The 113,968-nt window shown below is 68.4% G+C and carries 105 protein-coding genes, 2 tRNA genes and 1 pseudogene (2 of these 108 cut by a window edge); 55 read left to right on the top strand and 53 right to left on the bottom strand.

Translation table 11 applies throughout. The features are described from left to right. Positions 1-288, top strand: partial view of an ADP-forming succinate--CoA ligase subunit beta gene (gene sucC, locus AC5Y5E_RS13195; RefSeq protein WP_499903447.1) — the 3' portion only. Its footprint begins 876 nt before the window's first position; the window shows 288 of its 1,164 coding nt (coding positions 877-1,164); its start codon lies beyond the left edge, outside the window; its stop codon occupies positions 286-288. 17 nt (positions 289-305) lie between these two features. Beyond that, complete coding sequence (gene sucD / locus AC5Y5E_RS13190; protein ID WP_499903446.1) at positions 306-1,208, top strand: succinate--CoA ligase subunit alpha; 903 nt, start codon at positions 306-308, stop codon at positions 1,206-1,208. 108 nt (positions 1,209-1,316) lie between these two features. Here sucD and AC5Y5E_RS13185 read toward each other — a convergent pair whose 3' ends face one another. Together AC5Y5E_RS13185 and AC5Y5E_RS13180 are read right to left on the bottom strand one after the other, a co-directional pair. Then, on the bottom strand, positions 1,317-2,639 hold the full coding sequence (locus AC5Y5E_RS13185) for a PE family protein (RefSeq protein WP_499903445.1): 1,323 nt from the start codon (positions 2,637-2,639) through the stop codon (positions 1,317-1,319). A 79-nt stretch (positions 2,640-2,718) separates the two neighbouring features. Continuing rightward, on the bottom strand, positions 2,719-3,567 hold the full coding sequence (locus tag AC5Y5E_RS13180) for an LLM class F420-dependent oxidoreductase (protein WP_499903444.1): 849 nt from the start codon (positions 3,565-3,567) through the stop codon (positions 2,719-2,721). A gap of 217 nt (positions 3,568-3,784) precedes the next feature. Here AC5Y5E_RS13180 and AC5Y5E_RS13175 point away from each other — a divergent pair, with 217 nt between their 5' ends. From AC5Y5E_RS13175 to AC5Y5E_RS13145, 7 genes are all read left to right on the top strand, one after another. Then, a complete protein-coding gene (locus AC5Y5E_RS13175) occupies positions 3,785-4,696 on the top strand; it encodes a DUF5336 domain-containing protein (RefSeq protein WP_499903443.1) in 912 nt (303 codons plus the stop codon). A 39-nt stretch (positions 4,697-4,735) separates the two neighbouring features. Further along, entirely contained in the window at positions 4,736-6,079 is a 1,344-nt protein-coding gene (locus AC5Y5E_RS13170) for a cell division protein PerM (RefSeq protein ID WP_499903442.1), read from the top strand. A gap of 10 nt (positions 6,080-6,089) precedes the next feature. After that, positions 6,090-6,719 carry a phosphoribosylglycinamide formyltransferase gene (gene purN, locus AC5Y5E_RS13165; protein ID WP_499903441.1) on the top strand — a complete coding sequence of 210 codons (630 nt, stop codon included), beginning with the start codon at positions 6,090-6,092 and terminating at the stop codon, positions 6,717-6,719. Continuing rightward, on the top strand, positions 6,716-8,284 hold the full coding sequence (purH, locus tag AC5Y5E_RS13160) for a bifunctional phosphoribosylaminoimidazolecarboxamide formyltransferase/IMP cyclohydrolase (RefSeq protein WP_499903440.1): 1,569 nt from the start codon (positions 6,716-6,718) through the stop codon (positions 8,282-8,284). The genes purN and purH overlap by 4 nt, the downstream gene beginning before the upstream one ends. A gap of 63 nt (positions 8,285-8,347) precedes the next feature. Then, entirely contained in the window at positions 8,348-9,712 is a 1,365-nt protein-coding gene (locus AC5Y5E_RS13155; RefSeq protein ID WP_499903913.1) for a sigma 54-interacting transcriptional regulator, read from the top strand. Then, positions 9,705-11,753 carry a vWA domain-containing protein gene (locus tag AC5Y5E_RS13150; RefSeq protein ID WP_499903439.1) on the top strand — a complete coding sequence of 683 codons (2,049 nt, stop codon included), beginning with the start codon at positions 9,705-9,707 and terminating at the stop codon, positions 11,751-11,753. The genes AC5Y5E_RS13155 and AC5Y5E_RS13150 overlap by 8 nt, the downstream gene beginning before the upstream one ends. Positions 11,754-11,814: 61 nt before the next feature. Further along, positions 11,815-12,663: an aldo/keto reductase gene (locus AC5Y5E_RS13145; RefSeq protein ID WP_499903438.1), complete on the top strand. Its 849-nt coding sequence runs from the start codon at positions 11,815-11,817 to the stop codon at positions 12,661-12,663. A gap of 28 nt (positions 12,664-12,691) precedes the next feature. Here AC5Y5E_RS13145 and AC5Y5E_RS13140 read toward each other — a convergent pair whose 3' ends face one another. From AC5Y5E_RS13140 to AC5Y5E_RS13110, 7 genes are all read right to left on the bottom strand, one after another. Then, positions 12,692-13,300 (bottom strand): DUF1707 SHOCT-like domain-containing protein, encoded by a 609-nt coding sequence (locus tag AC5Y5E_RS13140; RefSeq protein ID WP_499903437.1) that lies wholly within the window; start codon positions 13,298-13,300, stop codon positions 12,692-12,694. 115 nt (positions 13,301-13,415) lie between these two features. Further along, complete coding sequence (locus AC5Y5E_RS13135; protein ID WP_499903436.1) at positions 13,416-14,186, bottom strand: enoyl-CoA hydratase family protein; 771 nt, start codon at positions 14,184-14,186, stop codon at positions 13,416-13,418. Further along, the gene (locus tag AC5Y5E_RS13130) at positions 14,186-15,352 is read right to left on the bottom strand and encodes an acyl-CoA dehydrogenase family protein (RefSeq protein WP_499903435.1); all 1,167 of its coding nucleotides are present in this window, start codon (positions 15,350-15,352) and stop codon (positions 14,186-14,188) included. The genes AC5Y5E_RS13135 and AC5Y5E_RS13130 overlap by 1 nt, the downstream gene beginning before the upstream one ends. Next, positions 15,349-17,337 carry an acetyl/propionyl/methylcrotonyl-CoA carboxylase subunit alpha gene (locus AC5Y5E_RS13125; protein ID WP_499903434.1) on the bottom strand — a complete coding sequence of 663 codons (1,989 nt, stop codon included), beginning with the start codon at positions 17,335-17,337 and terminating at the stop codon, positions 15,349-15,351. The genes AC5Y5E_RS13130 and AC5Y5E_RS13125 overlap by 4 nt, the downstream gene beginning before the upstream one ends. 5 nt (positions 17,338-17,342) lie before the next feature. Then, complete coding sequence (locus AC5Y5E_RS13120; protein WP_499903912.1) at positions 17,343-18,998, bottom strand: acyl-CoA carboxylase subunit beta; 1,656 nt, start codon at positions 18,996-18,998, stop codon at positions 17,343-17,345. Beyond that, a complete protein-coding gene (locus tag AC5Y5E_RS13115; RefSeq protein WP_499903433.1) occupies positions 18,988-20,136 on the bottom strand; it encodes an acyl-CoA dehydrogenase family protein in 1,149 nt (382 codons plus the stop codon). The genes AC5Y5E_RS13120 and AC5Y5E_RS13115 overlap by 11 nt, the downstream gene beginning before the upstream one ends. After that, positions 20,133-21,815 carry an acyclic terpene utilization AtuA family protein gene (locus tag AC5Y5E_RS13110; RefSeq protein WP_499903911.1) on the bottom strand — a complete coding sequence of 561 codons (1,683 nt, stop codon included), beginning with the start codon at positions 21,813-21,815 and terminating at the stop codon, positions 20,133-20,135. The genes AC5Y5E_RS13115 and AC5Y5E_RS13110 overlap by 4 nt, the downstream gene beginning before the upstream one ends. Positions 21,816-22,152: 337 nt before the next feature. Between AC5Y5E_RS13110 and rpmF the strand changes: the two genes are divergently transcribed. The 5 genes from rpmF to AC5Y5E_RS13085 all read left to right on the top strand — a co-directional run bounded on the left by rpmF (position 22,153) and on the right by AC5Y5E_RS13085 (position 26,811). After that, positions 22,153-22,326, top strand: coding sequence for a 50S ribosomal protein L32 (gene rpmF, locus AC5Y5E_RS13105; protein WP_066942127.1), 174 nt, complete (start codon positions 22,153-22,155; stop codon positions 22,324-22,326). A 63-nt stretch (positions 22,327-22,389) separates the two neighbouring features. Beyond that, positions 22,390-23,076 (top strand): two-component system response regulator MprA, encoded by a 687-nt coding sequence (gene mprA, locus AC5Y5E_RS13100; RefSeq protein ID WP_499903432.1) that lies wholly within the window; start codon positions 22,390-22,392, stop codon positions 23,074-23,076. Between the two features lie 16 nt (positions 23,077-23,092). Next, positions 23,093-24,640 carry a HAMP domain-containing sensor histidine kinase gene (locus tag AC5Y5E_RS13095; RefSeq protein ID WP_499903431.1) on the top strand — a complete coding sequence of 516 codons (1,548 nt, stop codon included), beginning with the start codon at positions 23,093-23,095 and terminating at the stop codon, positions 24,638-24,640. A 90-nt stretch (positions 24,641-24,730) separates the two neighbouring features. Continuing rightward, the gene (locus AC5Y5E_RS13090; protein WP_499903430.1) at positions 24,731-26,254 is read left to right on the top strand and encodes a S1C family serine protease; all 1,524 of its coding nucleotides are present in this window, start codon (positions 24,731-24,733) and stop codon (positions 26,252-26,254) included. Then, on the top strand, positions 26,254-26,811 hold the full coding sequence (locus tag AC5Y5E_RS13085) for a MogA/MoaB family molybdenum cofactor biosynthesis protein (protein WP_499903429.1): 558 nt from the start codon (positions 26,254-26,256) through the stop codon (positions 26,809-26,811). The genes AC5Y5E_RS13090 and AC5Y5E_RS13085 overlap by 1 nt, the downstream gene beginning before the upstream one ends. A 7-nt stretch (positions 26,812-26,818) precedes the next feature. Here AC5Y5E_RS13085 and mscL read toward each other — a convergent pair whose 3' ends face one another. The 4 genes from mscL to AC5Y5E_RS13065 all read right to left on the bottom strand — a co-directional run bounded on the left by mscL (position 26,819) and on the right by AC5Y5E_RS13065 (position 29,097). Further along, positions 26,819-27,283: a large-conductance mechanosensitive channel protein MscL gene (mscL, locus tag AC5Y5E_RS13080; RefSeq protein WP_499903428.1), complete on the bottom strand. Its 465-nt coding sequence runs from the start codon at positions 27,281-27,283 to the stop codon at positions 26,819-26,821. 65 nt (positions 27,284-27,348) lie between these two features. Beyond that, a complete protein-coding gene (locus AC5Y5E_RS13075) occupies positions 27,349-28,017 on the bottom strand; it encodes an SAF domain-containing protein (protein WP_499903427.1) in 669 nt (222 codons plus the stop codon). A 66-nt stretch (positions 28,018-28,083) separates the two neighbouring features. Beyond that, positions 28,084-28,428 carry an FmdB family zinc ribbon protein gene (locus AC5Y5E_RS13070; protein ID WP_499903426.1) on the bottom strand — a complete coding sequence of 115 codons (345 nt, stop codon included), beginning with the start codon at positions 28,426-28,428 and terminating at the stop codon, positions 28,084-28,086. 75 nt (positions 28,429-28,503) lie between these two features. Further along, positions 28,504-29,097, bottom strand: a complete 594-nt coding sequence (locus AC5Y5E_RS13065) for a 5-formyltetrahydrofolate cyclo-ligase (protein ID WP_499903425.1) — start codon at positions 29,095-29,097, stop codon at positions 28,504-28,506. A gap of 77 nt (positions 29,098-29,174) precedes the next feature. Here AC5Y5E_RS13065 and AC5Y5E_RS13060 point away from each other — a divergent pair, with 77 nt between their 5' ends. The 10 genes from AC5Y5E_RS13060 (at position 29,175) to AC5Y5E_RS13015 (ending at position 39,129) form a co-directional block, all read left to right on the top strand. Next, entirely contained in the window at positions 29,175-30,086 is a 912-nt protein-coding gene (locus AC5Y5E_RS13060) for a UTP--glucose-1-phosphate uridylyltransferase (protein ID WP_499903424.1), read from the top strand. 33 nt (positions 30,087-30,119) lie between these two features. Continuing rightward, the gene (glp, locus tag AC5Y5E_RS13055; protein ID WP_499903423.1) at positions 30,120-31,397 is read left to right on the top strand and encodes a molybdotransferase-like divisome protein Glp; all 1,278 of its coding nucleotides are present in this window, start codon (positions 30,120-30,122) and stop codon (positions 31,395-31,397) included. A 21-nt stretch (positions 31,398-31,418) separates the two neighbouring features. Beyond that, the gene (locus AC5Y5E_RS13050) at positions 31,419-32,072 is read left to right on the top strand and encodes a GNAT family N-acetyltransferase (RefSeq protein WP_499903910.1); all 654 of its coding nucleotides are present in this window, start codon (positions 31,419-31,421) and stop codon (positions 32,070-32,072) included. Between the two features lie 143 nt (positions 32,073-32,215). Next, positions 32,216-33,217 (top strand): divisome protein SepX/GlpR, encoded by a 1,002-nt coding sequence (sepX, locus tag AC5Y5E_RS13045; RefSeq protein ID WP_499903422.1) that lies wholly within the window; start codon positions 32,216-32,218, stop codon positions 33,215-33,217. Positions 33,218-33,268: 51 nt separating this feature from the next. After that, positions 33,269-33,341 (top strand) — tRNA-Ala (locus AC5Y5E_RS13040). A 155-nt stretch (positions 33,342-33,496) separates the two neighbouring features. Continuing rightward, positions 33,497-34,249, top strand: coding sequence for a hypothetical protein (locus AC5Y5E_RS13035; RefSeq protein ID WP_499903421.1), 753 nt, complete (start codon positions 33,497-33,499; stop codon positions 34,247-34,249). Positions 34,250-34,679: 430 nt separating this feature from the next. Further along, a complete protein-coding gene (locus tag AC5Y5E_RS13030) occupies positions 34,680-34,841 on the top strand; it encodes a hypothetical protein (RefSeq protein WP_499903420.1) in 162 nt (53 codons plus the stop codon). Positions 34,842-34,862: 21 nt separating this feature from the next. Then, positions 34,863-35,336, top strand: a complete 474-nt coding sequence (locus AC5Y5E_RS13025) for a hypothetical protein (RefSeq protein ID WP_499903419.1) — start codon at positions 34,863-34,865, stop codon at positions 35,334-35,336. A gap of 1,308 nt (positions 35,337-36,644) precedes the next feature. Beyond that, positions 36,645-38,573 carry a putative alpha/beta hydrolase gene (locus tag AC5Y5E_RS13020; protein ID WP_499903418.1) on the top strand — a complete coding sequence of 643 codons (1,929 nt, stop codon included), beginning with the start codon at positions 36,645-36,647 and terminating at the stop codon, positions 38,571-38,573. Continuing rightward, positions 38,554-39,129 (top strand): lipoprotein LppJ family protein, encoded by a 576-nt coding sequence (locus tag AC5Y5E_RS13015; RefSeq protein ID WP_499903417.1) that lies wholly within the window; start codon positions 38,554-38,556, stop codon positions 39,127-39,129. The genes AC5Y5E_RS13020 and AC5Y5E_RS13015 overlap by 20 nt, the downstream gene beginning before the upstream one ends. Positions 39,130-39,133: 4 nt before the next feature. Here the strand turns inward: AC5Y5E_RS13015 and AC5Y5E_RS13010 are convergent, their stop codons facing one another. Then, the gene (locus AC5Y5E_RS13010) at positions 39,134-39,367 is read right to left on the bottom strand and encodes a DUF7218 family protein (RefSeq protein ID WP_499903416.1); all 234 of its coding nucleotides are present in this window, start codon (positions 39,365-39,367) and stop codon (positions 39,134-39,136) included. A 155-nt stretch (positions 39,368-39,522) separates the two neighbouring features. On the opposite strand from AC5Y5E_RS13010, the gene AC5Y5E_RS13005 reads away from it, so the two are divergent. The 4 genes from AC5Y5E_RS13005 to AC5Y5E_RS12990 all read left to right on the top strand — a co-directional run bounded on the left by AC5Y5E_RS13005 (position 39,523) and on the right by AC5Y5E_RS12990 (position 43,182). Continuing rightward, positions 39,523-40,662: a M42 family metallopeptidase gene (locus tag AC5Y5E_RS13005; RefSeq protein ID WP_499903909.1), complete on the top strand. Its 1,140-nt coding sequence runs from the start codon at positions 39,523-39,525 to the stop codon at positions 40,660-40,662. Between the two features lie 144 nt (positions 40,663-40,806). Next, positions 40,807-41,820: an acetyltransferase Pat gene (gene pat / locus AC5Y5E_RS13000; RefSeq protein ID WP_499903415.1), complete on the top strand. Its 1,014-nt coding sequence runs from the start codon at positions 40,807-40,809 to the stop codon at positions 41,818-41,820. Positions 41,821-41,826: 6 nt separating this feature from the next. After that, positions 41,827-42,498, top strand: coding sequence for a DUF5642 family protein (locus AC5Y5E_RS12995; protein WP_499903414.1), 672 nt, complete (start codon positions 41,827-41,829; stop codon positions 42,496-42,498). A gap of 27 nt (positions 42,499-42,525) precedes the next feature. Continuing rightward, positions 42,526-43,182 (top strand): DUF5642 family protein, encoded by a 657-nt coding sequence (locus AC5Y5E_RS12990; protein WP_499903413.1) that lies wholly within the window; start codon positions 42,526-42,528, stop codon positions 43,180-43,182. 51 nt (positions 43,183-43,233) lie between these two features. Here the strand turns inward: AC5Y5E_RS12990 and AC5Y5E_RS12985 are convergent, their stop codons facing one another. After that, positions 43,234-43,830, bottom strand: a complete 597-nt coding sequence (locus AC5Y5E_RS12985) for an alpha-ketoglutarate-dependent dioxygenase AlkB family protein (protein ID WP_499903412.1) — start codon at positions 43,828-43,830, stop codon at positions 43,234-43,236. A gap of 34 nt (positions 43,831-43,864) precedes the next feature. On the opposite strand from AC5Y5E_RS12985, the gene arcA reads away from it, so the two are divergent. Continuing rightward, positions 43,865-45,112, top strand: coding sequence for an arginine deiminase (arcA, locus tag AC5Y5E_RS12980; protein ID WP_499903908.1), 1,248 nt, complete (start codon positions 43,865-43,867; stop codon positions 45,110-45,112). Positions 45,113-45,193: 81 nt separating this feature from the next. Here arcA and AC5Y5E_RS12975 read toward each other — a convergent pair whose 3' ends face one another. Beyond that, positions 45,194-46,750 carry a dolichyl-phosphate-mannose--protein mannosyltransferase gene (locus AC5Y5E_RS12975; protein ID WP_499903411.1) on the bottom strand — a complete coding sequence of 519 codons (1,557 nt, stop codon included), beginning with the start codon at positions 46,748-46,750 and terminating at the stop codon, positions 45,194-45,196. A gap of 24 nt (positions 46,751-46,774) precedes the next feature. On the opposite strand from AC5Y5E_RS12975, the gene rsmI reads away from it, so the two are divergent. Beyond that, positions 46,775-47,611: a 16S rRNA (cytidine(1402)-2'-O)-methyltransferase gene (gene rsmI, locus AC5Y5E_RS12970; RefSeq protein WP_499903410.1), complete on the top strand. Its 837-nt coding sequence runs from the start codon at positions 46,775-46,777 to the stop codon at positions 47,609-47,611. Positions 47,612-47,616: 5 nt separating this feature from the next. Here the strand turns inward: rsmI and AC5Y5E_RS12965 are convergent, their stop codons facing one another. The 5 genes from AC5Y5E_RS12965 to AC5Y5E_RS12945 all read right to left on the bottom strand — a co-directional run bounded on the left by AC5Y5E_RS12965 (position 47,617) and on the right by AC5Y5E_RS12945 (position 52,947). After that, positions 47,617-48,597, bottom strand: a complete 981-nt coding sequence (locus AC5Y5E_RS12965) for a hypothetical protein (RefSeq protein ID WP_499903409.1) — start codon at positions 48,595-48,597, stop codon at positions 47,617-47,619. A 119-nt stretch (positions 48,598-48,716) separates the two neighbouring features. After that, positions 48,717-49,961 (bottom strand): aminodeoxychorismate synthase component I, encoded by a 1,245-nt coding sequence (locus AC5Y5E_RS12960; protein WP_499903408.1) that lies wholly within the window; start codon positions 49,959-49,961, stop codon positions 48,717-48,719. Between the two features lie 16 nt (positions 49,962-49,977). Continuing rightward, positions 49,978-50,880, bottom strand: coding sequence for an RNA polymerase sigma-70 factor (locus AC5Y5E_RS12955; RefSeq protein ID WP_499903407.1), 903 nt, complete (start codon positions 50,878-50,880; stop codon positions 49,978-49,980). After that, entirely contained in the window at positions 50,877-52,064 is a 1,188-nt protein-coding gene (locus tag AC5Y5E_RS12950) for an NAD(P)/FAD-dependent oxidoreductase (protein ID WP_499903406.1), read from the bottom strand. Before AC5Y5E_RS12950 ends, AC5Y5E_RS12955 begins: the two co-directional genes overlap by 4 nt. A gap of 88 nt (positions 52,065-52,152) precedes the next feature. Further along, a complete protein-coding gene (locus AC5Y5E_RS12945) occupies positions 52,153-52,947 on the bottom strand; it encodes an FkbM family methyltransferase (protein WP_499903405.1) in 795 nt (264 codons plus the stop codon). 249 nt (positions 52,948-53,196) lie between these two features. Between AC5Y5E_RS12945 and AC5Y5E_RS12940 the strand changes: the two genes are divergently transcribed. Next, a complete protein-coding gene (locus AC5Y5E_RS12940) occupies positions 53,197-55,062 on the top strand; it encodes a putative bifunctional diguanylate cyclase/phosphodiesterase (protein ID WP_499903404.1) in 1,866 nt (621 codons plus the stop codon). Positions 55,063-55,067: 5 nt separating this feature from the next. After that, positions 55,068-56,744 carry a hypothetical protein gene (locus AC5Y5E_RS12935; protein ID WP_499903403.1) on the top strand — a complete coding sequence of 559 codons (1,677 nt, stop codon included), beginning with the start codon at positions 55,068-55,070 and terminating at the stop codon, positions 56,742-56,744. Here the strand turns inward: AC5Y5E_RS12935 and AC5Y5E_RS12930 are convergent. The 16 genes from AC5Y5E_RS12930 to AC5Y5E_RS12855 form a co-directional block, all read right to left on the bottom strand. Beyond that, positions 56,738-57,409: a class I SAM-dependent methyltransferase gene (locus AC5Y5E_RS12930; RefSeq protein WP_499903402.1), complete on the bottom strand. Its 672-nt coding sequence runs from the start codon at positions 57,407-57,409 to the stop codon at positions 56,738-56,740. The genes AC5Y5E_RS12935 and AC5Y5E_RS12930 overlap by 7 nt on opposite strands. Before the next feature lie 8 nt (positions 57,410-57,417). Then, complete coding sequence (locus AC5Y5E_RS12925) at positions 57,418-58,509, bottom strand: glycosyltransferase family 4 protein (RefSeq protein ID WP_499903401.1); 1,092 nt, start codon at positions 58,507-58,509, stop codon at positions 57,418-57,420. After that, positions 58,506-59,993 (bottom strand): O-antigen ligase family protein, encoded by a 1,488-nt coding sequence (locus AC5Y5E_RS12920; RefSeq protein WP_499903400.1) that lies wholly within the window; start codon positions 59,991-59,993, stop codon positions 58,506-58,508. Before AC5Y5E_RS12920 ends, AC5Y5E_RS12925 begins: the two co-directional genes overlap by 4 nt. After that, a complete protein-coding gene (locus tag AC5Y5E_RS12915; RefSeq protein ID WP_499903399.1) occupies positions 59,990-61,537 on the bottom strand; it encodes a tyrosine-protein kinase domain-containing protein in 1,548 nt (515 codons plus the stop codon). Before AC5Y5E_RS12915 ends, AC5Y5E_RS12920 begins: the two co-directional genes overlap by 4 nt. Positions 61,538-61,540: 3 nt before the next feature. Continuing rightward, entirely contained in the window at positions 61,541-62,656 is a 1,116-nt protein-coding gene (locus AC5Y5E_RS12910) for a glycosyltransferase family 4 protein (RefSeq protein ID WP_499903398.1), read from the bottom strand. Further along, the gene (locus AC5Y5E_RS12905) at positions 62,653-63,750 is read right to left on the bottom strand and encodes a class I SAM-dependent methyltransferase (RefSeq protein WP_499903397.1); all 1,098 of its coding nucleotides are present in this window, start codon (positions 63,748-63,750) and stop codon (positions 62,653-62,655) included. The genes AC5Y5E_RS12910 and AC5Y5E_RS12905 overlap by 4 nt, the downstream gene beginning before the upstream one ends. Next, a complete protein-coding gene (locus tag AC5Y5E_RS12900) occupies positions 63,747-64,988 on the bottom strand; it encodes a methyltransferase domain-containing protein (protein ID WP_499903396.1) in 1,242 nt (413 codons plus the stop codon). Before AC5Y5E_RS12900 ends, AC5Y5E_RS12905 begins: the two co-directional genes overlap by 4 nt. Further along, entirely contained in the window at positions 64,969-66,411 is a 1,443-nt protein-coding gene (locus AC5Y5E_RS12895; RefSeq protein ID WP_499903395.1) for a hypothetical protein, read from the bottom strand. The genes AC5Y5E_RS12900 and AC5Y5E_RS12895 overlap by 20 nt, the downstream gene beginning before the upstream one ends. After that, positions 66,408-68,426: a glycosyltransferase gene (locus AC5Y5E_RS12890; protein WP_499903394.1), complete on the bottom strand. Its 2,019-nt coding sequence runs from the start codon at positions 68,424-68,426 to the stop codon at positions 66,408-66,410. The genes AC5Y5E_RS12895 and AC5Y5E_RS12890 overlap by 4 nt, the downstream gene beginning before the upstream one ends. Further along, the gene (locus AC5Y5E_RS12885) at positions 68,423-69,907 is read right to left on the bottom strand and encodes a flippase (protein WP_499903393.1); all 1,485 of its coding nucleotides are present in this window, start codon (positions 69,905-69,907) and stop codon (positions 68,423-68,425) included. The genes AC5Y5E_RS12890 and AC5Y5E_RS12885 overlap by 4 nt, the downstream gene beginning before the upstream one ends. Beyond that, positions 69,907-71,412 (bottom strand): sugar transferase, encoded by a 1,506-nt coding sequence (locus AC5Y5E_RS12880; protein ID WP_499903392.1) that lies wholly within the window; start codon positions 71,410-71,412, stop codon positions 69,907-69,909. The genes AC5Y5E_RS12885 and AC5Y5E_RS12880 overlap by 1 nt, the downstream gene beginning before the upstream one ends. A gap of 115 nt (positions 71,413-71,527) precedes the next feature. Then, entirely contained in the window at positions 71,528-72,085 is a 558-nt protein-coding gene (gene rfbC, locus AC5Y5E_RS12875) for a dTDP-4-dehydrorhamnose 3,5-epimerase (protein ID WP_499903391.1), read from the bottom strand. Next, entirely contained in the window at positions 72,082-73,128 is a 1,047-nt protein-coding gene (locus AC5Y5E_RS12870) for an NAD-dependent epimerase/dehydratase family protein (protein ID WP_499903390.1), read from the bottom strand. The genes rfbC and AC5Y5E_RS12870 overlap by 4 nt, the downstream gene beginning before the upstream one ends. 24 nt (positions 73,129-73,152) lie before the next feature. Continuing rightward, on the bottom strand, positions 73,153-73,815 hold the full coding sequence (locus AC5Y5E_RS12865; protein ID WP_499903389.1) for a PIG-L deacetylase family protein: 663 nt from the start codon (positions 73,813-73,815) through the stop codon (positions 73,153-73,155). Continuing rightward, the gene (locus AC5Y5E_RS12860; protein WP_499903388.1) at positions 73,812-74,642 is read right to left on the bottom strand and encodes a glycosyltransferase family protein; all 831 of its coding nucleotides are present in this window, start codon (positions 74,640-74,642) and stop codon (positions 73,812-73,814) included. The genes AC5Y5E_RS12865 and AC5Y5E_RS12860 overlap by 4 nt, the downstream gene beginning before the upstream one ends. A 115-nt stretch (positions 74,643-74,757) precedes the next feature. After that, positions 74,758-75,990: a PPE family protein gene (locus AC5Y5E_RS12855; protein ID WP_499903387.1), complete on the bottom strand. Its 1,233-nt coding sequence runs from the start codon at positions 75,988-75,990 to the stop codon at positions 74,758-74,760. Between the two features lie 483 nt (positions 75,991-76,473). Between AC5Y5E_RS12855 and AC5Y5E_RS12850 the strand changes: the two genes are divergently transcribed. Further along, entirely contained in the window at positions 76,474-77,151 is a 678-nt protein-coding gene (locus tag AC5Y5E_RS12850) for a TetR family transcriptional regulator (protein WP_499903386.1), read from the top strand. A gap of 131 nt (positions 77,152-77,282) precedes the next feature. After that, positions 77,283-78,011 (top strand): TetR family transcriptional regulator, encoded by a 729-nt coding sequence (locus AC5Y5E_RS12845; RefSeq protein ID WP_499903385.1) that lies wholly within the window; start codon positions 77,283-77,285, stop codon positions 78,009-78,011. Here AC5Y5E_RS12845 and AC5Y5E_RS12840 read toward each other — a convergent pair. Continuing rightward, positions 78,008-78,538, bottom strand: coding sequence for a serine acetyltransferase (locus tag AC5Y5E_RS12840; protein WP_499903384.1), 531 nt, complete (start codon positions 78,536-78,538; stop codon positions 78,008-78,010). The genes AC5Y5E_RS12845 and AC5Y5E_RS12840 overlap by 4 nt on opposite strands. A 282-nt stretch (positions 78,539-78,820) precedes the next feature. Between AC5Y5E_RS12840 and AC5Y5E_RS12835 the strand changes: the two genes are divergently transcribed. From AC5Y5E_RS12835 to AC5Y5E_RS12825, 3 genes are all read left to right on the top strand, one after another. Further along, positions 78,821-79,711 (top strand): WecB/TagA/CpsF family glycosyltransferase, encoded by an 891-nt coding sequence (locus tag AC5Y5E_RS12835; RefSeq protein WP_499903383.1) that lies wholly within the window; start codon positions 78,821-78,823, stop codon positions 79,709-79,711. A 100-nt stretch (positions 79,712-79,811) separates the two neighbouring features. Continuing rightward, entirely contained in the window at positions 79,812-80,630 is an 819-nt protein-coding gene (locus AC5Y5E_RS12830) for a class I SAM-dependent methyltransferase (protein WP_499903382.1), read from the top strand. Beyond that, entirely contained in the window at positions 80,584-81,447 is an 864-nt protein-coding gene (locus AC5Y5E_RS12825; RefSeq protein WP_499903381.1) for a class I SAM-dependent methyltransferase, read from the top strand. The genes AC5Y5E_RS12830 and AC5Y5E_RS12825 overlap by 47 nt, the downstream gene beginning before the upstream one ends. Before the next feature lie 70 nt (positions 81,448-81,517). On the opposite strand, the gene AC5Y5E_RS12820 is transcribed toward AC5Y5E_RS12825, so the two are convergent. After that, complete coding sequence (locus AC5Y5E_RS12820) at positions 81,518-81,880, bottom strand: PAS domain S-box protein (protein WP_499903907.1); 363 nt, start codon at positions 81,878-81,880, stop codon at positions 81,518-81,520. Positions 81,881-82,008: 128 nt separating this feature from the next. Next, a complete protein-coding gene (gene metG, locus AC5Y5E_RS12815) occupies positions 82,009-83,565 on the bottom strand; it encodes a methionine--tRNA ligase (protein ID WP_499903380.1) in 1,557 nt (518 codons plus the stop codon). Between the two features lie 18 nt (positions 83,566-83,583). Here metG and AC5Y5E_RS12810 point away from each other — a divergent pair, with 18 nt between their 5' ends. From AC5Y5E_RS12810 to AC5Y5E_RS12790, 5 genes are all read left to right on the top strand, one after another. Beyond that, on the top strand, positions 83,584-84,438 hold the full coding sequence (locus AC5Y5E_RS12810) for a TatD family hydrolase (RefSeq protein ID WP_499903379.1): 855 nt from the start codon (positions 83,584-83,586) through the stop codon (positions 84,436-84,438). Positions 84,439-84,608: 170 nt separating this feature from the next. Then, the gene (locus tag AC5Y5E_RS12805) at positions 84,609-85,736 is read left to right on the top strand and encodes a resuscitation-promoting factor (RefSeq protein WP_499903378.1); all 1,128 of its coding nucleotides are present in this window, start codon (positions 84,609-84,611) and stop codon (positions 85,734-85,736) included. Continuing rightward, positions 85,700-86,650, top strand: coding sequence for a 16S rRNA (adenine(1518)-N(6)/adenine(1519)-N(6))-dimethyltransferase RsmA (gene rsmA / locus AC5Y5E_RS12800; protein ID WP_499903906.1), 951 nt, complete (start codon positions 85,700-85,702; stop codon positions 86,648-86,650). Before AC5Y5E_RS12805 ends, rsmA begins: the two co-directional genes overlap by 37 nt. 28 nt (positions 86,651-86,678) lie before the next feature. Then, complete coding sequence (locus AC5Y5E_RS12795) at positions 86,679-87,629, top strand: 4-(cytidine 5'-diphospho)-2-C-methyl-D-erythritol kinase (protein WP_499903377.1); 951 nt, start codon at positions 86,679-86,681, stop codon at positions 87,627-87,629. Positions 87,630-87,885: 256 nt separating this feature from the next. Then, positions 87,886-89,520: a fatty acyl-AMP ligase gene (locus AC5Y5E_RS12790; protein ID WP_499903376.1), complete on the top strand. Its 1,635-nt coding sequence runs from the start codon at positions 87,886-87,888 to the stop codon at positions 89,518-89,520. Between the two features lie 83 nt (positions 89,521-89,603). Here the strand turns inward: AC5Y5E_RS12790 and AC5Y5E_RS12785 are convergent, their stop codons facing one another. Then, positions 89,604-90,203, bottom strand: coding sequence for a TetR/AcrR family transcriptional regulator (locus AC5Y5E_RS12785; protein WP_499903375.1), 600 nt, complete (start codon positions 90,201-90,203; stop codon positions 89,604-89,606). A 142-nt stretch (positions 90,204-90,345) separates the two neighbouring features. Between AC5Y5E_RS12785 and AC5Y5E_RS12780 the strand changes: the two genes are divergently transcribed. From AC5Y5E_RS12780 to AC5Y5E_RS12740, 9 genes are all read left to right on the top strand, one after another. Further along, positions 90,346-91,911 carry a phytoene desaturase family protein gene (locus AC5Y5E_RS12780; protein WP_499903374.1) on the top strand — a complete coding sequence of 522 codons (1,566 nt, stop codon included), beginning with the start codon at positions 90,346-90,348 and terminating at the stop codon, positions 91,909-91,911. Next, the gene (fdxA, locus tag AC5Y5E_RS12775) at positions 91,908-92,237 is read left to right on the top strand and encodes a ferredoxin (RefSeq protein ID WP_499903373.1); all 330 of its coding nucleotides are present in this window, start codon (positions 91,908-91,910) and stop codon (positions 92,235-92,237) included. The genes AC5Y5E_RS12780 and fdxA overlap by 4 nt, the downstream gene beginning before the upstream one ends. After that, the gene (locus AC5Y5E_RS12770; protein WP_499903372.1) at positions 92,234-93,145 is read left to right on the top strand and encodes an SDR family NAD(P)-dependent oxidoreductase; all 912 of its coding nucleotides are present in this window, start codon (positions 92,234-92,236) and stop codon (positions 93,143-93,145) included. Before fdxA ends, AC5Y5E_RS12770 begins: the two co-directional genes overlap by 4 nt. A 195-nt stretch (positions 93,146-93,340) precedes the next feature. Beyond that, positions 93,341-94,534, top strand: a complete 1,194-nt coding sequence (locus tag AC5Y5E_RS12765; protein ID WP_499903371.1) for an MCE family protein — start codon at positions 93,341-93,343, stop codon at positions 94,532-94,534. After that, the gene (locus tag AC5Y5E_RS12760; RefSeq protein WP_499903370.1) at positions 94,531-95,565 is read left to right on the top strand and encodes an MCE family protein; all 1,035 of its coding nucleotides are present in this window, start codon (positions 94,531-94,533) and stop codon (positions 95,563-95,565) included. Before AC5Y5E_RS12765 ends, AC5Y5E_RS12760 begins: the two co-directional genes overlap by 4 nt. After that, the gene (locus tag AC5Y5E_RS12755; RefSeq protein WP_499903369.1) at positions 95,558-96,640 is read left to right on the top strand and encodes an MCE family protein; all 1,083 of its coding nucleotides are present in this window, start codon (positions 95,558-95,560) and stop codon (positions 96,638-96,640) included. Before AC5Y5E_RS12760 ends, AC5Y5E_RS12755 begins: the two co-directional genes overlap by 8 nt. Further along, on the top strand, positions 96,640-98,043 hold the full coding sequence (locus AC5Y5E_RS12750) for an MCE family protein (RefSeq protein ID WP_499903368.1): 1,404 nt from the start codon (positions 96,640-96,642) through the stop codon (positions 98,041-98,043). Before AC5Y5E_RS12755 ends, AC5Y5E_RS12750 begins: the two co-directional genes overlap by 1 nt. Before the next feature lie 14 nt (positions 98,044-98,057). After that, complete coding sequence (locus tag AC5Y5E_RS12745) at positions 98,058-99,257, top strand: MCE family protein (RefSeq protein WP_499903905.1); 1,200 nt, start codon at positions 98,058-98,060, stop codon at positions 99,255-99,257. Continuing rightward, positions 99,257-100,774 carry an MCE family protein gene (locus tag AC5Y5E_RS12740; protein WP_499903367.1) on the top strand — a complete coding sequence of 506 codons (1,518 nt, stop codon included), beginning with the start codon at positions 99,257-99,259 and terminating at the stop codon, positions 100,772-100,774. The genes AC5Y5E_RS12745 and AC5Y5E_RS12740 overlap by 1 nt, the downstream gene beginning before the upstream one ends. Before the next feature lie 12 nt (positions 100,775-100,786). Here AC5Y5E_RS12740 and pth read toward each other — a convergent pair whose 3' ends face one another. The 8 genes from pth to AC5Y5E_RS12700 form a co-directional block, all read right to left on the bottom strand. Beyond that, complete coding sequence (gene pth, locus AC5Y5E_RS12735) at positions 100,787-101,386, bottom strand: aminoacyl-tRNA hydrolase (protein ID WP_499903366.1); 600 nt, start codon at positions 101,384-101,386, stop codon at positions 100,787-100,789. A gap of 11 nt (positions 101,387-101,397) precedes the next feature. After that, positions 101,398-102,060, bottom strand: coding sequence for a 50S ribosomal protein L25/general stress protein Ctc (locus AC5Y5E_RS12730; protein WP_499903365.1), 663 nt, complete (start codon positions 102,058-102,060; stop codon positions 101,398-101,400). A 215-nt stretch (positions 102,061-102,275) separates the two neighbouring features. Then, a complete protein-coding gene (locus tag AC5Y5E_RS12725; RefSeq protein ID WP_499903364.1) occupies positions 102,276-103,145 on the bottom strand; it encodes an oxidoreductase in 870 nt (289 codons plus the stop codon). A 32-nt stretch (positions 103,146-103,177) separates the two neighbouring features. Further along, entirely contained in the window at positions 103,178-103,789 is a 612-nt protein-coding gene (locus tag AC5Y5E_RS12720; protein ID WP_499903904.1) for an LpqN/LpqT family lipoprotein, read from the bottom strand. A gap of 38 nt (positions 103,790-103,827) precedes the next feature. Then, positions 103,828-104,178 carry an arsenate reductase (glutaredoxin) gene (gene arsC / locus AC5Y5E_RS12715; RefSeq protein ID WP_499903363.1) on the bottom strand — a complete coding sequence of 117 codons (351 nt, stop codon included), beginning with the start codon at positions 104,176-104,178 and terminating at the stop codon, positions 103,828-103,830. Then, entirely contained in the window at positions 104,179-105,159 is a 981-nt protein-coding gene (locus AC5Y5E_RS12710) for a ribose-phosphate diphosphokinase (RefSeq protein WP_499903362.1), read from the bottom strand. A gap of 97 nt (positions 105,160-105,256) precedes the next feature. Then, positions 105,257-106,732 carry a bifunctional UDP-N-acetylglucosamine diphosphorylase/glucosamine-1-phosphate N-acetyltransferase GlmU gene (gene glmU / locus AC5Y5E_RS12705; RefSeq protein WP_499903361.1) on the bottom strand — a complete coding sequence of 492 codons (1,476 nt, stop codon included), beginning with the start codon at positions 106,730-106,732 and terminating at the stop codon, positions 105,257-105,259. Positions 106,733-106,830: 98 nt separating this feature from the next. Continuing rightward, positions 106,831-106,902, bottom strand: a tRNA-Gln gene (locus AC5Y5E_RS12700). Between the two features lie 137 nt (positions 106,903-107,039). On the opposite strand from AC5Y5E_RS12700, the gene AC5Y5E_RS12695 reads away from it, so the two are divergent. After that, on the top strand, positions 107,040-107,633 hold the full coding sequence (locus AC5Y5E_RS12695; protein WP_499883424.1) for a TetR/AcrR family transcriptional regulator: 594 nt from the start codon (positions 107,040-107,042) through the stop codon (positions 107,631-107,633). Positions 107,634-107,636: 3 nt separating this feature from the next. On the opposite strand, the gene AC5Y5E_RS12690 is transcribed toward AC5Y5E_RS12695, so the two are convergent. Genes AC5Y5E_RS12690 through AC5Y5E_RS12680 form a run of 3 tightly spaced genes read right to left on the bottom strand, consistent with a single transcriptional unit; the run spans position 107,637 to position 110,211 of the window. Next, entirely contained in the window at positions 107,637-108,530 is an 894-nt protein-coding gene (locus tag AC5Y5E_RS12690; RefSeq protein ID WP_499903360.1) for an SDR family NAD(P)-dependent oxidoreductase, read from the bottom strand. Positions 108,531-108,532: 2 nt separating this feature from the next. Next, on the bottom strand, positions 108,533-109,579 hold the full coding sequence (locus tag AC5Y5E_RS12685; protein WP_499903903.1) for a TIGR03617 family F420-dependent LLM class oxidoreductase: 1,047 nt from the start codon (positions 109,577-109,579) through the stop codon (positions 108,533-108,535). A 26-nt stretch (positions 109,580-109,605) separates the two neighbouring features. Continuing rightward, positions 109,606-110,211, bottom strand: a complete 606-nt coding sequence (locus AC5Y5E_RS12680; protein ID WP_499903359.1) for a TetR/AcrR family transcriptional regulator — start codon at positions 110,209-110,211, stop codon at positions 109,606-109,608. 142 nt (positions 110,212-110,353) lie between these two features. On the opposite strand from AC5Y5E_RS12680, the gene AC5Y5E_RS12675 reads away from it, so the two are divergent. Next, entirely contained in the window at positions 110,354-111,607 is a 1,254-nt protein-coding gene (locus AC5Y5E_RS12675) for a sulfotransferase family protein (RefSeq protein ID WP_499903358.1), read from the top strand. Further along, on the top strand, positions 111,604-112,764 hold the full coding sequence (locus tag AC5Y5E_RS12670) for a hypothetical protein (protein WP_499903357.1): 1,161 nt from the start codon (positions 111,604-111,606) through the stop codon (positions 112,762-112,764). The genes AC5Y5E_RS12675 and AC5Y5E_RS12670 overlap by 4 nt, the downstream gene beginning before the upstream one ends. A 43-nt stretch (positions 112,765-112,807) precedes the next feature. Here the strand turns inward: AC5Y5E_RS12670 and AC5Y5E_RS12665 are convergent. Then, a pseudogene (locus tag AC5Y5E_RS12665) lies at positions 112,808-113,572 on the bottom strand (diaminopimelate decarboxylase family protein); the annotation flags it as partial. A 194-nt stretch (positions 113,573-113,766) separates the two neighbouring features. Here AC5Y5E_RS12665 and mfd point away from each other — a divergent pair. After that, a protein-coding gene (gene mfd / locus AC5Y5E_RS12660; RefSeq protein ID WP_499903356.1) for a transcription-repair coupling factor crosses the window boundary here: on the top strand, positions 113,767-113,968 show its 5' portion. 3,446 nt of this gene lie beyond the right edge of the window; only the first 202 of its 3,648 coding nucleotides appear in the window; it begins with the start codon at positions 113,767-113,769; its stop codon lies beyond the right edge, outside the window.

Genomic DNA, 113,968 nt, shown 5'->3' with positions numbered 1-113,968 from the left:
GAGGTGATGGCCGCCGGGTTGGACGTGGTCCTGGGTGACCAACAGGTCAAGAGCGTGTTCGTCAACGTCTTCGGCGGCATCACGTCTTGCGACGCGGTCGCCACCGGCATCGTCAAGGCGCTGGAGATCCTCGGCGACGAGGCCAACAAGCCGCTGGTGGTGCGCCTCGACGGCAACAATGTCGAGGAGGGCCGCCGCATCCTGACCGAGGCCAACCACCCGCTGGTGACGCTGGTGGCCACGATGGACGAGGCCGCCGACAAGGCCGCCGAGCTGGCGAGCGCCTGAGAAAGGGACTTCTGAACATGTCGATCTTTCTGAACAAGGACAACAAGGTCATCGTCCAGGGCATCACGGGCAGCGAGGCCACCGTGCACACCGCCCGAATGCTCAAGGCGGGCACGCAGATTGTGGGTGGTGTCAACGCGCGCAAGGCGGGCACGACCGTCACACACGAGGACAAGGGCGGCCGGATCGTCAAGCTGCCGGTGTTCGGCAGCGTCGCCGAGGCGATGAAAGAAACCGGCGCCGACGTGTCGATCATCTTCGTGCCGCCGAAGTTCGCCAAGGACGCCATCATCGAGGCCGTCGACGCCGAGATCCCGCTGTTGGTCGTCATCACCGAGGGAATTCCAGTGCAGGACACGGCATTTGCGTGGGCCTACAACGTGGAGAAGGGCGGCAAGACCCGGATCATCGGGCCGAACTGCCCCGGCATCATCACCCCGGGCGAGGCGCTGGTGGGCATCACCCCGGCCAACATCACCGGGTCGGGCCCGGTCGGGCTGGTGTCCAAGTCCGGCACGCTGACCTACCAAATGATGTACGAGCTGCGCGATTTCGGGTTTTCGACGTCCATCGGCATCGGCGGGGACCCGGTGATCGGGACCACCCACATCGACGCCATCGAGGCGTTCGAGAAGGACCCCGACACCAAGGTCATCGTGATGATCGGTGAGATCGGCGGCGACGCCGAGGAGCGCGCGGCCGACTACATCAAGGCCCACGTTTCCAAGCCGGTCGTCGGCTACGTCGCGGGATTCACCGCGCCCGAGGGCAAGACGATGGGCCACGCGGGCGCGATCGTGTCCGGCTCGTCGGGCACCGCGGCCGCCAAGAAGGAGGCCCTTGAGGCCGCGGGCGTCAAGGTCGGCAAGACGCCGTCCGAGACGGCCGCGCTGGCGCGGGAGATCCTCGCCAGCCTGTAAGCGTTGTCTTGCGCTGAGCAGACGCAGAATCGCACGCCGCTACGCGGATTTGTGCGATTCTGCGTCTGCTCGCGCTAAGCCGAGGCGGCACTCACAGGCTCCGTAGCCCTACGGGATCCCCTTGGTCCCGGGTATTCCGTCCGCGCCGAATAGCAACGCCGACCCGCCTTGGCCGCCGGGGCCGCCGACGACGCCGCCGTTGCCACCGTTGCCGCCGTTGCCGCCGTTGCCGACCAGCCCGGCGTTGCCGCCGTTGGCGCCGCTCCCGCTGACATCGCCGCCGGCGCCGCCGGCGCCCCCGTTGCCGACGAGAATGCCGGCGTTGCCGCCGCCGCCACCTGCGCCGCCCAGGCTGCCCAACCCGCCAGTCCCGCCATCGCCACCGGACCCGACGAGCCTTGCGCCGGCCCCGCCGTGCCCGCCGGCGCCGCCGGTGTCGGCCAAAATTGCGTCGCTTCCGCCGGCGCCGCCGGCGCCGCCCATCCCGAAGAGGTATCCGGCGTCGCCGCCTGCGCCGCCGTTGCCGGCGGCCTGCAAAGCGCTGTCCCCGCCCGCGCCGCCGATTCCGCCGCCGCCGAACAGGAGGCCGCCGCCTCCGCCTGCCCCGCCGGTTCCGCCAAGGCCGCCTGCGGGTCCTCCGGCCCCGCCGCGGCCGCCGGCGCCGCCGGTGCCGATCAGGCCGCCGCTGCCACCCGCGCCGCCGGCCCCGCCGGCAACGCCGCTGTGATTCGAGGAGCCGCCGGCTCCACCGGCGCCGCCGGTGCCGAACAGCCCGGCAGCCCCGCCATTGCCGCCGACTCCGGCGGGCAAGGCGCCGAAGACCCCGCCGCCTGCCCCGCCGGCGCCGCCGGTGCCGAACAGCCCGCCGGCCCCGCCGCTGCCGCCGTTGGCCCCGAAGTCGCCGACGCCGCCCGGCCCGCCGTTGCCGATCAGCCCGGCGGCCCCACCGTTACCGCCTGTCGGGTGTGCCGAGCTTCCGGAGCCGCCGGCGCCGCCGTTGCCCCACAAAAATCCGCCGGCCCCGCCGGTTGCCCCGGAGCCCGCCGGCGCGTTGGCGCCGTTGCCGATCAGCGGGCGTCCGAACAACGTTTGGGTGGGCGTGTTGATGACGCCGAGCAGCTGCTGCTCGAGGGCCACCAGGGGGTTGGCGTTGGCGGCCTCGGCGGCGGCGTATGCGCCCGCTCCGGCGTCGAGGGCCCGGACGAACTGTGCGTGGAAGGCCGCCGCCTGTGCGCTGAGCGCCTGATAGGCCTGGCCTTGTGCGCCGAACAACGCCGCGACGGCCGCCGACACCTCGTCGCCGCCCGCGGCCAGCACCTCGGTGGTCGTGGTCGCCGCGGCCGCATTGGCAGTAGAAAGCGTCGACCCGATATTCGCCAGATCCGTTGCGGCCGCTGTCACCAGTTCCGGCGTCGCGATGAGGAACGACATGGGACACCTCCCACCACGTCACGATTCGACGTGAAGGAGCAAATCGTATCGCCGGCGCCCGCGACCCGGGCGCCTTTTGCTAGACCGCGGCGGCCAGCTTGCCGGCCAGCCGCTCCACGTAGGCGGCGATCTCGTCTTCGGGGCGGTCCGGCAAACCGAACAGCACCTCTGTCACCCCCAGCTCGGCCCACCGCGCCAGCTTCTCGGGGATCGGCTTGAAGTCCAGCGCGACGATCTGCGGGGCGCCGTCGCGTCCTGCGGCGGCCCAGGTGTCCTGCAGCAGCTTGACGGGCTCGTCGATGTCGAAGTCGCGCGGCGTGGTGATCCAGCCGTCGGCGCTGCGCGCGATCCACTTGAAGTTCTTCTCGTTGCCGGCCGCGCCCACCAGCACCGGAATGTGCGATTGCACCGGCTTGGGCCAGGCCCAGCTGGGACCGAACTTGACGAATTCGCCGTCGTAGGCGGCCTCTTCTTCCGTCCACAAGGCGCGCATCGCTTCGATGTACTCGCGCAACATGGTGCGGCGCCGCCCCGGCGGCACCCCGTGGTCGGCAAGCTCGTCGGTGTTCCACCCGAACCCGACGCCGAGGCTGACGCGGCCGCCCGACAGATGGTCAAGGGTGGCAATGCTTTTCGCCAACGTGATCGGGTCGTGCTCGACGGGCAGGGCGACCGCGGTCGACAGGCGCACCCGCGACGTGACTGCGCACGCCGCGCCGAGGCTCACCCACGGGTCTAGCGTGCGCATGTAGCGGTCGTCCGGCAGCGACGCGTCGCCCGTCGTGGGATGCGCCGCCTCGCGCTTGACCGGGATGTGGGTGTGTTCCGGCACGTAGAACGTGTGGAAGCCGTTGTCGTCGGCAAGCTTGGCGGCAGCCGCGGGGGAGATGCCACGATCGCTGGTGAAAAGCACTAGCCCGTAATCCATGCCCTGGATTAGAACGTGTTCTACCGATGCGGGGCAAGCTGCGCAGGCGCGGCGCCGCGGCGCGGCCGCCCGGACGTGCGCTAGCGTGGGTGATCGATCGCGTCGCAACGCAACATGGGGAAGGTGTTTCGAAGCGGCGCACCCGGCGGCACAGCGTCGCGCTTGAGTGTGACATCGCCGAGATACTTCAAGACCACGGGAAGCAACAGGAGGAGTCATGACCTACTCGCCCGGGAGCCCCGGATATCAAACCCCGCAGCCTGGCGGCTCCTATGCGGGCTCCACGCCGTCGTTCGCCAAGACCGACGACGGCGAAAGCAAGCTTCCGCTGGTCCTGAACGTCGCCGTGGTGGTGCTCGGCATCGCGGTGTATCTACTCAATTTCGGCCCGACGTTCGTCATCGGCGCCGACCTCGGTCCGGGTGGTGGACGCGCCGGCGATGCGGGCACCGCGGTCATCGTCGCGGTGCTGGCTTCCCTGCTGGCCGCAATCAGCTTGCTGCCCAAGGCCAAGAGCTACGTGGGAATCGTCGCGGTGATCGCGGTGCTGGGTGCGCTGCTGGCCATCACCGAGACCGTCAACACGCCCGCCGGTTTCGCGATCGGCTGGGCGATGTGGCCGTTGGTGGCCTGCAGCATCTTCCAGGCGCTCGCCGCCGTCGGCGCGTTGCTGCTGGACGCCGGCGTCATCACTGCGCCCGCCCCGCGGCCCAAGTACGACCCCTACGCGCAGCCGTATGGCCAGTACGGGCAATACGGGCAGTACGGCCAGCAACCGTCGTATTACGGCCAGCAGCACGCGGGACACCAGGAGCCGCCGCGGCCTTCCGGCTACGGCGCCCAGTACGGGGGCTATCCGTCGAGCCAGGACGTGACCCAGCAGGCGATCCCGACGTCGACCGGCGGCTTCGGTGCACAGCCGTCGCCGCAATCCGGGCCCCAGCCGGCGGCGCATCAGCAGGGGCCGTCCACGCCACCCACCGGCTTCCCCAGCTTCAGTCCGCCGCCCTCGTCCAACGCCAGTGGCGCCGAGTCGCAGACGGGTTCGGCCCCGGCCGACCAATCCAGCCCGACCGGCGGCCAGGAGCAGCAACAGTCGCCGTCGTCCGGGCCGGCGGCACCGGCCTAAGCCTGCGCTCTCGCGCGTAGTCGGGCACGTGCGCCAAGAGTGACGAGGGTGTCAGAAAGCGCGGACAGCCAGGCGGCGGGCGCTCGCCAGGCGCGCGACCTTGTCCGGGTGGCGTTCGCGCCGGCCGTCGTGGCGTTGGGCATCATCGCCGCGGTCACGTTGCTGCAATTGCTGATCGCCAACAGCGACATGACCGGCGCGCCGGGAGCGATCGCGAGCATGTGGCTCGCGGTGCACCAGGTGCCGATCTCGATCGGCGGCCGCGAACTGGGCGTGTTGCCGCTGCTGCCGGCCATGTTGATGGTGTGGGGCACCGCGCGCAGCAGCGCGCGGGCGACGTCTCCCTCGTCGTCGTGGCTGGTGGTCCGCTGGGTGATCGCTTCCGCGCTGGGTGGGCCGCTACTGATGGCGGCGATCGCGCTGGCGGTCATCCACGACGCGTCGTCGGTGATCACCGAGTTGCAGACGCCTAGTGCCTTGCGGGCTTTCACCAGCGTGCTGGTGGTGCACGGGATCGGCGCGGCGATCGGCGTGTGGTCGCGGGTGGGCCGGCGCGCGTTGGCGGCATCGCCGCTGCCCAATTGGCTCGGAGATTCGTTGCGCGCCGCGGTCGCCGGAGTGCTGGCGTTGCTCGGGCTTTCCGGCCTGGTGACCGCGGGCTCGCTGGTCGTGCACTGGTCGACGATGCAAGAGCTCTACGGGATCACCGATTCGATATTCGGCGAGTTCAGCCTCACGGTGTTGTCGGTGCTGTACGCGCCCAACGTCATCGTCGGCACGTCGGCGGTCGCCGTCGGATCGAGCGCCCACCTCGGTTTCGCGACGTTCAGTCCGTTCACCGTGTTCGGCGGCGACATGCCCGCGCTGCCGATCCTGGCCGCGGCCCCCACGCCGCCGCTCGGCCCGGTCTGGGTCGCGCTGCTCATCGTGGGTGCCTCGTCCGGCGTGGCGGTGGGACAGCAGTGCGCCCGGCACGCGCTGCCGCTGTTGCCGGCGCTGGCCAAGCTGCTGGTGGCCTCGGTCGCCGGGGCGCTGGCGATGTCGTTGCTGGCGTACGGGGGCAGCGGCCGGCTTGGGAACTTCGGTCACGTCGGCGTCGACCAGGGGGCGCTGCTGATCGGCGTGTTCTTCTGGTTCGCGGTGGTCGGCTGGATAACCGTGGTGATGGCCGGCGGGATCTTGCCGGTCAGGCTGAGGAGGCCCAGGCGACCCAAGGCCGCCGCAGCCGCGGAACCGGCGGACTTCGCGGAGCAATTCGACGAGCCGGATGACGAGCTGGTTGACGAGCCGGACGGCGAACCGGTCGAGGAGGAGCCGACGGCCGGCGGAGACGACGAGCCGGCCCGCGAGTCGGCCGCCGACGACGATGAGGCGCCCGACTAGGCTCCCCGTTGTGCCCCAACCGCTTCACGTGCCCCCGAGCGCGCCGGCGCGGGTGGTGGTGCTGGCATCGGGCACCGGCTCGCTGCTGGGCTCGCTCATCGAAGCCGCCACGGGTGACTACCCGGCGCGCATCGTCGCCGTCGGCGTCGACCGCGAATGCCGGGCCACCGAGGTCGCGGCGGCGGCGTCGCTGCCGGCGTACACCGTCCGCCTCGGCGATCACCCCGACCGCACGGCCTGGGACGCCGCCATCACCGAAGCCACCGCCGCGCACTCGCCCGACCTCATCGTCTCGGCGGGATTCATGAAAATACTTGGACCGCAATTCCTTTCGCGCTTCTGCGGCCGCACGCTCAATACGCATCCGGCCCTGCTGCCCGCATTCGCGGGAGCGCATGCCGTGCCCGACGCGCTGGCCTACGGTGTGAAGGTCACCGGCTGTACGGTGCACCTGGTAGACGCCGGCATGGACACCGGGCCGATATTGGCGCAGGAGCCCGTTGCCGTGCACGACGGCGACAACGAAGAGACACTGCATGAGCGCATCAAGGTCATCGAACGGCGACTGTTGGTGGATGTGGTGGCCGCGATCGCAACCCGCGGCGTGACCTGGACCGGACGAAAGGCGACCATAGGATGAGCGACGAGTCAAGAAGGGCGATTCGCCGCGCGTTGATCAGCGTGTACGACAAGACGGGGCTGATCGGACTCGCCGAGGGCCTGAGCGCAGCGGGCGTGGAGATCGTCTCGACCGGCTCGACCGCGAAAACCATTGCCGACAAAGGGATTCCGGTCACCCGGGTGGAGGAGCTGACCGGCTTCCCCGAGGTGCTCGACGGGCGGGTCAAGACCCTACACCCGCGGGTGCACGCCGGGCTGCTGGCCGACCTGCGCAAGCCCGAGCACGCCGCGGCGCTCGAGGAGCTCGGGATCGCGGCGTTCGAACTGGTCGTCGTCAACCTCTATCCGTTCAGCGAGACCGTCGACTCCGGTGCGGGCATCGACGAATGCGTCGAACAGATCGACATCGGCGGACCGTCGATGGTCCGGGCGGCTGCCAAAAACCATCCCAGTGTGGCGGTGGTGGTCGACCCCCTCGGGTATGACGGCGTGCTCGCCGCGGTGCGCAACGGCGGATTCACCCTCGCCGAGCGCAAAAGGCTGGCGTCGCTGGCTTTCCAGCACACCGCGGAGTACGACATCGCCGTGGCCGGCTGGATGGAGTCGACGCTCGCACCCGAGCATCCGCCCACGGCGTTCCCGCAGTGGCTCGCCGGCAGCTGGCGGCGCACCGCGATGCTGCGCTACGGGGAGAACCCGCACCAGCAGGCGGCGCTCTACAGCGACCCCGGCGCCTGGCCGGGCCTGGCGCAGGCCGAGCAGCTGCACGGAAAAGAGATGTCCTACAACAACTTCACCGATGCCGACGCGGCGTGGCGGGCGGCCTTCGACCACGAAGAGATCTGCGTGGCAATCATCAAGCACGCCAACCCGTGTGGCATCGCGATCTCGTCGGTATCGGTGGCCGACGCCCACCGCAAGGCCCACGAATGCGATCCACTGAGCGCTTTCGGCGGGGTGATTGCGTCGAACACCGAAGTCAGCGTCGAGATGGCCGAATACGTCAGCACCATCTTCACCGAGGTGATCGTGGCGCCGGCGTACGCGCCGGGTGCCGTCGACGCGTTGACGCGCAAGAAGAACATCCGGGTGTTGGTCGCCTCCGAGCCGCTGGCCGGCGGCACCGAGCTGCGACCGGTCAGCGGGGGACTGCTGGCACAACAACGCGACCAACTCGACGCACACGGCGACAACCCGGCGAACTGGACCCTGGCCACCGGGGCGCCGGCCGACCCCAACACCTTGACCGACCTGGTCTTTGCGTGGCGGGCCTGCCGCGCGGTCAAGTCGAACGCCATCGTGATCGCCGCCGACGGCGCCACCGTCGGCGTCGGCATGGGACAGGTCAACCGGGTCGACGCCGCCCGGCTCGCCGTCGAACGCGGCGGCGACCGGGTCCGCGGCGCGGCCGCGGCGTCGGACGCGTTCTTCCCGTTCCCCGACGGCCTCGAGACGCTGACCGCCGCGGGGGTCAAGGCGGTGGTGCACCCGGGCGGATCGGTGCGCGACGACGAGGTCACCGCGGCGGCGGCCAACGCCGGCGTCACCTTGTACCTCACCGGGGCCCGTCACTTCGCGCACTAGAACGCTTAGCGCGTGGGCTTTGTCCGTTACGCGTAGCGTGGAGAGGTGCCATCACCGAGCAACATGCCCCGCACCGTCGGCGAACTGCGCGCCGCCGGCCACCGCGAACGGGGAGTCAAACAGGAAATCCGCGAAAACCTGCTGACCGCGCTGGCCGAGGGAGACGAGGTCTGGCCCGGCATCCTGGGCTTCGACGACACCGTGCTGCCTCAGCTGGAGCGCGCTCTGATCGCCGGTCACGACTTCGTGCTGCTGGGCGAACGCGGCCAGGGCAAGACCCGGCTGCTGCGGGCCCTGGTCGGGCTGCTCGACGAGTGGACACCCGTGATCGACGGGGCCGAGCTGGGCGAGCACCCCTACCGGCCGATCACGCCGGAATCGATCCGGCGCGCGGCGACCCTGGGCGACGACCTGCCCGTGGCGTGGAAGCACCGCAGCGAGCGCTACACCGAGAAGCTGGCCACGCCGGACACCAGCGTCGCCGACCTGGTCGGTGACATCGACCCGATCAAGGTCGCCGAGGGCCGCAGCCTCGGCGACCCGGAGACCATCGCCTACGGATTGATCCCGCGCGCGCACCGCGGCATCGTCGCGGTCAACGAGCTGCCCGACCTCGCCGAGCGCATCCAGGTGTCCATGCTCAACGTCATGGAGGAGCGCGACATCCAGGTCCGCGGCTACACGCTGCGCCTCCCACTGGACGTGCTGGTGGTCGCCAGTGCCAACCCCGAGGACTACACCAACCGGGGCCGCATCATCACCCCGCTCAAGGACCGGTTCGGCGCGGAGATCCGCACCCACTACCCGCTGGAGCTGGAGGCCGAAGTGGGCGTGATCGTCCAGGAAGCCCACTTGAGCGCCCAGGTGCCCGACTACCTGATGCAGGTGATGGCGCGGTTCGCCCGGTACCTGCGCGAGTCCAACTCGGTTGACCAGCGGTCCGGGGTGTCCGCGCGGTTCGCGATCGCGGCCGCGGAGACCGTCGCGGCCGCCGCCCGGCACCGCGGCGCGGTGCTGGGGGAGACCGACCCGGTGGCCCGGGTGGTCGACCTGGGCACGGTCATCGACGTGCTGCGCGGCAAGCTGGAATTCGAGTCCGGCGAGGAGGGCCGCGAACAGGCCGTGCTGGAGCACCTGTTGCGCCGCGCGACCGCCGACACCGCGGCCCGGGTGCTGGGCGGCATCGACGTCGGCGCGTTGGTGGCCGCGGTCGAGGGCGGCTCGGCGGTCACGACGGGTGAGCGGGTTTCGGCCAAGGACGTGCTGGCCGCTGTCCCCAACCTGCCCGTCGTGGACAAAATCGCGGCCAAGCTGCACGCCGAATCCGAAGGCGAGCGCGCGGCGGCATTGGAACTGGCGCTCGAGGCGTTGTATCTGGCCAAGCGGATCGACAAGGTTTCCGGGGAGGGCCAAACCGTCTATGGCTGAGTCTGATGGTGACGACCCGCTGCGCCCGGACTCGCCGCGCTTGCGATCGTCACGCGGGCATTCGTCGCGATACTCGGCGTACACCGGCGGGCCCGACCCGCTGGCGCCGCCGGTGGATCTGCGCGAGGCGCTCGAACAGATCGGCCAGGACGTGATGGCCGGCACCTCGCCGCGGCGCGCGCTCTCCGAGTTGCTGCGCCGCGGCACCAAGAACATGCCCGGCGCCGACCGGCTGGCCGCCGAGGCGAACAAGCGCCGTCGGGATTTGTTGCGCCGCAACAACTTGGACGGCACCCTGCAGGAGATCAAGAAGCTACTCGACGAGGCCGTGCTGGCCGAGCGCAAGGAGCTGGCCCGCGCGCTGGACGACGACGCACGCTTCGGCGAGCTGCAGCTGGACGCGCTCCCGGCGTCGCCCGCCAAGGCCGTCCAGGAGCTTTCCGACTACGACTGGCGCAGCGGCGAGGCTCGCCAAAAGTACGAGCAGATCAAGGATTTGCTCGGCCGCGAGATGCTGGACCAGCGCTTCGCGGGGATGAAGCAGGCCCTGGAGGGCGCCACCGACGAGGATCGCCAGCGCGTCACCGAGATGCTGGACGACCTGAACGAGCTGCTGGACAAGCACGCCAAGGGGCAGGACACCCAGCAGGACTTCGAAGAATTCATGGACAAGCACGGCGAGTTCTTCCCGGAGAACCCGCGCAACGTCGACGAGCTGCTCGACTCGCTGGCCAAGCGCGCCGCCGCGGCGCAGCGCTTCCGCAACAGCCTGAGCCCCGACCAGCGCGCCGAGCTTGACGCCTTGGCGCAACAGGCATTTGGGTCCCCGGCGTTGATGGAGGCGCTGGGCCGACTCGATTCCCATCTGCAGGCGGCGCGGCCCGGCGAGGACTGGACCGGCTCCGAGCAGTTCTCCGGCGATAACCCGTTCGGCATGGGCGAAGGCACGCAGGCGATCTCGGACGTCGCCGAGCTGGAGCAGCTGGCCGAGCAGCTGTCGCAAAGCTACCCGGGTGCCACCATGGATGACGTCGACCTGGACGCGCTGGCCCGCCAGCTCGGCGACGAGGCGGCCATCGACGCGCGGACCCTCGCCGAATTGGAACGCGCCCTGGTCAATCAGGGCTTCCTGGACCGTGGTTCGGACGGCCAGTGGCGGCTTTCGCCCAAGGCGATGCGCCGGCTCGGTGAGACGGCGCTGCGCGATGTGGCGCAACAGCTTTCGGGCCGCCACGGCGAACGCGACCATCGGCGCGCGGGCGCCGCCGGCGAGTTGACCGGTGCGACGCGGCCCTGGCAATTCGGTGACACCGAGCCGTGGAACATTCCCCGCACGCTGACCAACGCGGTGCTGCGCCGGGCCGGAACCGCCCCGGTCAAGGGGGTGGACGGCGCTGTCTCGCTGCGTATCACGGTCGACGACGTCGAGGTGTCCGAGACCGAGACCCGCACGCAGGCCGCCGTGGCGCTCTTGGTCGACACGTCGTTTTCGATGGTGATGGAGAATCGCTGGCTGCCGATGAAGCAGACGGCGCTCGCGCTCAATCACCTGGTGTGCACGCGTTTTCGCTCGGACGCCCTGCAGATCATCGCCTTCGGCCGGTACGCCCGCACGGTGACGGCCGCCGAGCTGACCGGCCTGGAGGGCGTCTACGAGCAGGGTACCAACCTGCATCACGCGCTGGCGCTGGCGGGTCGCCACCTGCGCCGGCACCCCAACGCGCAGCCCGTCGTGCTGGTGGTGACCGACGGTGAGCCGACCGCTCACCTGGAGGACTTCAACGGGGAGGGGTCGGGTTCTGCTGTGTTTTTTGACTACCCGCCGCATCCGCGGACCATCGCCCACACCGTGCGCGGATTCGACGACATGGCAAGGCTCGGCGCGCAGGTGACGATCTTCCGGCTGGGCGACGACCCGGGGTTGGCGCGGTTTATCGACCAGGTCGCGCGGCGCGTCGAGGGCCGCGTCGTGGTGCCCGACGTCGACGGCCTGGGGGCCGCCGTGGTGGGCGACTACCTGCGGTCGCGACGGCGACGTTAATCCCCTGAGTGGAATAGAAGCTTCCCCGACCGGGTAGTCGGGCGAAGAGGTAAGGAGACGCATGAGCAACGTTCCAACGATCGAACTCAACGACGGTGTGCGCATCCCACAGCTTGGTTTCGGCGTGTTCCAGGTCAAGCCCGACGAGACGGCCGCGGCGGTCAAGGGCGCCCTCGACATCGGATACCGGCACATCGACACCGCGGAAATGTATGGCAACGAAAGGGAAGTCGGTCAAGGCATCCGCGACGCCGGCCTGGACCGCGCCGACGTTTTCGTCACCAGCAAGCTCAACAACGGCTTCCACGAGCCCGACGACGCGCGCCGCGCATTCGACAAAACGCTGGAAGCCCTGGGCTCCGATTACGTCGACCTGTTCCTCATTCACTGGCCGCTGCCCACGCTCTACGGCGGGGACTTCGTCTCCACCTGGAAAGCACTCGAAGAGTTCGCCAAGGACGGCCGCGCCCGCAGCATCGGTGTGTCGAACTTTCAGACCGCGCATCTGGAGCGCCTCGCCGCGGAAACCGAAACGGTCCCGTCGGTCAACCAGATCGAGGTTCATCCGTACTTCACCAACGAGCAGGTCCGCGCCTACGGGCGCGACCACGGCATCGTCACCGAGGCGTGGTCGCCGATCGCCCAGGGCAAGGTGCTCGGCGACCCGGTGATCAACCGCATCGCCGACGCGCGCGGCAAGTCGCCGGCGCAGGTGGTGTTGCGCTGGCACATTCAGCGCGGCGACATCGTTTTCCCCAAATCGGTTACGCCGGAACGGATCAGGGAGAACTTCGAGCTGTTCGACTTCGATCTGGACAGCGCCGACATGGATGCGATCTCGGCGCTCGACAAGGGGGAACCGGGCAGGAGGGGCCCCAACCCGGACAAATTCGACTACATTCCGGGCTAGCGAGGCTCAGAGAACCAGGGGCAGAACGCTATCGGGGCCGGCGGGCCTTGCGCTTGATGCCCACCCCGCCCCAGAGCGAGAAGCCGCGGATGTTCACCTTGGGCGCACCGGGCGTGCCCTGACCCAACACCGTGTGGTCGAAGCCGCCCATCACGGCGCGGCCGTGGATCTCGACGTTGACCTCGGGCGGCAGCAAGATGTTCTGCGCGCCCATGATCGAGATCGCGTGGATGTCGACCTCGGTGGAGGTGAAGTCGGCATAACGTAGGTCCACCACCCCCGTGCCCCAGAAGGTGAAGGTGGTGAGCTTCTTCGGGACGTTCCACCGGCCGCGCCGCTCGAAATTGCTCATCAACGCCAGCAGCAAGGTCGACGGCGCCGGGTTGGGCTTGCCGCCCCGGCGCGGGCTCAGCATCGCGCCCGGCAGGTCGGCCCGCAGCTCGTCGAGTTCTTCGTACGTGGTGGCCGCGTAGGCCTTCGTCAGCCGGTCTTCGTAGTCCTTCATCTGCAGGCGGCCCTGCTCGGCCGCATACGCGAGCAACTGCGCGACCTGGATGCGATCCGTGTCGGCCGCGCGGGACGGTACGTCACGCGCGGCCTGCGTCTCGCCGGCATCGCGCTGCGCTGAGTTGCTCATCATCCACGAGCGTACGACGTAGAAGTTTTGCTGCAAGGGGGTTGGCTAAACTGCAACGTTCTTCCCAGGTCGACGCCTTGCCAAGGGGCATTTTCCGCAGGTCGCGCGGCCCCCGTTAGACGTTTGCCCAACTGGGCGGGCGCTTTTGCAGGAAGGCCATCATGCCTTCGCGGGCTTCCTCGGATACGAACAGCCGCGCCGATTCCTCGGTGAGCCGTTCGGCGTCACGGTCGAAACCCTCCAGCACGGCGGCGGTGGTCAGCGCCTTCGACGCCGCGAGGCCCTGCGGCGACCCGCGGCCCACGTCGGCGACGACCTTCGCCACCGCGGCGTCGACGTCGTCGGCCGCAATCGTGACGAGTCCGATCTCGGCGGCCACCGCCGCATCGAACGTCTCGCCGGTCAGGTAGTAGCGCGCCGCGGCGCGCGCCGACATCTTCGGCAGCAATGTCAGCGATATGATCGCCGGCGCGACGCCGATCCGGGCCTCGGTGAGCGCGAAGGTGCTGTGGGGTCCGGCGATCGCGATGTCGCAGGCGCCCACCAAACCGAACCCGCCGGCGCGGACGTGCCCGTCGACGGCGGCGATGACCGGCAGCGGCGAGGAGACGATGGCGCGTAGCAGTGTGGTCATTTCCCGGGCCCGGGCCACGGCCGTATCGAACGGGTCGCCGCCGCTGGCCTCGCTCAGGTCCGCCCCGGCGCAGAAGGTGCCACCGGTGTGGCCCAACACGACCGCCCGCACGTGCGGGTCCGCGGCAGCGTCGCGGAGTCCCCGATGCAGTTGATCGACCAGGGCCGTCGACAGCGCGTTGCGGTTATGCGGCGAATTCAGGGTGAGCCGGGCGAGATGCCCGTCTACCGAATATTCGACGACGGCGTCCATCAGTACGACCGGGGGAGGCCCAGCGACGTCTGCGCGACGAAGTTCAGCACCATCTCGCGGCTGATCGGGGCGATCCGGCCAAGCCGGGCGGAGGCGAGCATCGCCGCCACTCCGTACTCCTTCGTCAACCCGTTGCCGCCCATCGACTGCACCGCCTGGTCGACCGAGCGGGTGGACGCCTCGGCCGCGGCGTACTTGGCCATGTTGGCGGCCTCGGCGGCGCCCGCGTCGTCGCCGCTGTCGTACAGCGTCGCGGCCTTCTGCATCATCAGCTTGGCAAGTTCGACCTCAATGTGGCACTGCGCCAACGGATGCGACAGGCCCTGGTGCGCCCCGATCGGCGTGGACCAGACCTGTCGGGTCTTGACGTAGTCGACTGCCTTGCTCAGCGCGAACCGGCCCATGCCCACCGAGCTGGCCGCACCCATGATGCGCTCGGGGTTCAGGCCGGCGAAAAGCTGTGCGATGGCGGCGTCTTGGGCCCCGACCAGCGCATCGCTGGGCAGCCGGACGTCGTCGAGGAAAACCTGAAATTGCCGCTCGGGGCTGATCAGCTCCATCTCGATCGGGGTGTAGGTGAACCCGGGCGCGTCGGTGGGCACCACGAACAGCGCGGGGCGCAGCTTGCCGGTCTTCGCTTCCTCGGTGCGGGCCACCATCAGCACCGCCTGCGCCTGGTCGATACCGGAGATAAAGACCTTCTGGCCCTTGAGGATCCAGTCGCCGCCGTCGCGGCGGGCAGTGGTGGTGATCTTGTGTGAGTTGGACCCCGCGTCGGGCTCGGTGATCGCGAACGCCATTGTCAGCGAGCCGTCGGCGATGGCGGGGATCCAGCGCTTCTTCTGCTCCTCGGTGCCGAACTTGCTGATGATGGTGCCGTTGATGGCGGGCGACACCACCATCAGCAGCAGCGCGCTGCCCGCGGCCGCCATCTCCTCCATCACCAGTGACAGCTCGTACATTCCGGCGCCGCCGCCGCCGTACTCCTCGGGCAGGTTCACCCCCAGGAAGCCCAATTTGCCCGCCTCGGCCCACAATTCGGTGGTGTGTTCGTGTGCGCGGGCCTTCTCCAGGTAGTACTCGGCGCCGTAGTTCGACGCCCACTCGGCCACCGCCTTGCGCAGCGCCCGGCGTTCCTCGTTTTCGATGAAGCTGCTGTCGGTCACTGTGAATCTCCTTCTGCTTCGGGCGCTTCCACTCTTGCCAGGACGGCGCCCACTTCGACTTGCTGACCGGTTTCGACGTTGAGCTCGGCGAGCACACCGTCCGACGGCGCGGTGATGGTGTGTTCCATCTTCATCGCTTCCAGCCAGATCAGCGGCTGGCCGATTGCGACGGTGTCGCCGACGGCGGCGCCGACGCGGATGACGTTGCCTGGCATGGGCGCCACCAGGGAGCCCTTCTCGACGCTAGAGCCGGGCTCCGGGAAGCGCGGCAGCGCGACCAGGTGCACGGGCCCGCGCACCGAGTCGACGTAGACGTCTTGAAGGTTGGGGCCGTAGCGCCGTACCGCGAAGGTGAGCTCCACCCCGTCGTGGGCGAGGATGACCCGATCCGCGGCGGCGGAGACCAGGCGCACCGTCGCGTCGTGTGGCAGCATCAATCCCGTTCTGGTGAACCGGTATTCGACGCCATGCTCGGTGTCGGCAGCGTCGCGGTAGGTCTTGACCTGATACCCCGACGGCAGGTTGCGCCAGCCACTGGGCATCGAGCCGAACACGCTGGCGGTCGCGCGGTTGTGCGCGGCGTCGGCCAGGGCGGCGGCGACGGCGGACAACCGGACGGCGGCGGCGTCGGACAGCGGTGCGGACAATTCCGCCAGGCCGTGCGTGTCGAAAAACGCGGTGTCGGTGGCGCCGTCGAGGAAGGCCGGGTGACGCAGCACGTTCACCAGCAGCTCGCGGTTGGTGCGCACGCCGTGCAGGCGGGCCCGCGCCAGCGCGTCGGCGAGCACCACCGCGGATTGCCGCCGGGTCGGGGCGTAGGAGATGACCTTGGCGAGCATCGGGTCGTAGTGGATCGACACCACCGACCCGTCGACGATCCCGGAGTCCAGCCGGATCCCGGTGTGGTGCCCCAGCGGGCCGAACTCGGCCCGGACACCCGGTACGTCGATCGCGTGCACCGTGCCGGCCTGCGGCTGCCAGCCGTGCGCGGGGTCCTCGGCGTAGAGCCGGGCCTCGATCGAATATCCCTGGGCGGTAGGCGGTTCGGCGTCGAGCCGGCCGCCGGCGGCGACGTCCAGCTGCAGCTCGACCAGGTCCAGCCCGGTGGTCTCCTCGGTGACCGGGTGCTCGACCTGCAGCCGCGTGTTCATTTCCAGGAAGTAGAATTCGCCGTCGTCGTCGGCGAGGAACTCGACCGTGCCGGCGCCGGTGTAGCCGATCGCGCCGGCCGCCAGCCTTGCCGCGTCGAACAGCTTGGCGCGCATGCCCGGCGTGCGCTCCACCAGGGGGGAGGGGGCTTCCTCGATGATTTTCTGGTGGCGGCGCTGAATCGAGCATTCGCGCTCCCCGACGGCCCACACCGTGCCGTGGGCGTCGGCAAGGACCTGGACCTCGACGTGGTGCCCGGTGGGCAGGTAGCGCTCGCAGAACACCGTCGGGTCGCCGAACGCCGACTGCGCCTCGCGGCGAGCCGCCTCGACTTCGCCGGCCAGAGCCGACAATTCGCGCACCACCCGCATGCCGCGCCCGCCGCCGCCCGCCGAGGCCTTGACCAGCACCGGCAGCTGGGCGTCCGTGACCGTGTCGGGGTCCAGCTCGTCGAGCACCGGAACGCCCGCGGCGGCCATCAGCTTCTTGGACTCGATCTTGGAGCCCATCGCGCGCACCGCGTCCACCGGCGGCCCGACCCAGGTCAGTCCCGCGGCCTGCACGGCGGCGGCGAATTCGGCGTTCTCCGAGAGGAATCCGTAGCCGGGGTGGATGGCGTCGGCGCCGGCGGCGCGGGCCGCGGCGATGATCGCCTCGGCGTTCAGATAGTCGTTGGTGTGGCGCAGCCGCACCCGGGCGTCGGCCTCGGCGACGTGCGGCGAGGCGGCGTCGGGGTCGGTGTAGACGGCGACGGTGCCCAGGCCCAGCCGACGGCAGGTGGCGAACACCCGTCGGGCGATCTCGCCCCGGTTGGCGACCAGCACTCGAGTGACCATGGGGCTCACATCCGGAAGACGCCGAAGTTCGACGTCCCCTTGATCGGGCCATTGGCGATGGCGGACAAACACATTCCCAGCACGGTGCGGGTGTCGCGCGGGTCGATCACACCGTCGTCGTACAGCATGCCGGACAGCACCAGCGGGAGCGACTCCGCCTCGATCTGGCCCTCGACGGCGGCCCGCATGGCGGCGTCGGCCTCCTCGTCGACCTGCTGCCCGCGGGCTTGCGCGGCCGCCCGGGCCACGATCGACAGGACGCCGGCGAGCTGCGCGCCGCCCATCACGGCGGATTTGGCGCTGGGCCAGGCGAACAGGAATCGAGGGTCATAGGCGCGCCCGCACATGCCGTAGTGGCCCGCGCCGTACGACGCCCCGATCAGCAGCGAGATGTGCGGCACGGTCGAGTTGGACACGGCGTTGATCATCATCGAGCCGTGCTTGATCATCCCGCCCTCTTCGTAGTCCTTGCCGACCATGTAGCCGGTGGTGTTGTGCAGGAACAACAATGGCGTATCCGAGCGGTTCGCCAGCTGAATGAACTGGGTGGCCTTCTGGGACTCCTCGCTGAACAGCACCCCCCGCGCGTTGGCCAAAATTCCGAGCGGGTAGCCGTGCAGCCGGGCCCAGCCGGTCACCAGCGACGACCCGTACATGGGCTTGAACTCGTCGAAGTCCGAACCGTCCACGATGCGGGCGATCACCTCGCGGGGGTCGAAGGGGATGCGCAGGTCGGCGGGCACGATGCCGATCAGCTCCTCGGTGTCGAACAGCGGCTCGGTGATCGGCCCGGGCGCGGGCCCCTGTTTGACCCAGTTCAGGCGCGACACGATGCGACGCCCGACGCGGATCGCGTCCAGCTCGTCGACGGCGAAGTAGTCCGCCAACCCCGAAGTGCGGGCGTGCATCTCGGCGCCGCCGAGCGACTCGTCGTCGGACTCCTCGCCGGTGGCCATCTTGACCAGCGGGGGACCGGCGAGGAACACCTTCGAGCGTTCCTTGATCATCACGACGTGGTCGGACATGCCGGGGATGTAAGCGCCGCCCGCGGTCGAGTTGCCGAACACCAGGGCGATGGTCGGGATGCCGGCCGCCGAAAGCCGGGTCAGGTCCCGGAACATCTGCCCGCCGGGGATGAAGATCTCCTTCTGGGTGGGCAGGTCCGCCCCGCCGGACTCCACCAGCGATATCACCGGCAGCCGGTTCTGGAACGCGATCTGGTTGGCGCGCAGGATCTTTCGCAACGTCCACGGGTTGCTGGTGCCGCCCTTGACCGTCGGGTCGTTGGCCACGATCAAGCATTCCACGCCCGACACCACCCCGATGCCGGTGACCGTGCTGGCACCGATCTGGAAGGAACTGCCGTACGCGGCCAGCGGGCTGAGCTCCAGGAACGGCGAGTCGGGGTCGACGAGCAGCTCGATGCGCTCCCTAGCGGTCAGCTTGCCGCGGGCGTGGTGACGCTCGACGTACTTTTCACCGCCGCCGGCCAACGCCTTGGCGAGCTCGGCGCCGATCTCGTCGAGCCGCTCGGCCGCGGTCGACGCCGCCTCGGCGAAGGCGGCGGAGCTCGGGTCGAGCGTGGACTTCAGCGCGGTCATCTGGCGCCGCTCCTCCTCATCACTGCGTTCTGCATCGTCGCCGGCGCGGTCACGATTGATATCCCAGCGTCTTCGCGGCCAGTGCGGTCAGGATCTCGGTGGTTCCGCCGCCGATGCCCAGGATCCGCATGTCCCGGTATTGGCGTTCGACTTCGGATTCGGCCATGTAGCCCATGCCGCCGAACAGCTGCACGGCCTGGTTGGCCACCCATTCGCCGGCCTCGACGGCGGTGTTCTTGGCGAAACACACCGGCGCGATCAGGTTCGTCTCGCCGGCGAGCTCGCGCTCGACCACGTTGCGCGCATACACGCGCGCCACGTCGATGCGGCGGGCCATCTCGGCCAGCGTGTTCTGCACCGACTGCCGCGAGATCAGCGGCCGGCCGAACGTCTCCCGGTCCCGGCACCACGCCACGGTGATGTCCAGGCACCGCTGCGCGCTCGAATACGCCTGCGCGGCAAGGCCGATTCGCTCGGACACGAAGGCCTGGGCGATCTGGGCGAACCCGCTGTTCGGGGCGCCGACCAGGTTGGCCGCCGGCACGCGCACGTCGGTGTAGGACAGCTCGGCGGTGTCGGACGACCGCCAGCCCATCTTGTCCAGCTTGCGGGTCACCTCGAAGCCGGGCGTGCCCTTCTCGACCACCAGCAGCGAAACCCCGGCCGCGCCAGGGCCTCCCGTGCGCACCGCGGTGACGACGTAGTCGGCACGAACCCCGGAGGTGATGTAGGTTTTCGCGCCGTTGACCACATAGTGGTCGCCGTCGCGCACCGCGCTGGTCCGCAGGTGCCCGACGTCCGAACCGCCGCCGGGCTCGGTGATGGCCAGCGAACCGATCTTCTCGCCGGCCAGCGTCGGCCGGACAAAGGTGTCGATCAGCCGCGCGTCGCCGGAGGCGATCATGTGGGGCACCGCGATGCCGGAGGTGAACAGCGACGCGAACACGCCTCCCGGGGCGCCGGCCTGGTGCACCTCCTCGCAGATGACCACCGCGTCGGCGCCGTCGCCGCCACCGCCGCCGACCGATTCGGGAAAGCTCGCGCCCAGCAGCCCGGCCGCCCCGGCTCGGCGGTGCAGGTCGCGCGGCAGGTCGCCGGTGCGTTCCCACTCGTCGGCGTGGGGCAGGATCTCGCGTTCGGTGAAGGAGCGCACCGTCTTTCGCAGCTGTTCGCGCTCGGGGGTGGTCCAGATGCTCATAGCAGGGTCTCCGGGATGTCGAGGTAGCGGCCGCGCAGCCATTCGCCGAGCCCCTTGGCCTGCGGATCAAACCGCGCGTTATAGGCGACGCCCTGGCCCAGGATGCCGTCGATGACGAAGTTCACCGCGCGCAGGTTGGGCAGCACGTGGCGGGTGACCTCGAAGCCGGCCGCCTCGGGCAGCAGCTCCTTGAGCCGCTCGACGGTCAGGGTGTTGGCCAGCCAACGCCATTGGTCGTCGGTGCGCACCCAGACGCCCACGTTGGCCGAGCCGCCCTTGTCGCCGCTGCGGGCCCCGGCGATGCGGCCCAGCGGCACCCTGCGCACCGGGCCGCCCGGCAACGGCTCGGGCAACGGTGGCGGATCGGCGGGCGCCAGCTCCAAAGTGTCGGTGGCGCAAGGAATGTCGACGCGGGCGCCGTCGGCGTGCACGGCGGTGTGCGGGACCTCCTTGGCGTCGACGTAGCCCGCGGTGAACACGCCGTAGACCTGACCGTCGCCCGGCGGCGCCGTCACATGGAAGCCGGGGTAGCTGGCGAGCGCCAATTCCACTGCGGCGGAAGAGAACTGGCGTCCCACGTTGGCCGGATCGGGGTCGCGGACGACGCAGTGCAACAGGGCGCTGGCCGCCTCCTCGGTATCGGCGTCGGGCTGGTCGGTGCGGGCCAGCGACCACTGGAGTTCGGCGGGCTTCACCGTCAAGGCGGACTCGAGCTGCCGGCGCATCAGGTCGGCCTTGGCCTCGACGTCCAGGCCGGTCAGCACGAACGTCATCGCGTTGCGGAACCCGCCGATGCTGTTCAGCGACACCTTGTACGTCGGTGGCGGCGGTTCGCCGCGTACCCCGCCGATGCGCACCCGGTCCGGGCCGTCCGCGGTCAGCTCGACGGTGTCCATGCGGGCGGTGACGTCGGGGTTGGCGTAGCGGGCGCCGGTGATCTCGTAGAGCAACTGCGCGGTGACGGTGTCGACGCTGACCAGGCCGCCGGTGCCCGGGTGCTTGGTGATGATCGAGGAGCCGTTGGCGTGGACCTCGGCCAGCGGAAAGCCGGCGTGGGTCAGGTCCGGAATCTCGGTGAAGAAGGAGTAATTGCCGCCGGTGGCCTGCACGCCGCATTCGATGACGTGGCCGGCGACGACGGCGCCGGCCAGCCGGTCGTAGTCGGTGGGGCCCCAGCCGAAGTGGGCCGCCGCCGCCCCGACGATCACCGAGGCGTCGGTGACCCGGCCGGTCACGACGACGTCGGCGCCGTCGTTCAGGCAGTCGACGATTCCCCACGCGCCCAGGTAGGCGTTCGCGGTCAGCGGCGTGCCCAGCCCCAGCTCCACCGCGCGGGGCAAGAGGTCGTCGCCCTCGACGTGGGCGACGCGCACCGGGATCCTCAGATGTTCCGCGAGCTCGCGTATCGCGTCGGCCAGCCCGGCGGGGTTGAGGCCGCCGGCGTTGGCGACGATGCGCACCCCGCGGTCGCGGGCCTCGCCCAGGCAGCCCTCCAGCTGCGTCAGGAAGGTCTTGGCGTAGCCGCGCTCGGGATGCTTCATCCGGTCGCGGCCCAGGATCAGCATGGTCAGTTCGGCCAGGTAGTCGCCGGTGAGGTAGTCGACTGCTCCGCCGGTAAGCATCTCGCGCATCGCCGAAAGCCGGTCGCCGTAGAAGCCCGAACAGTTCGCGATCCGCACGGCGTCAGCGGCGCCAGGAGCCCCGGAAACAGAGGCCATGCAGTCCTCCAATCTGCGATTCACCGGCGAGCGCAAACCAACCAACCACTCGGTAGGTTAGCGGGTACCCGCGGTGCCGCGTCAAGGACGCCCGCCCGGCCAGCGCGCCGAGATTGCCGCCATGGTCGCGATGAGTGCCCGATCGCAGCCACCACGGCAATCTCGGCGCCGCCCGGGCGCCGTTTTGGCGCCCGGCAGGCCACCCACTATCCTGATAGGCAATCGTCGCACGTTCGGCCCTACCGGCCACGCCCCGCGACATGCCCGATCAAGCCCCAACGAGGAGTTAGGCCCGACCATGGCCACACCCAAGCGCAGGATGTCGCGCGCCAATACCCGAAGCCGGCGCTCGCAGTGGAAGGCCACGAAGACCGAACTCGTCGGCGTGAATGTCGCAGGCCAGAAGCACAAGGTGCCCCGCCGGCTGCTCAAGGCGGCCCGGCTCGGTCTCATCGATCTCGACAAGCGCTAATCTCGGCAAATACCCGGCGCGCCTCTCAGCCCGCTCTCAGGCGCTAGGACGAAACTAGTGGCCGTGCGCATACTTGTCGTCGACGACGATCGCGCGGTGCGCGAGTCGCTGCGCAGGTCGCTGTCGTTCAATGGCTATTCGGTCGAGCTCGCCCACGACGGGGTCGAGGCCCTCGACATGATCGCCAGCGACCGGCCCGACGCGCTCGTCCTGGATGTCATGATGCCGCGGCTGGACGGCCTCGAGGTATGCCGTCAGCTCCGCAGCACCGGCGACGACCTGCCGATCCTGGTGCTCACCGCCCGCGATTCGGTTTCCGAGCGGGTCGCGGGCCTGGACGCCGGCGCCGACGACTACCTGCCGAAGCCGTTCGCGCTCGAGGAGCTGCTGGCCCGCATGCGGGCGCTGCTGCGACGCACCAAGCCGGACGATGACGCCGAGTCGGTGGCCATGACGTTCTCCGACCTCAGCCTGGACCCGGTGACGCGCGAGGTCACCCGCGGACAGCGCTGCATCAGCTTGACCCGCACCGAGTTCGCGTTGCTGGAAATGTTGATCGCCAATCCGCGCCGGGTGCTCACCCGCAGCCGCATCCTCGAGGAGGTCTGGGGATTCGACTTCCCCACCTCGGGCAATGCGCTTGAGGTCTACGTCGGCTACCTGCGCCGCAAGACCGAGGCCGACGGTGAGCCGCGACTGATCCACACGGTCCGAGGGGTGGGTTACGTCCTGCGGGAGACGCCGCCGTGATGCGCCCGCGCCAACGATGATCCGGCTCCGTCGGCGCCGGCGCGCACCGCTGCAGCCCACCAGCTCGTTGTCGCTGCGGTGGCGGGTGATGCTGCTGGCGATGTCGATGGTGGCGATGGTCGTGGTACTGATGTCGTTCGCCGTGTACGCGGTGGTTTCGGCCGCGCTCTACAACGACATCGACAACCAACTGCAGAGCCGCGCTCAGCTGTTGATCGCCAGCGGTTCGCTGGCCGCCGACCCGGGCAAGGCCATCGAGGGCACCGCGTATTCGGACGTCAACGCCATGCTGGTGAACCCGGGCCGGTCCATCTACACCGCCAATCAGCCGGGCCAGATCCTGCCCGTCGGAACCGCCGAAAAGGCCGTGATCAACGGCGAGCTGTTCATGTCCCGCCGCACCGCGTCCGAGCAGCGAATCCTGGCCATCCACCTGCCCAACGGCAGTTCGCTGCTGATCTCCAAGAGCCTCAAGCCCACCGAGGCGGTCATGACCAAGCTGCGCTGGGTGCTGCTGATGGTCGGGGGCCTCGGCGTCGCGGTCGCGGCGGTCGCCGGCGGCATGGTCACCCGGGCGGGGCTGCGCCCGGTGGGCCGGCTGACCGAAGCCGCCGAGCGGGTGGCCCGCACCGACGACCTGCGGCCCATCCCGGTGTTCGGTAGCGACGAATTGGCAAGGCTTACCGAGGCTTTCAACTTGATGCTGCGGGCGCTGGCCGAATCGCGGGAGCGGCAGGCGCGGTTGGTGACCGACGCCGGACACGAACTGCGCACCCCGCTGACCTCGCTGCGCACCAACGTCGAACTGCTGATGGCCTCGATGGAACCGGGGGCCCCGCGGCTGCCCGATCAGGAGATGGTCGGCCTGCGCGCGGACGTGCTCGCGCAGATCGAGGAATTGTCCACTCTGGTGGGCGATTTGGTCGACCTCACCCGTGACGACGCCAGTCAGGTCGTGCACGAGGCCGTCGACATGTCCGAGGTGATCGATCGCAGCCTCGAGCGAGTCAGGCGGCGGCGCAACGACATTAACTTCGATGTCGAGGCGATCGGCTGGCAGGTCTACGGCGACGCCGCCGGGCTCTCGCGCGCGGTGCTGAACCTGATGGACAACGCGGCCAAGTGGAGCCCGTCCGGTGGGCGGGTCGGTATCAGGCTGCGCCAACTCGACCCGACGCACGCCGAGCTGGTGGTGTCCGACGAGGGCCCGGGCATCCCGGTGCACGAGCGCCGCCTGGTGTTCGAGCGTTTCTACCGGTCGACGACGGCGCGAGCGATGCCGGGCTCGGGGCTCGGGTTGGCGATCGTCAAAAAGGTGGTGCAGGGCCATGGGGGTTTGCTCCGCGTCGAGGACACCGTGCCGGGCGGCCAGCCTCCGGGCACGTCCATCTATGTCCTGCTTCCGGGCCGCCCGGTGCCCGCCTCGGGATACCCGGCGACCGATGACGACACTAAGATTTTTACGGCAGAAGCCGAGACGGAGCCCGTCGTGCCCCTCGCGGAGAACTCTCGGGGTTCGGCGAGCGTTATCTCAGTGGACTCTCAGTCCGCGCGGGCAAGGTAGTTCTGCAGTTAGGGTTGAAATCGAGCCGCGTCGAGCCGACGAGACCGATAGCCCGAAGTAGCCGATATAGAGGAAGAGCGACGTAGCGACATGACGAATGACCCGAGGTATTCGCCACCGCCGCAGCAGCCGGGATACCGTACGGGGCCTAATCAGCCTGTGCCCCCCGCCTATGCGCAGGGGCAGCAGCCGTACAACCAGCCGTTCGACTGGCGCTATCAGCCGTCCCAGCCTGCCCAGCCGTCGCAGCCGACCGCGCAGTACCGCCGGCCCTACGAGCCGTTCAGCGGCACCGGGCCGGGCCGGATCCCCGGTGGCACCGGACCGGGCCCACTGCCCGGGGGCACCGGACCGGGCCCGATCCCCGGTGGCACGGGGGCGGGTCCCATTGCGGCGGGCACAGGTACGGGACCGATCCACATGCTGCCGCCGATGCCTCCCGGGCCGGCGCCCGTTCCCCAGAAGCGTTCTCGCGCAGGCTTATTGACCGCCGGCGCGCTGGCGATCGCGGTGGTGTCGGCCGGCATCGGTGGCGCCGCGGCCACGGCCGTCGAGCTGGGCACGCACTCCGCCGGCGGCAACGGCCGCGGGATCATTCCGGGGGCGGCACCCAGCGTCCCGGCCGCGAACATGCCGCCGGGCACCGTCGAACAGGTCGCGGCCAAGGTGGTGCCCAGCGTCGTCATGTTGGAGACCGACATGGGTCGCCAGTCCGAGGAGGGCTCCGGCGTCGTGCTGTCGGCCGACGGGCTGATCCTGACCAACAACCACGTGGTCGCGGCCGCGGCGAAGCCAGGCGGCGGTCCGGCCGCCCCGGGTGGCCCGCCGGGCGCTCCGCCGGGTGGCCCGCCGCCCAAAACGACCGTGACGTTCTCCGACGGCCGCACCGCCGCGTTCTCGGTTGTCGGTGCCGACCCCACCAGCGACATCGCCGTGATCCGGGTCCAGGGCGTCTCGAACCTGACGCCGATCACGATGGGCTCCTCGTCGGACCTGCGGGTGGGTCAGCCGGTGGTGGCGATCGGGTCACCGCTGGGGCTGTCGGGCACCGTGACCACGGGCATCATCAGCGCGATGAACCGGCCGGTGTCCACGACCGGCGAGTCGGGCAACCAGAACACCGTGCTGGACGCGATCCAGACCGACGCCGCGATCAACCCGGGTAACTCCGGGGGCGCGCTGGTCAACATGCAGGGTCAGCTGGTCGGCGTCAACTCGGCGATCGCCACCCTGGGCGCCGACTCGCCCGATTCCCAGAGCGGCTCGATCGGCCTCGGCTTCGCGATTCCGGTCGATCAGGCCAAGCGCATCGCCGACGAGTTGATCTCGTCCGGCAAGGCGACGCACGCGTCGCTGGGCGTGCAGGTGACCAGCGACAAGGGCACACCGGGCGCCAAGGTCGTCGACGTCATCGCGAACGGCGCGGCCGCGACGGCCGGAGTGCCCAAGGGCGTGGTGGTCACGAAGGTCGATGACCGCCCGATCAACAGCGCCGACGCGTTGGTCGCCGCCGTGCGCTCAAAAGCGCCGGGCGACAAGGTATCGCTGACGTTCCAGGATCCCGGCGGCGGGAGCCGCACCGTGCAGGTCACCCTCGGCAAGGCGGATCAGTGATGAGAGTCGATGAGCCCTCGGCGGCCGGGTTGTCGGACATCGGATATACGGTTGCACCCATGGAAACGGGCGCGGAGTTGGTAGTCGGCCGGGCGCTGGTCGTGGTCGTCGACGACCGCACCGCGCACGGCGACGAGGACCACAGCGGGCCGCTGGTCACCGAGCTGCTGACCGAGGCGGGGTTCGTCGTCGACGGTGTGGTGGCGGTCGCGGCCGACGAGGTCGAGATCCGCAACGCGCTGAACACCGCGGTGATCGGCGGGGTGGACCTGGTGGTTTCGGTCGGCGGGACCGGCGTCACCCCGCGCGACGTCACGCCCGAGGCCACTCGCGAGATCCTGGACCGCGAAATCTTGGGCATCGCCGAGGCGATCCGCGCCTCGGGCCTGTCCGCGGGGATCATCGACGCCGGGTTGTCCCGGGGCCTGGCCGGGGTGTCGGGCAGCACGCTGGTGGTCAACCTCGCCGGTTCGCGCTACGCGGTGCGTGACGGAATGGCGACGCTGAACCCGCTGGCCGCCCAGATCATCGGGCAGCTGTCGAGCCTCGAGATCTAACCGCGGGTCACCGCGATTCGGCCTCCGCGCGCGGCCCGTATTCCGGCGGCGGTGTCGTGGCCGCCGAACCTCCGTGCCTACCGGACGACGAGTCCCCGTTGGTTTGCGCCAGCAGGTCGCGGATCTCGGTGAGCAGGAGGACCTGCGCGTCATCCGCCTGCTCGACCTCGCCGCGCTTGAGCAGCGTGTTGTAGGGCAGCACGACGAAGAAGTACACGACGGCTGCGATCAGGACGAAGTTGATCGCGGCGGACAGCAGGATGTTCAGGTCGATGGTCTGGCCGCCGCCGATGCCGATCTTCAGGGCGCCGACGTCGGACTGCTGATTGACCCCGACCCGATTGATCAGCGGCGTGATGATGCTGTCGGTGAACTTGGTGACCAATCCGGTGAACGCAGTACCGATGACGACCGCGACGGCCAGGTCGACGATGTTGCCGCGCGAGAGAAACTCCTTGAACCCCTTGAGCATTGGCAGGCCCTTTCTGGTCTGGACAGAGTTTGCTATCGATCGCGTGCCCAACAGCGGCCAGATACTCAATGCAGGGTGAGGGTTACCGTCTGACCCAGCGCCGAGCCTGCCACCGTGTTCGCCACGCGAGCCGGCAGCGCAACCAACACTACGCGGTCGGCGTCGGCGGCCTGGGTCTTCTGCTTGGCCGACACGAGGACGACGACGGCGTCGGTGGCCACCACCCGGCTGGCCGGCGGACCCGCCGTCGGCGAGTCGGTGGCCGGGGCGGCCAGCACGTCCACGACGTCGCCGGCCCGAACCAGGTCGAGCAGCGCGCCGTCCGCCAGGTGCAGCGGCACGATGCGGGCGCCGGGCCCGGCCGTCAGCTCGGCGAGCCGGCTGCCGAGCAGCCGGACGTCGGTGAGCACCTCGCCGCGCCGGGCGGGGCCGGCCAGCGTCGAACCGACGACCTCGGCGAGGTCCACCTTCGAGCCGTCGGGAATCGTTGTGGCCGAACGCTTTTCGATCCGGACGTCATCGGTGCTCAACGCGGCGCCCGGGCGCAGGTCGCGCGACGCGACCACCACCTCGGCGTAGTCGCCCTCGGGATTGGAGCGCAGCGTGGCGATGCCGGCCAGCACGACGAGCCCGCCCGCCGCCACCCGCCGGGCCAGGACGGTGCGCGTCCAGTCGGGGCGCAACGACGCCGACAGGCGACTGAACACGCTTGGGTTCAGCGATGATTCGCCCACGCCGCAACCGTAGGCGCGGCCAAGCGCCGGCGGTGCCGGTCGGCGAGGTCGCTGTGGATAACCCGGTTAGCTCGAGGCGGCCGCGGCGGCCGGGGCGGCGCTGGTCGACTTCTCGCTCGAAGCGCCCTTGTCCCCGGACCCGCTCTTCTCGCTCGATCCGCCCTTGTCGCCGGACCCCGAATTCGAGGCCGCCTCGCTGGAGCCGTTGGACGAGCTCTTCGACTTCTTGCGATCCTCGCGGCTGTCGGTGCGGTAAAAGCCGCTGCCCTTGAACACGACGCCGACCGAGTTGAACAACTTGCGCAGCCGGCCGTCGCACTTCTCGCACGTGGTCAGCGCGTCGTCGGTGAAGGCCTGCACGACGTCGAAGCGGTCGTCGCACTCGGTGCACGCGTAGCTGTAAGTCGGCACGAAAACCTCCGAATGATTACGGGCTTGGATTAGCACTCTACCGTGTCAAGTGCTAGAACCGCCACGTGATCGCGATCATTCCCGGTCGGGAAGCGCGATCAGGCCCTGCCCGGGCGTCAGCGCGTGGGTCATCGGCACGTCGTGCGGCTCGGCGGGCAGTTCGTCGACGAATTCGGCGTCGCGCACCACCGCGATCAGCCGCGCTTGCGGGTTTCGGCGGCCCAGCGAGCGGTCGTAAAAGCCGAGGCCCCGGCCCAGGCGCACGCCCCGACGGTCGACCGCCAGCGCCGGCAGGATCACCAGGGCGGCCTCGCCCAGGGCCGACTCCGGCAGCGACGGCGCGGCCGGCTCCAGCAGCCCCCACGGCCCGCGGACGAGTGCGCCCGGCCGGTATTCACCCCACCGCAGTGGCAACGGCGCGTTGTCGGCTCCCGTGCGCGCGACCGGCAACAACACCCGTCCGGACCGGCGCAGCAACACCTCGAGCAGCTCGACCGACCCCGGCTCGGCACCCACCGGCACGTACGCGCAGACCGTGGTCCCGGCATCGACCACCGGCTCCACGTGCTCGCGCAGCGCGCGCGCCTCGGCGGCGCGAACGTCGTCGGCAACGCGACGCCGGGCCGCCAGCAGGCGGTCGCGCAACGCGGCCTTGCTTGCGGTTGGCATGCCCTCAACCATGACAGGCCGGGGTTTCGCGCCGCCACAGCGCGGTGACGTGCCGCATGGGGGTTATGGTTTGAACAATGTCACGCCCGGATGTTCCGATCCCTTTCACGGCGATCGTCCCTGCGGCCGGCCTGGGTACGCGATTTTTGCCTGCGACAAAGACGGTGCCCAAGGAGCTGCTGCCCGTCGTCGACACGCCCGGCATCGAGCTGGTCGCCGCGGAGGCGGCCGCGGCCGGGGCGGAACGCCTGGTGATCATCACCTCCGAGGGCAAGGACGGCGTCGTCGCGCACTTCGTCGAGGACCTGGTGCTGGAGGGCACCCTCGCGGCGCGCGGCAAGCAAGCCATGCTCGACAAGGTGCGCCGGGCGCCGCAGCTCATCAAGGTGGAGTCCGTGGTGCAGGCCGAGCCGCTCGGACTGGGGCACGCCATCAGCTGCGTGGAGCCGAGGCTGGCGGCGGACGAGGACGCCGTCATGGTGCTGCTGCCCGACGACCTGGTGCTGCCGACGGGCGTCTTGGAGGTGATGGCCAAGGTGCGGGCCGACCACGGCGGCACGGTGCTGTGTGCCATCGAGGTGCCCCCCGAGGAGATCAGCGCCTACGGCGTGTTCGACGTCGAACCCGTTGTGGGCGGCGACAATCCGGACGTCCTGCGGGTCAAGAGCATGGTCGAAAAGCCCAAGGCCGAGGACGCGCCGTCGATGTATGCGGCGGCCGGCCGGTACGTGCTCGACCGGGCCGTCTTCGACGCGCTGCACCGCATCGACCGCGGCGCCGGGAACGAGGTACAGCTCACCGACGCGATCGCGCTGCTGATCAAGGAGGGCCACCCGGTGCATGTCGTGGTGCATCGCGGATCCCGACACGACTTGGGAAATCCCGGCGGCTACCTGAAGGCTGCGGTTGACTTTGCATTGGATCGTGACGACTATGGCCCGGATTTGCGGCGATGGTTGGTGGCGCGGTTGGGCCTGACCGAGCAGTAGCCGGGCGCCCCGCCAGGTCAGAGAGGCGCGCTTGTGCGTTCGGTTGAGGAGCAGCAGGCTCGGATAACGGCGGCCGCGGTGGCCCCGCGGCCGATAAGGGTCGCCATTGCCGAGGCGCAGGGATTGATGTGCGCCGAGGAAGTGGTGACCGAGCGGCCCATGCCCGGTTTCGACCAGGCCGCCATCGACGGCTACGCGGTGCGCAGCGTCGACGTGCTGGGCGTCGGCGAGGTGGGCGCCGAAGGCCTCGACGGGCCGCCCGACGAAGACCTGCGCGACGGGCTGGTGCTGCCGGTGATGGGAACCATCGAGGCCGGCTCGCGCACGCCCAGCCGGCTGCAGCCCCGGCAGGCGGTCCGGGTGCAGACCGGGGCCCCGCTGCCGACGCTGGCCGACGCCGTCTTGCCGGTGCGGTGGACCGACGGCGGCACGTCGCGCGTGCGGATCCTGCGGGGGGCCCCGTCGGGCGCCTACGTGCGCCGAGCCGGCGACGACGTCCAGCCCGGCGACGTCGCGGTGCGCGCCGGCACCATCGTCGGGGCCGCGCAGGTCGGCCTGCTCGCGGCGGTGGGCCGGGAACGGGTGCTGGTACATCCGCGCCCGCGCCTGTCGGTCATCGCCGTGGGCGGCGAGCTGGTCGACATCTCACGCACCCCGGGGAACGGGCAGGTCTACGACGTCAACTCCTACGCGTTGGCGGCGGCGGGCCGCGACGCCGGGGCCGAGGTCAACCGCGTCGGGATCGTCAGCAGCGACCCCAAGGAGCTGCGCGAGGTCATCGAAGGCCAGCTCAATCGCGCCGAGGTCGTGGTGATCGCCGGCGCGGTCGGCGGCGCGGCCAACGAGCCGGTGCGGTCGGTGCTGTCCGAGCTCGGCGAGATGGAGGTGGTCCGGGTCGCCATGCATCCGGGGTCCGTCCAGGGCTTCGGGCAGCTGGGCCGCGAGGGCGTTCCGACGTTCCTGCTGCCCGCCAACCCCGTCAGCGCGCTGGTGGTCTTCGAGGTGATGGTCCGGCCGCTGATCCGGCTGTCGCTGGGCAAGCGCCAGCCGATGCGCCGCATCGTGCAGGCCCGCGCTCTGTCGCCGATCACGTCGGTCGCCGGGCGCAAGGGCTACCTGCGCGGGCAGTTGATGCGTGACCAGGACAGCGGTGAGTATCTGGTGCAGGCGCTGGGCGGGGCGCCGGGGTCGTCGTCGCACCTGTTGGCCACCCTCGCCGAGGCGAACTGTCTGGTCGTGGTTCCCAGCGGCGCCGAGCAGATCCGCACCGGCGAGATCGTCGACGTTGCGTTCCTGGCCCAGCGCGGCTAGGCGAAGCTACTGCACATGCTCGTGAACTTGTTGCGCTCAAATGCCCGTCACCCGGGTTGGCCGTCGGAGGTGGGGCCGCTGCGGGTGCCGGGCGGCGTCGTCCGGTTGCGCGCGGTGCGGATGCGGGACGGCGCGCAGTGGAGCCGCATCCGGTTGGCCGATCGCGCGCATCTGGAGCCGTGGGAGCCCAGCACGGACGGCGATTGGACGATCCGGCACACGGTGGCGGCGTGGCCGGCGTTGTGTTCCGGGCTGCGTTCGGAGGCCCGCAAGGGCCGCATGCTGCCCTTCGTGATCGAGCTCGACGGGCGCTTCTGCGGCCAGCTGACCATCGGCAATGTGACCCATGGGGCGTTGCGGTCGGCGTGGATCGGCTATTGGGTGCCCCGGTCGGCCACCGGCGGCGGGGTGGCGACGGCCGCGCTGGCGCTCGGACTGGATCACTGCTTCGGCCCGGTCATGCTGCATCGCGTGGAGGCGACCGTGCGTCCGGAGAACGCCGCCAGCCGGGCCGTGCTGGCAAAGGTGGGGTTCCGGGAGGAGGGGCTGTTGCGCCGCTACCTCGAGGTGGACCGGGCCTGGCGCGACCATCTGCTGATGGCGATCACCGTCGAAGAGGTGCAGGGGTCGGTGGCGGCGACCCTGGTCCGCTCCGGCCACGCGAGTTGGACGTGAACTGTGGCTATCGCGACACGAGTGACATTTGGTGCTTGTGAGAGGCAAATTACAGGTGTGTAATTGTGCTGGTCACCTCGGCCCAGCCGCATCGGCCACAGACGAGCCTCGCGGGGGTCGGGTCCAGTAAGGAGCAAGTAATCATGCCAAGCATCCCGCAGTCGCTGTTGTGGATCTCGCTCGTGGTGCTCTGGCTGTTCGTCCTTGTTCCGATGCTGATCAGCAAACGCGACGCCGTGCGTCGCACCAGCGACGTCGCCCTGGCCACCCGGGTGCTCAACGGCGCCGGCTCCCGACTGCTTCGGCGCAGTGGGCCCGCCGCGGGTCATCGCAGCGACCCCGACTGGAAGCCGGAGGAAGACGCGGCCGACGACGAACTCGCCGAGACCGAGCACGACGAAGACGACGCCGAAACCGAGGAGGTGCCGCGCCCGGTCGTGGTGCGGGCCGCGGCGACCGAACCGGCCGAGCCCGATTACCTGGACGTCGACGTCATCGAGGATTCCGGGGCGCTGCCGGCGGGGGTGGTCGCCGAGGAGGACGAAGACGCCGACGAGACCGAGCCTCAGACCGTGGCCGAGCGCGCCGCGACCGACGAAGACGCGGACGACCGCTACGAATACGTCGAGGACTCATCGGGTTTGGAGCCCGAGGCCGAGCGCGAGGAGGACGAGGATCCGCGGGCGTTCGTCGCGGCGGGCGCCTCGCGGCGGCGCCGGTTCGACCCGAAGGCCGCCGCCGCGGTCAGCGCGCGCAAGTACGCATTCCGCAAGCGGGTGCTGATGGTGATGGCGGTCGTCCTGATCGGCTCGGCCACCGCCGCGTTCGAGGTGTCGCCGACGGCCTGGTGGGTGTGCGGCGGCGCCACCGCGGTGACCCTGCTGTACCTGGCCTACTTGCGTCGGCAGACCCGCATCGAGGAGAGGGTGCGCCGCCGCCGGTTGCAGCGCATGGCACGGGCCCGGCTCGGCGTGGAGAACGCCTACGACCGCGAATACGACCTGGTGCCCTCGCGGCTGCGCCGGCCCGGCGCGGTGGTACTGGAGATCGACGACGAGGACCCCATCTTCGAGCACCTGGACTACGCGATGCCGATGCGGACCTTCGGTTGGCCCCGGGACCTGCCGCGCGCGGTCGGCGAGTAGCGCCTGGCGGTTCGGCGGTTCGCCGCGCGGCTGGTAGCCTGCTAGCGGTCAGGGGCTATGGCGCAGTTGGTAGCGCGACTCGTTCGCATCGAGTAGGTCAGGGGTTCGAATCCCCTTAGCTCCACAGAATTTGCCTAGGTCGGATGCCGTCGGATTTGAGATCTTGCCAACTTTCGTCAGGAACTCGACGCACTTCAAGGCCTGGCGCCCCATGATCCGTCCCATCTCCGTGTAGGCCGCGAACTGCCCTTCGTTGAACCATTGGTCGGACGTGGGGTCGTGGGGGAACACGCCGTTCGCGGCGGCATAGGTCAACAGCCACTCGGGGAAATCCCGGCACAGCACCGCTTTGGCGAAGATCAGCACGCCGCGACGTTCCGCTCCTTCCGCCAGGCCGGAGGCCGCGGGGTAGGTGATGAGCCCGATCGCGACCGTCCTCTTGGCGAGCCGGCCGTTCAAGCTACAAAACGCGTCTCCTTTCTTGAACGGCTCGCCGGAGCCGGGCGTGAGGTCGCGCAAGGCGTATCCGGGGAAATCGTCGAACGTGACCGTCACGCCCAGTTCGTATTCGGCCAGGCGAAGGGCGTCGGCCAGCCCGCTGGCCAAGGGCGGGGCATCGCCCCCGCCGTCGATACAGAAGATCAATCGGCTGCGGCGGCGCAGCGCCTCGACCAGTCCGAGGTTCTCGTAGTGGCCGCCGTCGGTGACCTGCACCAGCCGACCGTCGCTGTAGTTGAAACCCAAGAGCTCCCGGTAGTAATAGCCGGCGCCGCGAACGGCGGGCAGCGACCTCGGCCAGGGCCGCTTGTTGTCCTCGGGGTCGAGGCATTCGTCGTTCTCGGCTCCGGCGAGGTTGGCGACGAACTTCGGATTGGGCAGCCAGGTGCCCAGGCGTGCGCCCGAAATCGCCAGCAGCTTTTCGAAGCCTTTCTGATGGCGGCCCATGGCCGAGGCGAATGCGGCGCCGCTCACCGCGACCGCCGTCAAGACCGTGAGATCGCGCTTGAGTCTCGGCGGCGATTGCCGAAATAGCCCGGGGGTCTTAAGCCATCCCAGGTCGGGGCCGCCGATGTAATCGTGGCTCAGCACATAGGACACCGCGTTGAGTCCCGGGGCGGGCTTGTCCTTTCCGGTGATGGTGGCGGCGGCCGCGAACACGAACTTGGGGCCGCCGGCGGGCACCTCGCCAAACTCGTTGAACCAGGTGAATTTGTTGGGGTGGAAGGCTTCCGCGTGCCAATGGTCGCCGTGCTCGACGCGCTGGACGGCGAACGCCTGGCCCAATCGGGACCGATAAAAGGGATTCAGGCTGAGCGAGGCGACATCGACCGAGCTCATCCACAACATGGTCAGCAGCAGCAGCCCGGGCAGCCACCACGAGGAGAACGGCATCTGGAAAAAGGTGTTCTCCTTTCCGTCGGCGATGGCTTGTTGAAACACGTCTGCCGCGAAGCAGCCGAGGGTGATCAGCCACGCGACCAGCAGGACGGCCAAGGTCGCCATCACCAGGATCAGTGCGACGACGCCCGGCGGCAACAGCCGCTTCAACGACGAAAGTTTCGTCGCCTCCTTGGACAGCCTGTCGCGGTCCTTCCATACCATCGCGGCGATCGCCGCCAGGTAGTTCAGGCCGACCAACCCGGAGATGGCCGCCGCGGCGCCGCCCTGGTTTCCGGGCGCGCGCTCACCAAGCCACCAGCAGAACCGCATCAACGCGGGCAATCCGGCGACCACCGCCAGCACGAGCACCGCGAACACTGCGCTGCCCAGCGCGAGGCCCTGCAGCCGCAGTTTCAGCCACTCACTCCAGCTCTTCCACGATACGAACTCGACGAACATCGCCGCGCTCGTGAAGAACACGGCGAAAACCGCGAATGCGCCGACCGCGTACCACGACGCGGAATGCGCTGCCAGGCAAGGGAGAGCGTGCGGGCCGGCGAGAGTTGGACTCGGCACCGGAACGATCACGGCGAAGGAAAAGACGGAGCGAGAAAACAGATATCCGAGCACCGAGCCCAGCACCGCCGGCAGGGTGAAGAGGATGGCCATCGATGCGATCAAATTCTTCAATACCACGGTCAGCGCCACGAGCAATTCCCCGGGCGAGTCCGCGATATAGCTTGAGTGCCTGCGGAAATGATCGAATTCGGGCGACCCCTCCTCGAAACGCTGTGATACCAAAGGGCTTTCCTTGTCGTGCACGGAGATCAGTCGCGCCCCGGCGGTGTAACCGCCGCCGGATACCGATATCACGTAGTCGACGGCGTCGATGAGCTTGGGAGCCGCCGTTTCGCTACGGAACCGCTTGCTGATTGCCGCGGTCAACTTGATCGGGGGCGTCTTCGAGAACTCTTGCGTCACGCCCATGCCAATGCAGGCCGACCGCACCCCGCCACCGGACAGGCAAATGGCCTGCACCGGGTCGCCCTCCCGGGACTTCCTGACGTCCTCGGCGCCGGGCACGTAATACGCGTTGGCCCAGCTTAATTCGTCCGTTTCTGCGCGCGCGGCGGGAGGGTCTGGTTGCAGATCGCGCCACCACGTGGCGCTGGTCTTACCGGAGCAGGCGATTTCGGTCCTGCCCGGGGCGCACGCTTTGAACCGCCGCGACCGGGCCAACACCTTGCGGGCGCGGATCCTCAGCCACCGCCGAGCCGACTTCAGCGCGGAGGAGCAGGCCCCAAGCCACCGCCACCTCTTCGCCAGTTCGGACATGCGCTCCCGGACCCGTCGAGACCAGGGCACCAGTGCGCGCAGAATTACTCCTACCGTTGCGAGGAATCCGCCGAGGGCTAGCAGCGACGCGCACCACATGACGATCGACGCCGCAGCTGCCGCGGTGATCAAGCCCGTCGAATTTTGTTGGCGGAGGGCGCAATCGAGCAGCACATGCTTGGCGGCGCCAGCGAGGAGGGCCAGGCCCGCTGCCGCCATGACGTATTTCGCTGACAGCTGGCCAAACGCGGAGATGGCCCACAGCCAGAAGATCCAAGCAAATCCGATCAGCGCCAAGCCGAAACCGATGCTGAACCAGAGGTCACTCGATAACGCGGCCCGAACCCGGTCGACTTCGGCCGAATCCGGTGACCCGCCGCCGTAGACGTACCTTGCGATGGTGGACGGCGAACCCGGTGCTGGCCAGAAAAGCGCCACTATCGCCAACCCGGCCGCGACAAAGATAGCTGCCACCGCCGTTTGGGCCAGGCGGGATGCCCGCCGTCTCGCTGACTCAGTGTCGGACATGGGGAATCCCCTTCGATCGGGTCGGTGTTTAACGCGCCTAGCTGCTCGTTTACCAAACCGCTGCTCCGTGGGACGGAATAGAGTAAGCCACTACCCCAACTGGTTGTAGCGTTGTCACCAGCTCGGAAAGGGGGATCGCGATGCATACCGACGCGGATTCCCCGCGCTCGGGACGGGCAGTGCGGTGCAGCTGCGCTACATAAGCGTTCCGGCGCTGATCGCCGAGGCGGGCGGCGATCCGTGGATGATCAACCAGAGCCTTCAGGTTGGTCGCCCGGCGCAGATTTCGGAATTGGCGGAGGCCTTTCACGCCGCGGGTCGATGCACCTCCGAGTCCAGCGCCTCGTTCGAGGAGGCGCGGCGCCGCTTCGAGGCGGCCTGGAACCACGAGAACGGTGACCACCCGATCAACGATTCCGCCGAGGTGCAGCGGGTGACCAAGGCGCTGGGCGCGCAGTCCTTGCAGCTGCCCAAGATCGGCGCCGATTTGGAAAACATCGCCGCCGCCCTGGCCGAGGCGCAGCGAACCGGCGCGGCGCTGATCTCCACTTTGGAGGGTCAGCTGCAGCAGCTCGACGACGAAATCGGCCAGGCGGTGGAGGCGGAGAAAGACACCCACCTCACCGCGGGCGAGCGAAGACTCCTGGAACTGCACATCACCGATCTCGAAAACGAGGCCATCGCCGACACCAAATCCGCTCTGGCCCAGATCGTATCGGTGCGCGACGGCTATTCGACGTACCTGCAAGGGGCGCTGGCCACCCTGCGCGCCGAGGGTTATGACCCCGCGGTTCTGCAGGCGGTGGACGCCAAACCCGAGATTCCGCGGCCGGGCACCAGCCCGGAGGACGTCAACAGGTGGTGGACATCGTTGACGCCGGGGGAGCGCCGGCAGCTCCTCGCCGAGCACCCGGATCAGGTCGGCAACCTCAACGGCGTCCCGGTCCTCGCGCGGAGCGACGCCAACATGGCGGTGATGACCCGGGACCTCAACCGGGTCCGCGACGTCGCCGGCCGCTACGGCGTCTCCCCGGACGACGTGCTGCGCGACCCGGCCAAGTACGGACTGTCGGCTACCGACATCACCCGCTACCAGAACGCCGATCAGACCAAGCAGGGTCTCGATCGCGACTCGGACAACGGCCACAACCCCGTGTTTCTATTCGCCTATGACCCACTGGCTTTCGGCGGCAAGGGCCGCGCGGCGATCGCCATCGGCAACCCCGACCTGGCCAAGAACACCGCGGTGATCGTGCCGGGCACCAGCAGCAGCGTGAAAGGCGGTTGGCTGCACGACGGCCACAACGATGCGCTCAACCTCTTCGGCCAGGCCAACGCCGCCGACCCGAAAAACCCCACGGCGGTGATCGCGTGGATGGGGTACGACGCCCCTAACGACTTCAAGGACGTCCAGCGGATCTCCACCCCGGCGCTGGCCCGGACCGGCGGTCAGGCCCTGGCCCAAGACGTCAACGGTTTGTGGGCCACCCATCTCGGCGCCGGCCAGCACGTCACCGTGCTGGGCCACTCGTACGGTTCGACGACGGTGGCCGACGCCTTCGCCCTGGGCCACATGCACGCCAACGACGCGGTGCTCATCGGTTGCCCGGGCACCGACCTGGCGCCCAACGCCGCGAGCTTTCATCTCGACGGCGGGCACGTGTACGTGGGCGACGCGTCGACGGATCCGGTCGGCATGCTCGGGGAGCTGAATGGCCTGAGCCACTACGTGAACCGGGACAACGTCGGCGGTCAGCTGCTCGGCTTGACCCCCGGCCTGGGCGCCGACCCCGCCGCCGATGGATTCGGATCGGTGCGCTTCCGCGCCGAGGTCCCGGGCTCCGACGGCATCAATCCGCATGACCATTCGTACTACTACCATCCCGGCAGCGAGGCGCTGCACAGTATGGCCGACATCACCTCGGGCCACGGCGACGCGCTGGAATCCGACGGCTTGACGGCCCAACACCGTTATCAGCCGGGCAAGGTCAACATCCCGGGCCTGGGTCCAGTCGGGCCCGGGATACCCGGTGTCGTCATTGACCCGGAGTGGGGCCGCGCGCCCGCATCTGTTACCGATGATCATGTCTTCGATGACCAACACCATCACTGAGCCGCAACGCATTTGGCCGCGGCGAGCACGGCTCGCCGCGATGGTGGTGCTCGTCATGTTGTTAGGAGGGTGTTCGCTGGTGTTTCCGAAACCGCATTCCTCGGGCTCTCCCAACCCCTTCGACGATTCCGCCCACCCGCTGACCGACGACCAGACCAAGGCCCAGGTGATCGAACCGGCCAAGGAGATCGTCGCCGCCGCGGACCTGCAGGGCGTCGACGGCGGATTCTCGTTCGCCTCCTGCAACGACCAAGGCGATCCGCCGTATCAGGGCAGGGTGACGATCGGGTTTTTGTTGCAGGGCGATCCGGACGCGTACTTCCAGCACATCCGCGACGCGATGCGCGCCCACGGCTGGAGCGAGGGCGCCCCGCCGGGCCAGCACTACCACGGCACCACGCTGAACAAGAACGGCGTGACCGCGAACATGAGCTTCTTGCCGTCCGACCACAACCGCGGGCAGATCATCCTCTATGGCGAGTGCCGGGACACGACCGACCACCGCCACGACCCGGGCGCCGGACTCGATATCACCAACCAGTTGACCGCGCGCTGAGCCGCTAGCCGGACTTTTTGCCGCCCTTGCGGCCCGCGGCCTTCTTCTGGGACGTGTTACCGCCGCTGCCGCTACCGCCGCGACGGCTGCTTTGGCTGCTGCCCGAACTCTTGCCGCCCCGGCTGGAGGCGCCAGCTGAATTCGATATCGCCGCCGCCCGGGACTTGCTCATCCCCTTTTTGCGCAGACCCTCGTACTGCTTGTCGTTCTTGACGCTCGAGCCATGATCTTTCGTCACTTCGGTCTCCTTTACACCGTGCAGGCCGAATACCCACTTTCGCCCGCGGAGCACAGATTCGGGGGCCGGCGACCGGTGCTCATCCGCCGGGTTGCCGATGCCCGATTTGGGTACTGATCCAGTTGTCGACCGAGCCCATCGACCGGAAGGACCAGATGGCGCCCCGCGATCCCGACGCGACCGAAGCGCTGCTGAAAGAACTGCTGTGGACCTACGGGCCGTGCGGCCAGGAGGACGAGGTTCGGGCCGTCTGCGCCCGCGAGCTGGAACCCGTCGTCGACGACATGTGGGTCGACGAGGCCGGCAACCTGGTGGGGTACGTCGCCGCGGGCGAGCCCCCCGAAGGCCGTCGGCACCGCTCGGCCGCGACCGCCGGACCCAGCGCCGCGACGCGCGTCATGGCGCACATGGACGAACTGTCCATGCTGGTCAAGCGGATCGAGCCGGATGGTTCGCTGCACGTGACGCAGCTGGGCACCATGTATCCCGGCAACTTCGGGCTCGGCCCGGTCGCCGTCCTCGGCGAGCACGAGACGCTCACCGCGGTGCTGACGCTCGGCTCCGAGCACACCACCAAGGAGAGTCGGCGGATCTGGGAGACCAAACCGGATGCGGGTGACAAGGCACTGGACTGGGGGCACGTCTACGTCTTCACCGGCCGCAGCGGCGAGGAGCTCGCCGACGCCGGCGTGCGGCCCGGCACACGGGTGTGCGTCGAGCGGAGCAAAAGGACGCTGCTCGAGGTCGGCGACTACGTCGGCTGCTACTTCCTCGACGACCGCGCCGCGGTGACCGCCCTGCTGCGCGCCGCTCAGCTGCTGCGTGAGAGCGGAAAACGGCCCCACGACGACGTCTACCTCGTGTTCACCACCAACGAGGAGATCGGCGGGGTGGGCGGTTCCTACGCCAGCGTCTCGCTCCCCGGCACGCTCACGCTCGCCCTCGAGGTCGGGCCCACCGAGCAGGAGTACGGGACAACCGTGGCCGGCGGTCCGATCGTCGGCTACAGCGATGCCCAGTGCGTCTACGACAAGGACATCGCCGATCGGCTGATGACCATCGCCTCCTGCCGGGGACTCGAGCCGCAGGCCGCGGTGCTCGGCGCGTTCGAGTCCGACGCCTCCCACTCCAAGGCCAACGGGCTATCCCCGCGGGCGGCCCTGCTTTGCCTGCCGACGCTCAGCACGCACGGCTATGAGGTGACGTCTCGGCGTGCCATCGATGGCATGGCGGGGACCGTCGCCGACTTCGTGCTGCACCCTGGGGACGAGAGTCGTTCCGGCGCAACGGATTAGCCGCCGCCCGTCATCGGGTGGGCGTCCTGGCGGCGACGAACTGCAGCACCGGCTGCGTCGGCTGTTCGACGTGTGTGTGGACGGTTACGGCGGCGGATCCTTGCCGCGCCGGGAATGCAACCCATAACGTGGGCAAGGTCCGAGATGACAACACGGATCAGCGGGGACGCAGTGGCCGAACTGACCGGCGCGCGGGCCGAAGAGCTCGCGACGATGGACATCTTCGAAGGCTGCCCAATCGAGGAGCTGGAGCCGCTGGCGGCCCGCCTCCAGCCGCTGCGCGCGGCCGCCGGCCAGGTGTTGATGCAGCAGGGCGAGCAGGCGGTGTCGTTCCTGCTCATCTCGTCGGGAACCGCCGAAATCAAGCGCGTCGACAACGACGGCACGGTCAACGCCGGGCAGGTGTCGCCCGGCACCATCGTGGGGGAGATCGCCCTGCTGCGGAACATCCCGCGCATCGCGACCGTCACCACGGCCGAACCGCTGACCGGCTGGATCGGCGACAACGACGCCTTCATCCGGATGGTGCACCTGCCGGGGGTCATGCCGCGATTGCTGCGCACGGTGCGCCAGCGCCTGGCCGAATTCATCACCCCGATCCCCATCGAGGTCCGCGACGGGACCCGCCTGATGCTGCGCCCGGTCCTGCCCGGCGACGACGAGCGCACGGTGCACGGCCACATCAAGTTCTCCAGCGAGACGCTGTATCGGCGGTTCATGACGGCCCGCGTCCCCACGCCGGCGTTGCTGCACTATCTGTCGGAGGTCGACTACGTCGACCACTTCGTGTGGGTGGTGACCGACGGGGTTGACCCGGTGGCCGACGCCCGCTTCGTTCGCGACGAGAGCGATCCGACGACCGCCGAGATCGCCTTCCTCGTCGCCGACGCCTATCAGGGCCGGGGCATCGGCAGCTTTCTGATCAGTGCGCTGTCCATCGCCGCGAGGGTCGACGGCGTCGAAAGATTCTCCGCGCGAATGCTTTCCGACAACTCGCCGATGCGCGCGATCATGGACCACTACGGCGCGGTCTGGGAGCGCGAGGACATCGGCGTCATCACCACCGTCATCGACGTGCCCCACCGGCTGGTCTTCGGGCGCCACATGGCTGAACAGATCAAGCGCGTCGCCCGTCAAGTGATCGAAGCGGTCGGCTGAACGGGCATGCGGCCCTTCTGGATTGGCGTTCCGGTGGTTCTGCTGGCGGCGTGCGCGCACGCGTCCGCCCCCGCGCCGTCCGCCACGCCCACCAGATCGTCCACCCCCAACGCGACCGTCAACCCCGCCAACATCAAGCGGGTGGTCGGCGCGCTGCCGCCCCACTACGAGGTGACCACCGGCATCCCGAGCGCGCTCACCCCCAGGGTCGTCTGGAGCCTCCAAGCCGACGCGACGGCCACGCCACCGCAGTGCGCGACACTGGCCGACCCGGGCAACGGACGCGACCAATCCGCGCAGGGCTTCTCCGGGTCGGGGACCGGCGGCATCGTCGACGCGGTGGTGGTGACTTTGCCGGGGCCGGTGGACCTCGACCAGGGAGTCGTTGCGGCGTGCGGACGGTGGACCATGGGTGACGGCCACACCACGGCAAGCGTCCGGCTCGTCGACGCCCCCCACATCGACGGCGTCGCGACCCTCGGCATGGTGGCCGACACCAAGTCGTCCGTCGAATCCGGAACCGAAATTGATTCGCGCACATACACCTTCACCGCGTATCTGGGCAACTACTACGCGTTCACGACGCTGACCACCGACCCCGGTTCGGCGCTGCCCGCGCTGCCGCCGCAATTCGCCGCCGATCTGCTCGTCAAAACGGTGTCCACGTTGCGCGGCTGAGCATTGCGGTTGGGTAGATTGGCCACGATGTTGAAGGTGTTGCTCGCGACCGCATCCGTGTGCGTGCTCGCCGGATGCTCGTCGGGCAGCGACCCCGCACCCGTGAAGGCCGACATCGGCAAGGTCGCCGACGTCAAGTCCAGCTTCGGGCCGGACTACAAGGTCACCGACGTCCCCGTTCGCGGCGTCGATCCCAAACTGCTCTCGGCCCGCAAACTGCCCGACGGCCTGACCTTCGACCCCGCGAACTGCGCGAAAGTGGCGGTGGGCCCGGACATGCCACCCGACGTGCAGGGCAACATGGCCGCCGTCTCCGCCGAGGGCAACGGCAACCGGTTCGTCGTCATCGCCTTGGAGACGTCAAAGGCCCTGCCGTTCAACGAGCCCGGAAAGGACTGCACCAGGGTCGCATTCGCCGGGACCGGGGTACGGGGCGGTATGGAGGTGATCGATGCGCCGCACATCGACGGGGCCCGCACGACGGGCGTGCACCGCGTCCTGCAGGCCGTGGTCGGCGGGGGCGCCCGAACCGGCGAGCTGTACGACTATTCGGCTCAATTCGGGGATTACCAGGTCATCGTCATCGCCAATCCGCTCGTCGTTCCGGACCAGCCGGTGGCCAAGATCGACACCCAACGCGCGCGGGACCTGCTCGTCAAGGCGGTGGCGGCGGTGCGTTCCTAGGCCGATGGCGGCGACCCACGGCGCCCGGCTTCGCCGCGCTTGTGATCGCCGCTAACGCACGTCGCGGGGCCGGAACTGGATGCTGACGCGCGGGCCGGTGGGCGCCGCCGTCTTGGGCACCGCGTGCTCCCAGGTGCGCTGGCACGATCCGCCCATCACCAGCAGATCGCCGTGCGCCTGCGGCAGTCGCAGCGACGGGCCGCCGCCGCGCCGCCGCATCGCAAACGTCCGGGTCGCGCCCAGGCTGACGATCGCCACCATGGTGTCCTGCGAGCTGCTGCGCCCAATGGTGTCGCCATGCCAGGCGACGCTGTCCGAGCCGTCGCGGTAACAACACAATCCGACGGTGGTGAAGGGCTCGCCGAGCTCGCCCGCGTAAATGTCGTTGAGCCGCCGCCGCAGCTTGCCCAGCAGCGGGTGTGGGGGATCCTCGACCGTCAGGTCGTGAAAGCTGACCAGCCGCGGCACGTCGACCACCCGGTCGTACATGTGGCGACGCTCGGCCCGCCATGGAACGGTCGATAGGAGGTCGGCGAGCAGGTCATCGGCCTCGGCCAGCCAGCCGGCGCGGATCTCGATGAAGGCGCCGTCACCGAGCTGTCTGCGCTCGGTGTGCTCGAACAGCGAGCCCTGTACCGCGATGCTCACGACGCCCAGTTTATCGCACATCCGTTCGATGAAGATGGGACCGGCGCCGCGACCGGCTACCGTTTTCAGGGTGGGTGTTGTTGAGCTGGGCACCAATTCCGAGGTGGGCGTGCTGCGCGTCGCCATCCTGCACCGCCCCGGCGCGGAGCTGCGCCGGCTCAATCCGCGCAACAACGACCAGCTGCTCTTCGACGGCCTGCCCTGGGTCGCGCGGGCGCAGGAGGAACACGACCAGTTCGCCGAGCTGCTGCGTTCCCGCGGGGTCGAGGTGCTGCTGTTGTCGGATCTGCTGACCGAGGCGCTCAGTCACAGCGGGGCCGCCCGGATGCAGGGCGTCGCCGCCGCGGTGGACGCCCGGCGGCTCGGAACGCCACTGGCGCAAGAGCTTTCGGCCTACCTGCGCGGGCTGGACCCGGTGACGCTGGCCAACGTGCTGATGGCCGGCATGACGTTCAACGAGCTGCCACCGGACACCCGGACCGAGGTCTCCCTGGTGCTGCGCATGCACCACGGGGCGGATTTCGTGATCGATCCGCTGCCGAACCTGGTGTTCACCCGCGACTCGTCGATATGGATCGGGCCGCGGGTGGTGATCCCGACCCTGGCGCTGCGGGCGCGCGTTCGCGAGGCGTCGCTGACCGATCTGATCTACGCCCATCACCCGCGGTTCACCGGGGTGCGGCGCGCCTACGAGTCGCGCACCGCCCCCGTCGAGGGCGGCGACGTGCTGCTGCTCGCCCCCGGCGTGCTCGCGGTCGGGGTCGGCGAACGAACCACCCCGGCCGGCGCGGAAGCGTTGGCGCGCAGCCTGTTCGACGACGATCTCGCGCACACGGTGCTCGCGGTGCCGATCGCGCAGCGGCGCGCGCAAATGCACCTGGACACGGTGTGCACGATGGTCGACACCGACACCGCGGTGATGTACGCGAACGTCGTCGACACGCTGTCGGCCTTCACGATCGAGCGCACCCCCGACGGCGTCACCATCGGGGACGAGACGCCGTTCCCGGAGGCAGCCGCCAAGGCGATGGGGATCGACAAGCTGCGGGTCATCGGCACGGGGCTGGACCCCCTCGTCGCCGAGCGCGAGCAGTGGGACGACGGCAACAACACGTTGGCCCTGGCGCCCGGCGTCGTCGTCGCCTACGAGCGCAACGCGCAGACCAACACCCGCCTCGAGGAGGCGGGCATCGAGGTGCTCACCATCGCGGGGTCGGAGTTGAGCACCGGCCGCGGCGGCCCGCGGTGCATGTCGTGTCCAGCCGCCCGCGATCTGGTGTAGCGCGCCGGCATCGAGTCTGCGCTCAGCGCGTCGATTTCGGCGGTTTCCCCGCGCTGGACGCAGTCTCGGCGCACCGAGAAACTAGCGCCAGCTGGGCAGCCAGATCTCCATGTTCCAGGTCTGCTGGGAGATCGGCAGGCCGGTCAGCACCGGGAACAGCCACGCGAAGTTGGTCACCACTAGGGCCACGTAGCAGCACACCGCGATCAGTCCCAAAGTGCGTCGTTCGGGCCCTTGACGGCGGGCGTAGAGGATGTCGCCGCAGATCAGCGCGATGCCCATGGCCAGGAACGGGGCCATCGTCGAGGCGTAGAAGAAGTACATCTGGCGGTCGATGTCGGCGAACCACGGCAGCCACCCCGCGCAATAGCCGGTCAGAACGGCCGCGTAGCGCCAGTCCCGGCGCACCAGCGTGCGCCAAAGCGCGTAGAGCAGCACCGGCACGGCCAGCCACCACATCGCCGGGGTGCCCACCAACATCTCCGCCTTGACGCACGACTGCGCGCCGCAGCCGGGGACGTTCTGCTGGTCGATGGCGTACAGGACCGGCCGCAACGACATCGGCCAGCTCCACGGTTTCGATTCCCACGGGTGGTAGTTGCCGGCGGAATTGGTCAGGCCCGCGTGGAACTGGAACGCCTTGGCGGTGTAGTGCCACAGCGAGCGAACGGCGTCGGGCAGTGGAACAACGGAGTGCGGGCCGATCGACTGGCCGACCTCGTGGCGGTCGATCGCGGTCTCCGACGCGAACCACGGCGCGTAGCTGGCCAGGTAGACCGCGAACGGGATGAGCCCCACCGCGTACGCGGTGGGGACCAGGTCACGCCGCAAGACGCCCAGCCATGGCCGGTTGACTTGGTATTGACGCCGCGCCGCGACGTCGAACGCCAACGACATGGCGCCGAAGAACAGCACGAAATACAGGCCGGACCACTTTGTCCCGCAAGCCAATCCGAGCATCACCCCGGTAAGGAAGCGCCACCAGCGCACACCCAGCCTTGGGCCCCATGCGGTTTCGGCGCCGCGGCCCTGCGCCAGCGCGATGTGCAGCCGCCAGCGCACTTGATCGCGGTCGACGATGAGCGCGCCGAACGCCGCCACCACGAAGAAGGTCAGCAGGCCGTCGAGCAGGGCGGTCCGCGCGGTGACGAAGCTGACGCCGTCGCAGATCACGAGCACCCCGGCGATCGCGCCGACCAGGGTCGAGCGGCTGATCCGCCGCACGATCCGCATCACCAGCACCACCATGACGACGCCGAGCAGGGCGCCGGTGAACCGCCAGCCCACGCCGTTGTAGCCGAAGATCGCCTCGCCGACCGCGATCAATTGCTTGCCGACCGGCGGATGCACCACCAGACCGAATCCGGGGTTGTCCTCCACCCCGTGGTTGTGCAGCACCTGCCACGCCTGCGGCGCGTAGTGCTTCTCGTCGAAGACGGGCGTGCCGGCATCGGTCGGCGAGCCCAGGTTGAGGAAGCGGGTCACCGTCGCCAGCACCGTGATCACGCCGGTCGCGACCCAGCCGCGGATGGTGTCGGTCGGCCCGAAGTCCGCCACCGGGACGAGCGGGCCGGGGCTGTCGAGGGGTACGACACGCCCGCGCTCGGCGACGGCGCTTTCGCGGGGCGGGGCGGTCATCACGTCGATCGTAGGCTGTCCGTCATGACCTCCGGTCGCCTATTGCTGGGCGCGACGCCGCTGGGCCAGCCGTCGGATGCCTCACCGCGCCTGATCGACGCGCTGGCCCGCGCCGACGTGGTGGCCGCCGAGGACACCCGGCGGGTGCGGATCCTGGCCAAGGCGCTGGACGCCGATATCAAGGGGCGCGTGGTCAGCCTGTACGACCGGGTCGAGGCCGCCCGGGTGCCCGCCCTCGTCGACGCGATGACGGCCGGCGCGACGGTGCTGATGGTCAGCGACGCCGGGATGCCGTTGATCAGCGACCCCGGCTACCGGCTGGTGACCGCGTGCGTCGAGGCCGGGCTCCCCGTGACCTGCCTGCCCGGGCCGTCCGCGGTGACGACCGCGCTCGCGGTGTCCGGGCTGCCCTCGGAGCGGTTCTGCTTCGAGGGGTTCGCCCCGCGCAGGAAGGCGGCGCGCCGAACCTGGCTGGCCTCGCTGGCCGACGAGCGGCGCACCTGTGTGTTCTTCGAGTCGCCGCGGCGGCTGGCGGCGTGCCTGCGCGACGCCGCGGACGAACTCGGCGGTGCCCGCCGCGCGGTGGTCTGCCGGGAGCTGACCAAGGTGCACGAGGAAGTGGTGCGCGGGTCGCTCGAGGAGCTGGCGACGTGGGCGAACGACGGGGTGCTCGGTGAGATCACGGTGGTGCTCGCCGGCGCGACGCCGCGCGCCGACCTGCCGTCGCTGGTGGCGCAGGTGGAGGAGCTGGTTGCCGGCGGCGTGCGCGTCAAGGACGCGTGCAGCGAGGTGGCCGCGGCGCATCCGGACGTGCGGACGCGCCAGCTTTACGACGCGGTTCTGCAGTTACGCGGCGAGTAGCTCTCTTAAGGCGTGCAGGCCTTGAACGGGCCGATCCCCGGCGTGCAGATCTGGGGGTGCGGCGGCAGCGGCGGCGGGCCGGGCAGCGGCGGCAGCGGGGGCGGCCCCGCAGGCAGCGGGGGTAACGCCGGAAGCGGGGGCAGGGCCGGCGGGCCGGCCGGAAGCGGGGGCAGGGCCGGCGGGCCGGCCGGAAGCGGGGGCAGGGCCGGCGGGCCGCCGGGGAGCGGTGGCAGGGCCGGCAACGCCGCGGGAACCGCGGGCAACCCCGCAGGAACCGCAGGGAGGGCCGGTAGGGCCGCGGGCGCGGCCGCCAATACCGCCGGGATGGCCGCCGCCGCACCCGGGACGGCCGCCGCCGAGCCGGGAAGCGCAGGAACCGTGATGTTCGGGATGCCCAGGGTGAAGCCGGGCGGCAGCAGGCCGGCGTTCTTGAGATAGACGAGCGCGATGGCGGCGGTGGACGCCGTGGCCACGACGCCGGTTCCGACGCCGACCACGGTGGTTCCCACGCCCACGACGCCCTGGACGATCGACAAGGCGGTTTGTGCCCCGGCGGGTGCGGCTTGGATGGCCGCCGCGGTGCCTAGGGCGCCGGGCAGTTCCGGCAGGACCGCAGCCGCGGCGTCGGGCAGGCCCGTGTCGAACCCGCCGGGGACCGCCGCTCCCGGCGCGCCGCCTCCCGATCCGCCTGCCCCGGGCACCGCGCGAACCGCGGGCCCGCCGGATCCGCCGGGCATTGCCGGGTTGCTGGCCTCTGCGACCGGCTTAGGCGCGTCCCCCGTATTCGCGGCGGGCGCGGCCTGCGTGCCGGGCGCCGACGGCGGCGTCTCGGGCATCAGGACCGACGCCACCTTTTGGCACGGGGCCCCGCCGTTGCCGCACGGTCCGGCGGCCGGTAGCGGCGTGCTGACCGAGGTCAGGGGCGTGACCGCGAGCGTCCCACCCATCAGGGCGGACGCGACGGCGCCCAGGACGGCGATTCTCATGACAGCCCCCTCCGGCAGTCGACTCGCGATCGGCGCGGGTCAATCCCTGAAGCTTAAGCAAAAACGGCACGTGGCGTGGGGGGTTAGCCGAAATTCACGGACGGGCGCCGACGCGTCACCTAACCGGCCGCCGCGATCAACGGCAGCCCGACGATCGGGGCCGCCTTGTGCAGGCACTCCTCCCATTCGGCGTCGGGATCGGAGTCGGCGGTGATGCCGCCGCCGACACCCAGCACGGCGCCGCCGCCCGCGTCGAACTCGACGGTGCGGATCGCGACGTTCAGCTCGCATCCGGCGATCGGTGAGGCCAAACCGATCGTCCCGCAGTAAATGCCGCGACGGTTATGTTCCCATTGCGAAATCAGTTGCCGCGCACGGTGTTTAGGCGTTCCGGTGACCGAGGCCGGGGGGAAGGCGGCGTCCAGCAACGCCGACGTCGGGACCTCGACGGGAACGCGCGCCGACACCGTGGACACCAGGTGCCACACGCCCGGCGCGCGCCGCACCACCAACAGCTCGGGCACGGTGACGGTGCCGACGCTCGCCACGCGGCCGAGGTCATTGCGGACCAGGTCCACGATCATGATGTTTTCCGCGACGTCCTTGGCCGACGCGCGCAGCGCCGACGGCCAGGCATCCAGCGGCAGCGTGCCCTTGATGGGGCTGGACGTCACGACCGCGCCGCGACGCCGCAGGAAAAGTTCCGGGGACAGCGACGCCACCGCCCCCCACGGCCCCGCGACGTAGGCCGCCCGGGCCGGGGAGGTGCGCGCCACGCCGTCGGCGAAGAAATCCAGCGGGGCCCCGCTGACCGAACCGGTGAATTGCGTGCATACGCAGGCCTGATACACCTCGCCGGCGCGGATCGCCTCCAGGCAGGCCAGGACCCCGCCGCGGTGCGCGGCCCGGTCGGCGCCGCCCCAGTCGATCCGGCAATCGCCCGGCGGTGCCGGCCCGGCCGCCAACGCGGCGCTCAGCCAGCCCGGCATCGGCGAGCCGGACAGGCTTTCGTACCACCAGCCCCCGTCGCGGTCGCGGCGCAGGACGCAGTCGGTCCAGCCGCCGGCGGCGTCGGGGATCCGGTTTCGCCGGCCGTCGGCGCCGGGATCCGGATAGGACAGGTAGCCGACCCACCCGCCGCCCACCGCTTCCGAGTCGGGCGCCGGGGTGCCCAGCCGGACCGCGAAGGCGTCGTCGACGGCGACCGGCCGCGCCGACAGGCTGGGCGCGATCACCGCCAGCGAACCGAACCACTCGCCGGTCAGCGCGGCGGGCGGCGGCAACCCGAGCCGGCCGGTGGCGTCGCCGACGGCGCGCAGCACCCGGGGGGCGGCGCCGAGGTCGCCAAGCCGGTCGGTTCGCACCGCCCTAGTCTGCCGCCTAGCCGCGGCTGATGTCGCGAGCAGTGGCCAGCGCCGCCAGCTTTTGCGGGTTGCGCATCACGTAGAAGTTCGTGATCTTGTCGCCGGCAATTTCCAGCGTGATCACGCCCTCGAGCTGTTCGCCGAGGTAGAGCAGTACGGCCGGGGCGCTGTTGCAGGTCACCATGTCCACGCGCGCCCCGGGCATGCCGGCGGCCTTGCGTATCAGCCCGGCGATCGCCCGAGCCACCCGGTCGGCGCCGACCACCGGCCTGCGGGCGGCGCTGACGATGCCGCCGCTGTCGGCCGTCCAGGTGGCGTCCGGGGCGAGCATCGCCATCAGCGCCTCGACGTCGCCGCTGGCCGCGGTGGCCAGGAACTGGGCGGTGATTTCGGCGTTGCGTTCCGGGTCGGCGGCGTCGAAACGCTTGCGTCGCGCCCGCACGTGTTCGCGCGCGCGGTGCGCGACCTGACGCACGGTGGGCGCCGGCTTGCCGACTGCCTCGGCGATCTCGCCGTAGTCGAAGCCGAACACCTCGCGCAGCACGAACACCGCCCGCTCGTCGGGGCTGAGTGTTTCCAGCAACACCAGCATCGCCATCGAAACCGATTCCGCCAGAACGACATCGGCCGAGGGATCCTGCTCATCGAGGAGCAGCGGCTCGGGCAGCCAGGGCCCCACGTACTCCTCGCGGCGGCGCGCGTCGGCCCGCAGCGCGTTGAGCGCCTGCCGGGTGACCAGCTGGGCGAGGTAGGACTTGGTGTCGCGCACGGCCGACAGGTCCACATTGGCCCACCGCAGATAGCTGTCCTGCAGCACGTCGTCCGCTTCGGTCGCCGAGCCGAGGATCTCGTAGGCGATCGTGAACAGCAACGGTCGCAGCAGCGTGAATCGCTCGGCGTGCTCGGACGGTTGGGTCACGGCAGCGCTACCTGCTCGTCGGCCGGGGACTGCGCGAGCCGCCTGCCGCCCTTGAACCAGAAGTACGAGCCGGGCTTGGCGGCCTCGCGCCGGATGGCCCACAGCGTGCCCTTGCAGACCGTCTCCTTCACCGACGCCGCGAACCGGCCGCCGACGTAGACCTCCACCGGGGTGTCGTCCTTGCGGGCGAGTTGGATGGTGCCGTGCGAGCGGCCCAGGCTGATGCACTGCCCCGTGAACGCCTGGTCCAGCAGCGCCGGGGCCTCTCCCGCGATGCGGCTGAGCACCGTGTTGGCCGCCTGGATGCCGAGCGGGCCGGCGGCTTGGCAGCTCATCCGCAGCGGCTGGCCCGACGGCGCGGCCGCGTCACCCGCGGCGACGATGCGCTGGTCGTCGATGCTGGTCAGCGTCTCGTCGGTGAGCAGCCGGCCCAGCGCGTCGGTGCTGAGCCCGCTGCGCGCGGCCAGGTCCGGCACGGCGAAACCCGCCGTCCACACCGTCGCCGCGCTGGGCAGCACCGCCCCGTCGGCGAGAACCACGGCGTCCCAGCGCACCTCGGTTGCGCAGGCGGATTCGAGCACATTGACACCGAGGGTGCGCAGCTGTTTGGCGACGGACCTCCGGCCGCGGTTGCTGAGTGAGGGGCCGAGGATGCCGCCGCAGACCAGGGTCACCGGGCGCCCCGCTTCGGCCAGCTCGGACGCGGTTTCGATGCCGGTCAGCCCGCCGCCCACCACGGTGACGGGCGAAGCCAGCGGCAGGTCGGCGAGGGCGTAGCGCAGCCGCTGCGCGCTTTCCAGGTCGGCGACCGAATGCGCGAACTCGGCCGCGCCGGGCACGGTCGCCGGCATCGCGCCGGTGCTGCCGACGGCGTAGATCAGGTAGTCGTAGTCGAGCTCGGCGCCCGAGGCCAACACCAGGCGGCGGTCGGCGGCCTCGATGCGCTCGACGGCGTCGATCACCAGCCCGACTCCCTCGCCCAGTAGCGTGTCGTAGTCGGCGACCGCCGCGCTGGTGTCGGCCACCAGCTGGTGCAGCCGGATCCGCTCGACGAACACCGGGCGCGCGTTGACCAGGGTGATGTCGACGTCGGCGCGCTGGCGCAGGTGGTTGGCGGCCAGCGTTCCGGCGTATCCGCCGCCGACGACGACGACGTGGGTTTTTGGGGCGGGCGGCTGTGTCATTTCTGTCTCCTACTCTCACGGGACTCGTGCCCTTGAGACACCGCGGGCAGGCCGGCCGTGACAGTCCGGGGCACGGCTGTGAGCCGTTTCACACGCCCTTCGAGACGAAGACGAAGTTGTTGACGTAGACGCCGTGCGCCGCCCAGCCGTCCTCGCGGCCGCCGATGTTGGCCGGGTCCTGGTGCCGGGCCGCGTCGAACTCCTCGATCGGCCGCCGGCCGTCGCCGGTGTCGAAGTAGCCCTCGTACCCGAGGCCCGTCAGCAGCTCGGTGATCGCGGCGACGGCGCCCGGGTGGTGGCGTTCCTCGGCCTCCACCAGGACCGCCGGCCGGTTGCGCGTCAGCGTGTCGGTCGCGCCACGCAGCACGGCCAGTTCGTGGCCCTCGACGTCGATCTTCACCAGGCCGACGTCGCCCAGGCTCAGGTCGTCGAGCCGCTTGACCGGCACCTCGATGCTTTGGACCGCGCCGCCGTCCGCGTCGCCCAGGGCGTTGTCGCCGTCGATCGTGCTGCGGCCCGGGTCGGACGCCACCACCCGCATGGTCGTCACGCCGGGCTTGTCGGAGAGCGCGACGGCCTCCACCCGGACCGGCGCGCCGACCGCGTCGAACATCGACGCCAGGTCGCGCGCCTGGGCCGGCCGGGGTTCGAACGCGACCACCGATCGCGACGCCGCGAGCATCGCGATTGTGAACTCACCGACGTCGGCCCCGATGTCCAGCGAGACGCGGTTGGGATCGCACAGCGACGCGACCAGTTGCACGTCCGGGCGGGCCTCGCCGAGGCGTTGCAGGATGCCGTACTTGCGGCGCCAGAACAGGCGGGGCGCCAACGTCTTTGCCGCCGGCGCGAGCCAACGTTTCGCCGAGCGTGCGACAGGCATCTGCGGTGGTCTCCCGTCCTCTTGGGGGGCTTTGGGGGCCGCGCTTGACCCGGGCTGAGCCGGGTCGCACATGATACGCTTCGCATCTATTCGTGACCTGCCCCGGGCCGAACGCAGCCACCGCGAAAGTATGGGGCTCCCCAGTGCGCACCGGCGTGCATCGGGCGAGGCAAACTGGAAGACGAACATCCCCTGATTGGGCCCCCGAACCGGCCAAGCCCAGCTGGGACACGCCCATCGGAGGAGTCCTTGCCGCGCAGCCTGGATCTCGTCGTCACCTCCGTGGCCACCCAGCTGATGGAGGCGACGGGAGCCACCGCGACGAAGGTCAGCGAGCGGGTGCTCGCGCAGCTCGTCGAGCAGTTCGACCTCGACGCGTGCTTCCTGCGCCACCACGACCACGACATCCGCGCCTCGGTCCTGGTGGCCGAATGGCCGCCGCGCACCGACGTTCCGGACCCGGATCCGATGGCCGTCGTCCACTTCACCAGCGCCGACCCGGTGCTCGCCCAGTGCGAGCACGGCCGCAAGCCGGTCGTGATCCGGCCCGAGCAGAACAACGGCGGGTTGCTCCGCCGCCTCGGCGGGGCCAAGCAGCCCACGTCGCCCTCGGTGGCCGCCGCGCCCCTGGTCTCGGGCGAGGCCACCACGGGCGTGCTCGGCTTCGTCAAGAACGGCGCGCGAAAGTGGAAGCAAGAAGAGATCAACACGCTCGAGGCCATCGCCGCGCTGTTCGCCCAGCTGCAGGCGCGGATCGCCGCCGAGGAGAAGCTGCGCTACCTGGCCGAGCACGACGACCTGACCGGCCTGTACAACCGGCGGGCGCTGGTCGCGCACCTGTCCGAGCGGCTCGCGCCGGGCAGCCCCGGGCCGGTCGCGGTCTTGTACCTCGACCTGGACCGGCTCAAGCCGATCAACGACTACCTCGGCCACACCGCGGGTGACTGGTTCATTCGCGTTTTCGCGCAACGCATCCGGGTATGCGCGGGCAACCAGAGCATGATCGCCCGGCTGGGCGGCGACGAATTCGTCGTCATCCCGGACCAGGCGATGTCGACGGGCACGGCGGAGTCGTTCGCCCGCAGGCTGGGGGCGATGCTGCGCGAGCGGCTGGCCATCGGCGGACACATGATCACCCGCACCGTCAGCATCGGGCTGGCGGTGGGAATGCCGGGGCGTGACAACAGCACCGACCTGCTGCGCCGGGCCGACGAGGCCGTGCTGACCGCCAAGCGCGGGGGCGGCAACCAGGTGGCGCTGTCCACCGACGACATGTCGCTGAAGAGCGCCTTCCGCAACGACATTGAGCTGCATCTGCAGGGCGACATCGACAGCGAGGCGCTGCTGCTGCACTACCTGCCCGAGGTCGACCTGTGGACCGGCGCCATCGTGGCCGCGGAGGCACTGGTCCGCTGGCGGCACCCGATCTGGGGCCTGCTGTTGCCGGACTCGTTCATCGGGGTGGCCGAGTCGACCAACCTGGCCGGGGAGCTCGGCCGCTGGGTGATGCGAGCCGCCTGCGCCGAATTCAGCCGGTGGCGCGCCAACGGCGTTGGGCAGAGCGCGGTCCTGCGCATCAACGTGTCGCCCATCCAACTGATCACGCGGGGTTTCGTACGCAGCGTCGCCGACACCATCGACGAGTTCGGCATCGACGCCGGATCGGTCTGCCTGGAGATCACCGAGCGGGCCGTGGTGCACGACATCGAAACCACCCGCAAGACCCTGCACGAGCTCAAGGAGGTCGGGGTCCAGATCGCCATCGACGACTTCGGCACCGGCTACGCGGTTCTGTCGCACTTGAAGTCCCTCCCGGTCGACATGCTCAAGATCGACACCGGGTTCGTCCGCGACCTCGGCACCAACGCCGGCGACCTGGCCATCGTCCGGGCGATCATCGGGCTGGCCGAGGCGTTCGGCCTGCAACTGGTCGCCGAGGGAGTCGAAACACCGGCCGCCGCACTGACTTTGATGCAGCACGGCTGCCACCGGGCCCAGGGCTTCCTGCTGTCCCGACCCGTGCCGGGCAACGCGATGGAAGCGTTGCTGTCCGCGCGCTGGATGCCGATGCCGTTCCTCGCCGACCGCGAGGCGCTGTCGTTGGGCGCGATCTGACCCAGATGTTTCGATCATTCAAAAAGGGGGCCGCCGCCGTTATTGCGTGCACGGCGCTGTTGCTGAACGGATGCGGCGGTCACCCCAATCCCGGGCCGCTGTCCGCGATGGTCTTCCCGGCCATCCCGCCGACGGTCCAGGAGATCGCCAACCCGCTGCGCGGCCAGTACGAGGACTTGTTGATTCCGCTCTTCCCGCAAGGCAATCCGGCACAGCAGCGATACCCGGCGTGGCCCGCCTCCTACGATGCCAGCCTGCGCATCGCGTGGCGGCAGCTGCAGCCCGTCGACCCGCGCACCCTGCCGCCCGACGCCCCCGACGATCGCAAGTTCGACTTCAGCGTGATCGATGACGCCCTGACGAAGCTGGCCAACCGCAACATGCGGCTGACGCTTCGCGTGTACGCCTACAACTCCTGTTGCAACGACTCGTATCCCGACAACACCAACCTCGCGATTCCCGACTGGATGCGGTCGTCGGCCACCAACTATCCCGCGCCGCCGAACAGCCCCACGCCCGGGGTGACGCAGGTGGTGCCGAACTGGAACGATCCCGCCTACCTCAACGCGTTCGGACAGCTGCTCGCCGCGCTGGGCCGCCGCTACGACAACGACGAGCGGCTCAGCGTCTTCGAGTTCTCCGGGTACGGGGACTTCAGCGAGAACCACATCGCCTATCTGCGTGACGTGTTGGGCGCGCCGGGTCCGGCGCCCGACGAAAGCGTGGGAATGCTGGGGTATTACAGCCAGTTCCGGGATCAAAGCATCACCAAGGCATCGATCCAGCAGCTGGTGACGGCAAACGTCAACGCGTTCCCCCACACGCAATTGGTGGTCACCCCGCAGAATCCAGAGATCGTGCGCGAGCTACTGGCCGACGACGTCACCAAGAAGCTGTCGGCGCCGGTGGGCATCCGGGCGGACTGCCTCGGCGTCTATGCACCGATCCAGACCTGGGCCGAGTCCAACGAGTCGTACTACGTGAAGACGAACGATCCGGTTGTCAACGCGCTGAAGCAACGGCTGACCTCGGCGCCCGTCATCACCGAGTGGTGCCAGTTGCCCAACGGAACCGACCCGAAGTCCTACTACGAGAAGGCCCTGCACGACGTCGTCAGGTATCACGTGTCGATGACGTCGAGCGTCAACTTCGCGGACCGCGACGCCAGGTCGGCGATGGACCCCAATCTGTTCCTGCTGTGGGCCCAGGCGAATATCTCTGCGGGCTACCGGTATTCGGTCGAGGCCCGGCCGGGCTCGCAGTCGATACAGGGCAAGACGGCGAGCATATCCGTCGCTTGGACCAACTACGGCTCCGCGGCGGCGACTGAGCAGTGGACGCCCGGCTACAAGCTGGTGGATTTCTCGGGGGCGGTGGTTCGCAGCCTGCCGGCGACGGTCAACCTCAAGGCGCTGGTCAGCGACGACACCAGCACGTCACGCGAGGAGGCGGTCCCGGCGACGACTACGGAGTCGGTGCGGGTCGACCTGAACGGCTTGGCGCCGGGCCACTACACGCTGCGCGCGTGGGTGGACTGGCAGCAGCACAAGCCGAATGCATCGCACGTGGTGAACTACGCGCCGATGTCGTTGGCCCGCGACGGCCGCGACGGCTCGGGGCTGTATCCGATTGCCACGCTGGACATTCCGCGCGATTCGACCACGTCAACGAACGGTCAGTGAACCGTCGCGTCGCCGTTCCTGATGGCGACCAGGGACTTGACCAACCCGGCAAACCGCTCGTACCAAATATCCGATGACGGAAAATATCGACGCATCTGCGAGATGCCGATCAACTCGATTTCGTCGACCTGGTCTTGCGCCGCTTCGCGACTGTGGGTCCGGATGTGGCCGCGGTTCCAATGCATCGACACTTGCACGCGCGCCTCGTAGGGCAGCCATTGGATGCCGGGGAAAAGCCAGTGCGGTTCGATCGGGAAATAGCGGTATGGCGTCTGCACCCAATGTCGGTCGGCAAGCGAGTGGATGTTGTCAGCAAGGCGTTGGCGTTGCACGTGGCCGCCCACGTGCTCGAGCAGCGAGTTGGAGAACACCAGGTCGAAGCGCTCCTTGACAACCGAGCTCGGAAGCTCGCATGCGTCCCCCTGGACCGCGACAATGTTCGGAGCCGCCGATTCCGCAGGCGCCAAGTTGACCGTGACGACCGACCTGGGCCGAACGGGCGCGAGTCGCCAGGACTCCGGCGTTCCCCCTAGATCCAGCACCCTCATTTCCGACACCGACGGAAAGCAGCTGTTGAAGTGCTGCCATCGTCGTGCGCGGGCGCGCCCGGACAGCGATCGGCCTGAATTGACGTCTGTTGCGGTGTCTCGCAGCCAGTTAGACATTCCTACCCTCATACCTTGACGCGGTCGTGGCGCACGAGGTCGCTCCACAGCAGGGCCAGCGACTCATACCAGGGCGCCAGCCCGAAGTCGAGAACGCGGTTGCGTGCGGCCGTCCCTAGCCGCGTTCGCAAGGCCTCATCGGTGACGAGCGCCGTCAGGGCCTCGGCTATCTGTTCCGACGAGCCGGGCCGCACCACGACACCGGTGACGCCGTCGGTCACGGCTTCCCCGATGCTGCCGACGGACGTGGTTACCGGCGCCAGCCCATAGGCCATGGCCTCCAACAACGCCATCGGCAGACCCTCATCCCGGCTGGGAAGCAGGAAAACATGTGCGGTCGAAAGCAATTCGTCCCGCGCCGCCGGGTCGAGCCATCCCACCACATGAATCGTCTGGCCGACACCCGCAGCCGCCACCGAGGCGCGGACCTCGTCGACCTCACCGTCGCCGGCCAGTGTCACGCGCAGCCTGCCTCGGACCGTTGGGTCGAGCGCGCCTACCGCCGACACGATGTCGTAGCTGCCCTTGCGCGTGCCCATCCGGCCGAGTGCGACGGCGTGCACTTGTTCGACGCCGGATTGGGTCACCGGTGCCTCCGGAACCCGGACGGCGTTGTGCAGCACGCTGATTCGATCATGGGGCAGTCGCATTCGGCTCGCGTACTCGTCGACGTGGCGCTGACCCAAGACCACCCAGCGGTCAGCGGCGAGCATGCGGCGGACCGCCGCGCGCACCGGCGACGATTGCCGGTCGAACCAGCCGCCGAAGTCGTAGCTGTGCCCATGCACCACCGCGGGCACGCCGGCGACCCGTGCCGCGCACAAGGGAACCGCCTTGCGCAGCACGCTGCCGCCGTGTGCCAGGTTCACGTGCAACACATCGGCATGACCGCGGATGAGCAACCAACTGGCCCAAAGCATTCCGCGCACCCCGACCATCAGCTTCACCCACCTCGACCGGTCCACGTAGGTGGGCACCACGGTGACGCGGATCCGCTCGTCTGGATGATCCGCCATTAACGCCGCCACCGTCGCCATGCCGCCGCGGCTGTTCGCGGCGGACGGGGCCGGTCCCACCACGAGCACACGAATCGCGCTCACCGAACGGCCCCGACCGGCATGGGCTCGGTGGCGGGCTCGGCGTCGGTGTCGACGGCCTGATCCGACGTGCTGGAACGCCGCCGCAAGCGGGCGAACGCCAGGGCCGCACCCAGCGCCATGCCCAGCGTCATGGCGTTGGCCGGGTCCTCGGGCAGCGGGTCGATGATCGACATCACCAGGAGGCCGGCCGAAACCGCCGCGCTGGCCTTCGCGGACGCCGAGGCGCTGCGCAGCGCCACAACCAGCGGTGTGAGCGCGAATACGGCAAACGCCGCCATGCCCACGGCCCCCGATTTGGCCAGCCACCACAGGTAGAAGTTGTGCGAATAGGTGGTGCCCAGCGTGTTCGTGAACGCGTCGGGGTCCCTGCCGAACGGCTCTTGATACGCAAAGCCCAGCCCGTGACCGAACACGGGCGCCTGGGCGATCGTGCGGTTGAGGTTGGCATCTTCGGCCAACCTGTCCAGGGTCGAGGAGTCCACGGCGAGCGCGCTGCTCGATACGCCACCCAGCACTCGGTGGCTGAACCCGTTGATTTGGTCGTTCAGCCAGTCGCCGGCCGTCGAGTGCTGCAGCAGAAACAGCGCGCCCGGGACTGCCACCGCCAAGATCCCCGCGCCGGCAATGGTCAGCCGCGCAGCGCGCCGCAGGGACGCCCAACCCAGGCTGGCGAGAAATGCCACGCCGGCGGCCACGCCCACCGCGATCAGGGTGTTGCGGGAGAACGCCAACACCGAGACGATCAACGCGGGCAGACCCAACGCGAGGTACCAAAAGGGCTTTACGCGTCCGACGATCTGGGTGGCCACCAGTGCCGCCAGCACGGCGATCGCCGGGGTCAGGGTGGCGGTGATGACGCGGCTGGCGGCGTCGCCCGTATCCGACTGCAGGCTTTCCAGCCGGCCGGCCAGCCGCAGCGCGCCCGAGGAGCTTGCGACGGCCATGCCCGCCGAAAACCAGAGGGTAAGAACCATCGCGTGGATCGACAGCTTGACGTGGCCGCTGTACACGATCACCAGGGCAAGCATGAACCCGCCGACCATTTCGAGCAGAAAGGTGGCCTCCCGCACGATTATCGCGGGGGGATGTCCCATCGCGAATCCGACCGCGGCGAAGTAAGCCACCGTCAGGACGAACATCCCCGGCAACAGGTACTCGGACAAGCGAAGTCGCACGACCGGGAGGAGGAAGCAGATGGCGATTATCAGCGCCACATGGCAGAGGTAGATCGTCACGGGGCCGACCACCTTGCCGATGTGCAATCCTTCCGGCAGCGCGGCGAACCCCAAGAACAGCGCCACCCCGACCATCATCGCCGGCTTCGTCCAATACACCACGAGGCAGAACGACAGGCCGATCAGGAGCATCCCCTGGGTGGTGTTGCGTGCCGACAGCACGCCAAACGCAAAGCAGCCGAACAGGAATGCCGCGAGGATTGCGCCAGACATCGCCAGGCGGTGCCGGTTCTGCAGATACAGGATCACGTCCGTGAGCCCACTTTTGCCCGGTAGTTGCGTGCCGCGGCCCTGGCGTGGCGCGGTATCCGGGCGTCGGTCAGCACCGTACCGACGATGTCGGCACCCGCTGCGCGTAGCGCGGTTAATGCGTCGTTGAGTTCGTCCTCGGTGGTGCGGCCCGCTCGTACCACCAATACCGTGGCTTGGGCGGCTGCGCCCAGCAGGCCGGAGTCGGCCGCTGCGAGCACCGGTGGACCGTCGATCACGGTGCGGTCGAAGGTGGCCGACACGTCTTGCAGCACTTTGTCGAGCACCTCGGGTAGGTAGGCGCTGCACGGCAACGTGTCCCGGCGGACCGCTCGTGCCGCCAGAATGAACAGTCGCGGAATCGTGGTCGGCTTAACGGTTTCCGTCGCAATATCGGGATCGGCCAACGCGTGGGCCAACCCCTCTCCGGATTCAACCTTCAGCAAGCCGGCGATCACCGGTCGGCGGGTATCGCCCTCGACGAGCAAAGCCTCTTCGCCGGACTCGGCGAATGCCCTCGCCAGGTTCAGCGCCGTCGTCGTGGTTCCCTCGCCGCCGAACGGCGCCGTCAGCAAGACTTTCCGCGCTCCAGGCGCCAACGCGCGCAGCAGGCGCGCGCGCAAACCGCGGACCGCGTCGTCGAAGGAGATGTCTGTGCCGAATCGCGGTGCGGTGCCACGCTTTCCGGGGAGCTCGGCCAACGTCGGCAAATCGGAAAGCCGTTCCAGCTTGGCGCGGTCGCGCACGGTGCGGTCGGCGGCCTCGCGGGTCAGCGCCACACCGGTTCCCAGCAGCAGCCCCGCAATAAGGCCCATCGCCATGTTGCGCACTGGCACCGGTTGGATCGGGCTGTCCGGCACCCCCGGCTGCTCGATGATGGTGGCCCGGGCAATCGGCATGTTCGGTGCCGGCTGGGGCGGTACCGCCTGGGGTTGCGCCGGCTGGGCCGGGGCAACCGGCGGGTCCGCGGGCGGCGTGGCCTCGCCGGTGGGTTGCGTCGCAGGCTGGCCATCGGTGTCCTGCGCCGGGGGAGCCTGCGGCGCGGGTGCCGCAGGCGGCGGCGCCTGAGGCGGTGAGCTGTTCACCAGTGCCACCGGATCCTTCGGATTCGCACCAAGGGTGGCGACCATCCCGGTGAAGGTGTCTGCCATCGCTTTCGCCAGCTTCTCAGCACGATTCGGATCGGTATCCCGTACCGAGATGGTGAACATCGTCGACTTCGGGGTGTATTCGACGTGGGTCTCGCTGGCCAGAACATCCGGGCTGATCGGCAGGCGGAACTGGCTGACTGCGCGCTGCGCCGCGGCGTGCCCGCCGGCCACCGCCGCGTAGGACGACAGGCGTTCCTGGGCGGCCTGCGTTCCGGAATACACCTGGGCGAGGTCGGTTTCACCCGTAAACGAGATGAGGATGGTGGCAGACGACTCGTAAAGCTTCGTCTGGAGCACCGTGATCGCCGCGGCTCCTGCCAGACACGCCAGCAGCGCACCGAGGAACAGCTTCCAGTGGGTCGTCAGCGTTCGGACAAAGGTGCGAAAATCCATGGGTTAAAACCTTTCCCGGCGCCTGCCGGCGCTCTCGAACTCACGCGCGCCGTGCGGCGGATGCGTGACCAAGACCCCAGTGATGATATCCAGCATGCGGTCGGCGACTCGGTCCACGCTGAAGCGCTCCGCGTAGTGGCGCGCCGCCTCGGCGCCGAGGCGGGCCGCCGTGGCCGGGTCCGCGAGCTTGTCGAACGCGGCGGCCAGCCCGTCGACGTCGTCGACGTCGACCGTCGGGCCGCCCGGCGGCTGGTATTCCGGCAGCCCGCCCATGCTGGAGACGATCGGCATCACGCCCAGTTGCATCGAGAGCACCTGCACCCCGCTTTGCGATGCTCGCCGGTAGTGGGCGACTGAACCCTTTGCGGCGGAGAGTGTCTCGACGACCTCGCGATAGCGGTATTTCCCGGACCACCACCGCGTGTGTTGCGGCAGCGCGGCGCTTCGCAGGCCGATCGGCGCGTCGCCGATGAGCACCAGGTCGTCGCCGCGCCAGCCGGGCCCGGTGGTGTGTCGTTGCCAGGCTCGCAGCACGACGTCGATGTTCTTGTACGGGTTGAGCCGGCCCACCATCACGAAATCGCGGCGCGCCTCGGCGCGCACCGGCGGCGGCACGAGGTCGACGTCGAGGTCGCTGGTGAGCGGCAGGATGTGCACGGGTGTTCTGGCGACGTCTCGCCTGGTGCTGATGGCTTCCGCGACGAAGTCGCTATAGGTGACGGTCGCCGCCGAGCGGGCACCCCACCGATCGAACACCGCGCGCTCGTAGGCCGGCCGCGCTTCGGCGGCGTCATGGGGACGGTCGTCGTGGACCAGCTGCACCCGCGGCACGCCGCCGGCCAACGCCATCCAGCGCGGGTCGCGGACCAGCTCGGTGATCGCCACCTGCGGCTTGTAGCCGCGGATGCGGCGCAGGGCCGCCAAGCTCGACGGCCACGTCGCGGCCGTGCGAAACCGCGGGTCGAGCACCAGCTCGTAATCGCGCGCGGCGTCGGACTCGGGGTGCTGGTCGGAGGTCACCAGCAACACGTCGGCTCCCCGCCGCTGCAGCGCCTCGGCCTGAATGCGCGCCAGCGGCCGCATCCATGGCGAAAGCCAAAGCACCCGAATGGGAGTCATAGCAGCGCCCGGTTGCCGTCCGCGCCGGGGTCGATCGACCAGCGTCCGTCCAGTTGCGGATATGCCCGCCGGACCTCGTCGTACAGATCCGGCAGGGTCAGCATCACGCGATCGGGCGCGGCCGCGATGAGCTCCTCCGGTGAGATGATCCCCACGTCAGTCCCAGGGATGCGGCGTCCCTGCTTCGCCGGCGACGCGTCGGCCACGGCCCGCAGCAGCCGGCGATCGACGCCCGCGATGCTGAACAACGAAACGACGCGCGATCCGGCGCCATACCCGTACACCGCGCGCCGCTCGCACGCCTCCGCGACCAGCCAGTCGCGCAGCTGCGCGGCGTGGCGCTCGGCTGCGCATTGCAGACTGCGCACGACGGCCGCGTCGGTGATGCCGATGTTCTGCTCGCGCCGCAGGATTTCCCGGGCGCGTCCGTCGGGTTCGGCGGTTCCGTGCACGGCGGCGACCAGCACGGTCCCGCCGTAGAGGTCGAATTCCCACGCCGAGGCGACGCTCATGCCCGCGGCGGCGAGCAGGCTGGTCAACGCGGTCAGGGAATAGTAGCCGAAGTGCCCGTGGCGCAACGCATTCCACTGCCCGTCGGTCACGATCGTGACCAGCGAATGGAACTGCAGCAGCAGCACGCCGCCCGGCGCGGTGGCCTCCGCGCGGAGTTGGAAGGCCAGCCGCTGGTCCGGCTCGTGCATGATGCCGAAGGAGTCGAGCACGACGTCGGCGCGTTCGGCCTCAGTGAAGCCACGCTCCGCCAGCAGCGGCAACCACGTGCCGCCGTGCGGGCTGCCAAATTCGCGTACGGTGGCGCCCCGCAACCAGCCCGCGTCGGCGACGCGCCGGACCGCCTCGGCCGCCTGGTCGCGCAGGGCCTGCGGCTCGATGCCGCGCGGTTCGGCGGCCGCCGTGTCGTCGTGGGCGAGCTGGGCCAGACCGCAGCGGCTGCACAGATCCATCGCGAGTGGATGCGACGATTCCTCGGGCCGCACGGGCTCCGCGACCGGGGGGAAGTCGTCGCCCGCGGGCACGTTCCCCAGGTCGAGGACCCGTTGCAGATCGGGCCCGCCGCACCCTCGGCAGGTCCTCATCGCCGCACGCTACCAAGTTGAGCGGTGTGCAGGGTCGGAAGCGGAAAGACGAGCTGGCCGCCCCACTCGGCGACATACCGGAGCTGGTCGGTCAGTTCGGCTTCGAGGTTCCACGGCAACACCAGCACCACGTCCGGGCGGTCGTCGGCGATGCGCTCCGGTTCGTAGATCGGGATTCGGGTCCCGGGAGTGAAGCGCCCGTGTTTGTACGGGTTGCGGTCGACGGTGTATTCGAGCAGGTCGGGACGGATCCCGCAATAGTTGAGCAGAGTGTTGCCCTTGCCCGGCGCCCCGTAGCCGACGACCCGCTTGCCGTCGGCGCGGCACTGCAGCAAGAAGCGCAGCAGGTCGTGGCGGATCGCCTCCGCGCGCGGACGCAGTTGCAGGTAGCCGTCGGCGCGATGCAGCCCGGCCGCTTCCTCGGCGCGCATCACCTTCTCCACCCGTTCGGTCGGGCGCGAGGCGATCTCCGCCGAACGGGCCCAGATCCGCATCGACCCGCCGTGGGTGGGCAGCAGCTCGACGTCGACGACGGCGAGCCCGGAGGTGGCCAGCGCGCAGATCGCCGAAAACAGTGTGTAGTACTGGAAGTGCTCGTGGTAGATCGTGTCGAACTGCCCCAGCCGCACCAGGTTCAGCGCGTGGTGTACTTCGATGCTCAGCCAGCCGTCGTCGTCCATCAGCCTGCGCAGCGAGCGGGTGAAGCCGCGCAGATCGGGGATGTGCGCGTAGACGTTGTTCGCGACCACGAGGTTCGCCGGCCCGTGCTCCTCGCGAACCGTCGCGGCCACCTTCTCGTCCAGAAAAGCCGTCAGCGTGGGGATGTTGCGCGCGCGGGCGGCGGCGCCGACGTTCTCGGAGGGCTCGATGCCCAGGCACGGCACTCCCGCCGCGACGACGTGCTGCAGCAGGTAGCCGTCATTGCTGGCAACCTCGACCACGCGCGATTGCGGCCCGAGGCCGAGCCGCTGGACGGCTTCGTCGACGAACAGCTTGGCGTGCTGCACCCAGCTGTCCGAATACGAAGCGAAGTAAGCGTATTCGGTGAAGGTGTCCTCGGGAGTGATCAGCGCCGGGATCTGCAACAGCAGGCAGTCCTCGCACAACCGCAGGTGCAGCGGAAAGGTCATCTCCGGTACGTCGAGCTCCTCGGCGGTGAGGAATTTCTCGCACGGCGGAGTGGCGCCCAGATCCACGACGCTGAGCAGGCGCTCCGAGTCACACAACCGGCAAAGCATATGACTCGCGCTCCTCTGTGTCGCTGGGTGTTTGGGTGTCGAAGGCGAGCTGCTGTGCGCGCCGCCGCGTGCTTTCGTAAATCAGCTTGCCAAGGCCGTTTTGGTATAGCCAGAGGCTGTTCTGCTGACCCGCGAAGGATTCCTCTCCGCCCATCAGGCCCCAGGGCAGGAACCCGCTGCCCAACCCGACCCCGAACACGCCCGGGATCGGCGTGCCGTCCTCGGCGAGCAGCCGCGCGCTCGGCGCAACGGACGGGCCGGTCCGGGCCAGCGGCACCCGGGCGCCGCGCGCGTCGTAAATGGGGGGCGCGGCAAGGCGATAGCCCAGAGCGGGAACAATCAGATCGCAGTCGGTCAGCAGGTCCAGCAGGACCGCACGCGACAGGCTACCGATCGGCATGGCCACCGCGCGGTCGTCCGGCTCCGCACCGGGCTTGCGATGCATGCGACGCCACACTTCGCGCCCGTCTCCCTGCAACCCACCAAGCCGATGCACCCGACCGGTGGCCTGGCAGACATCCGATTCGGAGAATTCGTAGAAGTCGATATGGGCCGCGGCGCGCGACACATACGTGGGCCGGGGTTCGCTCCGATGCAAAATCTGCACGCCCCGGGGGCCGAAGCTGACCCCCGGAATCTGTTCCAGCAGCATCCATGCCGCCGAAAAGGCGCTGTGCGCGCCGCCCAGGACGACGACTCGCGGGTTGCCTGGTATGCGGGCCAGCCGTCGCGCGACCTCTTGTGCGCCACCATTGCTGAGGAGCCGGTGGCTGGACACGATCTTCTCGCGCCAGTGGCCAAGGTCGATTCCGGGTGCGACCTCGATCTCGGACCACGACCCGTTCGGCCGCCCGCCGAGCGCCACTACTGCACTGGCGGCACGGATGACCGCGCGCCGCCCATCGCCGGCGGCAGCGGTGACGGCAACCGAGCCGTCGTCCTGCAGCCGGATCGCCTCGGCACGAGTGCCGGTGAAGGCATGGCTGTTCGGATGTCGGTCAAACTCGGCCAGGATGGCGGCACCGAGGCGTCGCTGGAAGCGATCGACCAATTCCAGCGTCGGGTGCGCGGCCCGAAAGTTTTCCAGTTCTGCCGCAACGGGATCGGCTCGCACGTCGGCCAGCAGCGACTCGCAATCCGGGCCGTCCAGGCACTCCAGGAAAGAGGTGCCCCGAGAGTCGGCATTCAGCGGGTACCGGCCGAGCGTCCCGCCCAACTCCTCGGCCTGCTCCACCAGCGCGACGCCGCCGTCCAGCCAGGCACCCAGCCGACCGTGCCGCGCGGCCCAGACGAGCGCCCCGGTCCCGGCTGGTCCGCCGCCTAGGATCACGGTTTCGTACCCCCGCGTCGGCCCGGTGTCGACCGCCCGCTGGCGGGGCTTGGTCCGGAGTGCCGTTTTCAAGTTCAGTGTCAAAGCGCTCACAGCACGGCCTCGATGGCTTCAAGGTAATCGTCGGTCATCGCCTCCACCGTGTAGTGCATGCGCATGCGCTCGTGGCCGCGCCGTCCCATCGAAGGCAGCTCGCCGGGCTTGGCCAGAATCTCGGCGAGGCAGTCGCGCCACGCCGACACGGTCACGGGCTCGACGACGAATCCCGCCTTGCCGAAGTCCAGCATCTCGGGGACGGCGCAGATCGCCGACGCCGCGACCGGTACCGCCCGGGCCATCGCCTCGAGAATCGCCAGGGGGAACGCCTCGGAGCGGCTGGGGACGCACAACAGATCGGCTTCGGCCAGCGCGGGCCCGGGCCCCGCCGACCAGCCCCGCCAGTGCACCCTGTCGCGCAGCGCGTCCGGGGTTCGCGCCTGCAGCCGTTCCCGATCCGGTCCGTCGCCGAATATGGATAGCTCCCAAGGCATGTCGGTCAGGCCGCCGAGCGCCTCAATCAGCAGCTGCGGGTTCTTGTGCTCGACGATGCGTGAGAGCATCACCAGATGCACCGGCTCACCTGCGGCCCGAATCCGGGGCTCCGGCTCATCCATCAAGGCCACCCCGTTGGGTGCGACGAATCGCCGTCCCCGAAGCCGATGGTGTTCGGTCAACATCTCCCAATGCCGTTGTGCCAGCGTGATAAAGCCATCGGCTCGACTCATTGCCGCCGCCAGCGGCCGAGAGTAGATGGGGCGCTCGGGTTCCGGGGGAACGTGCGGTGCGACCAACCAGCGCCGACCGCCGCCGCGCGCCCGCCATAAGGTCGCAAAACCCGTCTCGGTGTTGGTGTCACCGCTGACCAGCACCGCGGGGCCCGGGGGGAGGTCGACGACCGGTGCCCACCAGGGTTGGCGCACCACACGAACGGTGTGCGGGATTTCCCTGATCAACGGGCCGAACCGCTGCATGCAGACGATGGTCACCGGATAGCCACGGCGGTCTAATTCGGTTGCCAAAAGCGCCTTTTGGCGCTCGGCTCCGCCGTAGACAAGCCGGTTTGTGGTGATCACGATCGCCGGCTTTCCGGTACTCCGTGAAACGGCGGCGGTCAACGCCCGCCGGCGCGCGTCGCGCTTTGAGCGCTGGAGCCGCTCGAGCACGGTGGTGCTTGCCAGGTATAGGTCCGCGCTGTGAACACCGCGTTGATGTTCGAGCAGCAGCGCCGAGTTGGCGCGCGACAAGTCTAGATTGCGGCGGCGTTCGGGAGTTGCGACCTGCGCGCCGTGACTCGAGCCGGGATCGATGGCGTTTTTGGCGGCAGCCGGGTTGCCGTGGTCGACGTCGAGTTCGTTGGCCAGCAACACGCGCCAGCCCGCGGCTGTGGCTCGTGCCTGCCAGTCGGCCTCTTCCCCGTAGAGGAAGAACTCCTCGTCGAAGCCACCGATCTCATTCCAGGCCGCACGGTTGATCGCCAGGCAGGCGCCGGCGACATAGCCGTCGATGCTTTGTGATTCGTCAGGCTGGTGGGCGTACAGGTGGGAAAGCGTTGTGCCGCGCAGCAGATCCGCATAGCCGGCGGTCGCGACCAGCGCCCGACTCAGGGTTCGGCGGCGGGTTGCGATGTCCCACCGCTCCGGGCCGGGGGCGCCGTCGTCGTGGATCATGGGCGACGCCGCGGCCACCTTCGACTGGTGGAGCAACTCCCGGGTGCGGGTGAGCGGGCCGACCAACCGGGCGTCGGCGTTCAGCAGCAACAGATCGGCATCCGGCGGCGTATGCCCGACCAGGGCGTTGAATGCCGCCGCGAAGCCGAGATTGACGGGGCCCAGCACCCAGTGCACCTGCGGGTGCCGGGCGGCCAGCTCCTCGCGACCGGGATAGGTGTCGCCGCTGTTCTCGTAGACGTACACCGGCAGGTCGGGCAGATGTTCGGCGACGCCGGCCAGGCACTGCTCCACCAGGTCGTGGCTCTTGTAGGTCACGATCGCCACCACCATGGGTCGGCCGGACCTGGTGAGCGCGCCGACCGGGCGCTTCAGGTATGCCCGTTCCAATTCCCGGGTCACGCGATCACCGGCCTTTGGCGTAGCGCGGCCAGTGTCGACCAGGTGAAAGGCCCGATCACCGCGCTGGTAGCCAGGTACGTCGCGGCGGCGGCGGCCACGATCAACACGACGTGCTGACCCGAAAGCAGCATCGCTACCAAGACACACGCCGCCGTCGGCACCAGCAGCCGAATCAAGAACGCGACCGGCGTGCGGTAGCCGCACTCGCGGCGCAGCCACCAGGTAGCCATCGCCATGCCGAACAGCTCGGTGCCTATCAACGCGAGACCGGCGCCGACCGCGCCGAACGGCCGGTCCAGCAACAAGTTCAGCGTGATGTTGAACGCGAGCGTCGCGATGGACAGCCGGAATAGGAACTTCTGATGATGGCAGGCGAACAGCCCTTGGCCCAGGGTGCCGGTGACGAAACGCAGTGCCACCGCTACGAATAGCGTCGCCAACGTCGGTGCTCCGCGTTCGACGAACTCCCGGTCACCGAACAATTCCATCAGAGGCCGTGCCAGCAATGCGCCGATGATGGCGAGCGGGACACCCGCGAAATACATCAGTTCAACACAGCGCCGCAGGAAATTGGCGAACGCTCCGACGTCGCGCGAAAACAGTTCGGTTGCGGTAGACAGCGTCGCCTTCAGGAAGAACATCGACACGACGAGGGTGTTGAAGGCGACTGTGTAGGCCAGTCCGTAGACGCCGACCTCGGAATGCGTGCTCACCCTTGACAGGATGACGCCGTCGGTGCGCCAGTACAGAACGCCTACCACGGCCACCCCGATCGGAAATGCGCTCTCTCGCAACAGGTCCGCCACTTCGCGCGGAGCGAAAATCGGTCGCAACGACATGTGTCGGGCGGCGGCGCTGCCCTGAATCAGCAGCTGCAGCGCCGGAGGTATGAGCTGCGCGACCGCGAACCAGATGACGTCGGCCCGGGTGGCTACCAAGTAGCTGACCATCGCAAGCGTACCCACCCGGCCCGCGACATCGGACAACGCCACGGCCGAGAAGCGGACGGTCGATAGAAACACCGGCTCGAACCGCGTTGCCATCGTGAACATCAGCAGCTGGCCCGACAACACCACGAGCATGATCCGCACGTCGTGGTCGTGATAGAGCAGCAGACCGGAACCCGCCGTCAGTATCGCGAGCGGGACGCAGTAGATCAGTGACAGGCCGCTGTTGACGCGGACGAGCCGCTCCAGGTTGCCGGTGCCCGAGGTGACGCGGCGGACAATGACGGTGCCGATGCCGAGATCGGCCAGGCTGCCCCACATTCCGACGAAGGCAACCGCAATCGTGAGCTGGCCGTAGCGGCCGGGACCAAGGTAACGCGCGGTCATCGCCACCGAGACCACCGAGGCCAGCATCCCCAGCGCCCGGCAGACGAGCTGGACGGAGAACGCGTGCGCGATGCGTGACCGCGGCACCGAGGCCGCCGGCACCGCCGGCAACGACGGGGTCGGCTCGATCGTGGTGTCGGGCGACATCAGTACGCGCCGTCGCTACTGAGCACCGCCTTGAGCGTCCTGGCGATGATCACCAGGTCGCCGGCCATCGACCAGTTGTCGACATAGGACAGGTCGAGCCGAACCGAGTCCTCCCAGGACAGATCCGACCGACCACTGACTTGCCACAGCCCGGTGACGCCCGGCTTCACCAGCAGCCGCCGCTTGACTTCGCCGTCGTAGTTCTCGACCTCTCGCCGCAGCGGTGGCCGTGGTCCGACGACGCTCATATCCTGCTTGAGCACGTTGATGAACTGCGGCAACTCGTCGACGCTGAATCGGCGCAGTAGCTTGCCGACCGGCGTCACCCGGGGGTCCTGGCGGATCTTGAAGAGCATCCCGCCGGCGCCCTCGTTGAGCGGCAGGAGCCGTTCGACCTGGGTGTCGGCTCCGTCTATCATCGTCCGGAACTTGAGCATCGTGAAAGGTTTGCCATCCAGGCCGATGCGCTCGGCGCGGTAGAAAACCGGCCCCCGGCTTGTCGCCTTGATGCACACGGCCGCCGCGATGAGAAGCGGTGAGGTTCCGATGATCGCGGCCAGAGCGAAACAGAAGTCGAACGCCCGCTTCTGAAACCGTTGGGTGCCTTCGTATTGCGGCTTCTCGACGTGGAGAAGGGGGAAACCCGCGATCGGTTTCAGGGACAATCGGGCCCCGGCCACGTCCACCACCCCGGGCGACACGACGAGGTCGACATCCATGGTCTCCAGCCGCCACATCAGGTCCCGGATCCCATGCACGCCGAAATGCTCGGTGCGCGTTACCGCCACCGTGTCCGCGCCGCAGCCGGCGATCGCGGATACCGCGGTGGTCTCGTCGCCGAGGATCGCGATCTGCTGGCCCTGGACCGTGAGCGTTTCGCCGCGCGGCGGACCATATCCCGGAATGCAGACGCCGACCACCACGTACCCGTCGTTCGGGTTGCGGATCAGCTCGCGGGCAAGATGCGAGACGCCTAGCCGGTCACCAATCGCCAATACCATCGTCTGGTATTCGCCTTGCGACCGCAGGCGCCACACATGCTTCCGCCACAAATTGCGGCTCCCCAGCAGCGCGACGGTGCCGATGGGAAGTGCGACCGCAAGATATCCGCGGGCCAGCTCGATCTTTGCGAGCAGCGTGACGATGGCGATGAATCCGAAGGTCCAGAAGGAGGCGCTGGCGATGCGCCGGTATTCGTCGATTCCGGCGCCGATGATTCGCGTCGAGCGAGTTTGAAACATGGCCAGGGACGAAAGCCATAACGCGGCAAAGAGGACCGAAAACAGCGTCATTACCTGGCCGGGGTATCCCGACGCGTTCGGTGAGTCCCCGAACCGGACGATTTGAGCGACCGCGACCGCACTCGACACGATGACCGAGTCGGTGATGCGCAGACGCGCCGAGTACTTCTGCCGCCAGCGCGAAGCAACCTTTGCGCCAACCCGTTGCGCGGGCCGCGCCTGCAGCAGCGATGGGCCGCTGTCGGCTCGAAGCGTTGTCGTCATGCTGGCCGTTCCCTCGCTTACGCCGTCACCGATCCGGCTGCGCCGGTCGGTGTTTGGACGGTCTCGCGATGCTCTACGACGTTCCCGTAGCGGTTTCGGGCCAGGCGGTACGACCTCATGACGCCTCGCTCTCGGCGGGCGATGTCTCCTCCATAACGGGCCAGCTGGCGTCCTTCTCCGACATGACGGTGACCGGCAGCGGCCACTTGATGGCGAATTCGGTTTCGTCCCAGCGGAATCCCTCTTCGCTCTCGGGCACGTACGGGCCGCTGACCTGGTAGAGGACCTCGGTGTCGTCGACGAGGGTCTGGAAGCCGTGGGCGACATACGGCGGCAGAAACAGCGCCCTGCGGTTCTCCGCGCTCAGCTCCACCATCACGTGCTTGCCGTAGGTTTGCGATTCGGGTCGGACGTCGACGGCGACGTCGGCAATCGCGCCGCGCACGCAGCGCACCAGTTTTGCCTCGGCGTGCGGCGGCGCCTGCCGGTGCAGGCCGCGCACCGTCCCGCGGGTGTAGTTGAAGCAGAGGCTCGTTTGTGCCACTTCGGAGATCAGGCCGTAGGTCAGGAATTCGTCTGCGCAGAAGGACCGAGAGAAGAAGCCGCGATGGTCGCGATGGGGTTCGATGTCGATGATCGTCACCCCGGCGACACTCGTGGGCGTGTACTTCACTGAGTCTCCTTCCAGAACAGTCGCTGGTCGACCTGCCCGGTCTTGAGCAGGTATTCGATTTGCTTGAGGCGGGTGTGCCCGCGGCCGTGGAATGTCTCGGGATCCATTGCGACGGCCTGGAAGACGCGGTGCAGTTGCGCCGCCCCGGCCGCGACGTCCCACGCGGCGCGGAAGTCGGGGAAGACCTCGCGTATCTTGCCGAACGCCACTCGGTAGCTGCGGTTGTCGGCATTGGGCGGACTGAAGGTGAGTTCGCAGCCCGGGAACTCCGCGCTGACGGTCTGCGCGATTTCACGTACCGTGCGGTTGTTTTCGTCGCTGCCGACGTTGACCACCAGCTTGTGCACGGTCTGCCGGTCGGCGCGTAGCGCGCACCGGATGGCCTGCGCGATGTCGAGGGCGTGTACCAGCGGGCGCCACGGGGTGCCGTCGCTGGTCATCGCGATGCGGTGCTCGGTCCAGGCGTACCCCGCCAGGTTGTTCAGCACGATGTCGAAGCGCATCCTGGGCGAGGCGCCGAATGCCGTGGCGTTACGCAGGAATGCCGGCGAGAAGTCGTCGTCGGCCATCGCGGTGAGGTCGCGTTCGACCAGTGCCTTGCATTTGGCGTAGGGAGTCAGCGGGTTGATGGGGCTGGTCTCGTCGACCGTCCCGTCGGCAATCCCGTACACGCTGCACGACGACATGTACACGAATCGGCCGACGCCGGCGCGCTTGGCGCACTCGGCCAAATGCACACTGCCGCGGTGGTTTATCTCGAATGTCACGTCGCCGATCAGGTCGCCGATCGGGTCGTTGCTCAGTTCCGCCATGTGCACGATCGCGTCGAACCCGCGCAGGTCGGCGACGGTCACGTCGCGAATGTCCTTGATGAGGGTGAGCGGTGCCACCCCGTGGGCGCTCCCGGCGAGCGGTCCGGGGCACAGCCAGCCGGCGCGGTAGTAGCCGGTATCCAAACCGACGACGTCGTGGCCGTCGTCAATAAGCAGCGGCGCGAGGAGGCAACCCAGATAGCCCTCCGTGCCGGTGATCAGCACTCGCATGGTGTCGTCGCTCCTGTCGAAAAATCAGTTGAGTGAATGAGCGGCGAAGGGGCTCATGACCGCCTTCTCGCTCACGAAGGCTTCGGCGTAGCGCGCCCGGCACTGGACGCCCCGGACTCGCATCAGGCCGAGGAACGCCTCGTCGTCGAACCAGTCCCGGCCCGCCTGCGACGGGTAGGACTGCGCGAGCAGCTCCGCCTTCTTGTGGGCCAACTCGCTCGAAACGCCCACATACAGAGTGGGATTCGGCAAGTCAGACTCCCATTTGAGAATCTCGTAGCCCAGCACCAGGTGCCCACGAAACTCGGTCGGGATGAGTTCGGCGACCAAGCGATGATCCTGGTGGTAGTCGTGGCGGTGCGGTCCGATCACCAGGTCGGGCTGGCAGTCGCGCCGGAACTCGGAGAGGTAGCCCTTCACCGCCCCCCAGTTGTCCGGCAGCCGGCCGTCGGGCAGGTCGGCCACCGTCAGCCGGACCTCCGACTGGGGGAACAGCGCCGCGAAGGCGTTCTTTTCCTCGACCTCGCGCTCGGTGCCGGCGCCGGTGAGCACCAGGGCGTGCACGACGACACCCGGATTGTGGTGGGCGATCTGCAACAGCGTTGCGCCGGCACCGATGACGATGTCGTCGCAGTGCGCCCCGATGACGGCGATCGAGTTGATGGCGCCGGTGTTCAGCCGGTTCATGCCGAAAGTCTCGCGTGGCGTCCAATCGACGGTGGTACGGCGGCGGCTTGGTGCGGTTGCTCCCACACCATCCACGGCCGGCTTCCCGCGTTGTAGTCCGCGTCAAGTTCCGCGCGTTCTTTGAACGTGTCGGCCGGCTTCCAGAAGCCCTCGTGTTGGTAGCCGAGGAGCCTGCCGGTTCCGGCGAGCGCCATGCAGGCGTCGCCGACCAGGTCGCCGTTCTCGGGAATGAGGTCGAAGACCTCCGGGGTCAACACGAAGTAGCCCCCGTTGACCCAGATCGGGAACTTGGCGATCGGTGCGATCTCCTTGATGTCGCCATCGGCGCTGACGTCGACGCAGTGGAAGGACGACTGGGGCGGCACGATCAGCATGGAGGCGGCGGCGCCACTCGTCTTCAGCCGGTCGATCATGGTGTCGAGCGGCGCGTCGGTCAGCACGTCGGCGTAGTTGGCCAGGAAGTACTCGTCGTCCCCGATGTACTTGCGCACCCGACGGAGCCGCTCGCCGATCGGCGACTCCAGCCCGGTGTCGACGAACGTGATGCTCCAGTCGGACATGTCGGAATCGAGCAACTCGATCTGGCCGGCGCGCATGACGAAGTCGTTGGACTCCATCTCGCGGTAGTTGAGGAAGAAGTCCTTGACCATCGCCTGGCCGTAGCCCAGGCACAGGATGAACTCCTTATGGCCGTAATGGGCGTAGTAGCGCATCACGTGCCACAGCAGCGGTCGGGGCCCGACCATCTGGAGCGGCTTGGGAACCTGGTCGCCTTCGGCGGTCCGCATCCGCATGCCGTAACCGCCGCAGAAGAGCACGACTTTCATGACACCCATCCTTTCGACGAGGCGAGACCGAATGTCCGCCCAGCGGCCAAAAAAGATACTTCTGGTATTTCCGGACTTTGACCGGCTCCGGCCCCCGCGGGCGGCCTCGCGGCGGTCATACGATCGCCGCCCCGTAGCCCCCGGACGGCGGTTGTGCCATCACGGTCGGTATCTGCCCGTACCGCGGACCCGGGGCTTGGCGTCCGGCGGCCGCGCTTGGCAGACCGCCCAGCATGCTGGGCGGCACGGCACCGAGGCCGCCGGGACCGCCGACGTTGGGCAACACCGCGCCGGCACTGGTCAGGTGTGCGGTCGGGATGACGCTGGTCCAGCTCGCCGGGATTGAAAGCGGCCCAAGTGCCGCCGCTTGGCCCATGGTGCCCGCTACGCCTGCACCAAGCGCGTCAGCGGCGCCGGCGGCCGCGCCGGCTGCCTCCGCGGCCGCTTCCCCGGCCACATCGGCTACACCCTGGGCCGCGGTGGCCGCCATCCCCTGCAGGGTCTGGGCCATTCCCAGCGCGCTGGACAGCCCGTACAGCGGGGTGACGGCCACCATCAGATAGCCGGGGAGGAGGGAGGGCAGGTTGCTCTCGAAGTTGCTCATGAAGCTCGACAGCGAGAGCCCGCCCGTCCCGGACGTCGCCCCGCCCAGCAGCGTCCCCCAGGGCGTTTCCGTCGCGGCGGCGCTCGCCGAAGCAGGCGAAGCCAGGCTCTGCAGCATCGAGGACATCGCGGACATCAAGCTGGTCAGTGAGAACTGCTGCGTCGCGGAACCAGCGGTTTGGGCTACTGCGGTTGACTGCGCTGCGACCCCGGAGGGGTCGGCGACCTCGGGCGCAGACGTGAACGGTGTCAGCTCCGCGGCCAGCGCCGAGTTGGCGGCGTATTCGTACATCGCCACGGCGTCTTGAGCCCACATTTCGCCGTATTGGGCCTCGTTGGCCGCGATGGCCGGCAAGTTCTGACCGAAGAAGTTGGTGGCGATCAGCGTCGCGAGCTGGATCCGGTTGGCGATGACCGCCTGCGGTGGCACGGTCGCGGCCCAGGCCGCGTCATAGACTTCCGCGGCAAGCCTGGCCTGACCGGCCGCCTCCGCGGACCGCGCGGCGGCCCCGGCCGTCCACGCGACGTACGGTCCGAACGCAGACGCCATGCTCAACGACGAGGGACCCAGCCACCGCCCGACGGTCAACCCGGAGATGATCGACCGATAAGCGGCCGCGGCGGAATGCAGCTCGGTGGCCAGGTCGTCCCAGGCCACCGCGGCCGCCGTCAGCGAACCCGGGCCCGGACCGGCGTACATCCTCGCGGAGTTGATCTCTGGCGGAAGGGCGCCAAAATCGATCATTTCGAAAGATCCCCGCCAGTCGGCGACGTGACGAACGACACATGCCGTTCGGGGTCCGTACGAGTCGCCCGGCGCAGCGGTTGGCGCGGCGGTCGAAGCGCAGAGTGCGCCCGCGGCCCGCGGAAAGCGCGCTGACCAGGCAAAGAAACTGTGGACCACATAGATGACGATTCTACATACTTTTAGTTCGAAGTGCACCATAATCGCGAACCGAAAGTATTTGTGAGTTAGTTAACGCGACCCGCTGCGTTGAATGCTTCTGGACGACCCGTGACTGCTAACCTCAAAGACGGCCCATATGCCGCCCGAGACACGCCGGTGAGTGCTGGCCCTGGAAACCGAGGTGTGTGCCCTACTCGAGGAAGGCATCGAGAACGTGGAAGCGATCGATCCGGGCCGCCGCGCAGGGTCCGGAATGATCACCCGCCTTGCTCACGCAGCAGCGCGGTCGACCCGCGCTGGACACCTGAGTCCTCGGTTCCGATGACAGCCCATTCGACCGACGGACGCGCGGACGCGACGCGGCGTCAGATTTTGCGGGCCGCGTCGCATCAGTTCGCCCGACGGGCCTACCACGACGTCGGCCTGGACGACATCCTCGCGGAAGCGGAGCTGACGAAGGGGGCGATGTATTTTCACTTCCGTTCCAAGCACGCGCTGGCCGTGGCGATCATCGAGAGGCAGACGGCCTCGGGAAACGTCGCGGTGGAAGAACTGCTCACTCGCGGACTTTCCGGCTTGGAGACCCTTATCGACTTCTCGTACCTGATCGCCGTCGGGGATATCAAGACGGACGGGGTCAGGGCGGGGCTGAATCTGCTCGAGTCGGTCGGCCGGTCGGAAGGGCTGCAGAAGAAGCTTTTGGAGGAATGGGCGAAGGCGCTGGCGGGAGTCGTCGAGCAGGCCATCGCCGAGGGCGACATCGACGGGCAGTGCGACCCGCAGGACGTGGGGCGCCTGATCGTCTCGCTGCACATGGGGCTGCGGCAAACCAGCAATCTGGAGGAACCGGAGCAGTTCCTGAACCACCTCGAGAAGTGCTGGCTCCTCATGTTGACCGGAATCTTGCAGGCGGGCCGCATCGATTACTTCCGCCAATTCCTCAGGCGCCGTGCCGCACTCGCGATCACCTCCGCCTCGACGGGCGCGGATTCTGATTAGCACCATGTGCAGGTCGCACGATCGGGACCGCGTGTGGGCGGCTGTTACGCTTACCCCTCCGGCCGGACGGTTGGTGAAGGGGTCGAGACCCGCGCCCAGGGACATCGACGGAACTCCGGGGGTGTAGAGGGATGGCGCGCCAGGTTCGATCGGAAGCCACCCGGCGAAAGATCCTCGATGCAGCGATAGATGTCTTTGGCGACGTCGGCTACGCCGCGGCCGGGTGGAACACGATCATCGAGCGGACCGGAATGACCAAGGGGGCGCTCTACCACCACTTCGATTCGAAGGAATCGCTGGCGTCGGCCATCATCGAAGAGGGTTCGGAGACAATACTTGTCGCCTTCCGCAACGTGTGCGGGTCGTCGTCGCCGGCGCTCGAGAACATGATTCACGGCACCTTCACGATCGCCAACATGCTCAGCACCGACAAGACGGCCCGCGCCGCCGAGCAGTTGACGGCCGCCTTGACCGGATTCAACGAGGCGGCGATGCGCTTCTGCGCCAACATGGTTGAGCTGATGGCGGCTCAGGCCCAGCGGGCGGCCGCCGAAGGCGACGTGCGGCAAGATCTCGACCCGGTCGTGGTCAGTGAGTCGATCGTCGGCGCGATGTTCGGAACGCGCTTGCTGTACAACGCGATTGCGGCCAAGGGCTTGGCGGGGCGCGATGCGAGCGCGGCGGTCGAGGGCGGTCTCGCCCCCCACACGAATCAATTCTGGGAACTTTTGCTGCCGGGCGTCGTCACGGAGGCGTCGCTGCCTTACTTCCGTGAATTTCTTTCGCGCGAGGCGCTGAGACATGGACCGCCGGCCGGATCGTCCCCCGGCGACGCGGTCGCCGTCCCGCAGGTGGGCTAGGCGTTGGCGACTGTGGTACTTCGGGAATCCACCGTAATGATCCGGGCGGGGGCGCCGGCCACCACCGCGTCGTCGGGCACCGGCTTGGTCACGACGGTGCCGGCCATTATGGAGGCGCGATCGCCCACGTGGACATCACCGAGCACCATAGCCATGGGATAAATCCAGACGTCGTCACCGATTACGGGGACTTGTCCTCGGTTTTCCCCGATGGACACCCCGTGATGAATATTGCAGTTGGCACCTATGCGCGCCTTGTGGTGGATCCACAGCCCGCCCGGATGTGCCAGGCGAAGGCCGGGACCACACACGTTCCGCGGGACGTAGAGTCCGAGCCGCTCGCCGAGGAGCTTCGTCCGCAGTCTCAACCAGAATGCGATGGCATGACCCAAAGGCGTGTGGGCGGTGTTGGTCCAGTACTCAGATTTTCGCAGCATCCGCTGGAAGTAGGCGGGCCGTTCCAAGAGCTGGTAGCGGAACTTCCAGCGCTCTAGGCCGTGGGCCTTCAAGTCGGCCGCCAGATACATTCTCAGGTCCTCCCGAGTCCTGATCATTGCGGTAACGATACTCCAGGTACTTAGAATGCGGTAGAACCATACGTATAGTTCACAGGGGTCTTTAAGGCATTTTGCTTCATCGGCCGCGATGCCCTGGCGCGCCGTATGGCGTGAAGGCCGCTCAATCAGGACGGCACCGCTCTGTGAGTGCCGTCGCAACTGCCGACGGCTCGCACGTAGACACCACAAGTGCGCTAACTCATAGTCTGATATAGCTTTCGATCCATACTTTATGCATGTACTCTCTCGTTCGTGCCTACCATTAGTCTGCCTAGCGCGAAGGGTCCGGAGGACCGGTCCGGCGGGAGCGCTGACAAGCGGTTCTTCGCGGCGTGCGCTGGCGCAGGGCTCCGCCAGGCACCGAACGAAGTGCCGACGGGCAAGGCGGATCCCAGACTGATCAACAAGGTGATCAACAGCATCACCCCCATCAAGAACCGCGACCAGGCGGACGCGCTGATCGCAAAGTGCCTCGCTTCGGAATCGCCGCAGATTATTTCTTTTCTCAACGCACATGGCCTCAACGTGTGCTACCGAAACAATGAATTCGCCGACGCGGTGCTGCGGTCCGACGTCGTCTTTCGCGACGGCATAGGCATGCAGCTGCTCGTTAAAGCGTTGAAAGGCGACCCGGGCCTGAACATGAACGGGACCGACCTGATACCGCAATTTCTCGACAAAGCACGAGGGGAGACGGTTGGCATCCTTGGGACCCGGGAGCCTTACCTGTCCAAGGCGGCTGAAGAACTCAAGCAAGCGGGTCACAATGTCGTTTTTTGCGCAGACGGGTTCAAGGATGCGGCGTCATACCTATCGGTCGTCGAGCAGTACAGACCGCGGGTTGTCGTACTAGCAATGGGCATGCCCAAACAGGAACTCGTTTCCTTGTACCTGAAGGAGAATGCGAGTTATAACCCGATACTTATTAACGGGGGCGCCGTCGTTGATTTCATCGCCGGCAAAGTTAAAAGGGCGCCGCAATGGATGCGTCAACTTCACCTAGAGTGGGTCTTTCGCTTAGTGAACGAGCCGAGGCGATTGGCTAAAAGGTACGTGATAGGGAACCTTTTGTTCATTATGCGCATACAAGACATACGCAAGACCTATATGCCTGCGCAGGTTGGAAAGGCTCTGGCGATTTGATTGCCTCATGCGTTTTCGCGAACAAAGACGGTAGTCGGCTAGTCAGGTGCTGCCACAAGAGCACAAGTATCGGAACACGTCATTATCGGAAGGTCTCGCATTGACTGAAACCGAGGAGTACGCCCGGGCGTACTTCCAAGAACAGGACGCGTCGAACAAAGAGTTTTGGCGGCGGTTCGGCGCGCCGATGGATTGGGCCGGCAAGCGTGTTCTCGAGGTCGGTTGTGGCCACGGCGCCATGTCGGTTGAGTTCGCTCAACATGGGGCCGAGGTGGTGGGCGTCGATCTCGACGAGGGCCGTATCGCATTCGCCAACCGCAACTTGGCGCAGCGGTTTCCTCATTTGCTTGACCGCGTGACGTTTCAAGCGGTGGAAGCGACTTCGCTTCCGGTGGACCAGCCGTTCGACGTGATCGTTTCCAAAGACACCTTCGAGCACGTCGCCGACGTCGCGTCGCTGCTGAAAGCGCTCGGCGAGCGGTTGATCCGGCCGCATGGCGTGATCTATGCCGGCTTCAGTCCGCTTTACTACAGCCCTTTTGGCGACCACGGTCGCACCGGGCTGAAAGTGCCCTGGGCGCACGCCGTTTTGCCGAGGCGTGTGGTGCTTGCTGCCGCGGCGCGCCACAACGGCCATCCCGTGGGCTCGCTACTGGATATCGGTCTCAATGGCAATACTCCTGACAAGTTCAGGGCCGCGTTCAATGACAGCGGCCTTCGGCTTATTGATGTCTCCTACAACCGCGGTGATAAGCGGCTCCTGCCCCTGCTCGAGAAGATCCGCAAGCGCTTGCGTCGACTCGACCGATTCACCACGGTGAGTATCTACGCTGTCTTCGGCGCCTCCCCGTTCGAGCCTAACCGTGGGGGCAGTGACTCCATTTCTCAATGTTTACCAGAGACAACAGGCGGACGGTGATTGGGTCGACATGGCAAAATCGAGACAGATGACACCGGGTTTCGGCAAATACCGCGCGGTGGGCCACAGGTTCGTTGATGGATGGCTAGAACGCGAGGTTTTAGACATCGTTCAGGTTCTCGACTCGGTGCAGCGCCAAAACGGCATTTCAGGCGGTGTAGCCGAGATCGGTGTTCACCACGGAAAGTTCTTCATCGGATTGCAATTGCTTCTCTGCGAAGGAGAGCGTTCGCTTGCCATTGATGTGTTCGGTGACCAGCATTTGAACGTCGACGGATCCGGGCAAGGCGATCGCGGTAAGTTTCTTGAAAATGCCAACCGATGGGGTTCGACCCACGGGCTGATCGTTCACCAAGCCGATTCCACGACGTTGGATAGCGCGACCGTCCGAGGGCTCATCGGTTCGTCGGTTCGACTGTTTAGTGTTGATGGCGGACATACTGAGGAAATCGTATTTTCCGACATGAACTTGGCCGAGGCGAGTTTGACGCGTGGCGGCGTTGTCATAGCGGACGATGTCTTCAACGAGAGGTGGCCGGGCGTGTCGGTGGGTACGCTGCGCTACCTGAAAGAGAGCGCAGGGCTGGCGCCTTTCGCGATCGGATTTAATAAAGTGTTTTTTACTCAGCCCGATAACGTAGAGATTTTCCTGCGTGCCATCGAACGTAAATGTGACAGCATGGTGCGCATCGGCCTAGAGCATTCGACTTATGACGGCCACAAGGTGGCGCTGCTGTTCCGGACGCCTCCGACCCCGCGTCAGTTACTTCGGAAGAACCGCGCGGCCAGGGCGGTCTATCGTCGCCTGACGAAATAGGGCACGCGGCGACCGCGGTGCACTCGAAATCTACAGGGGCAGTTGGAAATTCGAGAGGCCGAAGCGTGGCTCAGTGCTCGTCTTCCCACAATTGCTCGGTCAGATCCTGGAAGGCCGCAAGCACGAACTGATCGTCGGCTCGCAGCAGCGCGGACTTGCTCATCAGCGCGCGCACCATCGAGCCGTCCTTATGCGCCAATTTGACCACCATGTTCGCCAGGGCATGAACCACCGACAGCAAGGATTCCGACTCCGGAGCACCGTGGAATATGTCTTGGAACCGCAGCGACAAGACTTCGTCGGGCTCGAATCCCAGCATTTCGGCGAACGCGGTGTTGGTGAACAAGATGCCGCCGTCATTCCCGATCGCGAGCACCGGCACCGGAATCCGCTCCAGGACGACCAGCGCGGGCAACTGCTGCAACGTAGTCAGCGGCTCGCTCGATTGCGGGTTCCGTCGTCGCTCTTGCTCCACAGGCCGATTATGTCCTATGACTACCGGTCGTTCGGACGATATTCCCCAGGGTGTCACGATCCCGGCCCAACGGCACCGCGGCGAGCTCAGTCTTCCGGCGAAGGCGGGGGCTGGTAGCGGGGGAACACCCCCGTCGGCGGCGGCAGCGCCGTCCCCGGGACCAGCCGCGTGCCGATGGCGGTGAAATCCCGCTGGTCCGGGCCCTGGCCGAGCAGGTCCAGCAGCTTGCCGGCCGACTCGGGCATGACGGGCTGGACTAGCAGCGCCGCGATGCGAACCGCCTCGCAGGTGACGTAGAGGACGGTGCGGAACCGGGCCTGATCCGCCTCGGACTCGCTCTTGCGCAGCACCCACGGCTCCTGCGCCGAAAAGTATTTGTTCGCGTCCCCGAGCATCAGCCAGGTCGCCTCGAGGGCCAGGTGCATCGCCTGCCCGTCGAAACTGGCGCGCACGCGCTCGAGCAAGCCGTCCGCCGTCGCCAGCAGCTCGGTGTCCGCCGCGGTGAACTCACCCGGCTCGGGCACCACCCCGTCCAGGTTCTTGGCCACCATCGACAGCGAGCGCTGGGCGAGGTTGCCGAGCTCGTTGGCCAGGTCGGCGTTGATCCGGGTGATGATCCCCTCCTCGCTGAAGCTGCCGTCCTGTCCGAACGGCACCTCGCGCAGCAGGAAGTAGCGCACCTGGTCGAGTCCGAACGTGTCGACCAACGCCACCGGGTCGACGATGTTGCCGACGGACTTGCTCATCTTCTCGCCGCGGTTGAGCAGAAACCCGTGCGCGAAAACCCTGCGGGGCAACTCGATTCCCGCCGACATCAAGAACGCCGGCCAGTAGACGGTGTGGAACCTGATGATGTCCTTGCCGATCATGTGCAGATCGGCGGGCCAGTAGTGGCGGAACAACTCCGAGCCGGTATCCGGGAAACCCACGCCGGTCAGGTAGTTGGTCAGCGCGTCGACCCAGACGTACATGACGTGGTCGGGGTGATCGGGGACCTTCACCCCCCAGTCGAACGAGGTCCGCGAGATCGACAGGTCGCGCAGCCCGCCGGAGACGAAGCTGACCACCTCGTTGCGCCGCACCTCGGGGGCGATGAAGTCGGGGTTCGCCTCGTAGTGAGCCAGCAGCTTGTCGGCGTACGCCGACAGCCGGAAGAAGTAGGTCCGCTCCTCGGTCCAGGTCACCGGGGTCCCGGTCTCGACGGCGATCCTGGTCCCGTCCACGACTTCGGTCTCCGATTCGACGAAGAACCGCTCGTCGCGCACCGAATACCAGCCCTCGTAGGTGTCCAGGTAGATGTCGCCCGCGGCGGCCATCCGCCGCCAGATCTCCTTGGAGGCCTCGTGGTGGTCGGCGTCGGTGGTCCGGATGAACCGGTCGAAGGAGATGTTCAGCCTCTCCTGCAGGCGCTGGAACACATCCGAGTTGCGCCGGGCCAGTTCGGCCGTGGGCAGCCCCTCGGCGGCGGCGGCCTGGGCCACCTTGAGCCCGTGCTCGTCGGTTCCGGTCAGGAAGCGCACGTCGTACCCGTCCAGCCGCCTGAACCGCGCGATGGCGTCGGTGGCGATGTACTCGTACGCGTGCCCCAGATGCGGCGCGGCGTTGGGGTACGTGATCGCGGTGGTGACGTAGTAGGGCCTCATCGAGACTCACCCTATTGTGTGGCGGTGAGCTCCAATCGCTCCGGTAAACGAGAAGCGCCGCCCGCGCCCGAGCCGCTGGCACCCCTGATCGACGCCCACACCCACCTCGACGCGTGCGGCGCCGACGACGCCGAGGGCGTGCGGGCCATCCTTGACCGCGCCGCGGCGGTCGGGGTCGGCGCGGTGGTCACCATCGCCGACGACCTCGACTCGGCGCGCTGGGTGACGCGCGCGGCCGAATGGGACCCGCGCGTCTACGCCGCCGTGGCGTTGCACCCGACGCGCGCGAACGCGCTGGACGACGCGGCCCGCGCGGAGATCGAGCGGCTCGCCGCCCACCCGCGGGTGGTCGCGGTGGGGGAGACCGGGATGGACCTGTACTGGCCGGGCCGCCTGGACGGCTGCGCCGAGCCGTCCGCGCAGCGGGAGGCCTTCGCGTGGCACATCGACCTGGCCAAGCGGTGCGGGAAACCGCTGATGATCCACAACCGCGAGGCCGACGCCGAGGTGCTCGACGTGCTGGCGGCCGAGGGCGCGCCCGACGCCGTGATCTTTCACTGCTTTTCGTCGGACAGTGCGATGGCCCGCCGCTGCGTTGACGCCGGGTGGTTGCTGAGCCTGGCTGGGACGGTCAGCTTCCGCAACGCGCACGCCCTGCGCGAGGCCGTCGCGCTGATCCCGCCGGAGCAACTTCTCGTGGAAACCGACGCACCCTTTCTGACCCCGCACCCCTATCGGGGCGCAGCGAACGAGCCGTATTGCCTTCCTTATACTGTGCGGGCGATCGCTGAACTGCTGGATCGTCGCCCCGAGGATGTGGCGCAGGTCACGACCAGCAATGCCCGGCGGGTCTACGGACTGGCTCCGGAGTAGCTGCGGGGGACCGGTGAATTCGTTAACACCGACCCGTTGGAGTTGCCCAACATTGGCCGGTTCGTTACCGTCTTGTGATCGAACACGGGGCCTTGTGGCCCCGCTGTCGTTTTAGTCATTTTCTTGCTGAGTGGTTTCGTGACTGGTTGCTGAGGTCGGGGTAACACGCGTTGACTGTATTGACAAAACTTCATCACAATTCATCACCGATGTTGCGGCTCGTCGTCGCGGGCCTGCTGCTGGTTCTGGCATTCGCCGGCGGGTTGGCGGTTTCGGCGTCCAAGACGGTGACGTTGACCGTTGACGGAATCGCGATGCGGGTGTCGACGATGAAGTCGCGGGTGATCGACATCGTCCAGGAGAACGGCTTCCGGGTCGACGAGCGCGACGACCTTTACCCGGCCGCCGACGTCGAGGTTCGCGACGCCGCCAACATCGTGTTGCGGCGCAGCCGGCCGCTGCAGATCTCGTTGGACGGCCGCGACTCCAAGCAGGTGTGGACGACCGCTTCGACGGTGGACGAGGCGCTGGCCCAACTCGCGATGACCGACACCGCCCCGGCCGCCGCCTCCCGCGGCAGCCGCGTGCCGCTGGCCGGCATGGCGCTGCCCGTCGTGAGCGCCAAGACGGTCCAGATCAACGACGGTGGCGCGGTGCGCACCGTCCACCTCGCGGCGGCCAACGTCGCGGGCCTCTTGAACGCCGCCGGCGAACCGCTGCTGGAGAGCGATCAGGTGGCACCCGGCGCGGCGTCCCCCATCGTCGACGGCATGCAGATCCAGGTGACCCGCAACCGGATCCAGCGGGTCACCGAGCGGGTACCGCTGCAGCCGCCCGCCCGCCGGATCGAGGACCCGGAGATGAACGTCAGCCGCCAGGTCGTCGAGGACGCGGGCAGCCCGGGCACGCAGGACGTGACGTTTGCGGTGGCCACGGTCAACGGCGTCGAGACCGGCAGGCTGCCCGTCGCCAACTCGGTGATCACCCCCGCGCGTGAGGCCGTGGTGCGTGTGGGCACCAAGCCCGGCACCGACGTGCCCCCGGTCAGCAACGGGTCCGTCTGGGACGCCATCGCGGGCTGCGAGGCCGGCGGCAACTGGGCGATCAACACCGGCAACGGGTACTACGGCGGTGTGCAGTTCGACCAGGGAACCTGGGAGCGCAACGGCGGGCTGCGCTTCGCCGCCCGCGCCGACCTCGCCACCCGCGAGGAGCAGATCGCCATCGCCGAGGTGACCCGGCAGCGCCAGGGCTGGGGCGCCTGGCCCGTGTGCAGCGGAAGAGCTGGTGCAAGCTGACCATCCGGCTACTCGGGCGCACCGAGATCAGGCGGCTGGCCAAAGAACTGGAATTTCGGCCACGGAAGGCTCTGGGGCAGAACTTCGTCCACGACGCCAACACCGTGCGACGGGTGGTCGCGACCTCCGGCGTCGGCCGATCCGACCACGTCCTGGAGGTCGGACCCGGGCTCGGTTCGCTCACGCTGGCGCTGCTTGACCGCGGCGCCACCGTCACCGCCGTCGAAATCGACCCGGTGTTGGCCGGCCGGCTGCCGCAGACCGTCGCGGAACATTCGCACAGCGAAATACAGCGTCTGTCGGTCCTGAACCGCGACGTGCTGACCCTGCGCCGCGACGAGGTTCCCGGGGAGCCCCCGACTGCCGTCGTCGCCAACCTGCCCTACAACGTCGCGGTTCCGGCGCTGCTGCACCTGCTCGCCGAATTCCCGTCCATCCGCGTCGTCACCGTGATGGTGCAGGCCGAGGTCGCCGAGCGTCTCGCCGCCGAGCCGGGCGGCAAGGACTACGGCGTGCCCAGCGTGAAAGTCCGATTCTTCGGGCGGGTGCGCCGCTGCGGCATGGTGTCGCCGACCGTCTTCTGGCCGATCCCCCGGGTCTATTCGGGGCTGGTTCGCATCGACCGGCACGCGACCTCGCCGTGGCCGACCGACGACGTCTTCCGGCGGCGGGTGTTCGAACTCGTGGACATCGCTTTCGCCCAGCGGCGCAAGACATCCCGCAACGCGTTCGCCGAGTGGGCCGGCTCGGGCAACGAGTCGGCGAATCGGCTGCTGGCCGCCAGCATCGATCCGGCCCGCCGCGGCGAGACGCTGTCCGTCGATGACTTCGTGCGGCTGTTAAGGCGATCGAGCGACGCGGGAGACACCGCCGCCACGCTGCCGAGCGTTTCGGGGCACGCCTCGGCGAGCTGACCGCGATAGTCTGCTGCGGTGGTCGACAATGTCTGACGGCAACACCGCCGCGCAGTGGGTGCCCACCGGATCGGTCACCGTACGGGTGCCCGGAAAGGTCAACCTCTACCTGGCGGTGGGGGACCGCCGCAAGGACGGCTACCACGAACTGACCACGGTGTTCCAGGCCGTCTCGTTGCTCGATGAGGTGACGGTTCGCAACGCCGACGTGCTGTCGCTCGAGCTCGTCGGGGAGGGTGCCGACAAGCTGCCCACCGACGAGCGCAACCTCGCCTGGCAGGCGGCCGAGCTGATGGCCGACCACGTCGGCCGGGCGCCGGACGTCTCGATCATGATCGACAAATCCATTCCGGTGGCCGGCGGCATGGCGGGCGGCAGCGCCGACGCCGCGGCGGTGCTGGTCGCGATCAACTCGCTGTGGGAACTCAACGTGCCGCGCCGCGACCTGCGCATGCTGGCCGCGCAGCTCGGCAGCGACGTGCCCTTCGCGTTGCACGGCGGCACCGCTCTGGGAACCGGTCGCGGCGAGGAGCTGGCCACCGTGCTGTCGCGCAACAGCTTCCACTGGGTGCTGGCCTTCGCCGACGGTGAGCTGCTCACCCCGAAGGTTTTCAAAGAGCTCGACCGGCTGCGCAAGGCCGGGGATCCACCGCGACTCGCCGAGCCGGGCCCGGTGCTGGCGGCGCTGGCCGCGGGCGACCCCGAGCAGCTGGCGCCGCTGCTGGGCAACGAGTTGCAAGCCGCGGCGGTGAGCATGAATCCCGCACTGCGAAAGGCGCTGCGCGCCGGCGTGGAGGCCGGCGCCCTGGCCGGCATCGTGTCCGGGTCCGGCCCGACCTGCGCTTTCCTGTGCACATCGGCGGCCTCGGCGGTAGATGTCGGGACCCAGCTGTCCGGAGCGGGTGTCTGTCGCACCGTTCGGGTCGCCACCGGCCCGGTGCCCGGCGCCCGCGTTGTGCCGACCCCCACTGAAGTGTGAATTCGCGCTCAAGTCGCGTCACAGTTTGGCAGTTACTTAAGAGGAGCTTAAGATAGCTCCCGGTGACGAGCAGCGGTAAGCAAGACCACTCGATTCCTTGGCCCACCGGAATTGCCGGTGGGCTCGTTGGCTCATCACCTGTTCGAGACCTAACCGCTGCGCAACTGTGCTCGCGTGGCTGCTTCAAAGTGGCGCCCAGCAGGCGGAACATGAGATTCCGGGCCTTGGGGCAACTGCCGGAACCGAGGAGGTTTTTGTGAGCAGGTTTACCGACAAGATGTTCCGCAATGCCCGCACCGCGACGACGGGCATGGTCACCGGTGAACCCCACGAACCCGTCCGGCACACCTGGGGCGAGGTCCACGAGCGCGCGCGTTGCATCGCGGGCGGCCTGGCCGCCGCGGGCATCGGCCTGGGCGACGCGGTCGGCGTGCTCGCCGGTTACCCGGTGGAGATCGCCCCGACGGCGCAGGGGCTGTGGATGCGCGGCGCCAGCCTGACCATGCTGCACCAGCCCACCCCGCGCACCGACTTGGCGGTGTGGGCCGAGGACACCATGACCGTCATCGGCATGATCGAGGCCAAGGCCGTCATCGTGTCCGAGCCCTTCCTGGTGGCCATCCCGGTGCTCGAGGAGAAGGGCCTCAAGGTTCTCACCGTCGCCGACCTGCTGGCATCGGAGCCGATCGACCCGGTCGAGGTCGGCGAGGACGACCTGGCGCTCATGCAATTGACGAGCGGCTCGACGGGATCACCCAAGGCCGTGCAGATCACGCACCGCAACATTCACTCGAATGCCGAGGCCATGTTCATCGGCGCCCAGTACGACGTCGACAAGGACGTCATGGTCAGCTGGCTGCCCTGCTTCCACGACATGGGCATGGTCGGCTTCCTGACCATCCCGATGTACTTCGGCGCGGAGCTGGTCAAGGTCACGCCGATGGACTTCCTGCGCGACACGCTGCTGTGGGCCAAGCTGATCGACAAGTACAAGGGCACCATGACCGCGGCGCCCAACTTCGCTTACGCGCTGCTCGCGAAGCGGTTGCGCCGCAACGCCAAGCCCGGGGACTTCGACCTGTCGACCCTGCGCTTCGCGCTGTCCGGCGCCGAGCCCGTCGAACCGGCCGACGTCGAGGACCTGCTCGACGCGGGCAAGCCGTTCGGCCTGCGGCCCTCGGCGATCCTGCCGGCCTACGGCATGGCCGAGACCACCCTGGCCGTGTCGTTCTCCGAGTGCAACGCCGGGCTCGTGGTCGACGAGGTCGACGCCGACCTGCTGGCCGCCCTGCGCCGCGCCGTCCCGGCCACCAAGGGCAACACCCGCAGGCTGGCCACGCTGGGCCCGCTGCTGAAGGACCTCGAGGCCCGCATCATCGACGAGAACGGCAACGCGATGCCCGCGCGCGGCGTCGGCGTCATCGAGCTGCGCGGCGAGTCGCTGACGCCCGGCTACCTCACCATGGGTGGCTTCATCCCGGCCCAGGACGAGCACGGCTGGTACGACACGGGCGACCTCGGCTACCTCACCGAGGAGGGCCACGTCGTGGTGTGCGGCCGCGTCAAGGACGTCATCATCATGGCGGGCCGCAACATCTACCCGACCGACATCGAGCGGGCCGCCGGCCGCGTCGAGGGGGTCCGGCCCGGCTGCGCCGTCGCGGTGCGCCTCGACGCCGGTCACTCGCGCGAGACGTTCGCCGTCGCGGTCGAGTCCAACGCCTGGCAGGACCCGGCCGAGGTGCGCCGCATCGAGCACCAGGTCGCCCACGAAGTGGTGGCCGAGGTCGACGTGCGGCCGCGCAACGTCGTGGTGCTGGGCCCCGGCACCATCCCGAAGACGCCGTCGGGCAAGCTGCGGCGCTCCACGTCGGTCAGCCTGGTCAGCTAGGTTTCGTTCGGCCTTACGCCGCCGAAGGTGGGGGCTACGTACGCCAACGCGCCGAAATTCGTCCATAGCACCCACGTTCGACGTCAGGTCAGTGGCGCAAGCCCCGACCGGACCAAGTCCAGACAGGTGGCGGAGATCGCCGCCAAGTCATCGACACAACCGTTGCGCCCCCACGTCTCCACCCCGATGACCATGGCCGCGGCCAGCGTGGAGCCCGCGACGTTGGCGACCAGCTCGATGTTCTCCACGTCGGGGTAGCGGTGCCTGACGAAGTCGGTGATGACCTCGGCGAACGACGACTGGACCACTCGCAGGTGGCCGGCGATCTGTTCCCCGGTGATCAGTTCGGCCCGGGCGAGCGCCGCCTGCCGGACCAGCTCCATGTCGTGCGGGTAGCTGGCCATGCTGGCCAGCACCGCCTCGAACACCGACTCCGAGCGCGGGCGCGTCGCGAGCGCGTCGGCCAGCCACTCGACCTGCGTGTCGTAGTCCTGGAACAGCACGGCTTCCTTGGTGGGAAAGTGCCGGAAAAACGTGCGCTCCGTGACGCCGGCTTCCTGCGCGAGCTGCTGCACTGTGACGTTCCCGAAACCCTCGCTGGCGAACCGCTTCAGGGCGACCTGCCGCAGCGCCTCATGGGTTCGGCTGTGGCGCAGCTTGTGCAGATTCGTCCGCTCGCTCATACCTGGCATCCCATCACGTCGGGTTGATCTTGTCAGGGCCGACACCTTCCAATTGAGTCAGTACTGACATATATTAGGTTCCGCCCGCCACGGCTGTGCGGCCGGCTCGCCTCGAAGGCTTTTCGGAGAAGGAGAATCAGCGATGACGGATTATGACGCGATCGTGGTCGGCGCCGGCCATAACGGGTTGACCGCGGCGGCGGTCCTGCAGCGCGGCGGCCTGCGTACCCTGTGCCTGGAGGCCAACACCTACAGCGGCGGAATGGCGGCCACGGTGGAGCTGATCGACGGATTCCGTTACGAGATAGCGGGTTCGGTGCAGTTTCCCACCGCACCGGCGATCACCAAGGAGCTGGGACTCGACACCCTGCCCACCGTCGACGCCGAAGTCCAGTCGGTCAACCTCGGCGACAACGGCGAAGAACCCATGATCTTCTACCGCGACCCGATGCAGCTGATGACCCACCTCGCCGAGAAGCTCGGCACGGAAGCCGTCACGGGAATGGCCGAGATGATCGGCTGGAGCCAGGGGCCGGCGAAAGCGCTCGGCCGCTTCGAGGTGCGTACGCCGCCCAAGACGCTCGATGAGATGTACGCCTGCGCCGCAAACGAAGCCGAACGCAGAGCCATCCACGAAGTGCTGTTCGGCTCGGCGATGGATGCCATCGACCGCTTCCTGCCCGACAAGGACAAGCACGCAGTGCTGCGCGGCATGCTCGCCTTCCTGGCCATCAACTCCACTTACCGCGGGCCCTACACCCCGGGCAGCGCAACATGTTTGGCGTTCGCGCTCGCCGTCCCGAACGAAGGCGCGGCGATGATGACCAAGCTCGCGGGCGGGATCGGGGCGCTCGGCCAGCACCTGCACGATTTGTTCGTCTCCCACGGGGGCGAGATCCGGTACCGCGCCAAGGTCGAGAAGATCCTCGTCGAGAACGATCGCGTGACCGGCGTGCGACTGAAGGACGGCTCCGAGATCACCGCGCCGATCGTCGTGTCAAACGTGTCGCCCGACCTGACGATGATGGATCTGGTCGGCGCCGAGCACCTGCCCGCCGACCTGGTCAGCCGCCTCAGCGGCCGCGACCACCGCGCGCCCTTCGTCCAGATCCACTTCGCCCTCGACGGCCTGCCGGAATTCGCCCCGCCGTACGACTTCCTCAACGAACCCGGCATGCAATCGTCCATCGGCATCTTCGGCTCACCCGAAGAACAGCAACGCCAATGGGAGGAGTGCAAGCGGGGCATCATTCCCGACAACCCGTCGATGGGCATGCAGATCCCGTCGGTGCACGATCCCAGCATGGCGCCCCCGGGGAAGCACGCGGCGAGCGCGTTCGCCTACGCGTTCCCTGTCGAAACCCCCCGCGAACTCCACGGCCAGCTCAAGAACGTGATGGCGGAGAAGGTCATCGACAAGATCACCCGCCTCGCACCCAACTTCCGCGACATCCAGATTCGGCACATCACGTTTGCCCCGTACCACATGCAGACGATGTTCGCGGCTCCCGCCGGCGACTTCTGCCACGGCATGCTGCATCCGGACCTGATGGGGCCCAACCGACCCGGGCCCAAGGGCTTCCTCGACATGCCGATTCCGATCGAGGGGCTGTACCTGGGCGGCGCGGGATGCCATGGCGGCCCGGGCATTACGTTCACCCCCGGCTACAACGCCGGGCACCAGGCGCTCGAGGACATCTCGCGATGACCTACGTGATCGCCGAACCCTGCGTCGATCTCAAAGACAAGGCCTGCATCGAGGAATGCCCGGTCGACTGCATCTACGAGGGCGCCCGGATGCTCTACATCCAGCCCGACGAGTGTGTCGACTGCGGCGCCTGCGAACCGGTCTGCCCGGTCGAGGCCATCTACTACGAGGACGACCTGCCAGACGAGTGGAGCGCCTACACGCAGCTCAACGCCGACTTCTTCGAGCGGCTGGGCTCGCCCGGCGGCGCGGCCAAAGTCGGTGTCTGCGAGCATGATCCGCCGGCGGTCAAAGAGCTCGAGCCCGCTGGAGGGCAGGGCCAGTGACGCGAACCCTCGACGGTGCGGTGGCCCTTGTCACCGGCGCCAGCCAGGGCATCGGCCAAGGCATCGCGATCGAGCTCGGCGCGCAGGGCGCCACCGTCTGGCTCACCGCCCGCAACGCCGCCGGTCTCGAGCACACCGCCGATCAGATTCGCGAGCTCGGCGGCGCCGCGGTGGCGCGGCCCTGCGACCACGCCGACGACGACCAGGTGGTTGCCGTGTTCGACGAGTTGCGGCGCGAGGCGGGCCGGCTCGACATGGTAGTCAACGTCGCCTCGCCGGACTTCACATCCATGGTGGCGCAGCCGTTTTGGACGCTGCCGTTCCAGGCGATCACCGATAGCCTTGACGTCGGGCCCCGCGCGAACTTCGTGACCTCGGCGCTCGCCGCGCCGATAATGATCGAGCAACGCGGAGGGTTGATTGTGAACATCTCCTCCCACGGCTGCGAGGACTACCTCCTCTCCACGCCCTATGGGGCGGCTAAGGCGGCCATCGAGAAGATCACCCACGACACCGCGCTCGAACTGCGCGAGCACGACGTCGCCGTGATCGGGCTGTGGCCCGGGCTGGTGCTGACCGAGCGCATCGCGGCCTTCGCGACCGAGGGTCCGTCGGGTTCGCGGCTGCTGTTCGGGCTCGACCTCGACATCTGCGAGTCCCCGCGGTTCCCGGGGCGCGCCGTCGTCGCGCTGTTCACCGATCCCGACCGGATGGCCCGCACCGGCCGCTCGTTCTTCGCCTCCCGGCTGGCCCGCGAGTACGGCTTCACCGACGTCGACGGGCACCTGCCACCCGAGGTGCGGCTGCTGGTCGACTACCTGGGTGACGGCAACGTGCCGGCCTACTGGCAGATGGTGGAGCGTTTCGGCCGCGGATTCGCCGAACCTGCACCGGCAGAACCGGTCTGACGGCTCGGCAGGCGCGCGCGGACAAAATTAGTCAGTACTGACGTCTTCCAATTACGTCAGCACTGACATATTCTGGCCACACGCCCGGGGTGTTCAGGGAGCCGCCCCGGAGTGCTGCGGACAAGGAGCTCGAGCCATGACTGAGCCAAGGAGGTTGGCGCGCAACGTCTCCGGTCGAATGACCAGTCCAATCTGATGTCGGAGCTCGTCGTTCGTCCGCTGATGGGCCTGGTGACCTTCGCCGCGATCGCAGGCGTCGTCGCCCTCACCGCCTTCTCGTTCCGCGGGGATTTCGACGACAGCGTGCCGGTCACGGTGCTGGCGCCGCGCGCCGGGTTGGTGATGAATCCGGACGCGAAGGTGAAATTGCGCGAGGTGCCGGTCGGAACGGTTTCCTCGATAGAGGAGCGCCCGGACGGCCAAGCGGCGCTTCACCTGGCGATCGATCCGTCGAAGTTGCGCCTGATTCCGGCCAACGTGCTGGTCGACATCGCCTCGACGACGGTGTTCGGCGCCAAGTTCGTACAGCTGATTCCACCCGCCGACCCCTCGCGGGAGAAGCTGCACGCCGGCCAGATCCTCGACGCCAAAAGCGTTACGGTCGAGATCAATACGGTATTCGAAGAACTCACGTCGGTGCTGTCGAAGATCGAGCCGGAGAAGCTCAACGAGACGTTGGGGGCGCTCGCCTCGGCGGTCAACGGCCGCGGTCACCAGATCGGCCAGATGCTCAACGATCTGGATTCGTTTTTGGCCAAGCTGGATCCTGGCCTGACCAATCTGACCCACGACATCGCCGCGTCGCGAAAGGCGGTCGGCGCCTACGCGGATGGGGCGCATGACCTCGTCGAGGTCGTCGACAACACGACGCGGATCGGTCAGACGATCGTCGACGAGCAGGCCAACCTCGATGCCTTTCTGATCAGCTCGATCGGCCTGGCGGACGTCGGGAACGACGTCGTGGGCGGCAACCGCAGCGCGCTGACCGATGTCGCTCACCTGTTGGCGCCGACCACCGACATCGCCAACGAGTACCACGATGCGCTGAATTGCGCGCTGGCCGGTCTGGTGCCAATTTCGAGGAACCCGCCGCCCGGGGACCCGGGCGTCGTGGTCTCGGTCAGCTTCACGCTCGGGATCGAACGCTATCGCTACCCGGGTCACCTGCCCAAGGTCGCGGCCACGGGCGGTCCGCATTGCGCGGATCAGCACCTGCCGACGGTGCCCTACGAAACCGCTCCGCCGTTCCTCGTCACCGACGTGGGCGCGAATCCGACGCAGTACGGAAACCAGGGCATCCTGCTCAACTCCGACGGGCTGAAGCAATTGCTGTACGGACCGATTGACGGGCCACCGCGCAACTCCGCCCAGGTCGGACAGCCAGGGTGAGCGGCTCGACGGGCACAACGGTGCTCAAGTTCGGGGTCTTCGCCGTCGTGATGACGACGCTGACCGCGTTTCTCTTCTTCATCTTCGGCCAGTACCGCACCAGCGCGACCAACGGCTATTCCGCGATCTTCACCGACGTGTCGCGCCTCAAGCCCGGCGACTCGGTGCGCGCGGCCGGCATCCGGGTCGGCACGGTGAACAGCGTCGAACTTCGCACGGACACCACCGTCTTGGTGAAGTTCGACGCCGACCGGGAGGTCGCGCTGACGACCGGCACTAAGGCGGCGGTTCGCTACCTCAACCTGGTCGGGGATCGCTATCTCGAACTGGTCGACGGCCCGGGATCGACCCGGCGATTGCCGGCCGGGGCGCAGATCCCGATCGATCGCACGGCTCCCGCGCTCGACCTCGATCTGCTCCTGGGCGGCCTGAAACCCGTTATCCAGGGCCTCAACCCGCAAGACGTGAACGCGCTGACGTCGTCACTGGTTCGCGTGTTTCAGGGCGAGGGCGACACCCTGGACTCCGTCTTCTCCAAGACCTCGTCGTTCTCGAATGCTATGGCCGACAACAACCGAACGGTTCAGCAACTGATCGACAACATGCACGCGGTTCTTGGGACGCTCGTCAAGGACGGGGACAAGTTTTCCAGCGCCATAGACCGGCTCGAGCGCTTGACCACCGGCCTTTCCCAGGACCGGGACCCGATCGGGGCCGCGATCGAATCGCTGGACAGCGGAACGGCGTCCATCGCCGACCTCCTGAGGAAGGCGCGGCCGCCGCTGGCCGGCACCGTGGAGCAGCTCGGCCGCCTGGCGCCACTGCTCGACGAGGGCAAAGACCAGCTCGACGTGGCGCTGCAGAAGGCGCCGGGGAATTACCGCAAGCTGGTCCGCCTCGGCGCGTACGGCAGCTTCATCCAGTTCTACATCTGCGGGATGACCGTCAGGGTCACCGACCTGCAGGGGCGGACCGCGGTGTTCCCATGGCTGCGCCAGACCGGCGGGAGGTGCGCGGAACCCGATGCGTAAATACCGCGGCGCTCACCTGATTCGGGCCGGGTTCATCGGAATCGTGCTCGTGATGCTCGTCATCGCAGTCGGCCTGCAACCGCAGCAACTGTTGTCGATGGCGACCGACGTCCGCTACCGGGCGTTGTTCACCGAATCGGGCGGGCTCGAGGTCGGCGACGACGTGACGGCGTCCGGCATCAAGGTCGGCGCGGTGTCGGGGATCACGCTGAGCGACGGGGATGCGTTGGTCACGTTCAGGGTCGACGGGAAGATCCGGCTCGGCTCGTACAGCACCGCGCACATCCGGACGGGCTCGCTACTGGGCCGGCGCGTGCTCACCCTCGACTCGGCGGGCGCCGGCACGCTGCGCCCGTCCGACGTCATCCCGGTCTCGCGCACCTCGGCGCCGTATTCCCTGACGGAATCGGTCAGCCGCCTCACCACCGACCTGGCGGGAACCGACACCGCATCGCTGAACCAATCGCTCGACACCCTGTCGGCGACGATCGACCGCGTCGCACCGCAATTGGGGCCGATGTTCGATGGCCTGACCCGGCTGTCGCAGTCGCTGAACGGGCGCAACCAGACGCTCGGCGAGGTGCTGAAGGACACCGGCACCCTCACCGGCATCCTGTCCGAACGCAGCCAGCAGGTGAACCGGTTGATCCTCAACACCAACGACCTGCTGGACGTGCTGGCGCGGCGGCGCCAGGCGATCGTCGACTTGCTGGCCAACGTGTCGGCCATGGCCAAGCAGCTGTCCGGGCTGGTGCACGACAACGAAAAGACCCTGGCGCCGATGCTGCGGAAGCTCAACGGGGTGACCGCCATCCTGGAGAAGAACCGCGACAACATCGCCAAAGCCCTTCCGGGCCTGGCTAAGTACGAGGTCACCCAGGGTGAGGCGGTGTCCAGCGGGTTCTACTATCAATCGTTCACCCCGAATGTGATGCCGCCACAGTTCATCCAGCCGTTCCTGGACTACTACTTCGGCTTTCGCAGGGGAAACATCCCCGGGCAGCCGCCGGACAACGCCGGCCCGCGCGCCGAATTCCCATTCCCGCGCAACGGGATCCCGGAGGTGCCGCACTGATGTCGCGCAACAAGCTGGCGGTGGGCGTGGCCGTGGTGCTGGCCGTGCTCGGCGTGGGCGGCGCGGCTTTCGTTGTCTACCAGGCATTCTGGCGTCCGAAGACGATCACCGCCTATTTCACCACCGCGACCGCGATCTACCCCGGCGACCAGGTGCGGGTGTCCGGGGTCAAGGTCGGCAAGATCACGTCGATCCGCCCGGAGGGCGACCTGGTCCGGGTCACCCTTCATGTCGATCGCGACGTGCGCGTCCCCGCCGACGCCAAGGCGGTGATCGTCGCCCAGAACCTGGTGTCCGCGCGCTACGTCCAGCTGGCGCCCGCGTACCACGGCGGCGGGCCGACGATGCGCGACGGCGCGGTGATTCCCGTCGGGCGCACCGCGGTACCGGTCGAGTGGGACGAAGTGAAAGCCCAACTGACGCGCCTCGCAACAGATTTGGGACCAAGCAGTCAAGTCTCGACGCCGTCGGTCGCCCGGTTCATCGACAGCGCCGCCAACGCGTTGAGCGGCAACGGCGAAAAACTGCGCCAGACGCTGGCGGAGCTGTCCGGGGTGGGCAGGATCCTGGCCAACGGTAGCGGCAACATCGTCGACATCATCAACAACCTGCAGGTGTTCGTGACGGCCCTGCGCGACAGCAACGAGCAGGTCGTCTCGTTCGAGAATCGGCTTGCCACGCTCACCAGCGTGCTCGACGACGGCAGGTCCGACCTGGACGCCGCCCTGACCGATCTGTCCAGCGTGGTCGGCGAGGTGCAACGCTTCGTCTCCGGTAGCCGCGACCAGCTTTCCGAGCAGGTCCAGCGGTTGGCCGACGTCACGAAGAACCTCGTCGACCACCGCACCGACCTCGAGAACCTCTTACACGTGGCGCCGAACGCGTTCGCCAACTTCTACAACGCGTACAACCCCGACACCGGCGACACCATCGGATCCATCGTGATCAACAACTTCTCGAACCCGCTGCAATTCATCTGCTCCCAGATCGGGGCGCTGGAAAACGCCACCGCACCGGAGACGGGAAAGCTGTGCGCCCAATACCTCGGCCCCGCGCTGCGATCGATGAGCTTCAACTACCTGCCGATCCCGACCAGCATGTTCCTGATGAAGTCGGCCAACCCCGACAACGTCATCTATTCAGAACCACGCCTGGCGCCCGGTGGCGAGGGACCGAAACCCACGCTGCCGTTGCTGCCGCCCGCGGTCTCCGCTTACGGCGGGCTGCCCGGTGACACCCCGGCGGCGCCGCCGCCACCGCCGCCACCGCCGCGCATACCCGGACTGGCGCAACCCGAACCGCCACCGACCACGGCCACCGGCACCGAGCAGCAGGACGTGCCGGCACGCGAACCGGCGAACGTGCAGGACATGCTGCTCCCGGCGGGAGGGGTGCAGCCGTGAGCCGATCTTCGACGGTGCGCCGGGCGCTCGCCATCGGCGGCTTCCTGGTGCTCACCCCGACCGGATGTGCATTCCAGGGATTGAACTCGCTTCCGCTGCCGGGCACGGTGGGACGAGGGGCCGGCGCCGCCACCTACCATGTCGAGTTGGCCAATGTCAGCACGCTAGAGTCGAATTCACCGGTGATGCTCAACGACGTGGTCGTCGGCAGCGTCGACCACATGACCTTCCACGACTGGCACGCCGATGTCGCGATCTCGGTGAAGCCCGCCGTGGTGGTGCCCGCCAACGCGGTGGCCCGGGTCGGGCAGACCAGCCTGCTGGGATCCATGCACCTCGAGCTGAGTCCCCCGGTGGGCCAGGCCCCGAGCGGCCGGTTGCAACCCGGAGCCACGATCCCGCTGAACCGGTCGTCGACCTATCCGTCGACCGAGCAGACCCTCTCGTCGCTGTCAGTGGTGATCAATGCCGGGGGACTGGGCCAGATCGGCGACATCATCCACAACTTCAGCGCCGCCATGTCCGGGCACGAGGACCAGATCCGCGATCTGCTGACCCGGTTCGACGATTTCGTCGGGGCGCTGGATGCCCAGCGCGACAATCTCATTGGGCTCATCGGAGACCTGAACCGCCTGACCGGCACGCTCGCCGGGCAGCGCGACGTGATCACGCAAGCGCTGCAGAAGATTCCGCCCGCCCTCGACGTGCTGATCCGCGAGCGGCCGCGCCTCACGACGGCGCTGGACAAGTTGCGGGTCTTCAGCGCCACCGCCACCCGGCTCGTCGACGACACGCGAGACGACCTGGTGCGCGACCTGAAGAACCTGGAACCGACGATCAAGGCGCTCGCCGATATCGGTCCCGACCTCGATAGCGCCTTGGTCTGGGCGACGACCTTCCCGTACGGCCAGAATCTGATCGACCGGGGTGTCAGAGGCGACTACATGAACATGTTCTTGATCGCCGACCTCACGCTTCCCCGGCTCAAGCGGACGTTGCTGCTGGGCACCCGCTGGGGTCAGGTCGGCGCGAAACTTGTTCCCGCACCGGGAGAACCGGAATACCTCAATTTCACCTACGACCAGCCCGGCGCCGGTGCCCCGCCGCAGAGCGCCGCGCCGCCGAGTGCTCCCGCGCCGCCGACCGCTCCGCCGCCCGCCGGCGCGGTTCCGCTGCCCACCGACTTCCCGCCGAAAGACCAGGCGGGCGGCTGATGCTCACGCGCCTGGTCAAGATCCAGCTGACGATCTTCACGATCGTCTCGATCGTCGGCGTCCTGTCGATGGCCCTGGTCTACGTACAGGCGCCGACCCTGCTGGGCATCGACCACATCACCGTGCGGATGGAATTGCCTTCCGGCGGAGGGATTTACCGGTTCGCCAACGTGACCTACCGGGGCGTGCAGGTGGGCAAGGTGACCGCCGTCGATCTGGGGCCCGACCGGGTGTGGGCCACGCTGTCCCTCGACCGTTCACCGAGGATTCCCGCCGATCTGCAAGCGGAGGTGCGCAGCATCTCGGCGATCGGGGAGCAGTACGTGGACCTGCGCCCGCGCCACAATGCGGGGCCCTACCTCGAGGACGGCTCGGTAATTCCCGTGGAGCGCACCACAATTCCGCAGGCGGTCGGGCCGATGCTGGACAGGGTCAGCGCGCTGATCAACAGCATCCCCAAAGGCAAGATGAGCGCGCTGCTCGACGAGTCGTTCAGAGGGCTCAATGGGGCCGGCTTCGATCTCGGTTCCCTGCTCGACTCGTCGGCCCGGGTGAGTCGAGACGCCAACGCCGTCGCCGACCGGACCCGGACGCTGGTGGATGACGCTGTGCCGCTGCTGGATTCGCAGGCCGAAACCACAGACTCCATCCGGACCTGGGCGCACAGCCTGGCCGGTGTGACGCACACGCTGGCGACCGACGATGGACAGCTGCGCGCGCTGCTAAAAACCGGCCCGGGGGCCGTCAACGAGGTTTCCCGGCTGCTCGACCAGATCAAGCCGACCCTGCCGATTCTGCTGGCGAACCTGACCACGGTGGGTCAGATCCTGGTGACATACAACCCGTCGCTCGAGCAGCTGTTGGTGTTGTTGCCGCCGGTGATCGCGTCGCTGCAGGCCTCCGGGCTGTCGAAGAACAACCCGACGGGGATGGCGATGGGCGAGTTCGCGATCAGCGTCGCCGACCCGCCGCCCTGCACCGTGGGGTTCCTGCCGCCCTCGTCGTGGCGTTCCCCCGCCGACACCACGACGATCGACACGCCGGACGGGCTGTACTGCAAACTCCCTCAGGATTCCCCGATTTCGGTCCGCGGAGCCCGCAACTACCCGTGCATGGGCAAGCCCGGGAAACGTGCGCCGACCGTGCAGATCTGCGACAGCGACAAGCCGTACGAACCGCTGGCGATGCGCCAACACGTGCTCGGTCCCTATCCGCTGGATCCGAACCTGGTGGCGCAGGGCATTCCGCCCGACGATCGCGCCACGTCCGGTGACCACACCTTCGGTCCGGTGGACGGGACGCCGCTGCCGCCGGGCGCTTCGCCGTCCGGAACGCCCCCGCAAGCGGCGCCGAGCTCCTTGACGACCGGCGGGCCCGACGCCACTCCGTCGGTGGCGGTCGCGCGATACGACCCGCGCACCGGCAAGTACATGGCTCCGGACGGCCAACTCTTCCAACAGTCCGACCTGGTCGTCACCGCGGCGCCGAAGTCGTGGAAGGACATGCTGACGAGGTAGGGCGCGAAGCGCTCACCAAGCGTGGACGCGGTTCTGCGCGGGCTCCAGCCCGAGTTCGATGAGCGCCTCGGTGGCGTCCGCGGCCTGCTCGCAAATGGTGGGCACCTCGGCGCGCTCGGCCGCGGTGAAGTTCTCCAGCACGAACGCCGCCGGGTCCTTGCGTCCGGGGGGACGCCCGATCCCGACGCGTACCCGCTGAAACTCCTTGGTGCCCAACGCCGCAACCACCGAACGCAGCCCGTTGTGGCCGCCCTCGCCGCCGCCGATCTTGAGCCGGATGCGGCCGAACTCGAGGTCGAGGTCGTCATGGATGACGATCATGTCGGCCGGGGCGACCGAGTAGAACTTCGCCAGCGGCCCCACCTGGCGGCCCGATTCGTTCATGAAGCAGCGCGGCTTGGCCACCAGCACCGAGTGCCCGGCCAACCGGCCGCTGACAACTTCGGCGCCGGAACGCTTGTGCGCCTTGAACTTCGAACCCAGCCGCGAGGCGAGCAGGTCGGCGACCATGAACCCGAGGTTGTGCCGGGTGCGCGCGTAGTTGTCTCCGGGGTTGCCCAGGCCGACCACCAATAGGGGGCACCGCCCGCTCGCGGGGGACGGATCGGCCACGTCGGGACCGCCTACTCGGACTCGTCGGCGGAGGCCTCGGCCTCGCCGCCCTCTTCGGCCGCGGGGGCAGCCGCCTCGCCCTCGGCCGCCTCGCCGGCGCCCTCTTCCTCGAGGTCGGCGGCGGTCGGCGCGTTCACCACGTTGACCACCAGCATGTCGGGGTCGGAAACCAGGGTGACGCCGCTGGGCAGCGCGATCTGGCCCGCGGTGAACTGGGTGCCGGGCGGGGCGTCCTCGACCGACACGGTCAACTGCTCGGGAATCGACATGGCCTCGGCCTCGATCTCGATCGTGTTGGTCTCCTGGGTGACCAGCGTGTCGGGTCCGGCCTCGCCCTCGACGACGACGTTGACCTCGACGTGGACCTTCTCGCCGCGGCGCACGACCACGAGGTCGGCGTGCTGAATGGTGCGGCGGATCGGGTGGATGTCGAGGGCCTTGGTCAGCGCCAGCTGTTCCTTGCCCGCGATGTCGAGGGTCAGCACCGCGTTGGTGCCCGAGTGCCGCAGCACCGCCGCGTAGTCGTGTCCGGGCAGTTCCAGGTGCTGGGGGGCGGCGCCGTGACCGTAGAGGACGGCGGGAATCCTGCCCGCGCGGCGGGCCCGGCGGGACGCGCCCTTGCCGGTCTCGGCTCGTACCTCGACCTTGAGTTGGTTGACTGCGGCCTTGGCCATTTTGTCGCTCCTCTGTGCTCTGGTTCGGGAGCACGGCGAAGGTCGCGACATTGAAGTCGGTCTCCGTCGATAACGGTGCTGGTCAGCCAGCCACCCTCGCCGTGACGCCTGGTCAGGTTAGCGCATGTGCGGCTCGGAGCGGAAATCTGGTCACATACGCCACAAAGGCCACACTGGCCTCTCGCGGGTGTGACAGATGTGTCGACCGCGGCGCCTTAGAGCGGGAATTTGGTGCCGGTGAGCTGCTCGGACAGCTCCCACAGCGCGCTGGCCGCGGCCGCGTCCCGCGCCCGACGGCTGCGCCCGACCGGCTGCGTCCGCCCGATCCAGCTGAACCGCGGGCCGATGAACGTGTCGCCCGGCACGTCCTGCGACGCCGCGTACAGGGTTTGCCGGGCGCCGAAGTCGGCGTCGGTGGCCACCACCCGGGTGGCGGCCGACATCAGTGCGTCGCCGAGCTTGCGGCCCGATGCACCCTGCAGGTTGGTGTGCGAGTAGCCGGGGTGGGCCGCCACCGCCCGCAGCGGCGAACCGGCCGCGTCGAGGCGTCGCTGCAGCTCGCTGGTGAACAGCAGGTTGGCCAGCTTGGACTGGCTGTAGGCCAGCCAGGGGGAGTAGCGGCGGTTCTTCCAGTTCAGGTCGTCGAAGTTGATGCGGACTGGCCAGTGCGCCATCGACGACACCGTGACGACGCGGTCGGTGAGCTTGGGCAGCAGCAGGTTGGTCAGCGCGAAGTGACCGAGGTGGTTGGTGCCGATCTGACTCTCGAACCCGTCGGCGGTCAGCGCGTAGGGGGCGGCCATGATGCCGGCGTTGTTGATCAGCACGTCGGCCTTGTCCACGCCGTCGGCGAACTGGCGCACCGACGACAGGTCCTGCAGGTCGAGCCGGCGCACCTCGACGTCGCCGGTGATCTGCTCCGCGGCGGCGTTGCCCTTGCCCGTGTTGCGGACGGCCATGACGATCTTGGCGCCCTTGCCGGCCAGCTCACTGGCCGTCACCGCGCCGAGCCCGCTATTGGCGCCGGTGATGATCACGGTGCGCCCGGCAAACGACGGCAGATCTGCGGCGGTCCAGTTCGTCATGGGGGATGAGCTTAGTGAAGGGACGCCACGGTTTACTTCGCGGCGACGACGAACCCGTGGATGATCGCCTCGATGCCGGTTGCCTCGGCGGCCGCCTGGTTGGCCAGGCTGGTGATGGTCAGCTGGACCAGGTAGCGCTGGTTCGCCGGCGGCGACCCGGTGGGGATGACGATCCGGTTCCAACTGTGCAGCCGCTGGCCGTCGAGGTCGTAGCTGCCCTGGATCATCGACGACGGAAAGCCGTTGTAGTTGTCCGAGGAGGCGTCCAGCTGCTTGAAATTCTCGAACAGCTGGGCGTCGTCGTTGCCGTGCTTGACGACTTGCGCCGGGTCGAAGTCCCCGTGCAATTTGAAGACCACCAGCCGCGCGGTCGGGTACTTGCCGCCGTGCGAGATCATCACGGTCTCCTTGGCGATGTTCGGGTTGCTGAATAGCGACCAACCGGGCGGTGTCGGGATCGACACGTTCAGGTCGGGCAGCTCTCCCGGCGCCACCTGTTGGCCGGTGACGCCGATGTTCTGCAGGTACTGCGACAACGGGACTGGCTTCTCCGTCGGCGTGGGGGTGGCGCTGCTCGTCGAACTCTTCGTCAGGATCGACTGGTAGTCAGGGGCTTTCGGCGGCGAGCACGCCGCAACCGGCATGCTCAGCGCGACCAGCACGACCGCGGCGGTACGTAACCTCACAGAATCTCGCGCACGCCGTCGATCGGCCGCGCCAGCCGGGTGCCCTTCGGCGTGACGACGAAAGGCCGTTCGATCAGGATCGGGTGTTCGGCCATGGCGTCGAGCAACTCGTCGTCGGTCGCGTCGTCGAGATCGAGCTCGGCATACAGCGGTTCGCGCTTGCGCACCGCGGTGCGCACCTCGATGCCGGCGTCGCGGATCATGCGCGCCAGTTCGGCGCGCGACGGCGGCGTCTTCAGGTACTGCACGACGGTGGGGTCAATCCCGTTGTCCCGCAAGAGGTCTAGGGTCTTGCGGGAGGTACTGCACTTCGGGTTGTGGTAGATGACGGTCTCGCGCGAAGCCATCTAGGCGTCTCCGTCGAAAAGTCCCGTGACGGAGCCGTTTTCGAAAACGGCGCGGATGGTGCTGGCCAACAGCGGCGCAATGGACAGGACCGTGAGCTGCGGGAAACGCTTCTCCTCGCCGATCGGGAGCGTGTTGGTGACGATGACCTCCCGCGCGCCGCACGCCGCCAGCCGCTCGGCGGCCGGGTCGGAGAGCACGCCGTGGGTCGCCGCGATCACCACGTCGCTGGCGCCGTCTTCGCGCAACAGGTTCACCGCGCCGGCGATGGTGCCGCCGGTGTCGATCATGTCGTCGATCAGGACGCAGGTGCGGCCCTCCACTTCACCGACGACACGGTTGGACACGACCTGATTGGGCACCCGCGGGTCGCGGGTCTTGTGGATGAAAGCCAGCGGAACCCCGCCCAGCGCGTCGGCCCATTTCTCGGCGATGCGCACCCGGCCGGAGTCGGGGGAGACGACCACCATGTTGCCGTCCGGGTAGTTGTCCTTGATGTAGCCGGTCAGCAGGTTCTGTCCGCGCATGTGGTCGACCGGCCCGTCGAAGAAGCCCTGGATCTGGTCGGTGTGCAGGTCGACGGTCACGATCCGGTCGGCGCCGGCGGTCTTGAGCAGGTCGGCGACCAGGCGCGCCGAGATCGGCTCGCGGCCGCGGTGCTTCTTGTCCTGCCGCGCGTACGGGTAGAACGGCATGACCGCGGTGATCCGCTTGGCGCTGCCCCGTTTGAGGGCGTCGATCATGATCAGCTGTTCCATCAGCCAGTTGTTGACGGGCGCCGGGTTGGATTGCAGCACGAAGGCGTCGCAGCCGCGCACCGACTCCTGGAACCGAACGAAGATCTCGCCGTTGGCGAATTCGCGGGCCGTCTGAGCGGTGACGTGCACGTCCAGCTCCTTGGCGACCTGTTCGGCCAGCTCGGGATGCGCGCGGCCCGAGAAAAGCATCAGATTTTTTCGATTATCGGTCCAGTCGTGGCTCAACGCACTGCCCTGCCTCGGGATCGAAATGGAAGCCCCATCGTACGTAGCGAATCGTACGGAAATGCGGCCGGGTTGCCAGGGACCAAACTCACGGTGTCTATTCGGGCCCTGAATTCTCGTCGTTTTCTCCGGCGGCCTTCGCGGCCTTTTCCGCGGCCTCGGCCGCCGCGCTGCCCGGCCGCTTGCGCCGGACCCAGCCCTCGATGTTGCGTTGCGGCCCCGCCGACACCGCCAGCGCCCCGGGTGGGACGTCGTCGCGCACCACGGTGCCGGCGCCGGTGTAGGCGCCGTCGCCGATGGTCACCGGGGCCACGAACATGGTGTCCGAGCCGGTGCGCACGTGCGAGCCGACGGTGGTGCGCCGCTTGGTTTCGCCGTCGTAGTTGACGAACACGCTGGACGCGCCGATGTTGCTGTGCTCGCCGATGTCGGCGTCGCCGACGTAGGTCAAATGCGGGACCTTGGTGCCCGTCCCGATGACGGAGTTCTTGGCCTCGACGAACGCGCCGAGCTTGGCGTCGGCGCCCAGCACGGTCCCGGGTCGCAGGTAGGTGAACGGGCCGACCGTGGCTCCGTCCCCGATCGCCGAGGACGTGCCGTGGGTGCGCACCACCGACGCGCCGTCGCCGACGGTCACGTCGGTCAGGGTGGTGTCCGGCCCGACGACGCAGCGACCGCCCACCCGGGTGCGGCCCAGCAGCTGGGTGCCGGGGTGCACGACGGTGTCGCGGCCGATCGTCACGTCGACGTCGATCCAGGTGGTCGCCGGATCGACGACGGTCACGCCGGCCAGCTGGTGGGTGGCGACGATCCGGCGGTTCAGCTCGGCGCCCAGCTCGGCCAGCTGGACGCGGTTGTTCACGCCGGCCACCAGCGCGCTGTCGGCGACGTGCTGGGCGCGCACGCCCCGGCCGTCGCCGCGCAGGATGGCGACGACGTCGGTCAAGTAGAGCTCCTGCTGGGCGTTGTTCGAGCTCAGCCGGGTCAGCGCGGAGCGCAGCGCCGCGACGTCGAAGGCGTAGACGCCGGCGTTGACCTCGCGGATCTCGCGTTGCGAGGGCGTCGCGTCGGTGTGCTCGACGATCGCCATCACCTCGTTGTCCTGGGTGCGCAGGATGCGGCCGTAGCCGACCGGATCGGTCAGCGTGGTGGTCAGCACGGTGACCGCGGCCGAGTCCGCGGTGTGGGTGGCGATCAGGCCGGCCAGGGTGTCGGAGTCCAGCAGCGGGGTGTCGCCGGAGGTGACGACGACGACGCCGGAGTAGTCGTCGGGCAGGGCGGACAGGCCGCACAGGACGGCGTGGCCGGTGCCCAGGGGGCGGTCCTGCAGCGCCACCTCGATCGAGCGTCCCAGCGTCTCGGCAAGCTCGCCGACCAGCGGCGCGACGCGCTGGTGGTCGTGGCCGAGGACCACGACCAGGTGCTGGGGCGCGACCTTGGCGATCGCGTGCAGGGAATGCGACAGCATGCTGCGGCCGGCGATCGTGTGCAGCACCTTCGGGGTGTCGGACCGCATCCGGGTGCCCGGTCCGGCCGCGAGGACCAGGACCGCGGTGTCACCACGAAACGACATGAACTCTCCTCAACCCCTCGCGCGAGCGTGCCTGTTGGTACACCGACACGCCGTCAAGCGTGTCATTTCATGCACGCTCGCCGCAAAGGGCCACGCTGCTCCGTCGCCAGGACTCGAACCTGAACTCTCAGAACCAAAATCTGATGTGCTGCCGATTACACCACGACGGATGGAATACCCACGGTGACTCTAGACGGTAAGCGGCCTGGTCGCGGCGAGCGTAACGGATAGGCTGATTGACGTGGCCGTTCTCGACCCCCAAACGCAAAAGGAGCCGGACAAGGAAGCCCGGGCCCCGCGCGCTCGTATGACCGGTAGCGATCGCCGGCAACAACTCATCGGCATCGCCCGCTCGCTGTTCGCCGAGCGCGGCTACGAGGGCACCTCGATCGAGGAGATCGCCCTGCGCGCCAACGTGTCCAAGCCCGTCGTCTACGAACACTTCGGCGGCAAGGAGGGGCTGTACGCGGTCGTCGTCGACCGGGAGATGTCGGCGCTGCTGGACATGATCACCTCGTCGTTGACCAACAACCGGTCCCGGGTCCGGGTGGAACGGGTGGCCCTGGCGTTGCTCACCTACGTCGAGGAGCGCACCGACGGCTTCCGGATCATGATCCGCGACTCGCCCGCCGCGATCAGCTCGGGCACCTACTCCAGCCTGCTCAACGACGCGGTCAGCCAGGTCAGCTCGATCCTGGCCGGCGACTTCGCCCGCCGGGGGCTGGACGCGGATTTGGCGCCGCTGTACGCCCAGGCGCTGGTGGGCTCGGTGTCGATGACGGCGCAGTGGTGGCTCGACACCCGCGAGCCCAAGAAAGAAGTGGTCGCCGCGCACCTGGTCAACCTGATGTGGAACGGCCTGACCCACCTGGAAGCCGACCCGCGGCTGCAGGACGAGTAGGAGCTAGGGCCGCGCCCCGTCGAGGAAGTTGTTCAGCGCGTGCTTGCCGATTTCTCGGATGCCCATCGACCGCGGAAGCAGGCGGGTCACGACGAACATCATCCGCCGGTTCGGCGCCCCCACTTGCATGCTGGGCCGCTTGCCGAGATACAAGACCGCCTCTTCGACGTTTTCTTCAGGCGTGTTGATCAGGCTGCCCCTGGCCCGCGCGACCTCCAGCGCCTCGGCGGCCCCCGGCGAACTCGTCAGCCCGGCCATGCACGCCAACACGTGGACGTTGTCGGGTTTCAGTTCGTACCAGAGCCCTTCGGCGAGAATGATGTTGTATGCCCTCGTCGCGCCGTAGTGCGTGTAGTACGGGCTGCCGATCAGCCCCGTGCCGCTGCTCATGAGGACGATGCCGCCGCGACGGCGCGCCTTCATGAGCGCCCCGTAGTGGTAGGTCAGCCCAAACGGGCTGCAGCAGTTGATGTTTATCCGCTTCCGCTCGAATTCGAGGTTATCGGCCCAGAATCCCCCGACGGTGGCCAGCGCGGCGTTGGACACCAGCAGTCCGATTTCGCGATCGCCGACGGCCGCGACGATGTTCTCCACGGCGTCCGGCGCCCCGAGTTCCTGGGAGATGGCGAGCACCTCCACGCCGAACCGTGACACCAATTCCTGGCGTTTCTTCTCGAGCTTGTCGGGATCGCGCGCGACGATCGCGACCGACAAGCCTTGGGATGCCGCGTAATCCGCCCAGGCACCGCCGATGCCCTCACTGGCGCCGGACACCAGCGCCCACGGCCCGTACTGCCCGGCGAAGTTCTTCGGCGGGCGCCGGGCCAGCGGACTGTGGGACCGCCATTGCCGGGCCACAATGGATTTCAGCGCCAGAGCCGATTGTGCTGCGTTCATTGCTACCTTCCTGGTGGTTGTTCCCTGAGGGTGGGAATGGCCTTGATGCGATCGATGAGCATGGCCAGCACGTCGTCCGGCACATCGGTGACCGGCAGACTCAGGCCGGTGCACACGCCGGAGTACCAACGCTCGAGCACCGCGGGAATTTCGTCGTAGGTGCCTTGCGGCACAACCCGATCCATCACCTCATCGGTCAGATGCTCGGGCAGGTCGGTCCATTCGTTCCGGCGCGCCATGTCGCTGAGCGCCTCGCCGATGTCCGCGAAACCGAAGAATTCGAGTTGCCTGCGGTAGGCGGGGGTGCTGTAGAGGAAGGCCAGCTCCGACCGGCGGTGTTCGCGCCTCCGCGCCAGCTCGTCGCCGGTGGCGGCCATCAAGGGTTGCGGATTGGCCACCATCGCGAGCGGAGTTCGGCTGCGGCGACCCTTTTCGGCGCCTTCGGCGAGGGCGGGCAGCGTCTGCGTCGCGAGGATCGACGGGTGCGAGTTGGTCGGATGGCAGACGAAGCCGTCGGAGAGTTCACCGGCCAGCATGCACATCTTCCTGTTGACCCCTCCGGTCCAGATCTGCGGGGGCGGGCACGGAATCGGGCCGGGGTTGAAGTATGGCTGCAGGCGGTCGAATCGGTAGAACCGCCCGCTGTAGTCGAGGGGCTCACCGGTCTGGAAGGAGTGGAATATCGCCAGTACCGATTCGATGTACTCCCGCATGCGCAGCGCCGGCTGGGACCACGGGACCGAGAATCGTCCGACGATGTTCCCGCGCACCTGGGAGGCCAGGCCGAGCTGGAAGCGCCCGTCGGAGTACCGGGCGAGGTCCCAGGCCGCGTAGGCGGTGATCATCGGGCTGCGCGGAAACGCGAGCGCCATGCTCGTCCGCACGGTCAGCCGCGTGGTATGCGCCAATGCCATTGCCGCGATTGTGAATACATCGTGGATGGTCTCGGACACGTGGACGACCTCGAAGCCGATGCGCTCCATGCGCGCGGCCCACGGGCCGATTTCGGCCAGGCCCAGCTGGGCCGGTGCGGAGGCGACGACCTCCATCGGCGGCGCGGCCCCGCCGCCGGCCGTCATCGGGTCAGCCCCCGCACGATCAGCGCGGTGTTGTGCTCGAGCCAGGTGTCGTCGAGCGTGCGTTCGGTGGCCATGGACATCATCACCGTGCCGCCGATCATGTCCATCAGCAGACGCGCGTCGATGCCGTCGACCGCCACTCCGCTGGCGGCGGCGTGATCGAGGTAGCCCTGCAGGCGTTCGTAGGTGCCGCCCTGCAGCCGGTCCAGCAGCCGCGCCGACAAGCCCGGCTCGGAGGGGAGTTCGGCCGTCAGGCCCGACACCGCGCTGTGCACCGCCGGCCGGCTGAATAGGTGGATCGATCCCTCGAGCAGGCTGCGCACGACCGTCCGCAGATCGCCGGTCAACGGCAACTCCGTGCGCGGCGTGGGGGGAAACACCGCGGCGAAGACGAGTTCGATCTTGGTGGGGAAGCGGCGGTACACCGCCGGCGGCGTCGCGCCGGCCCGCGCCGCCACCAACGGAATGCTCAGCCGGGCATAGCCGATCTCTTCCAGCAGTTCGTTGGTGGCTTGCAGGACCGCATCGTCGATGCGCACATCGCGGGGGCGCCCCTGCGACTTGGACTCGCGATTGTCGCGCTCGAAAGGTGTTGATTTCATTACGTTCAGATCGTAATGTTTTGCAGGATCGAGCACAACGGTCCGCTTGAACACCGGGAGGCATCGAACAGTCGGCGCAGTCCGCGTAACTTCCTGCGCGTCAACAGGTTTCTTATCCCCTCAACGGCGAGGAACGCCCGTCATGGCCATCGATGAACCACCCAGACCGCTGCCGTTCCGCGTTCTCAACGGCGCCTACCGTGCGGCCCGCCGCCTCGGCGCCCCTCCCGTGCCGCTGCGCAAGTACGCGCTCATGGACCGGGCCAGCCGGCGCGCGGGCGGCCTGACCGACTTCGGCGATCCGCGCTTCGAAGCGGGCCTGGACCGGCTCATCGAGTCGATCAACACCGAGGACAAGCTCAACGGGTTCGGCCGGATACTGGCCGCGACGCACATCACCAACCTGTTGCGCCAGCGGTTACTGGTCATGGACCACATCCGCCGGAATCCGTCGATCCGGGACGAGATAATCGCCAAGCCGGTGTTCCTGGTCGGCGCGCCCCGCACCGGCACCACGATCACCCATCACCTGCTCAGTCAGGATGACCGGTTTCGCTTCCCCCTCACCTGGGAGTGCGACGAGCTGCACCCGCCGCTGGATCCCGCCACGATGCGCACCGACCCGCGAATCGCGCGCAGCGAGAAGCAGATTCGACGGACCCTGTCGCTGGCCCCCGACCTGGACGCCGCGCACCCGCTCGGCGCGTGGGAGGCCCAGGAATGCGCGCTGTTGCACGCCTACGCCTTCCACAGCGAGACGTTCCTGGTCATGTTCAACTGTCAGGGCTACGACCGGTGGTTGGCCGATCAGGACCGCACCTGGGTCTACGAGGAGGAGAAGCTGCTCCTGCAGTACATGCAGAGCGGGGGGCTGCGCCCGAAGGAGAGCTGGCTGCTCAAGACCCCACCGCACATGGCCAACATCGACAAGATCCTCGCCGTCTTCCCCGACGCGCGCTTCGTCACCACCTACCGCGAGCCCACCGAGGTCATCGCCTCCAGCTGTAAGTTGTCCGGCACCGTGTTCGCGATGGTGACCGACGGCGTCGACTGGCACGATCACGGCCGCTACATGACTTGGCGCACCGGGGGCATGCTGGCCCGCAACGTCGAACTGAGGCGCCAATTCGCGGACCGCTCCGCGCAATTCATCGATTTTCCGATGGAGCGCATGGTCCGCGAGCCACTGGCTTGCGTCACGGAGATCTACGACCACTTCGGCATCGAACTCACCGCCGAGGTTCATCGCAAGATGAGCAGGTTCATGGAGCAGCGCGGCATGGCGACCCGCAAACCCAACATCTATCGGGCCGAGGATTACGGGCTCGACATCGCGGCGCTTTGGCCGGAACTGCAGTACTACCGCGACTTCTACGGGATCGAGGACAAGCGATGACCGACCAGTCAAGTGACGCGCTGCGCGCGGCGTGGCGACGGTTCGGCGAACTTCACGAGGAGCTGCTCGGCGTCGCGCTGGCCCAGGGCGGCCTCGACGACGGCTCTGCCAGTTCGCTTCTCGGCCACCTGATCGGCCACATCCAGTACATGGGGCTGCAACTGCGCAGCGACCCGGCCCGCCCCGCGCTGATCAACGCCCAGTACGCGCCGTGGAATTGGGGCCACTCCAACCCCGACACCCTGTACCTGTCGGCCCGAATCGACGATGCGCACGACTACCGGGTCTACGGCAAATTGGGCTCGGTCGCGCAGACCACCTTCGGCGTCTACGCCGGCAAGGACGACCAAGCCCGGGCGGTCAAGACGCAATCCGAGGACCTGGACATCGCGCCGGACGGATCCTTCGAGATCCACTTCAGCCGCCAGAAAACGGGCGATACCAACTGGTTTGAGCTTCCGCCGGGAGCCGAGTCGTTCTGTTGCTACCAAACCTTCGGCGACTGGCAAGGCCAATCCAAGGGCACCATCCGCATCGAATGCCTCAATCCCCAAACACCGGCGGGCCCGTCGTCGCCGGCGCAGGCGCTCGCCGCGTTCGACGAGCACCTGGTCGCGTCGCGCGACCTGTTCACCATGTGGGTCAAGGACATTCCCGCGCGCGTCTTCGGGGCCCTGCCGAAGAACTTCGTCATCCCGCCGATGCAGCCGCCGTCGGCCATGGCCGGTGCGTGGTTCGTCCCCATCTCCTGGGAACTGGATGACGGCCAGGCCTTGGTGATCGAGTACCAAATCCCCAGCGGCAGCCCGTATGTCGGAATCTGCCTGACCAACCGGTGGAGCGAGATGATCGACATCGCGACCCGGCAGACGAGCCTGAACCTCGGCCAATCGCACACCGACGGCGACCGGGTGCGGGTGCTGTTGTCCACCGAGGACGTCGGCGTGCACAACTGGCTCGACGCGCGCGGCTATCGCGGCGGGGTCGTCACCTGGCGCGCCACCGCGGCCGAGCAGCCCGCCACGCCGACCGCCACGGTGATCGACATCGACCGCGTCCACGACTACTTCGACCCGTCGCAGCGGATCACCGCCGACCAGCGGGCCGCGGCGTTGTTGGCGCGGCAACGCCACTTCGCCGAGCGGGACACCCCGTGACTGCTTAACCGCAGTCGCGGGCCGGCACGTCCGCGATCGTCTCGCGGCGGACCAGCGCGCGGCCCGGCTCCACCACGATGGCCGGCCGCGGGAAATGCTCGGCCGCGCAGGCCTCGTCCAGCGCGTCCTCGATGACGCGGGACAGCGCGTCGAGGTCGAGCTCGCGGTCGCCCGAGAGGTAGGGGATGGCGTGGCCGCCGCCGATGTTTAGCTCGGTGAGGACGACGCCGTGGTGGGCGCGGACGTCGGCCATGGCGGCGATCATCCGGCGAATCGCCTCGCCGTAGAGAGCCGGGTCGGTGACCTGCGACCCGATGTGGCAGTGCAGTCCGACCAGGTCGAGGATCGGGTGCGCCAGGACGCGCCCGACCGCGTCGGCGGCGCGGTCGCCGGCCAGGGTGAAACCGAACTTCTGGTCGCTGATGCCGGTGGTGACGGCGCGGTGGCCGTGGATGTCGACGTCCGGGGTCACCCCGACGAGCACCGGTTGCCGGCGCGGCGCCAGGCCCGCGAGGTAGGCGATCTCCATGGTCGAATCCAGCACGATGCGTCCGACACCCGCGCTCGTCGCGTCGCGCAGCTCGTCGGGCGATTTCGCGTTGCCTTGCACCACGATGCGGGCCGGGTCGACCCCGCCGGCCAGGGCGACGGCGAGTTCACCGCTCGAGCAGACGGCGACGCCCAGGCCCTCCTCGCGCGCCCACCGCGCCACCGCGGTCGTCAGCAGCGACTTTCCCGCGTAGACGACCGTCACATCGCGCCGCGCCTTGCGGTAGCGGCGGGCGCGGCGGCGGAAGTCGGTTTCGTCGGAATGCGTGGTGGCGGGCCAGATCGCAGAATCGAACCGTCGGGGGGCCGCATGACCGATCGACGGCAAGATGTCCAGCAATGTCATGACTTCAAAGTGCGCCCGGCCAGTGCCGGCTGCCGCTTTCCTAACGATCCCTTGACGGCGCCGGGCTCGATATTGACGTCTTTAGGCGCCCCTAGAATGGATTCATCATGACCGGACCGGGGCCTGCTCGCCCAGAAACCCCGATCGCGGGGCTCGTGGACCTGGCGCTGACGGCGCCCACGTTCCAGCAGTTGATCGACAGCGCGGCCGCCCGGCCCGCCGAGTTGCACCTGGTCGGACCCGCCAGCGCCCGGTTGTTCGTCGCCACCGCGCTGGCGCGGCTGGGTCCCGTGCTCGTGGTCACCGCCA

The organism is Mycobacterium sp. NGS54 (assembly GCF_059812465.1).
Note: the sequence above shows the minus strand (reverse complement) of the source record. Positions and strands in the feature narration are given on the sequence as shown.

Excerpts from the sequence above, each read along its gene's own strand:
- AC5Y5E_RS12995 (WP_499903414.1), top strand. The coding sequence starts at position 41,827 with ATGCGGCCCTTCTGGATTGGCGTTCCGGTGGTTCTGCTGGCGGCGTGC.
- AC5Y5E_RS12695 (WP_499883424.1), top strand. The coding sequence starts at position 107,040 with ATGACCGGTAGCGATCGCCGGCAACAACTCATCGGCATCGCCCGCTCG.
- AC5Y5E_RS12885 (WP_499903393.1), bottom strand. The coding sequence starts at position 69,907 with ATGTCGCCCGACACCACGATCGAGCCGACCCCGTCGTTGCCGGCGGTG.
- AC5Y5E_RS13090 (WP_499903430.1), top strand. The coding sequence starts at position 24,731 with ATGACGAATGACCCGAGGTATTCGCCACCGCCGCAGCAGCCGGGATAC.
- AC5Y5E_RS12860 (WP_499903388.1), bottom strand. The coding sequence starts at position 74,642 with ATGAAAGTCGTGCTCTTCTGCGGCGGTTACGGCATGCGGATGCGGACC.
- AC5Y5E_RS12870 (WP_499903390.1), bottom strand. The coding sequence starts at position 73,128 with ATGCGAGTGCTGATCACCGGCACGGAGGGCTATCTGGGTTGCCTCCTC.
- AC5Y5E_RS13065 (WP_499903425.1), bottom strand. The coding sequence starts at position 29,097 with ATGCCAACCGCAAGCAAGGCCGCGTTGCGCGACCGCCTGCTGGCGGCC.
- AC5Y5E_RS13060 (WP_499903424.1), top strand. The coding sequence starts at position 29,175 with ATGTCACGCCCGGATGTTCCGATCCCTTTCACGGCGATCGTCCCTGCG.
- AC5Y5E_RS12685 (WP_499903903.1), bottom strand. The coding sequence starts at position 109,579 with ATGGAGGTCGTCGCCTCCGCACCGGCCCAGCTGGGCCTGGCCGAAATC.
- AC5Y5E_RS12740 (WP_499903367.1), top strand. The coding sequence starts at position 99,257 with ATGCTCACGCGCCTGGTCAAGATCCAGCTGACGATCTTCACGATCGTC.
- metG (WP_499903380.1), bottom strand. The coding sequence starts at position 83,565 with ATGAGGCCCTACTACGTCACCACCGCGATCACGTACCCCAACGCCGCG.
- AC5Y5E_RS12865 (WP_499903389.1), bottom strand. The coding sequence starts at position 73,815 with ATGAACCGGCTGAACACCGGCGCCATCAACTCGATCGCCGTCATCGGG.
- AC5Y5E_RS12915 (WP_499903399.1), bottom strand. The coding sequence starts at position 61,537 with ATGGATTTTCGCACCTTTGTCCGAACGCTGACGACCCACTGGAAGCTG.
- AC5Y5E_RS12945 (WP_499903405.1), bottom strand. The coding sequence starts at position 52,947 with ATGCCTGTCGCACGCTCGGCGAAACGTTGGCTCGCGCCGGCGGCAAAG.
- AC5Y5E_RS12855 (WP_499903387.1), bottom strand. The coding sequence starts at position 75,990 with ATGATCGATTTTGGCGCCCTTCCGCCAGAGATCAACTCCGCGAGGATG.
- AC5Y5E_RS13150 (WP_499903439.1), top strand. The coding sequence starts at position 9,705 with ATGGCTGAGTCTGATGGTGACGACCCGCTGCGCCCGGACTCGCCGCGC.
- AC5Y5E_RS12965 (WP_499903409.1), bottom strand. The coding sequence starts at position 48,597 with ATGAGAATCGCCGTCCTGGGCGCCGTCGCGTCCGCCCTGATGGGTGGG.
- arcA (WP_499903908.1), top strand. The coding sequence starts at position 43,865 with ATGGGACCGGCGCCGCGACCGGCTACCGTTTTCAGGGTGGGTGTTGTT.
- AC5Y5E_RS12950 (WP_499903406.1), bottom strand. The coding sequence starts at position 52,064 with ATGACACAGCCGCCCGCCCCAAAAACCCACGTCGTCGTCGTCGGCGGC.
- AC5Y5E_RS13145 (WP_499903438.1), top strand. The coding sequence starts at position 11,815 with ATGAGCAACGTTCCAACGATCGAACTCAACGACGGTGTGCGCATCCCA.
- AC5Y5E_RS13115 (WP_499903433.1), bottom strand. The coding sequence starts at position 20,136 with ATGAGCATCTGGACCACCCCCGAGCGCGAACAGCTGCGAAAGACGGTG.
- AC5Y5E_RS13085 (WP_499903429.1), top strand. The coding sequence starts at position 26,254 with ATGAGAGTCGATGAGCCCTCGGCGGCCGGGTTGTCGGACATCGGATAT.
- fdxA (WP_499903373.1), top strand. The coding sequence starts at position 91,908 with ATGACCTACGTGATCGCCGAACCCTGCGTCGATCTCAAAGACAAGGCC.
- AC5Y5E_RS12725 (WP_499903364.1), bottom strand. The coding sequence starts at position 103,145 with ATGACGAACTGGACCGCCGCAGATCTGCCGTCGTTTGCCGGGCGCACC.
- glmU (WP_499903361.1), bottom strand. The coding sequence starts at position 106,732 with ATGTCGTTTCGTGGTGACACCGCGGTCCTGGTCCTCGCGGCCGGACCG.
- AC5Y5E_RS12670 (WP_499903357.1), top strand. The coding sequence starts at position 111,604 with ATGACCGACCAGTCAAGTGACGCGCTGCGCGCGGCGTGGCGACGGTTC.
- AC5Y5E_RS12750 (WP_499903368.1), top strand. The coding sequence starts at position 96,640 with ATGTCGCGCAACAAGCTGGCGGTGGGCGTGGCCGTGGTGCTGGCCGTG.
- AC5Y5E_RS12930 (WP_499903402.1), bottom strand. The coding sequence starts at position 57,409 with ATGTCTAACTGGCTGCGAGACACCGCAACAGACGTCAATTCAGGCCGA.
- purH (WP_499903440.1), top strand. The coding sequence starts at position 6,716 with ATGAGCGACGAGTCAAGAAGGGCGATTCGCCGCGCGTTGATCAGCGTG.
- AC5Y5E_RS12675 (WP_499903358.1), top strand. The coding sequence starts at position 110,354 with ATGGCCATCGATGAACCACCCAGACCGCTGCCGTTCCGCGTTCTCAAC.
- AC5Y5E_RS13135 (WP_499903436.1), bottom strand. The coding sequence starts at position 14,186 with ATGGACGCCGTCGTCGAATATTCGGTAGACGGGCATCTCGCCCGGCTC.
- AC5Y5E_RS13185 (WP_499903445.1), bottom strand. The coding sequence starts at position 2,639 with ATGTCGTTCCTCATCGCGACGCCGGAACTGGTGACAGCGGCCGCAACG.
- AC5Y5E_RS13155 (WP_499903913.1), top strand. The coding sequence starts at position 8,348 with ATGCCCCGCACCGTCGGCGAACTGCGCGCCGCCGGCCACCGCGAACGG.
- AC5Y5E_RS12690 (WP_499903360.1), bottom strand. The coding sequence starts at position 108,530 with ATGAACGCAGCACAATCGGCTCTGGCGCTGAAATCCATTGTGGCCCGG.
- rpmF (WP_066942127.1), top strand. The coding sequence starts at position 22,153 with ATGGCCACACCCAAGCGCAGGATGTCGCGCGCCAATACCCGAAGCCGG.
- AC5Y5E_RS12785 (WP_499903375.1), bottom strand. The coding sequence starts at position 90,203 with ATGAGCGAGCGGACGAATCTGCACAAGCTGCGCCACAGCCGAACCCAT.
- AC5Y5E_RS13005 (WP_499903909.1), top strand. The coding sequence starts at position 39,523 with ATGGCGCCCCGCGATCCCGACGCGACCGAAGCGCTGCTGAAAGAACTG.
- AC5Y5E_RS12845 (WP_499903385.1), top strand. The coding sequence starts at position 77,283 with ATGGCGCGCCAGGTTCGATCGGAAGCCACCCGGCGAAAGATCCTCGAT.
- AC5Y5E_RS12850 (WP_499903386.1), top strand. The coding sequence starts at position 76,474 with ATGACAGCCCATTCGACCGACGGACGCGCGGACGCGACGCGGCGTCAG.
- AC5Y5E_RS12880 (WP_499903392.1), bottom strand. The coding sequence starts at position 71,412 with ATGACGACAACGCTTCGAGCCGACAGCGGCCCATCGCTGCTGCAGGCG.
- AC5Y5E_RS13015 (WP_499903417.1), top strand. The coding sequence starts at position 38,554 with ATGACCAACACCATCACTGAGCCGCAACGCATTTGGCCGCGGCGAGCA.
- AC5Y5E_RS13180 (WP_499903444.1), bottom strand. The coding sequence starts at position 3,567 with ATGGATTACGGGCTAGTGCTTTTCACCAGCGATCGTGGCATCTCCCCC.
- AC5Y5E_RS12910 (WP_499903398.1), bottom strand. The coding sequence starts at position 62,656 with ATGACTCCCATTCGGGTGCTTTGGCTTTCGCCATGGATGCGGCCGCTG.
- AC5Y5E_RS12935 (WP_499903403.1), top strand. The coding sequence starts at position 55,068 with ATGTTTCGATCATTCAAAAAGGGGGCCGCCGCCGTTATTGCGTGCACG.
- AC5Y5E_RS13140 (WP_499903437.1), bottom strand. The coding sequence starts at position 13,300 with ATGAGCAACTCAGCGCAGCGCGATGCCGGCGAGACGCAGGCCGCGCGT.
- AC5Y5E_RS12975 (WP_499903411.1), bottom strand. The coding sequence starts at position 46,750 with ATGACCGCCCCGCCCCGCGAAAGCGCCGTCGCCGAGCGCGGGCGTGTC.
- AC5Y5E_RS13095 (WP_499903431.1), top strand. The coding sequence starts at position 23,093 with ATGATCCGGCTCCGTCGGCGCCGGCGCGCACCGCTGCAGCCCACCAGC.
- mscL (WP_499903428.1), bottom strand. The coding sequence starts at position 27,283 with ATGCTCAAGGGGTTCAAGGAGTTTCTCTCGCGCGGCAACATCGTCGAC.
- AC5Y5E_RS13175 (WP_499903443.1), top strand. The coding sequence starts at position 3,785 with ATGACCTACTCGCCCGGGAGCCCCGGATATCAAACCCCGCAGCCTGGC.
- arsC (WP_499903363.1), bottom strand. The coding sequence starts at position 104,178 with ATGGCTTCGCGCGAGACCGTCATCTACCACAACCCGAAGTGCAGTACC.
- sepX (WP_499903422.1), top strand. The coding sequence starts at position 32,216 with ATGCCAAGCATCCCGCAGTCGCTGTTGTGGATCTCGCTCGTGGTGCTC.
- AC5Y5E_RS13025 (WP_499903419.1), top strand. The coding sequence starts at position 34,863 with ATGGCCGCCGCGGCGCCGCCCTGGTTTCCGGGCGCGCGCTCACCAAGC.
- AC5Y5E_RS12780 (WP_499903374.1), top strand. The coding sequence starts at position 90,346 with ATGACGGATTATGACGCGATCGTGGTCGGCGCCGGCCATAACGGGTTG.
- AC5Y5E_RS12730 (WP_499903365.1), bottom strand. The coding sequence starts at position 102,060 with ATGGCCAAGGCCGCAGTCAACCAACTCAAGGTCGAGGTACGAGCCGAG.
- AC5Y5E_RS12840 (WP_499903384.1), bottom strand. The coding sequence starts at position 78,538 with ATGTATCTGGCGGCCGACTTGAAGGCCCACGGCCTAGAGCGCTGGAAG.
- AC5Y5E_RS12990 (WP_499903413.1), top strand. The coding sequence starts at position 42,526 with ATGTTGAAGGTGTTGCTCGCGACCGCATCCGTGTGCGTGCTCGCCGGA.
- pat (WP_499903415.1), top strand. The coding sequence starts at position 40,807 with ATGACAACACGGATCAGCGGGGACGCAGTGGCCGAACTGACCGGCGCG.
- AC5Y5E_RS12765 (WP_499903371.1), top strand. The coding sequence starts at position 93,341 with ATGTCGGAGCTCGTCGTTCGTCCGCTGATGGGCCTGGTGACCTTCGCC.
- AC5Y5E_RS12900 (WP_499903396.1), bottom strand. The coding sequence starts at position 64,988 with ATGCTTTGCCGGTTGTGTGACTCGGAGCGCCTGCTCAGCGTCGTGGAT.
- sucD (WP_499903446.1), top strand. The coding sequence starts at position 306 with ATGTCGATCTTTCTGAACAAGGACAACAAGGTCATCGTCCAGGGCATC.
- AC5Y5E_RS12720 (WP_499903904.1), bottom strand. The coding sequence starts at position 103,789 with ATGCCGGTTGCGGCGTGCTCGCCGCCGAAAGCCCCTGACTACCAGTCG.
- AC5Y5E_RS13125 (WP_499903434.1), bottom strand. The coding sequence starts at position 17,337 with ATGGTCACTCGAGTGCTGGTCGCCAACCGGGGCGAGATCGCCCGACGG.
- rsmI (WP_499903410.1), top strand. The coding sequence starts at position 46,775 with ATGACCTCCGGTCGCCTATTGCTGGGCGCGACGCCGCTGGGCCAGCCG.
- AC5Y5E_RS12795 (WP_499903377.1), top strand. The coding sequence starts at position 86,679 with ATGTCTGACGGCAACACCGCCGCGCAGTGGGTGCCCACCGGATCGGTC.
- AC5Y5E_RS12905 (WP_499903397.1), bottom strand. The coding sequence starts at position 63,750 with ATGAGGACCTGCCGAGGGTGCGGCGGGCCCGATCTGCAACGGGTCCTC.
- AC5Y5E_RS12755 (WP_499903369.1), top strand. The coding sequence starts at position 95,558 with ATGCGTAAATACCGCGGCGCTCACCTGATTCGGGCCGGGTTCATCGGA.
- AC5Y5E_RS12680 (WP_499903359.1), bottom strand. The coding sequence starts at position 110,211 with ATGAAATCAACACCTTTCGAGCGCGACAATCGCGAGTCCAAGTCGCAG.